Consider the following 114,297-nt stretch of genomic DNA (forward strand, 5'->3'; position numbering starts at 1 on the left):
CAACCGACCCCGCCGCATCCTCGGCTACAAGAAACCCAAGGAAATCTTCGCCGAGCTACTAACCAGCCCGATTGCTTCCACCGACTGAGCACGGGGTGGCTATTCCGTCGCGGATAGCCACTCTTTCTCTACAAGAGGCGCGTCCGGTGCCCCGGGAGGGGCGCGGGGTGGGGTGGGGGGAGGAGGGTGGGGGAGGGTGAGGTGGCAGAGTTGTACGGCGTGACCCGTACCCCGCACGGACAGCGCGCGAGCCTGGACAAGCAGCCGCATGAGGTGGCGGCGATGTTCGACGGCGTGGCGTCCCGGTATGACCTGACCAACACGATCGTCTCCTTCGGGCAGGACCGGGGCTGGCGCCGCGCCACCCGCGCCGCCCTCGGGTTGCGTCCCGGCGAGCGGGTGCTCGACGTGGGCGCCGGCACCGGGGTCTCGACCGAGGAACTGGCGCACTCGGGCGCGTACGCGGTGGGGCTCGACCTCTCGATCGGGATGTTGCAGGCCGGGCGGCGGACCCGTCCGGACGTGCCGCTGCTGGCTGGTGACGCGCTGCGGCTGCCGTTCCCGGACCGTTCCTTCGACGCGGTGACGATCTCGCTGGCGCTGCGCAACGTGGTCGACACCGAGGCGGCGCTGCGCGAGATGGCCCGGGTGACCCGTCCGGGTGGGCGGCTCGTGGTCTGTGAGTTCAGTACGCCGACCAACCCGGTCTTCCGTACCGTCTATCTGTCGTACCTGATGCGGTCCCTGCCGGCGGTGGCGCGGACGGTGTCGAGCAACCCGGACGCCTACGTCTACCTGGCGGAGTCGATCCGGGCCTGGCCGGACCAGGCCGGGCTGGCCGCGCGGATCGCCGCCTCGGGCTGGGGTCGGGTGGGCTGGCGCAACCTGACCGGCGGCATCGTGGCGCTGCACCGCGCCGTCCGCGAGTAGCGCGGGTCGGATCGGTCCTGGAGTGGCGCCGCACCGCGCCGTCCGGTAGTAGCGCGGGTCGGATAGATACGGCCCGGCCACGCCCGGATGAGCAACATTTCGCGTTTCGTCCTTTTCGTGCTCTCTCGGGCAGTACGCTGCGCAAATGGCGGGGGCACAGCGGCAGCCGGACGGCGACGACTGGTCGGTAGCGGCGGAGCACGGCGCGCCGGCCGACACGGACGCGGCCGAACTGATCGCACAGATCCGGCAGTTGGCTGCCGACGCCGACCCGGCCGGAGTACGGCAGGTGGTCGCCGAGGTGCTCTCCGCGCTCGACCGGGCGGCCGGCGGCGCGTTGCGTGAGCAGTTGCCGAACGGTCTGCCCGGCGCGACCGGATACGACGGGCCGGCGGGTTCGGCCCCCGGTCGGGCCGGGGGTGACGGCGAACTCGCGGGGCGGGCGGAGCCGCCGGTCGATGTTCCCGACAGGTACGAGAACGCCCCGGTCGATCTACCGGCGGGCGCCGAGGACGCGGAGTCGACTTCGTCGGCGGACCCGGACGGGCCACCGGCCAACAGGTTGACCGGGCAGGACGAGCCGCCGGTGACACTGTCCGATCTGGAGGCTGCCGGGTCCGAGGAGCGTCCCACCGGATCGGGCTGATCCGACCGGTCCGCTCGCCCGGGAGGCTCACCGCGCCCACCTCGGGAAGTTAGGTTCACCTAACCCGCTGGCACCCTTAACGCGGTCTTAGACTCCTCCCGAACCAGCTTGTGAAGCATTTCACGAGCACCTCGGGAAGGAGGCGCTGATGGCCACGGTCGAGTACGACGCGGACGTCATCGTCGTCGGCGCCGGACCGGGTGGTTCCACCACCGCCTACCACCTGGCGCGGCACGGACTACGGGTCCTGCTACTGGAGAAGACCGAGTTCCCGCGCGAGAAGGTGTGCGGCGACGGCCTCACCCCGCGCGCGGTCAAGCAGCTCATCCGGCTCGGCGTCGACACCTCCGCGGAGGCCGGCTGGTTGCACAACCGCGGCCTGCGGGTGATCGGCGGCGGGATGCGGCTGGAGCTCGACTGGCCCGACCTGGCCAGCTTCCCCAACTACGGCCTGGTCCGTACCCGGCTGGACTTCGACGACCTCCTCGCCAAGCAGGCGGTCGGTGCCGGAGCCGAGCTGCGTACGGGCGTCAACGTCACCGGTCCGGTCCTGGACGGGACCGGCCGGGCGATCGGGGTCACCGGCGAGGCGGGACCGGGCAAGGAACCGGTGACCTTCCACGCGCCCCTGGTCGTGGCCGGTGACGGTGTCTCCGGTCGACTGCCGCTCGCCATGGGCCTGGCCAAGCGCGAGGACCGGCCGATCGGGGTGGCGGTACGCCGCTACTACAAGTCACCGGCCAAACACGACGACAACTACCTCGAGTCGTGGCTCGAACTGCGCAGCCGGGACTCCGGCGACAACCTGCTTCCCGGCTACGGCTGGATCTTCGGCATGGGCGACGGTCGGGTCAACGTCGGTCTCGGCGTACTGAACTCGTCGTCCGCGTTCGGCAAGACCAACTACCGCCGGATGCTCACGGACTGGTTGGCGAACACCCCGCCCGAGTGGGGCATGACCGACGAGACCAACGCGGAGGGCCCGATCCTCGGGGCCGCCCTCCCGATGGGCTTCAACCGGGTGCCGCACTACACCCGCGGGGTGCTGCTGGTCGGCGACTCCGGTGGCATGGTCAACCCGTTCAACGGCGAGGGCATCGCGTACGCGATGGAGTCCGGCGAACTCGCCGCCGAGGTCATCGTCCAGGCGCTGGCCCGCGCCGAGGGACCCGACCGGGAGCGGGCGCTGGCCGGTTACCCGGCTGAGTTGAAGGCCCGCTACGGCGGTTACTACCGGCTCGGCGGGATTTTCGTGAAGCTCATCGGCAATCCGCAGATCATGCGGATCGCCACCAAACACGGCATGCCGCACCCGACCCTGATGCGGTTCGTCCTGAAACTGCTGGCCAACCTGACCGACCCGCGCGGCGGGGACGCGATGGACCGGGTGATCAACGCGATGACCAAGGTGGCACCAGCGGTGTGAGCAGCGGCCCCCCGGGCGAAGGCGCCCGGAGGACTGTGAATAGTGTGAATTTTGTTAATGACCGAGGGCAGGGAAGGACGAGCAGGAGAAGAGATGTCGCTCTCGCCTTACGTACCCATCATCGGGCTCATGGCCCTCGCCGCGGCGTTCGCGCTGTTCTCCGTCGGCGCCGCGCGGTTCGCCGGTCCGCTGCGTTACAACAAGGCCAAGCTCGAAGCGTACGAGTGCGGCATCGAGCCGAGCCCACAGCCTCCGGGCGGTGGTCGGTTCCCGATCAAGTTCTACCTGACCGCGATGCTCTTCATCATCTTCGATATCGAGATCATCTTCCTCTTCCCGTGGGCGGTCGTGTTCGACTCGCTGCCCATCTTCGGCTTCGTGGAGATGGTGCTGTTCATCGTCGCGGTCTTCGTCGCGTACGCCTATGTCTGGCGGCGCGGCGGCCTGGACTGGGACTGAGGGAGGACGTCAGATGGGTATCGAAGAGAAGCTCCCCGCCGGTGTCCTGCTCACCTCGGTGGAGAAGCTGGTCAACTGGTCCCGCAAGTCGTCGGTCTGGGGTGCCACCTTCGGCCTCGCCTGCTGCGCCATCGAGATGATGGCGGCCGGTGGCCCGCACTACGACATGGGCCGCTGGGGCATGGAGGTCTTCCGCGCCTCGCCGCGCCAGGCCGACCTGATGATCGTCGCCGGCCGGGTCAGCCAGAAGATGGCCCCGGTGCTGCGCCAGATCTACGACCAGATGGCCGAGCCCCGGTGGGTGCTGTCGATGGGTGTCTGCGCCAGCAGCGGCGGCATGTTCAACAACTACGCGATCGTGCAGGGCGTCGACCACATCGTCCCGGTCGACATGTACCTGCCCGGCTGCCCGCCCCGGCCGGAGATGCTGATCGACGCGATCCTGAAGCTCCGCGAGAAGATCATGCACGAGCCGCTCGGTCCGAACGGCCGCAAGATGCTCGAGGCCCGGCAGGCGCGCGGTGACGTCCCGGTGGTGCCGTACGGCTCGATGCCGTCGTCGTACCGGTCCGACAAGGCCCGGCGGGCCGAGTGGACGCAGGCGGTTCGCGAGGGCCGCGAGGAACAGCTCCGGATCGAGAACTGGATGAACGCACAGAACCACATCACCGGGGGTGTCAAGCCGTGACCACGCCCAGTGACAAGCCCGGCAACGGCGTACCGGTGGCCGCGCCCCCGGTCGGCGCGACCAGCGGGGCCCCCGCCGAACACCCCCCGGCCAGCCCGGCCGGGCAGGGCATGTTCGGCATCCACGGCTCCGGTGACACCTCCGGCTTCGGCGGCCTGGTCCGCCGGCACGTCGGCCTGATCGACAGCCCCCGGCCGTACGGCGGCTACTTCGACGAGGTACGGGACGCGCTCGAAGAGGCGTACCCCGCGTTCGCCGACGCGATCGAGAAGATCGTGGTCGACCGGGGTGAGCTGACCCTGCACGTACGACCCGAGCGGATCTTCGAGGTCTGCCAGGTGCTGCGCGACGACCGGGCACTCCGGTTCGAGCTCTGCTCCTCGGTCTCCGGCGTCGACTACCTCGGCACCGACGACCGCCGGCTGCACGTCATCTACGAGCTGACCTCGATGACCTACCGGCGTCGGATCCGGCTGGAAGCCGCCGTGAGCGTCGAGGACCCGCACCTGCCGAGCGTCACGACGGTCTACCCGACCGCGGACTGGCAGGAGCGCGAGGCGTACGACATGTTCGGCATCGTCTTCGACGGCCACCCCGGCCTGACCCGGATCCTGATGCCGGACGACTGGGAGGGACACCCCCAGCGCAAGGACTACCCGCTCGGTGGCGTGCCGGTCGAGTACAAGGGCGCCGAGATCCCACCGCCCGACAAGCGGAGGAGTTACCAGTAATGACCACTCCTGGATACGCGGCTGAGCGCGAGACCACCGAGGGCCGGGTCTTCACCGTCACCGGTGGCGACTGGGACACCGTGGTGGCCGGACACGACCCGATCGCCGACGAGCGGATCGTGGTCAACATGGGTCCGCAGCACCCGTCCACGCACGGGGTGCTCCGGCTGGTGCTGGAACTCGAGGGCGAGACGGTCCGCGAGGCCCGCAGCGTCGTCGGCTACCTGCACACCGGCATCGAGAAGAGCATCGAGTACCGCAACTGGACGCAGGGCTCGACGTTCGTGACCCGGATGGACTACCTGGCCCCGATCTTCAACGAGACGGCGTACAGCCTGGCCGTGGAGAAGCTGCTCGGCATCACGGACGACATCACCGAGCGGGCGACCACCATCCGGGTGCTGATGATGGAGCTGAACCGGGTCGCGTCGCACCTGGTCTGGCTGGCCACCACCGGCATGGAACTCGGCGCCATCTCCATCATGCTGTACGGCTTCCGCGAGCGTGAGTACATTCTCGACATCTTCGAGATGATCACCGGCCTGCGGATGAACATGGCGTACGTCCGCCCCGGCGGTGTCGCCCAGGACGTACCGGACGCGGCGATCGTCAAGATCCGCGAGTTCCTCGACATGATGCCGAAGCGGCTCAAGGAGTACGAGGACCTGCTCTCCGGGCAGCCGATCTGGGTCGAGCGGACCAAGAACGTGGCCGTCCTCGACGTCACCGGTTGTGTCGCGCTCGGCGTCACCGGTCCGGTGCTGCGCTCGGCCGGACTTCCGTGGGACCTGCGCAAGACGATGCCGTACTGCGGCTACGAGACGTACGAGTTCGACGTGCCGACCTCGACCGACGCCGACGTGTGGGGTCGTTACCAGGTCCGGCTCGGCGAGATCCGCGAGTCGCTCAAGCTGGTCGAGCAGGCGCTGGACCGGCTCCGGCCCGGCCCGATCATGGTGGCCGACAAGAAGATCGCCTGGCCGGCGCAGCTCGCCATCGGCGTCGACGGCATGGGCAACTCCCTCGAGCACGTAGCGAAGATCATGGGTCAGTCGATGGAGTCGCTGATCCACCACTTCAAGCTCGTCACCGAGGGCTTCCGGGTGCCGCCGGGCCAGGTCTACGTCGCGATCGAGGCGCCTCGCGGCGAGCTGGGCGTACACGCGGTCTCGGACGGCGGGACCCGGCCCTACCGGGTGCACTACCGCGAGCCGAGCTTCGTCAACCTTCAGGCCCTCCCGGCAATGGCCGAGGGCGGTCTGATCGCGGACGTGATCGCGGGCGGTGCCTCTCTGGATCCGGTGATGGGTGGGTGTGATCGCTAGTGGCCTTCAGTGAAGAGACGTACGGGCGGGCGCGGGAGATCGTCGCCCGCTACCCGGCCGACCGGTCCCGCTCGGCCCTGCTGCCGCTGCTGCACCTGGTGCAGTCCGAGGAGGGGTACGTATCCCCGGCCGGTGTGTCGTTCTGTGCCGAGGTCCTCGGCCTGAACAAGGCGCAGGTCGGCGCGGTGGCGACCTTCTACACCATGTACAAGCGTCGGCCGACCGGTGACTACCTGGTCAGCGTCTGCACCAACACGATGTGCAACGTGCTCGGCGGGCAGCAGGTCTACGACTCCCTCTCCGAGCACCTCGGCGTCGGGCACGACGAGACCACCACCGACGGCACGATCACCCTCGAACACGCCGAGTGCCTGGCCGCGTGCGACTACGGCCCGGTGATGACGGTCAACTACGACTTCTTCGACAAGGTCGACCCGGACAGCGCGGTCGGCGTGGTCAACGAGCTGCGCGCCGGTAACCGGCCGATGCCGACCCGTGGGGCCCGGCTCTGCACGCTCAAGGAGATGTCGCTGCAACTCGCCGGCTTCGCCGACGAGCGCGAGGGCGCGGTGGCCGACGGACCGGCCGGCGACGCGACGCTGCGCGGGCTGCGCCTGGCCGAGCAGCACGGGATCTCGGTGCCGGGCTTCGATCCGAACACCCCGATCAAGAGCACGAAGGCCGCCGCCGCACCGGCCCCGGCCACCACCCGACCGGCCGCCGCCACCGGCACCACCGCGCCGGACCTGCCGGCACCGGACCAGAAGTCGCCGCAGTTGCGTACCGCGGAGACCCGCGCGCCGGACGCGAAGACGCCGGCACCGGACGCGCCGGGGGTTGCCACCCCGGTCGACGGCGAACCGCCGGCACCGGCGGACGCCAAGGCCGCCGCCGATGCCGGCACCGCCGCCAACAAGCCGGCCAGCGATGGCAAGCCGGCGGGCGACGACGCCGAGCAGCAGCAGCGTTCGTTGAAGGAGGCTCAATCATGAGTACGCCTCGACCGGAGACGGTGGCGAAGCTGACTCCGGTGCTGACCAAGCGCTGGCTCTCGCCGGACGCCTGGAAACTCGACGTCTACCAGAAGCTCGACGGATACGCCGCGCTGCGCAAGGCGATCGCCGCCCACCCGGACGACCTCATCCAGCTCATCAAGGACTCCGGTCTGCGGGGGCGTGGCGGTGCCGGCTTCCCCACCGGACTCAAGTGGGGCTTCATCCCGCAGGGTGACGGCAAGCCGCACTACCTGGTGGTGAACGCGGACGAGGGCGAGCCCGGCACCTGCAAGGACCTGCCCCTGATGACGCACGATCCGCACTCGCTGATCGAGGGCGTCATCATCGCGTCGTACGCGATCCGGGCCAACCGGGCCTACATCTACATCCGCGGTGAGGCGGTGCACGCCGCCCGGCGGCTGCGCAACGCGATCGCTGAGGCGAAGCGGGCCGGTTACCTCGGCACCAACATCCTCGGCTCCGGGTTCGACCTGGAAGTCGTGGTGCACAGCGGCGCCGGGGCGTACATCTGCGGCGAGGAAACGGCACTGCTCGACTCGCTCGAGGGCTTCCGGGGCCAGCCCCGGCTGCGCCCGCCGTTCCCGGCCACGCACGGCCTGTACGCCTCGCCTACCGTGGTCAACAACGTCGGCACCATCGCCAGCGTGCCGTACATCGTGCTCGGCGGGGCCGACTGGTGGAAGAGCATGGGTACGGAGAAGTCGTCCGGCCCGATGATCTACTCCCTCTCCGGCCGGGTGGTCAACCCCGGTCAGTACGAGGCCGGCCTCGGCATCACCCTGCGGGAACTGATCGAGCTGGCCGGCGGCATGCTCCCCGGTCACGAGCTCCGGTTCTGGACCCCGGGTGGCTCGTCGACGCCGCTGCTCGCGGCCGAGCACATCGACGTACCGCTGGACTTCGAGGGAGTGGCGGCGGCCGGTTCGATCCTCGGCACCACCGCCACCCAGATCTTCTCCGACCAGGACTGCCCGGTCTACGCGACCTACCGGTGGCTGGAGTTTTACCACCACGAGTCGTGCGGCAAGTGCACCCCGTGTCGGGAAGGCAACTACTGGATGGTCCGGGTCTACCGCCGGATCCTCTCCGGACAGGGCACCCAGGAGGACCTGGACACCCTGCTCGACACCTGTGACAACATCCTCGGCCGCTCGTTCTGCGGTCTGGGCGACGGCGCGACCAGCCCGGTGACCTCGTCCCTGCAGTACTTCAAGCAGGACTACCTCGACTACATCGAGGGGCGCACCGCGCCGAAGCTGTCGGACAAGCAGTTGGTGGGGGCGCACTAATGACCGACCTGAAGGCTGTCAACCCGGCCGGCGCCGTCGCGCCGGTCGAGACCGTGACCCTGACCATCGACGGCATCGAGGTGACCGCGCCGAAGGGCACGCTGCTCATCCGGGCCGCCGAGAAGCTCGGCATCGAGATCCCCCGGTTCTGCGACCACCCGCTGCTCGCGCCCGCCGGGGCGTGCCGGCAGTGTCTGGTCGACGTGGAGGGCCAGCGCAAGCCGGTTGCCTCGTGCACCCAGACGGTCGCCGAGGGCATGGTGGTCAAGACCCAGCTCACCTCTCCGGTCGCCAAGAAGGCGCAGGAGGGGATCATGGAGCTGCTCCTGGTCAACCACCCGCTCGACTGCCCGATGTGCGACAAGGGCGGCGAGTGCCCGCTGCAGAACCAGGCGATGTCGACCGGCCGCCCCGAAACCCGCTTCCACGAGACGAAGCGGGAATACGAGAAGCCGATCAACATCTCCTCCCAGGTGCTGCTCGACCGCGAGCGGTGCGTGCTCTGCCAGCGCTGCACCCGGTTCTCCGAGGAGATCGCCGGAGACAAGTTCATCGACCTGATGGACCGCTCCTCCGGCGAGCAGATCAACGTCTACCGGGACGAGGTCTACGGCGGCGAGGGCGACGGCAGCGGCCGGGACGCGGGCGGGGTCGGCGACGTCCCGTTCAACTCGTACTTCTCCGGGAACACCGTGCAGATCTGCCCGGTCGGCGCGCTGACCGGAGCCCAGTACCGGTTCCGGGCCCGCCCGTTCGACCTGGTCTCCACCCCGAGCGTGTGCGAGCACTGCTCCGCCGGTTGCGCCCAGCGCACCGACCACCGCCGGGGCAAGGTCCAGCGCCGCCTCGCCGGTGACGACCCCGCGGTGAACGAGGAGTGGAACTGCGACAAGGGCCGCTGGGGCTTCCGCTACAGCACCGCCACCGAGCGGCTCACCCACCCGCTGATCCGCGACGCCAAGACCGGTGAGCTGCGCGAGGCATCCTGGAGCGAGGCGTTCGCCTTCGCCGCCGAGGGACTGCGCCTGGCCCGCGACGGCGCGTACGGGGTCGGGGTGCTCACCGGGGGCCGGCTCACGGTCGAGGACGCGTACGCGTACTCGAAGTTCGCCCGGGTGGCCCTGAACACCAACGACATCGACTTCCGGGCCCGCCCGGTCGCCGCCGAGGAGACCCAGTTCCTGGCGAGCAACGTGGCCGGCGTGACCGACGTGACGTACGCCGACATCGAGCGGGCGTCCACGGTGGTCCTGGCCGGGCTGGAGCCCGAGGAGGAGTGCCCGATCCTCTTCCTCCGGCTGCGCAAGGCGTACCAGAAGAAGGGCCTCAAGGTCTACGCGCTGGCCCCGTTCGCCACCCGTGGGCTGGAGAAGCTCGGCGCCAAGCTTGCCCGGGTCGTACCGGGTGAGGAGGCGCAGGTGCTGGCCGAGCACGACACGGTCGCCGACGCGCTGAGCCAGCCGGGAGCGATCCTGTTCGTCGGCGAGCGGCTCGCCTCCGTACCGGGCGGGCTCTCCGCCGCCGCCGCGGTCGCGGAGCGTACCGGTGCCAAGCTGGCGTGGGTGCCGCGGCGAGCGGGCGACCGGGGTGCGGTCGACGCGGGCTGCCTGCCCAACCTGCTGCCCGGCGGACGCCCGGTGGCCGACCCCGGCGCGCGGGCCGAACTGGCCGGCGCCTGGGACGTGGCCGCCGGGGTCATCCCGAGCCAGACCGGTCGGGACACCGACCAGATCATCGCCGCGGTCGCCGCCGACAAGATCGGTGCCCTGGTGGTGGCCGGGGTCGACCCGGCCGACCTGGCCGACCCGCGGCTGGCCGAGGAAGCCCTGGAGAAGGTCCAGTTCCTGGTCAGCCTGGAGATCAAGGGCGGACCGGTCACCCGGCGCGCCGACGTGGTCTTCCCGGTCGCCCCGGTGGTCGAGAAGGCCGGCAGCTTCCTCGACTGGGAAGGCCGGCTGCGTACCTTCGAGGCCGTGCTCGACACCACCGCGATGACCGACGCCCGGGTGCTCGACGCGCTCGCCGCGCAGCTCGGCGTCAACCTCAACGCGGGCGACGTGAACAGCATCCGCCGTGAGCTGGGCGGACTGCCGGTGACCCGGGCCGAACGCCCGGCCAGCCCGGCGGTCGGGCCGGCCGAGGCGGCCACCCTCGGTACGGACGAAGCGGTGCTCGCCACCTGGCACCACCTGATCGACCTGGGCACCCTGACCGAGGGCGACGAGCAGTTGGGCGGCACCGCCCGCCCGCCGGTCGTCCGGCTCGGCAAGGCGGCGGCCGAGGCGCTCGGGGTGGCCGACGGCGACGCGGTCACGGTCGGCACCGACCGGGGCGCGCTGACCCTGCCGCTGGAGATCACCGACATGCCCGACGGTGTGGTCTGGCTGCCGACCAACTCGCCCGGCTCGACGGTCCGGCGCAGCCTCGGCGCCACCTCCGGCGCGGTCGTCCGGCTGTCCACAGGCAGTGGAAGAGGTGCTCAGTGAGGCTCGACTATCTGGCCCAGGACCCCACCCTGGCCGACTTCGGCCAGGACACCTGGTGGCTGGTGCTGCTCAAGGTTGTTCTCGCCTTCGTCTTCGCGGTGCTCGCCACCCTGCTCGGGGTCTGGTTCGAGCGCCGGGTCGTCGGTCGGATGCAGGTCCGCCCGGGTCCGAACCAGGTGGGCCCGTTCGGTCTGCTGCAGACCCTCGCCGACGGTCTCAAGATGGCCTTCAAGGAGGACATCCTCCCGAAGGCGTCGGACAAGGTGGTCTTCTTCTTCGCGCCGACCATCTCGGTGATCAGCGCGGTGACGGTGCTGTCGGTGGTCCCGTTCGGACCGATGGTCAGCATCTTCGGTGAGCGGACGCCGCTGCAGGTGACCGACGTGCCGGTGGCCGTCCTGGTGATCCTGGCCTGCTCCGCGATGGGCGTCTACGGCATCGTGCTCGGTGGCTGGGCCTCCGGTTCGACGTACCCGCTGCTCGGCGGTCTGCGGTCGAGTGCCCAGATGATCTCGTACGAGATCGCGCTGGGGCTCTCCATCGTCGCCGTCTTCATGAGCGCCGGCACCATGTCGACCAGCGGTATCGTCGCCGCCCAGTCGGGCAACTCGGCGGCGAGCTGGGACATCTTCGGCTGGCACCCCACCGCCCCGAGCTGGTACGCGCTGCTGCTCTTCCCGAGCTTCATCATCTTCTTCATCGCGGTGGTGGGCGAGACCAACCGGGCGCCGTTCGACCTGCCCGAGGCGGAGTCGGAGCTGGTCGCCGGCTTCATGACCGAGTACAGCTCGCTGAAGTTCGCGCTCTTCATGCTCTCCGAGTACGTCGCGATGGTGAGCATGTCGGCGGTGACCGTGACGCTCTTCCTGGGCGGGTGGCGGGCACCCTGGCCGATCACCTTCTGGGACGGTGCCAACTCCGGCTGGTGGCCGCTGCTCTGGTTCCTCACCAAGGTCATCCTGCTGGTCTTCGTCTTCGTCTGGCTGCGCGGCACGCTGCCCCGGCTCCGGTACGACCAGTTCATGCGGTTCGGGTGGAAGGTGCTGCTCCCGATCAACCTGGTCTGGATCCTGGCGCTCGCCGGCATCCGCTCGGTCGACGGTCGCGGCGCGACCGACCGCTGGATCATCTTCGGGGTGGTCCTGCTGGTCCTGCTGCTGATCGTGCTCTTCTGGCCGAGCCGCAAGCCGGAACCGACCGAGACCCTGCAACAGCAGGTGCGTAACCGGCCCACCGGCAGCTTCCCGCTGCCGCCCATGGACCTGCAGGTCCCGCCGAGTCCGCGGCTCAAGCGCGCGGTCGCCGAGCGGGAGCCGGCCAACGTTGTTGCCGGCGCGGACGAGAAGGAGGTGTGACGTGAGCGCGATCTCGGGCACGTTCAAGGGTTTCGGGGTCACCTTCTCGCACATGTTCAAGAAGGTGGTCACCACCGACTACCCGTTCAAGCCGCCGGTCTCCGCTCCCCGCTACCACGGGCGGCACATCCTCAACCGGCACCCGGACGGGCTGGAGAAGTGCATCGGCTGCGAGCTGTGCGCCTGGGCCTGCCCGGCGGACGCGATCTACGTCGAGGGCGGCGACAACACCGACGAGCAGCGCTTCTCGCCGGGTGAGCGGTTCGCCAGCACGTACCAGATCAACTACGCCCGGTGCATCTTCTGCGGGCTCTGCATCGAGGCCTGCCCGACCCGCTCGTTGACGATGAGCAACGAGTACGAGTTGGCGCGGGACAACCGGCAGGACCTGATCTTCACCAAGGAACAGCTGCTCGCTCCGCTGCTGCCCGGCATGGAGCAGCCGCCGCACCCGATGCGGCTCGGGGACACCGAGAAGGACTACTACGTCGGTGCGCTGACCAATCCGGGTACGTCGGCCGGCGCCGAACGGGCGCCCTGGTCGGAAACCCGCACGGTGGACGGCTCCGGCGCGACTGGAGACACGAAATGACGACGCAGACGGTGCTCGCCGCGGCCGGTGACGTCTCCACCGGCGAGGCGGTGACCTTCTGGATCCTCGCCCCACTCGCCCTGATCGGCGGGATCGGCATGGTCGCGGCCCGCAACGCCGTCCACTCGGCGCTCTGGCTGGTCCTGACCATGCTCTGCCTGGGCGTGTTCTACGTGCTCCAGGCCGGTCCGTTCATCGGCATGGTGCAGATCATCGTCTACACCGGCGCGATCATGATGCTGTTCCTGTTCGTCCTGATGCTGGTCGGTCGGGACGCCTCGGACTCGCTGATCGAGACGCTGCGCGGCCAGCGGGTCGCCGCGATCGCCCTCGGCCTCGGTTTCGCCGCGCTGCTGGGGACCGGGGTCTACCGGGCCGTACACGGCACGACGGCGGTCGGGCTGGAGGAGGCGAACGCCGACGGCAACGTCCAGGGCATCGCCTCGCTGCTGTTCACCAAGTACGTCTTCGCCTTCGAGATCACCTCGGCGCTGCTGATCACGGCGGCGGTCGGGGCGATGGTGCTGGCTCACGTCGAGCGGCGCAAGGGCGAGCGGATGGACCAGGTGGCGACCATGAAGGCGCGCTTCGCACCGGGTAACTACCCCGGCCCGAAGGCGGGCCCCGGTGTCTTCGCCACCTCGAGCTCGGTCGCCACCCCCGGCCGCCTGCCGGACGGAACGCTCAGCGAGCGCAGCGTGCCCGAGATCCTTCCGACGCGGGAGATGACCGAGTCGGAGACCGCGCTGAAGGGGACCGAGAAATGAGTCCTGACTACTACCTGGTCCTCGCCACGGTGCTGTTCACCATCGGCGCGGTCGGGGTCCTGATCCGACGCAACGCGATCGTGCTGTTCATGTGCGTCGAGCTGATGCTGAACGCCGCCAACCTGGCGCTGGTCACCTTCAGCCGGATCAACGGCGACCTCAACGGCCAGATCATGGCGTTCTTCGTGATGGTGGTCGCCGCGGCCGAGGTTGTCGTCGGGCTCGCGATCATCATGTCGATCTTCCGGACTCGACGCTCCGCGAGCGTCGACGACGCCAACCTGCTGAAGTACTAAAGGGGCCCTGGAGTGGAAGAGACTGTGGAGTACGCCCAGGCCACGGGGCTACTGAGCAGCGTGTGGCTGCTGGTGGCCATCCCGCTGGCCAGCGCGGCGATCCTCCTGCTGCTCGGCCGGCGGGCCGACCGGTGGGGTCACTGGCTTGGCGTGGCGAGTATCGGTGCCGCCTTCGTACTTGGCCTGACCTATTTCTTCCAGCTGCGCGGCCTGGACAACAAGTCCGTCGAGAGCAGCCTCTGGGAGTTCATCTCGGTCGGCAATTTCAAGGTCGACTTCGGCCTGCTCTTCGACCCGCTGTCCGGGGTCTTCGTGCTGCTGATCACCGGCGTGGGCTTCCTGATCCACGTGTACGCGGTCGGCTACATGGAGCACGACCCGGGCCGGCGTCGGTTCTTCGCGTACTTCAACCTGTTCGTCGCCGCGATGCTGATGCTCGTGCTCGGCAACAACTACGTGATGCTCTACTTCGGCTGGGAGGGCGTCGGTCTGGCGTCGTACCTGCTGATCTCGTTCTGGTACGGGCGGCCGTCCGCGGCCACCGCCGGTAAGAAGGCGTTCCTGATGAACCGGGTCGGCGACGCCGGCCTGGCGATCGCGATCTTCATCATGTTCGCGTCCTTCGGCACCACCCAGTACAACGAGGTCTTCAACGGGGTGATCGGCGGCATCGACGCCGGCTCGCTGGCCGGGAGCACCGTACTGGTGATGGGGCTGCTGCTCCTGCTCGGCGCGGCCGGCAAGTCCGGTCAGTTCCCGCTCCAGGCGTGGTTGCCCGACGCGATGGAGGGCCCGACCCCGGTCTCCGCCCTGATCCACGCCGCGACCATGGTGACCGCGGGCGTCTACCTGATCGCCCGGTCCAACCCGATCTTCTCCGCCGACCACACGCTGCAGACCGTGGTGGTCAGCGTCGGTGCGCTCACCCTGCTGATGGGCTGCATCATCGGCGCGGCCAAGGACGACATCAAGCGGGTCCTCGCCTGGTCGACGGTGAGCCAGATCGGCTACATGTTCCTCGGCGTCGGGCTCGGCGGGGGCGCGTACGCGCTGGCGATCATCCACCTGCTGGCGCACGGCTTCTTCAAGGCCAACATGTTCCTCGGCGCCGGCTCGGTCATGCACGGCATGAAGGACCAGGTCGACATCCGCCGCTTCGGTGGTCTGGCCAAGTACATGAAGATCACCTGGCTGACCTTCGGGGCCGGCTGGCTGGCGATCATCGGCATGTTCCCGTTCTCCGGGTACTTCTCCAAGGAGCCGATCATCGCCGCCGCGTTCGAGCGGCACGGCTGGACCGCCTGGCTCTACGGCGGCGCGGCCCTGCTCGGCGCCGGTCTGACCGCGTTCTACATGACCCGGCTGTTCGTGCTCACCTTCCACGGCCCGAAGCGCTGGACCGACGACATCGAGCACCCGCACGAGTCGCCCGCGGTGATGACCATCCCGCTGATCCTGCTCGGCATCGGGTCGCTCGGCGCCGGTGCGCTGCTCGCCACCTCGGTCCCGGACTGGCTGGCCCCGGCCGTACTGCCGGAGGCCGAGGAGGGCGTACACGGTGTGCTCTCGCACGGGGTGATCACCGCGCTGTCGCTGATCCTCACCGTGCTCGGTGCCGGACTGGCCTGGCTGCTGTTCCGCAACGGCACCGCGCTCACGGAGCAGCCGGTCGGCCCGGTCGTACGGGCCGCACGGCGCAACCTCTACACCGACGCGTTCAACCAGGCCGTCTTCGAGAAGCCCGGCATCTTCCTCACCCGGGCCCTGGTCTACCTCGACAACCGCGGCATCGACGGGCTCGTCAACGGGCTCGCCGCGGCGGTCGGCGGCGGCTCCGGCCGGCTGCGCCGGCTGCAGACCGGGTTCGTCCGGTCGTACGCGATGTCGATGCTCACCGGCGCCCTGCTGGTGGTGGCGGCGTTCCTGGCCCTGCAGATGGGATGGCTGGCCTGATGGGGGACTTTCCCTTCCTCTCCGTACTGACGTTGGCGCCGCTGGTCGGTGCCGTGATCGTGGCGTTCCTGCCACGTAGCCAGCCGGAGCTGGCCAAGCGGGTCGCGCTCGTCTGGTCGGTCGCGGTCCTGGTGCTCTCGATCTTCATGTGGGTGGCGTTCCAGGCCGGCGGTGACCGGCTCCAGTTCCGCGAGTCGTACTCCTGGATCCCGCGCTGGGGCGTCAACTTCACCTTCGCGGCCGACGGCATCGCGCTGGTCATGCTGATGCTGATCGCGCTCCTGGTGCCGCTGGTGATCCTGGCGAGCTGGCACGACGCGGACAAGTCGAAGCGGTCGGTCCCGGTCTACTTCGCCCTGCTGCTGCTCCTTGAGTGCACGATGATCGGCGTCTTCGCCGCCGCCGACGTGTTCCTGTTCTACGTCTTCTTCGAGGTCATGCTCGTCCCGATGTACTTCCTGATCGGAAGCTACGGCGGGCACCAGCGCCAGTACGCCGCGGTGAAGTTCTTCCTCTACTCGCTGGTCGGCGGTCTGTTCATGCTCGCCGCCGTGATCGGCCTCTGGGTCGTCGGCGGCAAGACCTTCGACTGGCAGACGCTGATCCAGACGCTGCCGAACATGGACATCTCCACCGGCACCGAACGCTGGCTCTTCCTGGGCTTCTTCATCGCCTTCGCGATCAAGGCGCCGTTCTTCCCGTTCCACACCTGGCTGCCGGACGCCGGTGGCGCCGCTCCGGCCGGTGCCGCCGCGCTGCTTGTCGGCGTGATGGACAAGGTCGGCACGTTCGGCATCCTCCGGTACTGCCTCCCGCTGTTCCCCGAGGCGTCCCGCTGGTTCGCCCCGTACGCGATAGCCATCGCGGTGATCGGCATCATCTACGCGGCGCTGCTGGCGGTCGGCCAGAACGACCTGAAGCGCCTGGTGTCGTACACCTCGATCGCGCACTTCGGCTTCATCGGGGTCGGCATCTTCGCCTTCACCAGCCAGGCCGGCACCGGTGCGGTGCTCTACATGCTCAACCACGGCCTCGCCACCGGCCTGCTCTTCCTGGTGGTCGGCATGTTCGTCGCCCGCCGCAACTCCGCGCTGATCAGCGACTTCGGCGGCGCCGGCAAGCTGGTTCCGGTGCTGGCCGGGGTGTTCTTCTTCGCCGGTCTGGCCTCGCTGGCCCTGCCCGGAACGGCCCCGTTCATCTCCGAGTTCCTGGTGCTGGTCGGCACCTACACGGTGAACAAGCCGGTCGCGATCATCGCCACCCTGGGCATCATCCTGGCCGCCGCGTACGTCCTCTGGATGGTGCAGCGCACCACCCAGGGAACCCTGAACCCGGAGCTGTCCGAGGTGCCGGGGATGCGGCGTGACATCACCCTGCGGGAGAAGGTCGTGGTCGCGCCACTGATCGCGCTGCTCCTGCTGCTCGGCTTCTACCCGAAGCCGGTCACCGACGTCATCAACCCCGCCGTACAGGCCACGATGGAGAACGTCGGCAAGACCGACCCCGCTCCGACGGTCGGGCACCTTCCGGAGGCCGCTAAATGAACACGCTGCAGTTGCCCTCCATCAACTACGCGGCCCTCGCACCGATCCTGATCCTGGTCGGCGCGGCCTGTGTCGGGATCCTGGTCGAGGCGTTCGTCCCCCGGCGCTTCCGGCACGTGGTGCAGCTCGTCCTGGGCCTCGCCGCCCTGGTCGCCGCGCTGATCGTGGTGGTGGTCGAACGGACCACCCAGACGGTCACCGCCGGTGAGGCGGTCGCGGTCGACGGTCCGACCCTGTTCCTCCAGGGCGCGATCATCGTGCTCGCCGGGATGGCGCTGCTGATGATCGGCGAGCGCACCCTGGAGCACGGCGGACCCTTCGTGGCCCACGCCGCGGTCACCGTCGGGTCCGAGGAGGACCGCCGGCAGGCGGCCGAGGAGGGCGGGTCGACCGAGGTCTTCCCGCTGACCATGTTCGCGGTCGGTGGCATGTTGCTCTTCGTCGCCGCCAACGACCTGCTCACCATGTTCATCGCGCTCGAGGTCTTCTCGCTCCCGCTTTACCTGCTCTGCGCGCTGGCCCGTCGGCGGCGGCTGCTGAGCCAGGAGGCGGCGCTGAAGTACTTCATGCTCGGCGCGTACGCCTCCGCGTTCTTCCTCTTCGGGATCGCGCTCACCTACGGCTTCACCGCCGGTGTGACCAACGGGCAGCCGGGTGACGAGCCGGGCGGTGTCGACTTCGCGACCATCAGCGCCGCCGTCGCCGACTCCACCGCCAGCCGTACGCTGCTGGTCGCCGGAATCGCGATGATCAGCATCGGCCTGCTGTTCAAGGCCGCCGCGGCGCCGTTCCACGTCTGGACCCCCGACGTCTACCAGGGCGCCCCGACGCCGGTCACCGCCTTCATGGCCGCCTGCACCAAGATCGCCGCGTTCGGTGGTCTGCTCCGGGTCCTCTACGTGGCGTTCGCCGGGGCCGCCTGGGACTTCACCCCGATCCTCGGCACCGTCGCGATCCTGACCATGCTGGTCGGAGCGGTGCTCGCGGTCACCCAGACCGACATCAAGCGGCTGCTCGCGTACTCGTCGGTGGCGAACGCCGGTTACCTGCTCGTCGGCGTACTCGCGCTCACCCGCGACGGCCTGTCCAGCACGATGTTCTACCTGGTCGCGTACGGATTCACCGTGCTCGCCGCGTTCGGCGTGGTGAGCCTGGTCCGGGACGCCGACGGGGAGGCCACCCACCTGTCCCGCTGGGCCGGGCTGGGCAAGCGGTCCCCGCTGTTCGCCGGGGTGTTCACGTTCCTCCTGCTCGCCTTCGCCGGCATCCCCCTGACCAGCGGCTTCACCAGCAAGTTCGCGGTCTTCGGGGCGGCCCTCGACGGCGGGCAGACCTGGCTCGTGATCGCCGGTGTGCTGACCAGCATGATCCTGGCGTTCCCGTACCTGCGGGTCGTGGTCATGATGTGGCTCTCCGAGCCCGGCGAGTCCACCCCGACGGTCTCGATCCCGGGCGGACTGACCTCCGCCGCGCTCATGATCGGCGTAGTGGCCACGCTCGCCCTCGGAGTGGTGCCGGCACCGCTGCTGGACCTTGCCAACGGCGCGGCAGAATTCGTGAAGTGATCGGCACCACCGCCCGGGCCCCGTACCAGCGCACGAAGGCCGCCGACCGCCCCCGGCCAGGGGTGGTCGGGCCGGTGTGGCATGGTTGAGAGCGTGGGGAGACCGGCTGACGGCCTGACGGGGATTGGGCTCGACTTTGTCGACGCTGAAGTGGAAGCGTCGGCCCTAGCGGTCCTGGCCTCGGTCGAGACCGAGCTATGGGCCAGTGTGGCGAGCGCGGACCCGCTCGTGACCGAGGCGGCCCGGCATCTGGTGGAGGCCGGTGGCAAGCGGTTCCGCCCGCTGCTGGTCGCACTCGGCGCCCAGTTCGGCGATCCGACCAATCCGCTGGTGGTCCCGGCCGCGGTGGTGATGGAGCTCACCCACCTGGCGACGCTCTACCACGACGACGTGATGGACGAGGCCGCGGTGCGCCGGGGCGCACCGAGCGCCAACTCCCGGTGGACGAACTCGGTGGCGATCCTGGTCGGCGACTACCTCTTCGCCCGAGCGGCCGACATCGCCGCCGACCTCGGCCCGGAAGCCGTACGCCTCCAGGCCCGTACCTTCGCCCGGCTGGTGCACGGCCAGATCGCGGAAACCGTCGGCGTACGCGCCGGTGAGGACCCGGTCGGCCACTACCTGCACGTGATCAGCGAGAAGACCGGTTCCCTGATCGCCACCTCGGCCCGGTTCGGCGGCATGTTCGGTGGCGCCACCCAGGCACACACCGAGGCCCTCGCCGGCTACGGCGAAACCATCGGTGTGGCGTTCCAGCTCTCCGACGACCTGCTCGACATCGCCTCGGAGTCGGTCCAGTCCGGCAAGACCCCCGGCACCGACCTGCGTGAGGGCGTACCGACCCTGCCGGTGCTGTACGCGCTCGCCTCCGACGACGCCGACGCGGCCTCCGTACGCCTCCGCGAGATCCTCTCCGCCGGCCCGGTAACCGACGACGCCCTGCACGCCGAGGCCCTCGGCCTGCTCCGGGAGTCACCCGCCCTCAAGCGCGCCCGCGAGACCGTACGCAGCTACGCCGAGGAAGCCCGCGAACAACTGGCCCCCCTGCCCAACTGCTCCTCCCGCCAGGCCCTCGAATCCCTCTGCGACTTCATCGCCGACCGCACGAGCTAACCCCCTCCCGCGCGGCGGGCAGCGCGTCGATCTTGCAGTTGTGGTCGCGCGCAAATCGGGGTCAACACCGTGATTCGGGGCGCCACAACTGCAAGATCGCGGGGAAGGGTCAGCGGGGTACGGGGTCGTTGTACTGGCCGGAGCGGCCGGCGTAGAACTTGCCGTTCAGCAGTGGGTACGCGTTTGGGGTGCAGGCGTGTAGGGCCAGGGTCTGTTGTTGCATGACCGGGGCGGGTTTGCCGGGGCCGGGACAGAGTTGGTGGCCCTGACCCAGGCGGTGACCGACCTCATGGTTGATGACGTACTGCTGGTACGTGGCCAGGGGAGCGCCGTAGTTCGGGACACCGTGCACCCAGCGGGCGACGTTGACAACCACCTGGTTGCCGTTGCGGCAGGAGGTGTAGCGGTCATAACCGTCGTCGCAGAGCCGGTCCCGGGTCGCCGGGGTGGCGAGGTAGACGGTGAACGAGGCAGCCTCGTTCGGGCCGACCCGCTGGAGCCGTCGCTGACCGTTCCCGGTCCAACTGCGCGGGTCGCCCAGGGTGGTCACCACCGCCTCGGCGAACGCGGCCGGCGTGATACCGGTGATCCCGCCCTCGACCGCCACCCGGAAGCGCAGTAGCTGGCCCGAGGTCCCGAGGACGGGACTGCGGCCGTCGGCGGTGTGCCAGGTCCGGGGTCCGCTCTCCGGGTACGTCACCGGCGGCGTGACGGGGGTTTCCGGTCGGGGTGTGGTGGGTTCCGGGGCGGGACCGGCCGGCGAGGGCTCGGCGGTGACGGCGTTCGTCGTACCGGTGGGCGCGGGGTCGGGCTTGCCGCCGGCCTCGCCGGCCACCCCGAGGAGGGCGACCACCAGGCCGATCACCACCGCACCCACCGCGGGCAGCAGCAGGCGACGACTGGCGGAACGCTGGTCGGATCCGGTACGGCGGGCGGACATCTGCTGCTCCTCGGGGGTACGGGGTCGACCGGCGACGGTGCCGCGGCCGGTTGTGGGCGTGCGGGACCGTCCGGCCCGGTTGTGTCGGTCGGGTCGGTTCTTCGGGTGGTGCCGGGGCGGGACCGGTCAGGCCGGTCGGTGCGGTGTGCTGCGGGTGGTGGCGGAGCCCTTCGGGTGGTGGGACGGGCGCGGAGCGGGTGGGATCAGGGGAGCAGGGTCGGGTTGGTGGTCAGGTCGGCCAACTGCCGGTCGTCCAGGACGGGACGGCCGAGTGCGTACACGTTGGGGCGTGGCCGACCGGCCTGCTGGACCGTGACCAGCACGCCGTTCACGACCCGGCTGGCCTCGTCCACCGGCCCGGTCACGGGATGCCAACTGGCGATGCGTACGGGGGTGTTGTCGGAGGCGAGCACCACCCGGCAGCTCTGCTCGTCCGCGCTGATCCGGACCGCGCAGGGATCGACCGCCGAGAGCAGGTCGACGGGGACCTGATCGGTGACCCGTACGGTCAGTACGGCCGCGCGGCCGTCGAGCTGGACTTCGAGCAACGCCCAGTACAGCTCCTTGAACGGCCGCTCCGGGCCGCGCCAGCTCGTTTCCCGTACCGCGTAGGTGCTCCCGCCCGGACCGGGCGCCGTCTCGCCCTTCTGGACCCGGTATCCGGGCGGTGCGGCGGCGACGAGCAGGCCCAGCGCGGCCTTCGCCCGGCTTTCGAGGTCGATCGGCGGTGTCGGCGTCACGACGAGCGGTCCGGTGGCGGCCGGTGCCGGTGGTGGCAGGGCCGACGGTGGTCGGCCGGGGAGCAGGGCGGAGAGCCCGGCCGCGCCCGCCAGCAGCACGACCGCGACGAGCGCCTGGCCGATCCGCCGACGGCGCAACATCCGCGCGTTGCGGGCCAGTACGTCGTCGACCGGCAGTTGGATGCCCGACGGCGGTCCATCCTCGACGGCCCGCGCCATCAGGTCCCGGATCGAGGTCTCGGTCATCGGCTCTCCTCCGTCGGCACCAGGGCCAGCGAGCCCAGCCGGGTACGCAGTGTCGCCAGCGCCCGGGACGTGTGTGTCTTGACCGCGCCGGGGGAGATCCCGAGCAGGTCGGCGGTCTGCTCGACCGACATGTCCTCGAAGAAGCGCAGGACGAGGGTGGCGCGTTGCCGGTCCGGCAGGCCGGCGAGCGCTCCGAGCAGTACCAGCCGGGCCTCGGTGTCCCCGCCGGTGGCGGTGGCCGGGGTGACGGGAAGTTCCCGTACCGGGTCCTCCCGTCGCCAGGAGCGGCGTCGTTCGCTGAAGAAGGTGTTCAGCAGGGTGCGGTGGGCGTACTGGTCGAGGTGCTCGTACCGGTAGATCCTGGGCCAGGCCAGGTACAGCTTGGTGAAGGAAGCCTGTACGAGGTCCTCGGCCAGGTGCCAGTCGCCGCACAGCAGGTAGGCGGTGCCGCGCAGACGTGCGCCGCGCGCGAGGTAGAAGTCCCGGAAGCCCTGGTCCCGCGCGGCGGCCGGATCCTTGGCCGTCCCCATCCCTGCTCCCTCCCGCCGTACGGGGATACAACGCGGGCGGGGCTGCGGCGGGTTGACGTGACCCCGGACACGGGCCCTCCGGGCGGTGCGGGAGCGCTCGGGAAAGCCGAGCGGAGGGACTTACCGTGTCTGTCGCTGCACGCACTGTCGCCGTAGATCTGGCATCCTCGATCCGAACGGGCATTTCGTAGTCGGCGGATTTTTCATATGGTGTAATCCCCAGCGGCGGAGGTGGTTGTGCGCGACCCTCTGGCGGAACCTTCGGACCTGATCCGTAGCGTGTCGCGTGCGCTACGTGTCCTCGAAGCGGTCGGACGTGCCCCCAAGGGCCTGACCGTGAAGCAGATCGCGCGGCGCTGCGAGCTGACCGTCGCCACCACCTACCACCTGGTGCGCACGCTCGCGTACGAGGGTTATGTGATCCGGCGCGAGGACGGCACGTACATCGTCGGACTGGAGGTGGCCGACCGCTACCGGGAGCTGGTGACGGCGTTCCGGGGGCCGCCGGTGGTCGGCGAGGCGCTGCGTCGGGCCGCCTCGGACAGCGGTTACAGCCACTTCCTCGGCCGGTTCGTCGGCGGGCAGGTGGCGATCACCGCGGTCGCGGAGGGTCCCCGGTCGCCGTACCTCGAAGATCTTGTGCCCGGCTTCGACGAGGGTGCCCACGCGACCGCCCTCGGCAAGGCCCTGCTCGCCACGCTCACGCCCGAGCAGCGCTTCCGGTACCTCCGGGAGTACGGGATGCGCCCGTTCACCACCGCGACGCTGACCGCGACCGACACCTTCGAGGCCGACCTGACCGCCGGTGACCGGCGGGGGATGCACCTGGAGCTGGGGCAGTACCGCCAGGGGGTCGCCTGCGCCGCCGTGCTGGTCACCCCGGACAAGGACATGGAACGCCGGGTCGTGCTGGCCTGCGCCCTGCCGGCGGCGGAGATGATGACCTCGGCGCGGGTGGTCCGGGCCAAGCTGCTGACGGTGGCCCGCGCGGTCGCCGACGGCCTCGCCACCGAGACCTGACCGGGACGGCCCCCCGCGCCGACGGTGGCGCCCGGTGCGTCGAAGCCGAACACCGACCGCGGACGACCGCGAACACGAACCCGCCCGGAGCCGGCGGTGTGCCGGTCCGGGCGGGGTCGGTCAGATCAGTTTTCGGTGGATCAGCTTCCCACCGGGCCGCCGTCCAGGCGCCAGGTGACGACCACGCCCGGCTTGGCGAAGTCGCCGTCCGGCCAGTTCGACGCCGGCTTCTCGATCGAGGCCCCGCTGATCTCGCCCGGGTGCTGTACGGCGACGAAGACCGAGCGGTTGTCGGTGCTGATGAACGGGCCGCAGGTCTCGGCACCGATCGGTACGGTCAGGAACTGCTTCAGGTGACCCTTCTCCGGACCCTCGATCGGGGTGGCGAAGAGGCCGTCGTTGCTGCCCAGCGCGTTGCCGTCGGTGGAGATCCAGAGGTTGCCCGCGCCGTCGAAGGCCACGTTGTCCGGGCAGGAGATCGGCGAGACCTTGGTCTTGTCGTACCCGGCGAAGAAGGTCGACGGGTCGGTGGGGTCGCCGCAGACGATCGGCAGCGACCAGGCGAAGTTCTCGCCGGTGTGGTCGCCCTTGTCCTCGACGATTTCCAGGATCTGCCCGTGCTTGTTGGCGTTGCGCGGGTTCGCCTCGTCGACCTTGGGGTTCGTGCCGACACCCCGGTTGGTGTTGTTGGTCAACGCGACGTAGATCTTGCCGGTGACCTGCGACGGCTCGACGTCCTCCGGCCGGTCCATCTTGGTCGCGCCGACCGCGTCACCGGCGAGCCGGGTGAAGGTCAGTACGTCCGCCGCGGTCATGCCGGGCACGTACGAGGTGTTGCCCCGGACGAGCTTGATCCACCGGCCCCGGCCGTTGAACGCGCCGTCGGTCGGGAGCTTGCCCGAACCGTCGATCTCGTCGGCGCTGGTGTAGTCGAGCTTGGCGACGTACAGGGTGCCGGACTCCAGCAGGGTCAGGTTGTGCTGCCGGGCGGTCCAGGAGTTGCCCTTGAGGTACTTCTTGTCGGAGACGAACTTGTACATGTAGTCGAACCGCTCGTCGTCACCCATGTACGCGACGACGTGGCCGGACTTGGCGATGATGACGTTCGCGCCCTCGTGCTTGAGCCGGCCGAGCGCGGTGTGCTTGCGCGGCTTCGCCTCCGGGTCGAGCGGGTCGACCTCGACCACCCAGCCGAACCGGTGCACCTCGTTCGGGTTCTTGGCCAGGTCGAAGCGCTCGTCGGCGCGGTCCCACTTGCGGCTGCCGCTCGGGTAGCGCTCGGTGACCGGGATGCCGTACCGGGCCAGCTTCGGCTTGAGCGCCTCGGGCGCACCGTCGCCGCCGACGAAGTACTGGTTGAAGTTCTCCTCGCCGGAGAGCACCGTGCCCCACGGGGTGACCCCGCCGGCGCAGTTGTTGAGCGTACCGATGGCGACCTTGCCGCGCGGGTCCGCCGCGGTCTTCAACCAGGCCGAGCCGGCGGCCGGGCCGGTGAAGTCGAACCGGGTGTTCAGGGCGGTGATCCGCTGGTTGTACGGCCGCTTGCCGCTGCGGACCAGCTTCCACTCGCCGGTGCCGTCGACCCGTTCCAGCTCCACCACGGACAGACCGTGCGCGGCGATGGTGGCCCGGACCTGCTCGACCGTGAGCGCGTCCAGCGAGGTGAAGCCCGGGAACATCAGCTCCTCGTTGGTGTACTCGTGGTTGACCACGAGCAGCGCCCGGTTGCCCTTGTTGTCCAGCGGCAGGACGGCGACGAAGTCGTTGTTGTAACCGAACTGCTTCGACTGCCGGGCCGCGGTCTGGTGGTGGACGTCCAGCTCGGGCGCGTCCGGCACGACCGGGTCGCCCCAGCGGGCCACCACGGCGTGGTCGTACCCGTTCGGGACCACCAGGGTGTCGAGCTTGTTCGGCGGGATCGCCTTGAAGGTCAGCGCGCCGTTGCCGGCCGGGGGCTTGCGGGCGGTGAACGACTCGACGTCCGGCAGGGCCGGGGTTCCGCCCGGGGCGGCGAGCGCGGGAGCCGCGCCGGCCAGCGCACCGGCGGCGGCACCGCCGAAGCCGAGCACCAGGGCACCGACCGCGCCGGCCCGGACCACACCGCGGCGGGTGACCTCGGCCTTGACCACGTCACCGAAGTATTCGTTGTCCGACTCGTTCGGTACCGGGTGGTCGCAGGCGTTGCCGCAGCGGTACAGGCAGGTCATTGCGTCGCGGCCACCGTGGGGGCCGGTCTGGCCGAGCAGGGGGAGCAGCCGGGGACGGTCGCTCATGTGGGATGGCCTCCTTGGCTGGATCAGACGATCGGGTGGGGCGCTTTGTCAGTGATCAAGGCATTTACACGTAAAAGTGCTGGCCGCACCCGGTGACAAGCGCGCAGGTGGGTGAGCCGCACGCTAGGAGTGCGCCGTGAGCGCCTGTCAGCGCTGTGGTGAACCCCACATGAACAAGTGCGCGAGCGGGAGACAGGGTGGACCACCGGCGGTCCGGGTGAACCGATCGCCCGTGGATTACGTGGAACAGTTCGCAAGGGTGTCGGGAGCGCCGGCGCCGGGTGCGGCACCGAGGAGGTTGCCATCAGCGACCGGGACGCCGAACTCCTGCGCGCGCTGCACGACGAGCACGCCGAGGCGCTCTTCGCGCACTCCCTGCGCCTGGTCAACGGCGACCGCCAGCGGGCGGAGGACCTGGTTCAGGAGACCCTGCTGCGGGCCTGGCGCCATCCGGAGGCGCTGGATCCGGAGCGCGGCTCGGTCCGGGCCTGGCTCTTCACCACCGCCCGCAACCTGGCGATCGACGCCTGGCGGCGGCGTACGTCCCGGATCGGTGAGGTGATCACCGACGAGTTGCCCGAGCCGCCGCAGTTGACCGACGAGGCGGACCGGGCGGTGGAGGCGTGGATGGTCGCCGAGGCCCTCGCCCGGCTCTCCTCCACCCACCGCGAGGTGCTGGTGGAGTGCTTCTACCAGGGGCGGTCGGTTGCCGAGGCGGCGGCGCGGCTGGGCGTACCGCCGGGCACGGTGAAGTCGCGGACGCACTACGCGTTGCGATCCCTACGGTTGGTGCTGGCGGAGATGGGGGTGACCCAATAGATGAGCGAGCGCGACGAGCGGTGTGACTTCGCCTTCGACGACGGCGCGTACGTGCTGGGTGCGCTCGCTCCGGCCGACCGCGCCGCGTACGAACGTCATCTCGCGAGCTGCCCGTCCTGCCGGCAGGCGGTCGCCGAGATCGCCGCCCTGCCGGGGCTGCTGAGCCGGCTGGACGCCGACGGCTTGGCGCTGATCACCGCGCCGTCGCCGACCGTCGAGTCCCGACTGCCCGAGCTGCTGACGGCCGCCCGGACGGCGCAACGCCGCCAACGCCGGGTCACCCGCGCCCGGTACGCCGGAACCGTGCTCGCCGCCGCCTGCCTGGCGGTCGTGCTCGGGCTGGGTACGGACCGGCTCCTCGGCGGCGATCCGGGGACCCCCGCCGCCGCCCCGCCCAGCGCCACCCCGACCACCACCGACGTCCAGGTACGGATGGTCGCGATGGAGCCGGTGGCCGGAGCCGTGCCGGTACGCGCCGAGATCGGACTCAACGGCACCAGATGGGGTACCGAGGTGATCATGCGCTGCGAGTACGTCAGCAGCGGCACCCACCCGAGGACCTACACCTACCGCCTGGTCGCGTACGGGCCGGACGGTGCCGCCGAGCAGGTGGGATCCTGGCTGGCCGCCCCCGGCGAGGAGGTCACCTTCACCGGGGCGACCCGGTTCTCCGGCATGGACCTGGTCCGGCTGGAGGTCCTCCGCTCCAACGGCACCCCGCTGCTCGGCTACGACGTCCGCTGAACCGCTCCACCCTCCGTCGAATCCGCCGTCCCACGGAATGCCGAGTTTCGGCGTCCCGGCGTTGCATCCCGTACCCTGGATCTCTCAGGTCGAGAGGCGCTGCAACGGGCGAAGACGCCCGCCACGCTCGACCCGGAGCTTCACCGCAGACTGCAAGGGCGCCTCCGTTGAACAGCGGAGGTGGCCTATGCACACGTCTTCGAGCCCCGACAACAACCGGGCGTCCCGTACCCGGGCGCTCCGGGAGCTGCTGGACCAGCGCATCGTGGTGCTGGACGGGGCCTGGGGCACGATGTTGCAGGGCGCCGGGCTCACCCCGGCGGACTACCGGGGCGACCTGCTGCCGAACCACTCGCACGACGTGACCGGCGACCCGGACCTGCTGAACCTGACCCGGCCGGACGTGATCCTCGACGTACACCGGCAGTACCTGGCGGCCGGCGCGGACATCACCACGACGAACACCTTCACCGCGACGAGCATCGCCCAGGCCGACTACGGCCTGGAGTCGCTGGTCCGGGAGATGAACCTGCGCGGTGCCCAACTGGCCCGGCAGGCCGCCGACGAGCTGGGCGGCCGGTTCGTCGCCGGCTCGGTCGGCCCGCTGAACGTGACCCTGTCGCTGTCGCCCCGGGTGGAGGATCCGGCGTACCGGGCGGTGACGTTCGACCGGGTCCGGGACGCGTACGCGGAGCAGATCCGGGCGCTCGCCGACGGTGGCGTCGACATCCTGATGATCGAGACGATCTTCGACACGCTCAACGCGAAGGCGGCGATCGCGGCGGCCCGCGAGGTCGCGCCGGACCTGCCGCTGTGGATCTCGGTGACCATCGTCGACCTGAGCGGCCGAACCCTGTCCGGGCAGACCGTCGAGGCGTTCTGGAGTTCGATCGAGCACGCCGAGCCGTTGGTGGTCGGGGTCAACTGCGCGCTCGGCGCCGCCGAGGTGCGCCCGCACGTCGCCGACCTGTCCCGGCTCGCCAACACCTACGTCGCCTGCCACCCGAACGCCGGCCTGCCGAACGCCTTCGGCGGGTACGACCAGCAGCCCGAGGAGACCGGTCGGCTGCTGCGCGAGTTCGCCGACGACCGGATGGTCAACATCGTCGGCGGCTGCTGCGGCACCAGCCCGGCACACATCGCGCAGGTCGCCGCCGCCGTCGCCGGGCGCCCGACCCGGCCGGTGCCGGCACCGCCGGCCCAGACCCGGTTCAGCGGCCTGGAGCCGTTCGCGATCGGCCCCGACACCGGGTTCGTGATGATCGGGGAGCGGACGAACGTCACCGGCTCGGCCCGGTTCCGCCGGCTGATCGAGGCCGGCGACCACCAGGGCGCCGTCGACGTCGCCCTCGAACAGGTACGCGGCGGCGCCAACATCCTCGACGTCAACATGGACGCCGACCTGCTCGACAGCGAGCGGGCGATGACCACCTTCCTGAACCTGATCGCGACCGAACCCGAGGTCGCCCGGATCCCGGTCATGATCGACAGCTCGCGGTGGAGCGTGCTGGAGGCCGGGCTGCGGTGCGTACAGGGCAAGGGCGTGGTCAACTCGATCAGCCTCAAGGAGGGTGAGGAGTCGTTCCTCGCCCAGGCCCGCCGAATCCGGGACTACGGTGCCGGGGTGGTCGTGATGGCCTTCGACGAACTCGGCCAGGCCGACACGGTCGACCGCAAGGTGTCCATCTGCGCCCGCGCCTACGACCTGCTCACCCAGCAGGCCGGGTTCGCCCCCGAGGACATCGTCTTCGACCCGAACGTCCTGGCCGTGGCGACCGGAATCGCCGAACACAACGGGTACGCGAAGGCGTTCATCGACGCGCTCCCACTGATCAAGGAACGTTGCCCCGGGGCCAGGACCAGCGGCGGCATCTCCAACCTGTCCTTCTCCTTCCGGGGCAACGACGTCGTACGCGAGGCGATGCACTCCGCGTTCCTGCTGCACGCCGTACGGGCCGGGCTGGACATGGGCATCGTCAACGCCGGCCAGCTCGCCGTCTACCAGGACATCCCCGCCGACCTCCTCGAACTCGTCGAGGACGTGCTCTTCGACCGCCGTCCGGACGCCACCGACCGGCTGGTCACGTTCGCCTCCACGGTGACCGGCTCCGGCACCCAGCGCACCGTGGACCTGTCCTGGCGCGAGACGCCGGTACGCGAACGCCTGTCGTACGCGCTGGTGCACGGCATCGTCGACTTCATCGAGGCCGACACCGAGGAGGCCCGGCAGCAGGCGACCCGCCCCCTCGACGTGATCGAGGGACCGCTGATGGACGGGATGAAGGTCGTCGGCGACCTCTTCGGCGCCGGCAAGATGTTCCTCCCGCAGGTGGTCAAGAGCGCCCGGGTGATGAAACGCTCCGTCGCCTACCTGGAGCCGTACATGGAGGCGGAGAAGGAGGAGGCGCGGCTGGCCGGGCGCGTCGACACCGGACGAGGCCAGGGCAAGGTGGTGCTGGCGACGGTCAAGGGCGACGTGCACGACATCGGCAAGAACATCGTCGGGGTGGTGCTCGGCTGCAACAACTACGAGGTCATCGACCTCGGGGTGATGGTGCCGGCCGCACGCATTCTGGACACCGCCGTGGCCGAGGGCGCCGACGTGATCGGCCTGTCCGGACTGATCACCCCGTCGCTGGACGAGATGGTCGCGGTCGCCACCGAGATGCAGCGCCGAGGGCTCAAGCTCCCGCTGCTGATCGGCGGGGCCACCACCTCCCGCCAGCACACGGCGGTACGGATCGCGCCCGCGTACGACCACAGCACCGTGCACGTGCTGGACGCGTCCCGGGTGGTCGGGGTGGTGTCGGACCTGATGCACCCGGAGCGGGCCGGGGAACTCGACCTGCGCAACCGGACCGAACAGGAGCGGCTGCGGGTGCAGCACGAGGGACGGGAACGGGTCGCCCTGCTGACCCTCGCCCAGGCCCGGGAGAACCGGGAACAGGTGCCGTACGACGAGTTGCCCGTACCCGCGTTCACCGGCGCCCGTACGGTCCGACCGGAGCTGACCGAACTCCGCGAGATGATCGACTGGCAGTTCCTCTTCCTCGCCTGGGAGTTGAAGGGCAAGTTCCCGGCGATCCTCGACCAGCCGGTGGCGCGGGAACTCTACGACGACGCGAACACCCTGCTCGACCAGATCATCCGGGACGGGTCCCTGCGCGCCGAGGGCTCGTACGGCTTCTGGCCGGCGTACGCCGACGGCGACGACATCGTGCTCACCGAACACGGTGACGGGCTCGCCGGGCCGCACTTCCCGATGCTGCGCCAGCAGACGGCGAAGCCGACCGGCCGACCCAACCGGTGCCTGTCGGACTACCTGGCTCCGGCCGGGGACCACCTCGGCGGCTTCGCGGTGGCCGTACACGGTGCCGAGGAGTTGGCCGCGACCTTCGAGGCCCAGCAGGACGACTACCGGGCGATCATGGTGAAGGCGCTGGCCGACCGGCTCGCCGAGGCGTTCGCCGAGTACCTGCACCTGCGCGCCCGGCGGGACTGGTTCGAGCCGGACGCCGAGCCCGCGATCGAGGACCTGCACGCCGAGCGGTTCCGGGGCATCCGCCCCGCGCTCGGCTATCCGGCCAGCCCCGACCACAGCCTCAAGCAGCGGCTGTTCGACCTGCTCGGTGCCGAGGCCATCGGCATGGGCCTGACCGAGTCGTACGCGATGACCCCGGCCGCCAGCGTCAGCGGCCTGATCTTCGCCAACCCGGCGTCGCGGTACTTCACCGTGGGTCGCCTCGGCCGGGACCAGGTCGAGGACTACGCGAAGCGGCGGGACATGGACCTGTCGGAGGTCGAACGCTGGCTGCGCCCCAACCTCGGTTACGAACCCGGCCAGTGAGCCCGGCCGGGTTGCCCGTGGATCCGGATGGGAATCCGGGTCCACGGGACGACGGCTAAACCGGTTCGGCGACCGGGGTGACCGGGGCGGCGGACCGGGCGGGGCGGCGGGCGTTGCGGACCGCGTCGACGGTGAAGACGATCAGTGCCAGCCAGACCAGGGCGAAGCCGGCCAGCCGGGCCGGCGGCATCGGTTCGTGGAAGACCAGTACGCCCAGGCCCAGTTGCAGGATCGGCGCGGTGTACTGGAGCACGCCCAGGCTGGTCAGCGGCAGCCGGTTCGCGGCACCGGCGAACAGCAGCAGCGGGATGGCGGTGGCCGCACCGGCGAACACCAGCAGCAGGGTGTGTCCGGTCGAACCGTTGCCGAAGCTCGACCCGGAGTGCCAGGTGAGCCAGCCGAGGTAACCGAGGGCGGGGAGCGCCAGCAGCGCGGACTCGACGAACAGTCCCTCGGCGGCGGGCAGCCCGAGCCGCTTCTTCAGCAGGCTGTAGCCGCCGAAGCTGAGGGCCAGGGTCAGCGCGATGTACGGCGGCTGACCGTAGTCGATCGCGAGGACCACCACGGCCAGGCCGCCGATGCCGAGGGCGGTCCACTGCACCGTACGGAGCCGCTCGCTCAGCACGGTGACGCCGAGCAGAACCACCACCAGCGGGTTGATGAAGTAGCCGAGCGCGGTCTCCACCACCCGGTCGGAGTTCACCCCGTAGATGTAGGTGCCCCAGTTGATCGCGATCAGCGCGGCGGCGGCGGTGATCCCGGCCAGCAGCCGGGGCTGCCGGACCAACCGGCGCAGGAACGCCCAGTGCCGGGTGACGGCCAGGACCAGCGCGACGAACACCACCGACCAGATCACCCGGTGGGCCAGGATCTCCACCGGCCCGGACGGCCGGAGCAGCTTGATGTAGAAGGGAAAGAAACCCCAGAGGACGTACGCGCTGAGTCCGAAGACATAGCCGAGGCGGAGCTGGCTCACTCCCTCACCGTAAGGGGTGAACCCGCAGTCCTCTCCTTATCGGTGACCGGCGTCACCCGATCCGCTGTGGACCCCGGCAGCCCGTCCACCGGGCGCGGCCGGATCAGCTCCATCAGCATGTGCGGCGTGGCCGGCGGGGTGAAGCCGATCCTCGCGTACACGTCGTGCGCATCGACGGTGACGAGCATGATCCGGTGCACGTCGAGCTTCGTCGCCTCGTCCCGCGCGGTCTCGGCCAACCAGCCGCCGAGCCCGCGCCCCCGCTGCTCCGGGTCCACGAACACGTCGGCGAGCCAGGCGAAGGTCGCACCGTCGGTGATCATCCGGCCGAACGCCACCTGGACCCCGTCACCCGGCCGGTAGACCCCGAACACCATCGAGCCGGCGACGGCCCGAGCCGTCACCTCGTACGGCCGGCCCAACGCCCAGTAGGACTCGGTCGACAGCCACCGGTGCACCCGGTCCAGGTCGAGCCGGTCGGGATCGGTGGAGATTTCGTAACCGTCGCTGCGGGTGATGGTCAACACCGGCAGACCGTATCGCCACCACCGGTGGTCCGCGCCAGGCCAATTCCCGAACTCTGGACCGGTGGGGGCGTCTCAGTCCCGGTTGGTCACCATCCCGAGCACCCAGGTCACCACGCTCACGAACAGCGCACCGAGTACGGCGGACGGCCAGAACCCGTCGACCGAGAACGGCAGGTCCAACTGACCCGCGATCCAACTCGTCAACAGGAACAGCAGCCCGTTCACCACGATCGCGATCAGACCCAGGGTGAGCAGGTAGAACCCGCAGCCCAGGGTCTTGATGACGGGCTGGAGCACCCCGTTCACGACCCCGAAGATCACGGCCACCAGGAGCAGGGTGAGGACCGCTTCGCCGATCGAGTCCGTACCCAGGGTGATGCCCGGAATGAACAGCGTCGCCAGCCAGAACGCGAACGCGGTGGTGGCGAGGCGGATCAGCAGCCCGGTCAGGAAATCCATGCCGCGGATCGTGCCACGGCAAGCTGTGATCCGCTGCCCTGGACCCGGCCTCGGCCGGGGTCAGTGACGCGTGGGCGGGCCGATCAACTGGACCTCGATCGGGGTCGCCGACAGCAGTGCCCAACGCAGCACCCGCCGGTTGACCACGCCCACCATGTCGCCACGGATCCGGGTCAGCCACTCCGCCGAGTCACCGAGCCCGAGCGCCACCCCGGCCAGGGCCGCCTCGTCCGGCCGCAGCGGCTGCAACACCACCAGGTCGGCGCGGGAGACGGCATCGGTGTCCGCCGGGGTCAGTCCGTCCCGGACCACCAGAGTGGCCTGCCAACCCGGTCCGGGCTGGGCGTCCGCGTTGACCGGCCCCACGTCGACCACGACCAGCAGCGGATGCAGCGGGGTGCCGGCCGCTCCGCCGACCTGCCGGCCGGGCGGGATCAGCGGGATCGTCTCACCCGGTGCGCTCACCGCCCGGACGAACGGCTCCCAGGCGCGCGGCCTCGCCGTCTGCACCACCACCCGCGCACCCAGGGCCATCGCCCGCAGCGCGATGAGCTGCGCCGCCGCCACCCCACCGATCAACATCACCCGGGTCGCCTCGGCCCGGAACAACCGGACCGTCACCGCCGCACCGTGCCGGTTCGCGCCGATCATTAGCCCGGCCGTGCCGAACGGCAGGTCGAGGACGTCCAGCAGGGCGTTCGACGACTGCCGGGGTGGACCGGTCTCGGCCGTACCGACCGGGAGGGTGGCGGCGAAGCCGTCCAGGTGCTCGCCGTCGAGTCGCCGACCGGTCGCGTTCTCCGCGGCGAGCAGCCGCCGCATCGCCTGCATGGCGGTGGAGAGACCGGCCGCGTTCTCGGCGGCCAGCCGTACGGTGAGGTCCAGCGGGACCGGGTCGGTGGCGGCGCCGACCCGCGGACCGGCGCTCACCGAGACCGTGGTCGCGGTCGCCGGCAGGGCGAGCAGCCGAGGCACCAGCCGGCGAGCGGTCTCCGACCGGGCCTCCGGCCAGCGACGCAGCCGGAACGTCGTCTGCAACAGCCCGCCCAGCCGCACCGCCTGCCAGCTCTCCTGGGCCGGTGACGCGCCGTCGTGGTGGGCCAGTTCGGCGAGTACGCCCAACGCGGCCCGATCCCCCAGCGGGCGCGCCGGCACCGGGGCGAGCCGGCGGCACACCTTCCGAACGGTGCTGGACAGGGCCCGGCGGAGGTCCGTTTCGGACCACCCCTCGGCCCGCAGCACCCGGACCGCGAGCAGGGCCCGTTCGTGCCCGAGCAGCCGCCCGTCGGTGAGCTGCCGGTACGAGGTCGCCGGGGTGCCGGCACCGGCACGCAGGGTCGGCGCCGGTGCTCCGGTGAGGACCAGTTGGATCCGGATCGGTGGAGTCTGCGCGCCGGCCGCCGGGAGCAGGCTCGCCGGACTGGGCAGAGCCAGGGGCGTGTCGGCGAGCAGCCCGGTCGGATCCCCGAGTTCGAGTACGGCGGTCAGCCCGTACCCGTCGCTGATCACCGCCGCCGCGTCGCCCCCGAGTTCGGCCGGGAACACCCGCGCACCCGGGATCAGCAGGTCGAGCAGGGCCTCGGGCTCGGCGGACGGGGCGAGGGCGTGCCGGCGCAGCGAGTAACGCACGCCGATCCGGATCCACTCGAACAGCCACCGGCGGCGCAGCCGCAGCCACGCGGTGAGCACCAGCACGGCGGCGCCGAACACGGCCGCAGCCATGACGAGTGGTCCGCGTCCGGCGGCGGCGAGCAGCAGGGCCACCGCGGTCTGGGCGGCCACGACCTGTCCCGCCCGGACACCGAACGACCGGCGGCGTACCGGGCCCGACGCGGTGGGGGTGCGGACCGGGTCGGGCGTCCGAGGGTCACCGCTCCAGCCGGTCGCGCCGGACCCGCCGGAACGGGCCACGTCATCCGCCACACTCACCGTCACCGCGATAGCCTCCCGTGCATGGGCCCGCCCCACGGGCGTCCCCCCGCGACACTCCCGCAGGGGCCTATCGTATGGGCCGGACACACCGGGGAGGGGCCCGCATGCCGTCTCGGCAGGACCAGTTGCACTCTTACCAGTTCATGGTCCAACGCGTGGTGGCCGCACTGGTCATGCGGGAGACCGACCCGGCGCAGTCACCGTTCCGGCGGGCGGCCGGTGCCACCCTGGCCAGCGTGCTGATCGCCGCGATCGCGCTCGGCGGGGTCACCGTGTACGGCGCGATCGTCGGCGGTGGCGGCAAGAGCTGGCGCGACCCCTCCGCGGTAATCGTCGAGAAGGAGTCCGGCGCCCGGTACGTCTTCCGCGAGGAGAAACTCCACCTGGTGCTCAACTACGCGTCCGCCCTGTTGATCGTCGGTGGGGCGCAGCCGAAGACCGTACTGGTGTCGCGTAAGTCGATCGAGGGGGTGCCGCGCGGGAACACGCTCGGCATCAGTGGGGCCCCCGACTCGCTGCCGGCCGCCGACCGGCTCTCCACCGCACCGTGGACGGTCTGCTCCACCCTGGTCACCGGCGACGGCCCGGTGGCACCCCGCTCGGCGCTGCTCGTCGGCGGCGACGTCGCCGACGGTACGCCACTGGGCGACAACGGCGTCCTGGTCCGGCACCCCGACGGCAGCCTGTACCTGGTCTGGCACAACCGTCGGCACCTGATCCGGGACTCCGACCTGGTGCTGCCCGCGCTGACCTGGGCCAGTGAGCGTCCGGTGCCGGTGGCCCCGGCGCTGCTCAACGCGCTGCCGGCCGGTTCGGACCTGGGTCGGGTCCCGATCGCCGACCAGGGCCGGGAGTCGCAGGGGGTGGACGACGCCCGGGTCGGTGAGGTCTTCGTGGTGGAGAGCCAGGGCGGTGGCCGCCAGTACGCGGTGGCCAAGCGCGAGGGACTGGCCGGGATCACCCAGGTACAGGCGGACCTGCTGCTCACCGCCGGGCGGCAGGACGATCCGACGCCGATGTCCCAGGGCACGTACGCCCGGGTCCCGAAGGTGGACTCGCTGGTCTCCGAGGATCCGGGGGCGCCCCCGGCGAACCGGCCGGAGTTGGTGCCGGCCGAGAGCGGGGGGCTCTGCGCGCAGGTCCGCGACGACAGCGGCGTACAGCAGATGCTGGTCGGGGCGAACCTGCCGAACCTCACCGACGCGGCGCGTACGGCGGCCCAGTCGGCGCAGGGCGCGGCGCTCGCCGACCACATCCTGGTCGAGCCGGGTCGGGGCGCGGTGGTGGAGGCGGTGGCGGCACCGGGGCTGTCCGGTGGAGCCATCTCGGTGGTCACCGACCTGGGCCGGCGGCACGCGGTGACGGGTGCGGACGTGCTCGGCATGCTCGGCTTCGGCAACGCGAAACCCCTGCGCCTGCCGGCGAGTCTGGTGGCGCTGGTCCCGGCGGGCAAGGCGTTGGATCCGGCCGCGGCACGGTCACCGGCCACCCAGGACTGAGCCGCCCATCAGGGCCGGAGTTTTCCACAGGCCGCAGGCAGGGGCTACCGGGCATGGTCCCGGCCCGCTACGGTCAGCGACGGAGTTCGCCGTACCGGCGCGGGTGCCGGTCGATGGGCGGACCGATCCGCCGCGGCGTCCACAGTGGTCGCCGGGGTTGCCACGATCAAGGGAACGGGGTGACGTCCGGGGTGTCCCAGACGCAGGCAGAAGCCGCGGTGATGCAACAGACCGCGAAGAAGTTCGAAGAGGTCGACCAGTCTCTCCAGTCGATGCTCAACAGCCTCATGAGCGAGCTGGAAGGGCTCCAGCAGGCCTGGCAGGGCGCCGGTGGCCGCTCGTTCGGGCAGGTCAAGCAGCAGTGGGCGAGCGACCAGGCGAAGCTGGGTCGGGCGCTGCGGGAGACGGCGGGCGCGGTCCGTACCTCCGGTCAGCAGTACGACGCGTCCGACAGTGAGGCGGCCAGCCGGGTCGCCAACACCAACCGCGGCATCTCGCTGCCGCTCTGATCCTCGGGGGAGGACAAAACCGATGAACGATGGTGTACTTGTTGTCAGTTTCACCGCGTTGCAGCAGGCGAGCGCGGACATCCAGCGGGCGCTGAACACGCTCGACTCGCAGCTCGGCCAGCTCGAGCGCGACGCCGCGCCGCTCGTTTCCACCTGGAGCGGCGAGGCCAAGGAGGCCTACGAGCAGCGGCAGGCGGCCTGGCGTTCGGCCTCGCAGGATCTGCAGAGCATGCTCCGGGACATCAAGATCGCGGTGGACGACTCGGCGGCCGACTACCAGAGCACCGAGAAGAAGAACACCAGCCTGTTCCAGTAGGCGGATTGGCGGACCGGCCGGCGTCGCTATCCGCGGCCGGCCGGCTGCCAGCCCCGCCGTGCACCCCGGGGCAGGACCACGGCCAGGAACAGGGCCAGCGCGGCCAGCCCACCGGCCACCCCGGCCACCCATAGAGACCGCTCCCCGGCCCGGTCGCGTCGCTGCTGCGCCGCGACGGCGACCGGATCGCCCTGTTCCACCGGCAGCGCCGCGGCGGTCGGCGCCGCCCCGGCGGGCCTGGTGTCGGTGAGCGCCCGGTACGGGTTGAGCACGCCACTGCCGTACGCGTCGCTGCGCCCACCGTCCGGTGCCGGATCGGTGCTGGCCACGATCCTCGCGACCACCTCGGCGGCCGACAGTTGTGGCTGGTACTGCCGCAGCAACGCGGCCGTGGCGGCGACGAACGGTGCCGCGTAACTGGTGCCGTCGTGTTTGCTGTGTCCGGGGCCGGCGGTCGCCGCCAGCACCCCGACACCGGGCGCGACCAGGTCAACCCATGGCCCGGTCTGCGAGAACGAGGCCCGTACGCCGTTCTCGTCGATCGCACCGACGCCCAGCACCCCGTCGTAGGAGGCGGGGTAGGGGCGCGGGTTGCCCTTCTCGTACCGGTTGCCCGCGGCGGCGACCACCACCACGTCCCGCCCGAGCGCGTAACCGATCGCGTCGCGGATGGCCGGGTTGTCCTCGTAGAGCACCACGGAGAGGTTGATGACGTCGGCGTCGTGGTTGACCGCCCACCGGATCGCCTGGGCGAACTCCTGCTGGGTGACGTTGCGCGCCTTCTGCTCACCGTCGAGGTCCTGCTGCTCGCTGACCCGTACCGGCAGGATCGTGGCCAGCGGGGCGAGCCCGTGGAAACGTACGCCGTCGCGCGGGGTCGCGGCGATGATGCTGGCGACGGCCGTGCCGTGGTAGACGCAGTCGTGGGTGCCGTCGCCGCCCGAGTCGAGCAGGTCGGTGCCGTCGGCCACCCGCCCGCGCAACTGGGGATGGTCGACGTCGACCCCGGAGTCGATGACGGCGACGGTGACCCCGGCGCCGGTGGCGAGCGAGGCCAGCCGATCCGGTGGGTAGCGCCGCTGGGCCCAGGGATCCTCGGCGACGAACTTGGCGGGGTCGGCCCTCGTGTCGCACTGGGGCGCGGCCCGGCGGTTCACCGGAACCGGTGCGGCTGCCGCGGGTGCGGGGGCGGCGGGGAGCACCACCGCCGCCAGGGCGACGTACGTGAGTGCGAGAAATGATCCGCGCCCCGGCATCGTCCGCCTCCGAATGTGTGTCGGTTTCGCGACCGGATGCTATCTGTGTGCCACTGTGCGCGGCACCCACCGCCGGGCTGACATCGTGATCTTGTTCCAACCTTGTAGGTTGTACGCGATGCCTGTGGCCTCTTCGTGGAAAGGAAGGTGGCCGTGACGGAATGGGAGCCGGCCACCGAGGCCGAGGCGGCAATGCGGGACGCGCTCCGCGCGAATGACCAGGAGCGCTACTTCCGGATTCTCGCCCGTACCGAGCTGCTGTTACCCGTCTCCGCGAACGCGTTGGCCGGACACGCGCCGATGGGCTGGGGCACCTGGACCACCAGTGGGCGGACGCACGTGCTCGCGTTCACGTCCGTCAACTCGTTGCGCGCCTGCCTCGGCGACAACGCGGGCTCCACCCGGCGTACGCCGTACCACGAGTTGGCCGGTAACTGGCCGAATCTGGAGTGGTGGCTGGCGGTGAACCCCGGCCTGCCGGTCGAGGGATATCTGCCCGCCTGGTTCGTCTCGCAACTCGCCCGGGGCGACGTCCGGCTGCCGGGGCGCACCATCGGTGCCCGCGCGCGGCTGGAGCGGGCCGAGAGCGCCGCACGGGCACGGGCGACCGCGGTCGTACCGGGCCGCCCGCCGCACGAGCAGGCCGAGCAGCTTCCGGCGGCATCGGACCAGCAACCGGCACTGCCGGCACGGCAACCAATCGCCGACGGCATCAACGGTACGAACGGTGGTTACGCCGGCCAGCGACCCGATTCCGGGTACGCGCCGGGTGGAGGGTTCGCCACGTCCGGTAACGGGCGCGGTCCCGCCGCTCCGGAACGTACGACGGACTTCTTCACCTCCGCGCCGCGCCAGCCGAGGGTCCCGCCGCCCCCGCCGGTGACCCCGGCCGCCGCCGTCACCCAGGAGTTGTCCGGCTGGTACGCGGCAGCCGCGAAGTCGACCGGTCAGGTTCAGGCGTCGGACCCGGGCACGACCATGTTGCCGGCGATCACCCCGGTCACGGGTCCCCCCGCCGAGGCCGAGGCGACGATGGCCATTCCGCCGCCGGCCGCCCCGGTTCACTTCGAGCCCGCACCGGCCGATCCGCCGCCCACCTTCGCCCGCCCCCTGCCGACCCGTCCCGTGCCGGCCGGGTCCCCGGTCGGGCCGATGCCGGCGCAGTACGCCCCCACCGGGTCGGCCTTCACCGAGTCACCCCCGGTCGAACCGGTCCTCCGCGACTACGCCCCGGCCGATCCGGCCTTCGCGGACTACGCCCCGACCGACCACACCGTCACGCCCCACGCCCCGGCCGACCCGGCCTACGCGGACTATGCCCCGGCGGTCCCCGATCCGGCCTACGCGGACTACGCCCCGGCGGTCCCCGATCACTACGTCCCGGCGGTCCCCGACCCGGCCCCGGCGGACTACGCACCAGCCGAGCAGGGCGTCACCGACCTCGTGCCGGCTGAGCCGGTGGTGCAGGCCCCGGCGGCCGGCTATCCGCCCGCGGTGGCCGGTTACACCCCGGCCGACCCCGGAACCGCGGAGTATGCCCGGATCGATCCGGTGGGAGCGGACCACACCCAGGTCACGCCCGCACCAGCGGCCGAACCGGTCTACCCGGACTTCTCGTCGGTGGCCGCGCCGTACTCCGATGTCGCCCCGGCACAGCCGGAGCCGGTCGCACCGGCCCAGCCGCTCCCGCCGGACTTCATTCCCGCGAACGATGTCGAGGAGAGTCTGCTCACCGCCGCCGGTGACGGCAGCACGGACACCTTCCTCTCCACGTTACTGCTGGCCAAGGTGCTGTTGCCGGTCTCGGCCGCCGCCGTGCCGGGCAGCCGACCCGGTGACGACGGCTTCGTGTGGAACACCGAGCGGATGGACGGCGAGACGTACGTGGTGGTGTTCACCTCGCCGGAGCGGATCGCCGACCACCACCCGGAGATCCCGGTCGAGACGATCAGCGTCAAGTTCGTACAGATGATCCGTAAATGGCCGGACATGGAGTGGTCGTTCGCGGTGAACCCCGGCACGCCGGTCGGTGCGAAACTCCCCGGTACGCAGATCGTTGCGCTGGCCAACTGGGCCGCCGAGGTGGGCCTCGGTGACGACACCGGGGTGATCGAGCCGACCGCGTCCCCGGTCGAGGAGACGCCCCGGTCGACGTACGCGCCGGCGCAGGAGGATCCGGGCCGACCGACGATGATGCAGAAGACCATCGCCCCGAGCCAGGTCATCTACTACCTCGAACGCGGCTACGACCGGGTCTCCGGCTTCGTGCACCGCGCCCCCGAGGTGGCACACCTCAACACCCCGGCCAAGCTGCACGCCGCGCTGGGGCTGGGTTACGCCGGCTCGCCGTTCGCCCGCGACGCCGACGAGATCTACGTACTGCGGTGGCCGGCGTACCGGCCGAGTCTCTACCGGATCCCGTACGGCGGCCAGAACGAGGCCGCGATGCGGGCGATGGAGGGCTGGGTGATCGAGCGGCCCCCGTTCCGGGGCAACGGGTTCGCCCCCGGCGAGAGCAGCGACGTGGTGGCGGAGTTCAAGGTGGACAGTGCCCGGCTGCCGCACGGCGCCGAACTGTGGCGGATCGGCTCGGACGGCACCGAACAGCTCATCGCCACCTTCGACGGCGACGCACCGAGTTGGCAGCGGGTGGAGGCACCGTGATGCGGGACGGTTACGTCGCCCGCTGGCGCGGCCAGGAGTACGAGGTCAGCCCGGACCAGGACGAGATCCGCCTCTACCAGAGCGTGCCGGCCGACGGCTTCACCGAGGTACGTCCCGGCCGGTTCGTCCGGGTGGTGCCGGCTGCCGAGGTCGACGAGTTGGCGTACGTGCGTACCACCTGCTGGTGGAAGGGCGAGCCGTTCATCGTGCTCGCCGAACACGACACCTGGCTGCGGGTGGAGTACACCGGCGGCCGTTGGCCGATCGCCGAGGCGATGGGCCTGGAGGCGTTCGACTTCGGCGTCTACCAGGGCTGGGCCCCCGCCGCCGAGGTCATCGACCTGCGCGAACAACGGGCCTGACCGCGATCGTGTCCGATCCGGTGCACCTGCTCGCCGGTGTCCTGGTGGGCACATCGAACCGGGGGAGACACCCGAGCGGGCGGCCCACCGGGAACTGCTGGAGGAGACCGGTCTGCGCGTCGACGGCCGGTTGGAACTGTTCTGGAGCGGCCCGGCGCTCAACGACAACGGCCACTGGCACGTCTACTACGCGCCCACCCGCGCCCGCCAGGATCAGGTGATCCTCGGCGAGGGCGCGGCGATGCTCTTCCTGTCCCCGCCCGAAATCCTCACCCGCCAGATGACCCCCGGCGTAAACGACGTCGTCCGCCGTTTCCTAACCTCCCCCCAGTACAACGCGCTGATCCGCTAGCGCAACGGCCCACCGGCGCTGTACGGGACTGTCCCGTACAGCTTTTCGATTGCCCGACGGTGCGGTACGCGGCCAAACTCCGTCTCATCAACCCGGTCGAGAATCCTCGATCAGGTATCTTGTGCGCCCTTGACGTGTGAACCATGGATCTGCCAGTGAGAGCCATCTTGTCTTGGGCGCCACTCATGATCGCTACCCGCGATCGAAAGGTGGCAACATGGAAAAGAGACCGCCCGCAGTCCGTGCACTGATCGCGTCCGACGCTTCTGTTTCGTCCCGGCGGCGTCACCTGGGATCGACGATGCTCCGGATCGTCGTCGGAGTCGTGTTCGCGGCGACGGCCGTGTTCGTCGCTCCGTCGGCCGCCAGCGCCGCCACCTGCTGGACGGGATCGACCAGTGTGCCGAGCCCGACCGGTGGACTCGGCGCGACGGCCGGGGCCAAGATCTGCTACGACAACTGGAGCTACCGGCTGGACCCGACGTACTACAACTACGTCAAGGACCAGAAGGCCGATGGCTACGCGGCCCGCGCCTGGGCCACCTATTACATCGGCCCGGAAAGGTACGAGTCGGGGCAGTACGCCACCGACGACACTTCCACCTCCACGGGGGCTTCCATCTCCCAGCCGCTATGGGCGGGTGGCAGTTCCCCTTCCGTATATGTGTGTCTGGGTTGGGCGACTCCATTGACCAACCCGAGCAGGTGCTCGCACATCATCTCCGGCTGATCCGCCGCATCGGTAATGCTCCGCATGATCCCGGAGAGTTCGGCTCGCTATAGCCGGCCAAACTCTCCGGGATCATGGGATCCGACAACTTCGAGCGCTTCTATCGATGACAGTCTCCTATGGATACGCCTACCCTCAGATGGCATCGGAGCAACGGGGTGCTGCCGCACGATCAGGAGTACGCGCGCGGTGGCATGAATAGTTGATCTCATAGTCTGGGGGAAGCTGAGTGACTGACGTACCGGGTCCACTTGCCGAATTCATCGTTGGGGAGCTACGCAGAGGGCGAGCTGCCGCCGGTACGACCCAGGAGGCGTTCGGCAAGGCCGCCGGCTTCAGCGCGTCGCACGTGAGTGCCGTGGAGAACGGCACGCGGGCACTGACCATGGACTTCGTTCGCGGCGGCGATCGGGCGTTACACACCGGGGGTGTCTACGAGCGGCTGGTCCGCAGGTTCGGTGCTCCGGAATGGTTCCAACCCTGGCTGGAGGCCGAGCAGTCGACCACCCAGCTTCGGACTTTCCAGCCGAACCTGATTCCGGGGCTGCTCCAGACGGCAGACTACGCCCGTGCGGTGCTGCGACTCGATCCCCGACTCACCGACGACGAGCTCGAACAGAAGGTGGCCTCGCGGATCGAACGGCAGTCCATTCTGCTGCGCGAGCCCGTCCCGCAGTACATCGCGGTGATCGACGAGTCGGCAATCCGGCGGATCGGTGGGGCGTACGAGAAGGTCATGATTGAGCAGATGGTGCACCTGCTGGCCTGCGCGGAGCGTCCCAACGTCAGCGTCCACATCCTGCCGCTCGACGTAGTCCTTCACGCCGGACTGTCCGGACCGGTTTCTCTGGCCCGGCTGCCCGACGGCACCTGGGTCGGCCAACTCGAAAACCAGCTCGGCGGCAACGTGGTGCATCGTCCGGAGCAGTTGGATATTCTCTTGGAGCGGTGGGAGAGCGTGCGCAACGAGGCGCTGTCACGACGGCAGTCGCTGGACCTGATCAAGGAAGTGTTGAAGCCATGGATCTGACCGGCGCCACCTGGCGTAAGTCCACTCGTAGCGGCACCAGCGGCGGCGACTGCGTCGAGGTCGCGGACAACCTGCCCGGCGTCGTGGCCGTGCGGGACAGCAAGGACCCGTCCGGCCCGGCCCTGAGCTTCGGCCCCGAGTCGTGGCGCGCGTTCGTCAGCCTGGCAAAGCGGCACTGAGCGCGACAACACCGAACTACGTCAACGAGTGAACGTCATCCTCCGACCTGAAGAACCGGAGGATGACGTTCACTCGTTGAAGCGTCGCTCAGGATTTGGCCCAGCGGAGGATTTCGCCTAGGACCAGGTCGGGTGCCTCCAGATGCGGGAAGTGGCCGACGTCGTCCAGCAGGCGCCACTCGTACGCGGCGGTGACGTAGCGGCTGGAGCCCTGGGCGGTACGCGGCAGTATGCCTCGATCCAGCGCGCCGTGCAGTTGCAGGGTCGGCGTGACCAGCGGCTTCTGCATCAGCCGGACGAACCGGTAGCCCTGTAACCGCAGCACCGAACGGAACGCCCAGCGGTAGCCCTCCAGCGCGCAGAACGCCGCCTGCGGGATCTGCATCGCCTCCCGGCAGCGGTCCGCGTACGCCTCGAACGAGTCGCCGGCCACCCACCGCTCGCCGCCCAACCGGCGCAGGAACTCGCCGGCCAGGGCGGCGTTGTCCCTGGTCAACACGTGTTCGTAGCGGGGGAGCTGGAACTTCAGCGTGGGCGTCGAGGCGAGGAACTGACCACGGGGGTCGGCGAAGACGGCCGTACGCAGCCGCAGCGGATGCGGTGCGCCGAGCACCACCAGCCGGCGGACCAGACCCGGATGGAACGCCGCGGTGGTCCAACCGACCATGCCCCCGAAACCGGCACCCACCACCACGGCGGAACGTTCACCGAGCGACCGGATCAGTCCGGCCACGTCGGCGGCGAGCGTGTAGCCGTCGTACCCCCGGGGTGGCTTGTCGCTCGCACCGTAACCGCGCAGATCCACGGCGACCGCCCGGTAGCCGGCGTCCGCGACGGCGGGCAGCATCTCGTGCCAGGCCCACCAGAACTCCGGAAAGCCGTGCAGGAAAAGAACCAGCGGACCGCTGCCCGCCTCGACCACATGGAACCTACTGCCGTTCGCGCCGACGAAGCGATGCGTCCACGGCCCGTCCACCAGCACCCGGGATTCGTCGACGACCGGCTTGCGGCCACCGCCTCGCTGATCGCTCATGTCGCACAGCCTAGGCCCCGGACCTGCGACTGCGTCCCGTACGGCGGGACAGTTCAGGGGATCGTCGGAGATGTCACGGAAACGGGGCCGGATTTTCCGGGTGAACGTCTTCGGCCGATGCGGATATGGTGCGGACATGATTTCCGCTGACGACGGAACCTTCTCCTACCTGCCCGTGCCGGTGATCCGGGTGCAGGGCACACCCGAGTACTGCGGCTTCGAGTACGGCGTCGCCGCCCAGGCGCTGATCGGGGCCAACCTGGACCTCTACCTGCGCAGGTTCCGGGTCGAGGCGGGACTCGACCTGGCGGCGGTTCGCACCGCCGGTGAGGCGTTCCGGCGTACGACCGTCGAGCTGCACCCTCGGGTGGCGCAGATGCTCGACGGGGTGGCCGAGGGCGCCGGGGTCGGGGTGGGCGAGATCTACGCGCTGAACGCCCGTACCGAGCTGATCTACGGGACCACGACCGCACCGGCCGTGGTGGACGGTCGCGACGGCGGTTGCACCGCGGCCGGGGTACTCGGCACCCACACCGCCAGCGGGAATCTGCTGCTCGGGCAGAACTGGGACTGGCATCCGGACCAGCGGGAGGCGATGGTGCTGCTCGCCACCCGTGACGAGCGGGGGTTGACCGTACTCGCCCTGGCCGAGGCGGGCATGCTGGCGAAGACCGGGCTCAACTCGGCCGGTGTCGGGGTCTGCGTCAACATGCTCGGCTGCGACCGGGACGGCCTGCCGACCGACGGTACGCCGCCCGGGGTGCCGTACCACGTGCTCCTGCGGGCCGCACTGGAGGCGGACAGCCTGGCCGGGGCGTTCAAGGCGGCGATGCGGGGCACCCGGAACAGTTCCATCAACCTGCTCCTCGGCCAGGCCGGCGAGTCCGGTGGTGAGCTGATCGACCTGGAGTTGGTGCCGGGTGACGCCGGCTGGCTGCATCCGGTCGACGGGGTGCTGACGCACGCCAACCACCTGGAGTCCGGCGTACGCGTGCACGACACCATGAAGGACTACGGCGGCTCGTCCATGTTCCGTTCGGCGCGGGCCCGGCGACTGCTCGGACCAGCAGCCCTGGCGGGCAAGGTTACCGAGGACGACCTGGCCGAACTCTTCGGCGACCACGCCAGTTTCCCGCACGCCATCTGCCGGCACGTGGACGAGCGCGACGCGGTGGCGGACCGGTCCGAGACCGTCTACTCGGTCCTGCTCGACCTGGACGACCTACGGCTCGGGATCGCCGCCGGACCGCCGTGCGGCCACGAGTACGGCTGGCTCAGCCTGACCCGCTGACCGGCCTCGATGACGAGCAGGGCCGGTGCCGCAGTACGCGGCACCGGCCCTGTGGTTCTCAACCGGTGGTTCTACCTGACGGGGGTCAGCGCCGAGGGGTGCTCACCTTGATCAGGCTGGTACCGATCGGCATGCCCAGCTCCAGCACAACCTCGATCTTGGTGCCGGTGCCGGCAACCTTGACCGAGCCGGTCGGGTTCGCCGCGGACCAGTAGCGGTTCGGGTCCGAGTCGTCGAAGGTCGGGATGCCCGGCTTCGACGGGATCGCCAGCGGGACCCCGAGGCGGTGCAGGGTGAGCGCGTCCGTCTTCTGCCGCCCGAAGGTGGCGTCGAACGGCTGCCGGCGGTTGGCCAGCAGGCACAGCCCCTGCGGGTTGTACGGAGTCACGGCGCAGGTGCCCGGCCACGCGATCGGGGCCGGCCGAGCGTCGATCGGCAACACCAGACCCTGACCCGGGTGGGTCGAGGTGTTGTTGTCCTCCTGGCTGTAGTCGACCTGCCAGACCAGCAGACCGTCCTGGTACGGGAAGCGCTCCACCCAGTCCGGCTTCGTGGTCGACCAACCGAAGTTGTACGGGCCGACCTTGAGCCCCTTGTCGTAACCGATGTACTGCCGGTTCTCCGCGATGTAGAAACGCGGTACCTGCTCGTCCACGGTCCCGCCGAAGCGGCTCCAGCCGGCCGGGGTCCAGCCGTTGTCACCGGACTCGACGTCGTCGCTCCACGCCACCGCGCCGTTCTTCAACAGCTTGATGTCGTCGAGGAAGGCGCCGGCCAGGTGGTAACCGCCGTCGCTGTAGTAACGGAACCGGAACTTGACCGACTGACCGGCCCACGGGGACAGGTCCCAGCTCAGGTCCTGCCAGCCACCGGAGTTCGCGTCGATCCGGTCACCGACCTGGATCCAGCTCTCCCCACCGTCGGCCGACACCTGGGCGAAGAGGAAGTCGTAACCCTCTTCGATGTCGTACCAGGCCTTGGTGGTCAGCGAGGCCGTGGTGGCGCCGGTCAGGTCGAGGTCCCTGGTCAGTTTGATGTCCAGGTCGTCGGCGCTGCCGGTCCACCACTCGTACTGTCCGGAGGTGGGGGTGTTGTACTCGATGTACTTCCGGGCGGTGGGCAGGTTGACCACCACGGCCTGCGGCAGCAGCCCGTCGTTGTCACCCGCCGGGCCGAGGATCTCGTACTTCGCCCCGTCGCCCTGGTTGACCACCTTGTAGTCCAGCCAGCCGAGGGTCAGCTTCTCCCACGGGCCCATGTAGCCCGGAGTGGAGCCGATGTTGTCGCCGCCCTTGTTCAGCCACGACCCACCGGACATCAGCGACCAGAAGCCGGTGCCGTTCTCGGCACGGTTGGTGGTGTCGTACAGGTCCGGCAGACCGAGGTCGTGGCCGAACTCGTGCGCGAACACGCCCAGGCCACCGTTCTCCGGCTCGGTGGTGTAGTCACCGATCCAGATCCCGGAGTCGCCCAGCGGCACGCCGCCCCGCTCGTTGTACGACGGGCCGGTGTCGCCCATCCGGGTCGGGTACGCGTACCAGCGGTGCGACCAGATCGCGTCCTCACCCTGGGCACCGCCGCCGGCCTCCTCGCCCTCACCGGCGTGGATCGCCTGGAAGTGGTCGATGTAGCCGTCCGACTCGTTGAAGTTGCCGTCGCCGTCGAAGTCGTACCGGTCCCAGATGTCGAACTGCTTCAGGTACTCGGTGATCTGGGCCTTGGTCTTGCCGGCCGCGAGCTGCGAGTCGTACCACGCCTGGGCGGTGTCCTCGACGAACGGCCAGTAGACCTCGCCCTCGGACTCCACGACATTGTTGCTGCCGTACCGCGCCTCGTTGTACGGCACGGTGACCCAGTCGCTGACGTCACCACCGACGGTGTACTTGCCCCCGGACTGGTCCAGGTAGAAGGAGGCCATGGACTCCTTCTTCTTGGAGTACATGAGGTCCAGGTAGCTCTGGCGGTTGAAGTTCTCCTGCCAGATGGTGGAGTTGTTGTCGGTGGCGTCGCCGTTCCAGACCCGGTCCGGTTCGGCGATCTCGTTGCGCTTCGGGCCCGCGTCGCCGCCGTAGAGCGGGTTCACCTGGTCGCCGAACTCCACCAGGATGGAGAAGATGGGGTCGACCTTGGCCGGCTTCTTCTTCACCTCGACCCAGCGGTTGCCCTTGACCTTGACGACCTCGGAGCCGTTGCGCTGCTGCGGTGCCGACTTGCCGGAAAGCAGGTCGGCGATCGCCTCGCGACGCAGGGCGTCCTGCTGGTCACCGAGCGGGTGGGGCAGGTTGTCCTCGCGGTGTACCGCAGTGGGGTCCCCATCGGCGCCGGTTACCCGTGCGGACGACGTGGGCGACGGCTTGGGTGCGCCGTACGCCGGAACGGAAACGAAACCAGCCGCCAGGACGGCTGCGGCAACGCTCGCCATGCCTGCTTTGACGTCTCTCCTCAAAGGGTCCTCCTCCCTTCGTGGAATGTGACAGGAACTCGGCGCAGGGCGCGACACCTGTCACTCATGATCGTGACTACCTTTGCAGATCGATGCACCGATGTCACGAGTTCGAGATCGATGGTGCTGCGATGTTTACCCGGACTCACGCCGGGTGGGGCAAGTCGTCGGAATGTGCAGTCCGTTAAATCGATCAACTTGACAGCAACCGGACCACCGTACGGAAATGGGCGCGGCCCCTCGCGGAGCCGCGCCCATCCGGGTCTTTCCCTTGCCGGTCAGTCCTCGTCGGACTTGCCGGACTGCAACCCCGAGGAAATCATTTCCATTACCGAGGAGTCCTGAAGCGTGGTGACGTCACCGAGGGAGCGGTTCTCGGCCACGTCCCGTAGCAACCGGCGCATGATTTTGCCGGACCGGGTCTTCGGCAGCTCCGGTACGAGCATGATCTGCCGCGGCTTCGCGATCGGCCCGAGCGTACGGGCGACGTGGTTGCGCAGTTCGACGATGAGCGCCTCGCCGGCCTCGCCCGCGGTGTCGACGTTGCCGCGCGGGATGGTGAACGCCACGATCGCCTGACCGGTGGTCGGATCGGTGGCCCCGACCACCGCCGCCTCGGCCACCGACGGGTGCGACACGAGCGCCGACTCGACCTCGGTGGTGGAGATGTTGTGCCCGGACACGAGCATGACGTCGTCCACCCGACCGAGCAGCCACAGGTGCCCGTCGTTGTCCTTCTTCGCCCCGTCACCGGCGAAGTACATCCCCTGGAACCGGGACCAGTACGTCTCGATGAACCGGTCGTCGTCGCCCCAGATGGTCCGCAGCATCGACGGCCACGGCTCACGCAGCACCAGGTAACCGCCACCGCCGTTCGGCACCGACTCGCCCTGGTCGTCGACCACGTCGGCGGTGATCCCCGGCAGCGGGGACATGGCGCTGCCCGGCTTGGTGGCGGTCACCCCCGGCAGCGGCGAGATCATGATGGCGCCGGTCTCGGTCTGCCACCAGGTGTCGACGATCGGGGACTTGTCCCGGCCGACGTGCTCCCGGTACCACATCCACGCCTCGGGGTTGATCGGCTCACCGACGCTGCCGAGCACCCGCAGCGACGACAGGTCGTAACCCTGCGGGATGTCGTCGCCCCACTTCATCATGGTGCGGATCAGCGTCGGGGCGGTGTAGAGGATGCTGACGCCGTACTTGTCGACGATCTCCCAGAACCGGCCCTTGTGCGGGGTGTCCGGGGTGCCCTCGTACATGACCTGGGTGGCGCCGTTGGCGAGCGGGCCGTACACGATGTAGGAGTGCCCGGTGACCCAGCCGATGTCGGCGGTGCACCAGTAGACGTCCGTCTCCGGCTTCAGGTCGAACACCGCGTGATGGGTGTACGCCGCCTGGGTCAGGTAACCCCCGGTGGTGTGCAGGATGCCCTTCGGGCGGGCGGTCGTACCGCTGGTGTAGAGGATGAACAGCGGGTGCTCGGCGTCGAACGCCTCGGCGGTGTGCTCGGTCGACGAGGTCTCCACCGTCTCGTGCCACCAGTGGTCCTTGTCGGTCCAGGCCACCTCCTGCCCGGTACGCCGGACCACCAGCACGTGCTCGATGGTCGGGGAGGCGGCGACCGCCTCGTCCACCGTCGGCTTGAGCGCGGACGGTTTGCCCCGTCGGTAACCACCGTCGGCGGTGATCACCACCTTGGCGCTCGCGTCCTGGATCCGGTTGCCGAGGGCGTCGGCGGAGAAGCCACCGAAGACGACGCTGTGGGTGGCGCCGATCCGGGCGCAGGCCAGCATCGCGACCGCGGCCTCGGGGATCATCGGCAGGTAGATCGCGACCCGGTCACCGGCGGTGACGCCCAGGTCGGTCAGCGCGTTCGCCGCCTGGCAGGTGAGTTGGTGCAGGTCGGCGTAGGTGAGGGTGCGGGTGTCGCCGGGCTCGCCCTCCCAGTGGATGGCGACCTTGTCACCGCGACCGGCGGCCACGTGCCGGTCGAGGCAGTTGTAGGCGACGTTGAGCTCCCCGCCGACGAACCACTTGGCGAACGGCGGGTTCGACCAGTCCAGGATCTGGTCCCACGGCTTGGCCCAGTCCAGCCGGCGGGCCTGTTCCGCCCAGAAGGCGAGCCGGTCGTCGGCGGCCTCGGTGTAGGCGGCGGCGGTGACGTTGGCGGCGGCGGCCAGCTCCGCCGGTGGCGGGAACTCCCGCGTCTCCTGCAACAGGTTCGCCAGGGTCTCGCTCATGCGCGGTGCTCGCTCATCTGCTCGCTCATCGGTGGGGCTCCTCGTGGTCAGCGTGAGATGGGTCTCGGTAGGAGGTTAACGGCGCCCTCACCGGTGGTGCGAGCGCTGGTCGGGTCGCTGGGCCGTCCGGCGCGCCGAGTGAACGCCGTCGAGCGCCGGCCGGTCCGCCCCCGGTCGGGGGCTGTGGCCCGGCTGCCGCGCCCGGCCGCCCGGCGGGTCGCTAGCGTGGGGTCGTGACCACCGACCCGCTCGCCCCGCTGCTCACCCTCGCCGACGTCGGGCCCGCCGTCGACCGGGCCCGCGAGCGGGTCGACCAGGCCCTGCGACACCGCGCGTTGCGCCGGCACGGTGGCCAGGTCGCGGCCGAGATCAGCCTCCGGTCCGCGGTGGCCAGCGCCGCCCTGGAGGGGTACGAGCACGAGCGCGAAGCCGTACGCGCCGGCACGGTCACCGACCCGGTGCTCCAGGGTGCGCTGCGGGTGGCCGGGGCGCTGCCCGGACTTGCCGACCTGTGGACCCGGGCGCCCCGGCAGGTGCTGGCCAAGCTGCACGTGCTCGCCGCCCGGGACGTGGTCCCGGAGCACGAACTCGGCCGCCCGGTCGCCGGCCCGGCGGCCGGTGCCCGGCTGGACGGACTGGCCGGGTTGCTGACCGGCGGGACGAAGGTGGATCCGCTGGTCCTGGCCGCCGTCGTGCACGGCGAACTGCTCGCCCTGCGCCCGTTCGCCGGGCCGTCCGGGGTGGTGGCCCGAGCCGCCGCCCGACTGACCCTGCTCGCCAGCGGGTTCGACCCGCGCGGCCTGGTCGCGGTCGACGTGGGTCACCAGGAGCGTTCCCCCGAGTACGTCGGCGCGGCCGGCGCCTTCGCCACCGGTACGCCGGACGGGGTCCGTTCCTGGCTGCGGCACTACGCGACGGCGGTGGAGATCGGTGCCGAGCAGGTCGCCCTGGTCGGCGACGAGGTCCTTGCCGCCGCCTGAGATCAGCTCTTCTGAGCGGAGGTGGCGCGGGTCCGGCGGTGGCGGCCGTACCAGGCGATGCCGATCGCGACCCCGACTCCGACCCCGAGCGCGGCGGCGGCCACCGGCACGGCGGGTTTGTCCCGCAGCCGGCGACCCAGCGGCACCGGGTGCCGGAACTCCAGCACCGGCCAGGCGTTCTCGGCGGCGAGCTTGCGCAGGGCCCGGTCCGGGTTGACCGCCGTGGGGTGCCCGACACACTCCAGCAGCGGCCGGTCACTGATCGAGTCGGAGTACGCATACGACTCGGCGAGGTCGTAACCACGCGCCTCGGCAAGCTCGGCCACGCCGCTGACCTTGGCCGCACCGGCGGCGTAGAACTCCACCTCGCCGCTGTAGCGTCCGTCCCGGACCGCCATCCGGGTGGCTATCACGTCGGTCACACCGAGCAGTTCACCGATCGGGCGGACCAGTTCGTCACCCGATGCGGAGACCAGCACCACGTCCCGACCGGCAGCCTGGTGCTCCTCGATCAGGGCGGCGGCTTCGGCGTACACGTAGGGGTTGATCAACTCGTGCAGTGTCTCCGCGACGATCTGGCGGACCTGTTCGACCGGCCAGCCCTTGGTGAGCGCGGCCAGGTAGTCCCGGGTACGCGCCATCGTCTGGTCGTTCATCCCGCCGAGCCGGAACATCAGCTGGGCGTACGCGGACTTGACGACGTCCCGACGCGAGATCAGACCGTCCCGGTAGAACGGCCTGCCGAACGCCAGCGCGCTCGACTTCGCGATGACGGTCTTGTCCAGATCGAAAAAAGCGGCACTTCGGCCCACGGCGCGCAAGTCTAGCCGGATGGTCTATGGTCGGCGGGTGCGCGGGGTCACCCGGCCGGCTGTGGCCCCGGACACCCTGGTCCCGGGGCTGCCGGCGGTGAGCGTGATCACGTCGGACCGCCGTGGTTTTGCGGTGAGTGGAGAGTGCGCCACTCGACGTATACAGGTCCGCTCAGGCATGCTTGTATTCACGACACACTTTCATATCCCGTGTGCCCGGCAGCTCTCGGCGGTTGCACCCCCCGTGACCGCTGAGTGGGTTCGGCTCGACCCCCCCCGGAGCCGAACCCCCAGACGACCCCCGTCTCCCCCCGACGGGGGTCGTCGCCTATCCGGGATAGCGCCTTCAGTCAGATCGGGTCAGCCCTTCGTCCCCGTCCGGATCATCCTCCCGTCGGTTCCGTCCGACCGAGGCGGCGGTGCGGCGGCCCGGCCTGCGAGCGCCGTGGGTCGCGGAACCGCAGGCCGGCCCCGGTGGTCCGGTCGACGGTGGCTCGACGGAAGGGTGCGACGGCAGGGGACCCGGCGGCGAACGCAAGATCAAAGGGGCAGCGCGGTTGGCCCACAATGCCTACGCTGATTGGCGCGGTGTCGCCGGCACGGGTGGCGGGATGCTTCCCACCGGACTCCTGCACCGCACATCTATCGGGGAGGCACATCTTCTTGTCCACATCCCATCTGCGTCGAATCGTCAGCGTCGCCGCTGCTGCCGCAGTGGTCACGCCCCTACTCACCAGCACGGCCGCCCAGGCTGCTCCGGGTGACGAGCACATCACGTACCAGGTCGCCAACGGGTCGACCTACATCGCCAATGTGGACGGGTCGAACGCACGTCTGCTCAGCACCGGGATCATCGGGCGACCGGCCTGGTCCCGGGACGGCAGCCGGATCGCGTACATCAACAACACCGGTAGCGGCCTGCACATCGCCAACGCCGACATGTCCCGCGTCGTCGACATCCCGAACCTGAGCGGTCGCCCGCTCGACGTGGCCTGGTGGCCGAGCGGTAGCGACGTGCTCTACACGACGCCGGACTACCGGATCAGGTTCCAGGGTGTGGACGGCCTGACCAACGAGGACGAGTTGCCCGGTCTGGTACGGGCAGACGGCGAGCAGGACTCCCAGCCGTCGGTGTCGCTGGGCGGAAACGTCGCCTTCACCCGCCGTACCGCAGCCGGCGTCTCCACCGTGCGGGTCTGGTCGCGGAGCACCGCCACCACGGCGCAGGTGGCGTCGAACGCGGCCAGCGCGGCGTTCTCGCCGGACGGGAGCCGACTCGCCTACGTGCTCGGCGGTAGCCAGGTCTGGGTGTCCAACCCGGACGGAACCGGTGCACAGCAGGTGACCACCGAGCCGCAGAGTGCTCTCCGTCCGGCCTGGTCGGCGGATGGCAGCAGCCTGCTGTTCGAGAGCGGTCGGGCGCTGAAAAAGATCAACGTTGCCTCCCGGGCGGTGACCACGGTGGTGCCGGACGACGGTGTCAACACCGTGTCCAACGCGACCTGGCAGCCGGTCGGCATCAACTTCGTCGACCGGGTCTACGGCCCGAACGCGATCGGGACCGGGGTGGCGGCCTCCCGTTACGCCTACGCCGACCGTGGCAACGTCAACGACCCGCGGGGGCGGCAGCAGGCCAACGCGGTCGTGCTGACCCGGTCCGACGCCTACTACGACGCGCTCGCCGGCTCGGCACTCGCCATCAGCAAGCGCGCTCCGTTGCTGATCACGCCGACCGCAGCCCTTCCGGCGGAGGTCCTGAACGAGATCAGGCGGGTGCTCGGCAACTCGGGCACCATCTACGTCCTCGGTGGGGCTGACGCGGTCTCGACCAACATCAGCAACCAGTTGGCCGGGCTGGGCTACACCATCAAGCGGATCGCCGGCACCAACATGTTCGACACCAACATCCGGATCAACCGGGAGATCACCACCACCCCCCGTACGGTCATCGTCGCCACCGGCCTCGACTTCTACGACGCCCTGGCTGCGGGTGCGGTCGCCGGCCTGGACCCCAACACGGTCATCGTCCTCAGCACCGGCAACACCCTGCCGGCGGTGGCGCTGAACTACCTGAACGAGATCGACCCCGAGGATCCCCTGGTCAACATCGTGGGTGTCGGTGGCTGGGGAGCCACCGCGCTGCAGACCCACTGGGAGAACCTGACCCTGTGGGCCGACGACGCGTTCTACAACGGGTTCGACCTGATCGGACCGAGCGCCATCCACACCGCTGTGATGGTCGCGCAGGCGTTCTTCTACGGTCCGGTGACGGCCTCGATCGCCACCTCGGACAGCTGGTTCGACGCCCTCACCGGTGGTGCCATGGCCGGGGCGATCGGTGGTCCGATGCTGATCAACTGGAAGGACTCCCTCAACTCCGAGGTGAGCAACTACCTCAGCACCAACGCCTCGAGCCTGGCCGTGGTCCAGCTCCTGGGCAGCAACAACTCGCTCGCCGACTCGCTCATCGCGCCGATCGGCGACTCGATCGGGCTGCCGGGCACCTCCCTGTACGGCGAGTTCACGTCGACCTCCTCCAGCAGCTCGGCCCGCGCCCTCGCGGCGCGACCGACCTCGCTGCTGGAGCCGACGCTTCCGACGCTGGGCAGCAAGGCGGCCTCGGCCGACTCGGTGCCGGGTGTCACCCCGCGGGTAGCCAGCCAGCGGTAACGCAACAGCACCAACCTTGACGGGGCTCCGGGCACTCTGCCCGGGGCCCCGTCGCTCTTGTAACCCACAGATGGCGGGGCGCCGCCCCGGTCGTCCGGTGGACCGGGGCGGCGCCTGCGTATCCGGGCGGTCAGTGGGTGGCGTGCAGCGCCGTACGCAGTGTCTGGGCGCCCTGTGCGGTGGCGGCGCGGGCGGCACTCGTCGTGGCCAGCGTGTCGAGCATGACGAAATCGTGGATCATGCCCTGGTAGCGGACCTGGGCGACCGGTACGCCGGCCTGGCGCAGCTTGGCCGCGTACGCCTCGCCCTCGTCGCGCAGCGGGTCGGCTTCCTCGGTGATGATCAGCGCGGGTGGCAGGCCCCGAAGTTGGTCGATGCTGGCCTGCAACGGTGAGGCGGTCGGGTCGCCGCGCCTGGCGGTGTCCGGCAGGTACTGGTCCCAGAACCACATCATCTGGTCCCGCCGCAGGTAGTAGCCGCTGTCGAATTCCCGGTAGCTGTCGGTGTCGAAGTCCGCGTTCGTGACCGGATACCAGAGCACCTGGTGACGGAACTGCGGACCGCCCCGCTGCTTCGCCAGCAGGGTGATCACCGCGGCGAGGTTCGCTCCGGCCGAGTCCGCGGCGATCGCGATCCGGGACGGATCAAGGCCGAACTCCGCGCCCTGCTCGCTGATCCACTCCGCTACCGCGTAACACTCCTCCAACGCCGTGGGGAAGGGCGCCTCCGGTGAGCGGCTGTACTCCGGGAAGACCACGGCCGCGTCCGCCTGGACGGCGATCTCCCGGATCAACCGGTCATGGGTGAACGAGTCACCGAAGACCCACCCGCCGCCGTGGAGGTAGAGGATGACCGGCATACCGCCCTGCTGACCGCCGCGCGAACGCATCATGTCCTGCGCGAGTCCCCGTACCCGGTCGGTCAGTCTGTTCCCGTTGTCCGATCCGCCGCCGCTGCTGCCCGGGGGCCGGACGATGCGTACGGGGACCTGGCCGGAGGGCCCGCCGGGAACCATCAGGTTCTCTGAATCGACAGCCGGTTTGGCGATGCCACTGGACTGCAGGTCGGTGAGTTTCTCGCGGCCATCGCTGGGCGGGATCTGGTGCAGGAAGGGCGGCTGCGAGGTCATCCGGGCGAACTCCCGCGCGGCGGGCTCGAGTACGACGGTGCCGACTGCCTGAGCCATGGTCGCTCCTCTCACGCAGCGGTGGACCTGCTGCGGTGGCGGCTGCTCTTCGAGGTGCGTACCCGAATTCGGGTGGTCTACCGGGCGGATGGTCGATGTCCCGACGGGCCGTTGATGGAGGCGACTTTGCCGACCCGGCTTGTGGATCAACTCGACTCCCTGTCCGGTTTGCCGCCGGAAGTCCGAGCTTTCATAGCAGATCAAGGCCGTCCTCGGGCGTTTTCCACAGGCGTCCCGGTTATCCACAGGCAGGGCCGGAGGTGGGGACGGGGACACGCCGGCCGGTTCAGGGTGTGTCGGTCACCCCGTACCGACGCCGCCGCTGGAGACCGCGATGCCACCCCGTACCCCTGTCCAACCCGGACCCCGCCTGCCGCTGGTCCTGACCTCGGACGGTGACCTGCTCGACGAACTGCTCCAACTCGCCGCGGCCGGCGGCACGGAGGTCGAGGTGGTCGCCGACCCGGCCGCCGCCCGCTCCCGCTGGGCCGCCGCGCCGCTCGTCATGGTCGGCACCGACCAGGCGCAGTCCTGCCTGCGGGCGCGACTGCCGCGCCGCCCGAGGGTGGTGCTGGTCGGCCGGTCCGGTCCGGGCGATCCCGGCTGGGAACTGGCCGAGCTGATCGGCGCCGAACACGTGGCCATGCTGCCGGCGGCGCAACCGTGGTTGGTGGACCGCTTCGCCGAGGGCCTACCCGGATCGGCCGCCGTCGCACCCGGACGGGTGGTCGCGGTGATCGGTGGCCGGGGCGGCGCCGGCGCGAGCGTGCTGGCCGGCGGGCTCGCGGTGACCGCCGCGCGGGGCGGGCTGCGCACCCTGCTGGTCGACGCCGACCCGCTCGGCGGCGGACTCGACCTGGTGCTCGGCTGGGAGCAGCTCGAAGGGCTCCGCTGGCCCGCCCTGACCGAGGTCGACGGACGGGTCGACGCACCGGCGCTGGTCCGGGCCCTGCCCAGCCGGGGCGACCTGGTGATGCTCTCCTGGGACCGGGGTGACCTGTTCAACCTGCCGGCCGAGGCGATGGCCGCCACCATGGACGCCGGTCGCCGGGGCCGCGACCTGGTCATCGTCGACCTGCCACGCCAACTCGACGACTCTGCCGTGATCGCGTTGCAGGCCGCCGACCGGGCCTTTGTCGTGGTGCCGGCCGAACTGCGGGCAACCGCCGCGGCGGCCCGTGTGGTCACCGCGGCCAGCCTGCACTGCGCCGAGCTGTCGGTGATCGTGCGCGGGCCGGCGCCCGGCCGGCTCAAGGCCCGTGAGGTCGCCCGGGCGCTGAGCCTGCCGCTCGCCGGCACCCTGCGACCGGAGCCGGGACTCAGCCGTGGCCTGGAACGCGGCGAGGCGCCCGCGTCCTCCGGCCGGGGACCGCTCGCCATCCTCTGCCAGCGACTGCTCACCGAACTCAACGACCTGCCGACGGCGGGTGCGGCATGACCGACCGCATCCGCGTCGCCGGCCCCACCGGTTCGGGGCCGGCGGACAACCGACCCCCGTCCGCCGGCCGGGGCGCCGTCGCCGGTGGCCCGTTGGCCAGCCGGGTCCGCCGACGGTTCGCCACCGAGGGTACGGCGATCACCCCGGCCGCCGTGGTCGCCGCCGTACGCGACGAACCCGGTGCGGCGGTCCTGGGGGACACCGCCGTGCTCCGGATGGCCGGTCAGGTCCATGACGACCTCGTCGGCGCCGGCCCGCTCGCCCCACTGCTCGCCGATACCGAGGTCACCGACGTCCTGGTGAACGGCGTACGGGTCTGGGTCGACCGGGGCCGGGGACTGCAACCGGTGCCGATCGCACTCGGCGATCGCGATGACGTTCGCCGGCTGGCCCAGCGGCTCGCGGCCGGTTGTGGGCGGCGCCTCGACGAGGGATCCCCGTACGTCGACGGGCGGCTGCCGGACGGCACTCGCCTGCACGCCGTACTGCCGCCGGTGGCGACCGACGGGCCGTACCTGTCACTGCGTACCTTCCGGCAGCGCCCGTTCACCCTCGACGAACTCGTACGCCACGGCACCGTGCCCCGGCCGGCGGCAGGACTGCTCGCCGCCGTGGTGGCCGCCCGGTTGGCGTACCTGGTTGTCGGCGGCACCGGATCCGGCAAGACCACCCTGCTCAACACCCTGCTCGGCCTGGTCCCGCCGACCGAACGGATCGTCCTGGTCGAGGACGCCGCCGAACTGCGCCCGGTGCATCCGCACGTGGTCGGCCTACAGGCCAGGACCGCCAACGTGGAGGGCACCGGCACCGTCGGCCTGAGCGACCTGGTACGTCAGGCGCTGCGGATGCGTCCGGACCGGATCGTGGTGGGCGAGTGCCGGGGTGCCGAGGTGGTCGACCTGCTCGCCGCGCTCAACACCGGACACGACGGCGGGGCGGGGACCCTGCACGCCAACGCACCGGCTGACGTACCGGCCAGGCTGGAGGCGCTCGGCCTGCTCGGTGGCCTGCCCCGAGCCGCCCTGCACGCACAGGTCACCGCCGCACTCCAGGTCCTGTTGCAGGTACGCCGTACCGAGGCGGGCCGGGTGCTGGAAGCGGTCTGCCTGCTCTTGCCGAGTGGGCCGGAACGGCTGGTCACCGTCGTACCGGCCTGGCGACGAGGTGAGGGTGCGGGACCGGCCGCCACCGCGCTGGCCCGACTCCTCACCGAACGAGGGGTGCCCGTACCAGCGGTCCTGCTCGAACCGGCGGCGCCGACTCGGCCGGAGCCGTCAGCACGACGGGCGGCGCCGACTCGGCCAGAGTTCCCGGCGCGACCGGGCCTGCCGGCTCGGCCGGAGTTGCCGACCCGGCCGGCGGGAGGTCGACCGTGATCTCCGGGTGGTGGCTCGTCGCGGCCTGCCTGGTGGCGGCGGCAGGGCTCGTTGCCTGGTCGCCGGTGGGAAACCGGGCGCGGTGGCGGGCAATCGTCGGAGCATCGGCCGAGGACGCCGGACAGGCTGCGGTCGGATGGCGGGTTGGTGTGCCCGGCTGGGTGGACGCCGCGCCGAAGCGAGTTGCCGTGGTTGTCGCCGGGTTGGCGGCGGTTGCCGGAACCGTGCTGGGTGGACCGGTTGCCGGATTCGCCGGCCTGGCGTACGGCGGGCTCGCGGGACGGGCGGCGCTGCGTCGGCGTACCGGACGGGTCGTCGAGCGGGCCCGCCGCCGCCAACTGGACGGCCTCTGTGCACTCGCCGCCGACCTCCGCGCCGGCCTACCGATCACCAACGCGCTGCCGTCGACCGTCGGCCCGGAGGCAGATCGCGCAGTTGCCGCTGCCGCGGCGACTGGCGGCGGGAGCGGGAGCGCAGGGCGGATCGACGGGCTGGCCCGAGCGGCCGTCCGGCTCGCCGAGCAGACCGGTGCACCCCTGGCCGATCTGTTGGAGCGGATCGAGGCCGACGCCCGAGCGATGGATCGCGGACTCGCCGCTGCCGCCGCGCAGGCCGCCGGTGCCCGAGCGACCGCGATGCTGCTGGCCGGGCTGCCCCTGGGCGGCATCGCACTCGGGTATGGCATCGGCGTCGACCCGCTCGCCGTGCTGCTGCGTACGCCGATCGGGGCCGGCTGCGCGGTCGGTGCGATCGTGTTGCAGCTAGCGGGCCTGGCCTGGGCCGACCGACTCGCCGGCAGCGCCTTGCGGGCGGCCTGATGTCCACCCCGACGGCGATGGTCCTCGGCCTGGCCGGCGCGGCCGGACTCGTTCTCGTCGCCGGCCGACCCACCAAACGGTCGACCCGGCGCCGGCTGGTCCGACTCGACCTGGACAGCGTCCGGGGCGCCGCCGGTGCAGACGGTCGGGCTGGTGCCGGCAAGGGCCCGGATGCCGCTGCCGGGGACGGCTGGTGCCGGCCGGATCTGATCCGGCTCGGGGCGCTGCTTGGTGGCGTGGCCGTGGCGGTTGTGCTGGGCGGCTGGACCGGGGCGGTGGCAGGGGTGCTGGCCGGCATCGTGAGCGACCGGCTGTTGCGCCGGCTCGAACCGGCCAGTGCCCGCCGGCTCCGGCTGCGCGAGGTAGCCGACCTGCCGCTCGGCGCGGACCTGCTGGCTGCGGCGCTGCGTGCCGGCGCCCCGGTCGACCGGGCGGTGCTGTCCGTCGCCGAGGCCCTCGGCGGTCCACTCGGTGACCGGCTGCACCGGGTCGGCCGGACCCTGCGCCTCGGCGGAGAACCGGCGGAGGCGTGGGCCCATCTCGGTTCGGTGCCCGGCGGGGACCGGCTCACCGCCGCCGCCGTCCGTACCTCCACCAGCGGTGCGGCGCTCGCCGGGGCGCTGACACGGCTCGCCGACGATCTCCGCGCCGATCGGGCCGTCACGGTCGAGGCGGCGGCGCGGCGGGCCGGTGTCCTGATCGTGCTGCCGCTCGGGCTGTGTTTCCTGCCCGCCTTCATTCTCGCCGGCCTGGTGCCGGTGATCGTCGCCGTGCTCGGCGACGTGCTCTGAACACTCCACAGAGGAAGGAACAACCGTGATCCGCAAACTGAGGGCCCGGCTGCGCGGCGACGCCGGGATGAACACCGCCGAGTACGCCGTCGGCACGCTCGCCGCCGTCGCGTTCGCCGGCATCCTGCTAAAGGTCCTGACCTCCGGAAACGTCCAGTCGGCGTTGACCGCCGTGATCGACCGGGCGCTGAAGTGATCCGGCGCCGGTGGGCCGAGGGCGACCGGGGCTCGTTCACCGCCGAGTTGGCGGCCGGCCTGCCGGCGCTGGTGATGCTGCTGCTCGTCGGGCTGGCCGCCGTCGGTGCGGTCACCATGAAGGCCCAGTGTGTGGACGCGGCTCGGGAGGCGGCACTCGCCGCCTCCCGGGGCGAACCCGGAGTGCCGGCCGGAGCCGGGTCCGCCCCACCCGGCGCCACCGTGTCGGTCACGGTCGCGGGCGAGCGGGTGATCGCGACCGTACGCGCACCGATCCGGGTCTTCGGCACCCGACTGCCGAGGCTGACCGTCACCGCGACCGCGGTGGCCGCCGTGGAACCCGGCAACCCGGAACCTCTGACATGACCGGGTCCGTGTTCGGTCGCGGGGATCGGGGGAGCGCTTCGCTGTGGCTGCTGGCGGTCGGGCTGACGCTGGTGATGGCCGGTATGGCCGGGGCTGCGGTGGGTGCGGCCAGGGTCGCCAAGCACCGGGCGAGGGTGGCCGCCGACTTCGGTGCCCTGGCCGGCGCCGCCCGTACGCTCGACGGCCCGGCCGTGGCCTGTGCACGCGCCGCCGAACTGGTCGACGCCAACGGTGGTCGGCTGCTCGACTGCACGGTGGACGGGCTCGACCTGCAACTCGTGGTCGAGGTCGCGGTGACCCCACTACCGGGACTGAGCCGGGTGGCCCGCGCCTCCGCCCGCGCCGGCCCGGCACGAGGCTGACGCACCCGCACGAAGCCCCTGGACAAACTCGCCGAGTCCCCCGAGACAAAGTGGCAGACCTGCCAACCGGCAGGTCTGCCACTGAACCGCTTCGGGTTGGGCCGCCGAACCGATCAACCTCGGGTCGGACTCACCTGACGCGACGGGTCCGCGACGACCCAGTCCCGGGAGTCCACCTGAGCCGGCAGGGCAGGCCGGAGACGACGCTGCCGGGCGAGCAGCGCGACCGCGACGATGACCTGAACCGCCAGGACGAAGACCTGCGTGATTGGTGACTTGACGGTCAACAGCGCCATTGTCATGTTGACGCCCAGGTGGACCGCGACCGACGCGGTAACCCCGGCAAGCTCGTAGGCGTAACCGGTGAGCAGTGCCATCGGGAAGACGCTGAGGGTGAACAGCAATCCGCTCCAACTGACCAAACCGAACTCGGCCTGGAGGGTGCCGTCGATGAAGAACAGCGGCAGGTGCCATACCGCCCAGGCGGCACCCAGCAGCAGACCGGCCTGAAGGCGACTCAGCGACGCGAGCAGTCGTGGGTACGCCGTACCACGCCAACCGGGTTCCTCGGCCAATGGACCGGCGATCAGCATGCTGACGAAGAACGGCACGGGCCCGCCGACGGTTGCGACGAGGTCCCGTCCCTCGGTCAGACTCAGCACGGGACCGCCCAGGAATTCCGCGAGCAGTGCGCCTGCCAGGACGGTAACCGAGGCCAGCGCCAGCATGGGCAGTGCCCAGAGCAGTCGTACGCCCAGCCGGGTCCTCACCGCATGGGCGGGTACGGGTTCGCGGCGGCGGGAGCGCCGTACTCGCAGGACGATCGCTCCGATCACCGGGCCGAAGCCACCGAGCAGGTAAGGAACGGCGGTGGGGGAACTCGTCGCCGATCCGCCGAGTGCGATTGCCAGAAGCCAGAACGCGAACGTCCAGCCGAAGGTGACCGCCCAGAAAGCAGTAAGGCCGCCGCGCGGACGAGTGGGGGCTGCGATAGTCACGCCGTTTCCCTTTCGAGGGGTGTGCATGAGGGGGTTCCGCATCCCGCCCTGTCGGGGACGGGCGGGAGTTAATCCGTCCGTTGTGCGAACCGGATCTAGCGAGGGGTTTCGTTCAGTCGCTGGGCGAGCCAGCCGGTGACCTGTGCGAGCAGGTCGGGGTCGACCGGCCGGCGGAGGAGTCGCGGATAGGAGCGCACCGACGCACGACCGGGGTCGCGGCGCAACGGGTGGGTGAGGTCGGGGATCCGGTGAACCCTGACCTCACCGGGCACCAGCCGGCGGATCTCGTCCAGGTCCGCGGGGTCGACCTGGACGTCCTTGGCACCGGTGATCGCCAGGACGGGGACCTTGATGTTCGCCAGATCCGGGCGCGGATCGTGGGCGAGCATCTCCCGCATCCACCGGGCATTCATCCGCATCCCGGCGACCCGCACCACGTCCGTATCGGTCGCCTTGATCCGAGTCAACTGCCGACCGGCCAGGGCTCCCAGCAGCGGCAGCAGCGGGCGTACGGCGACCGGCAGGGTGCGGGCGACCATCCCGGCCTGCCAGCGCAGCGCGTCCTCGCCCGGTCGGGCGAACCCGGCCAGCAGCACCACCGCGGCCACCCCCGGGCCCGCGCCGAGGGACATGGCGTGCACGGCGCCTTCGCTGTGCCCGACCACACCGATGGCGTCCGGCCGAATGTCGGATCTTCCGGCCAGGGCGCGTAGTGCGGCGGCGGCATCGCGTCGGTTGTCGACGAACCCGGTCGTACGCCAATCGCCGGAGGTGGCTCCGACGCCGCGCCGGTCGTAACGCAGGGTCGCGATGCCGTTGTTCGCGAGCGCGGCGGCCAGCGGCGGTCCGAGTTCCATCCGGTGCCGGCTGGTGGTGTTGGCGTCGCGGTCCAGCCGCCCCGAGGCGTGCAGCAGCAGGACGGCCGGGTGCGGGCCGGCGCCCGCGGGCAGGGTCAACGTGCCGGCCAGGGGCAGCCCGTCGTCGGCGGTGGCGGTCATGTCGACGTCCCGCATGTACCACTCCCATCATTCTCGGCTTTGGGAACATTATCAGATGTGGGAACATTATCGTATGTGGGAACATGGGGTCATGGCAACTGCGGACCTTCTCCTGCACCCCGTCCGGATGCGCATCCTGCAAGCGCTGTTCGACGCCGATCCGTTGACCACCGCACAGCTGCGCGACCGCCTACCCGACATCCCGGCCGCGACGATGTACCGGCACATCGCCGTGCTGGCCGACGCGGGCGTGCTCGAGGTGGTGGACGAGAAACGGGTACGCGGCACCGTGGAACGCAGCTACCGGGTACGCAAGGAGCAGGCGGTGATCGATCCCGCGGCCCGAGCGGCGATGACGAAGGAGGACCACCTGCGGGCGTACACGACGTTCTCGGCATCGTTGATGGGGGATTTCGACCGCTACCTCGCCCACGAGAACGCCGACCCCACCGTGGATGGGGTGGTCTACCGGCAGGCGGCGGTGTGGCTGACCGAGGAGGAGTTCGCCACGCTGGTCGAGGAGATCGAGAGCGCCGTCGTCGCCCGGGTCGGCCAGACCAGGGATGACGGCCGCATCCGTCGCGTCGTCAGCCTGGTCGTCGTCCCGGACCAGCCCAGGACGGAAGCCGGTTCGGAGCGCCCGGCTGATTGAGCTGCTTCCGGAACCAGTGGCCGGAGCGCGGACTGTGCTCGATTACTGCCCCCGGAGGGGCAGGAAACCACCGCAGCCGAAGACGTCACGGGGCCCGGCCGCCGGTGGTCCGACGGAGGCGTCGTACCCGGATGGCAGAGTGCGGCGGGTGACACCGTTGCGGATCATCAAGGGTGACGCGACCAGCCCGCAGGCCGCAGGTCCGAAGGTCATCGCCCATGTGTGCAACGACATCGGGGGCTGGGGCGCCGGATTTGTCGTCGCGGTCTCGCGTCGGTGGCCCGAGCCCGAACGTGACTACCGTCAGTGGCATCGAGGGCGGGCACACAACGACTTCGCGCTCGGTGCCGTACGGCTGGTGCAGGTTCGACCCGACATCTGGGTTGCGAACATGATCGGGCAACGCGGCATCAAGCGCGGCAGTGCGGGGCCACCGATCCGGTACGACGCCGTCGAGCGCTGCCTGACCGCACTCGGCGAGCAGGCCATGGCCCTCGGGGCGTCCGTACACATGCCACGGATCGGTTGTGGGCTCGCCGGTGGTCGCTGGGAGAAGATCGAGCCCCTCGTTGTCGCCGCGCTCTGCGAACGTCAGCTCGCCGTGACCGTCTACGACTGGCCGTGAGATCCCGCGCCGGACCGGGCCGGGCCAAACCGTGATCAGCGGGCGGTGCCGTCGGTGGCGGCGCGTAGCGCCGAGGCGCTGAGGATCTGGTGGATGCCGTGCAGGTGCTCGTTCATCCTGTGCAGTTGCTCGGCCTGGGCCAGGGTGGCGTACGCCTGACTGAGCGAGATCTGCTGGTCCACCGTGAGGTTGTCCTGGTCGACGCCGTAGAGCAGGTCGACGGTCTCGGCAATGGTGTCGGCCACCTCGTCCTCCTTGGACAGTGCTATGGAAGCGCTCCCATGCAGGGTACCCACACGGGTGGTCATCCATACAGATGAATCAGGCGGATTCCTCGGCCAGGTTCGTCAGCACCACGTCCAGGACCTTGACCGCCTCCGCCTTGGCCAGCGGGTTGTTGCCGTTGCCGCACTTCGGCGACTGCACGCAGGACGGGCACCCGGACTCGCAACCGCACTCGCTGATCGCGTCCCGCGTCGCCGTCAACCACTCCGTCGCCGCGTGGTACGCCCGCTCGGCGAAACCGGCCCCGCCGGGATGTCCGTCGTAGACGAAAACCGTCGGCGCGCCGGTGTCCGGGTGGATCCCGGTGGAGAGCCCGCCGATGTCCCACCGGTCACAGGTCGCGATCAGCGGCAACAGGCCGATCGCGGCGTGCTCGGCCGCGTGCAACGCACCCGGTACGTCGGCCACCTCCACCCCGGCCTGGGTGAGTGCGTTCAGTGACACGGTGAACCAGACCGCGACCGTACGCAGCTCGCGGGCGGGCAGGTCCAGCGGGCGGGTGTCCAGCACCTCGCCGGAGGCGAGCCGCCGCCGCTGGTACGACACCACCTGGCTGGTCACGTCCACCTCGCCGAGGAACAGCCCGACCGGCCCGGCGTCCCGGTACGACCGCACCGACACCACCCCGAGCGAGGTGACGTCCCGGGCGTGGGTGGACCAGTCCGGCTCCTCGGCGTGCACCAGCGCGCACGCGTCGTCCAGGTCCAGGTTGTCGACCACGTACGAGACGCCCTGGTGCAGGTAGACCGCACCGGAGTGGAGCATGAAGTGGGACGAGGCCGGGTCGACGGTGCCGAGCAGGCGCCCGGTGGACGTTTCGACCACCGAGATGGGGGCGCCCCCGGTGCCGCGCAGGTCCACCTCGGGGCGCCCGGTGTGCCGCCAGTACCACCCGGTCGGGCGCTGCCGCAGCGCGCCGGACTCGACCAGGGCGGCCACCGCCTCCGCCGCCCCGGACCCGAACAGCGCCAGGTCGGCCTTTGTCAGCGGGGCCTCGGAGGCCGCGCAGCACAGTTGCGGCCCGAGCACGTACGGGTTGGCCGGGTCGAGCACGGTCGCCTCGACCGGTCGCCCGAACAGCGCCTCCGGATGGTGGACCAGGTACGTGTCCAGCGGATCGTCCCGCGCCACCAGCACGGCGAGCGCCTCGCCGCCGGAGCGCCCCGCTCGCCCGGCCTGCTGCCAGAGCGACGCCCGGGTCCCCGGCCAGCCGCAGATCAGCACCGCGTCCAGCCCGACCAGGTCGACGCCGAGTTCGAGGGCGTTGGTCGAGGCGAGCCCGAGCAGGTCGCCGTGGAGCAGCGCCCGCTCCAGTTTCCGCCGGTCCTCGCGCAGGTAACCGGCCCGGTACGCGGCAACGCGACTGCCGAGGCCGGGCACCGCCTCGTCCAGTGACCGGCGGGCGGTGCTCGCGACCACCTCGGCGCCGCGCCGGGACCGGACGAACGCGAGCGTACGCACGCCCGCGGCGACGGTGTCGCTGAGCAGGTCGGCGGTCTCCCGCAGGGCCGAGCGCCGTACCGGTTCCGCCTCGGTGGGTTCGACCGCGTCGGGGGAGGGCGGCAGCAGGGGTGGCTCCCAGAGGGCGAACGTGACTCCGCCCCGGGGGGACGAGTCCTCGGTGACGGCGGTGACCGGGAGCCCGGTCAGCCGCTCGGCGGCGTTCGCCGGGTCGCCGGAGGTGGCCGAGGCCAGCACGAAGACCGGGGACCGGGGCACACCGTCGACGGTGGGTCCGTACCGGGCGGCCTGGCGGCGCAGCCGGCGCAGCACGTGCGCCACGTGCGAGCCGAACACGCCACGGTACGTGTGGCACTCGTCGACCACCACGAACGCGAGCCGGCGCAGGAACGTCGCCCAGTGGCCGTGTCCGGGCAGGATGCCGTGGTGCAGCATGTCCGGGTTGGTCAGGACGAACCGGGAGTGCTTGCGGATCCACTCCCGCTCGGCGCGCGGGGTGTCCCCGTCGTAGCTCGCCGGCCGTACCCCGTCGAGGTCGAGGGCGGCGACGGTGCGCAACTGGTCGGCGGCGAGTGCCTTCGTCGGTGCCAGGTAGAGCACGGTCGCGCGGGGGTCGGTGAGCAGGGTGGCCAGCGCCGGCAACTGGTACGCCAGTGACTTGCCGGACCCGGTGCCGGTGGCGACGATCACGTGCTGGCCGCCGTACGCCAGGGTGGCCGCCTCGGCCTGGTGCTGCCAGGGGGCGACCACGCCGCGCCCGACGAACGCCGCCCGCAGCGGCTCCGGCACCCAGCCCGGCCACGGTACGGCGTGCCCGGCGCTGGCCGGTACCCGCTCGACGTGGGTGACCGGATCGGTCCGGGTCCGGGCCCGTAGCTGACGTAGCAGCTCGGCCGGAGCGGGGGTGGGGCCACCGGCCGGGCGGGGCCGGTCGGCCTCGGCGGATACTGTGGCTGCGGTGGTCACGCCCTGCACTCTCGCACCGACCCGCCGGAATCGGAAAGCGGGGGCGCGGGACGGGCAGTGGCACCGTGGGTCAGGTAGGCGACGCTCCGGCTCGGTGCGGCGCCGGCCGGACGATGGTTAGATGCCCATGAGCATTCCTGGCGGGAGCCGCCCGGTCGGGCCGGCATCAGCCGGAGAGGTAGTCGAGGAGGACGGATGGAGCTGTCGCTGACGACCCGCACCATCGCCGAGCACGCGGTGCTGGAGGTCGGTGGCGAGGTGGACGTCTACACCGCCCCCCGGCTCCGGGAACGGCTGATCGAGATGGTCGACGGCGGTGCCCGTCAGGTCGTGGTGGACCTGAGCCGGGTCGACTTCCTCGACTCCACCGGTCTCGGAGTGCTGGTCGGCGCACTGAAGCGGCTGCGCGCGGTGGGCGGCACCTTCGGGCTGGTCTGCGACAAGGAACCGCTGCTCAAGATCTTCCGGATCACCGCGCTGGACCAGGTCTTCCCGCTCTACCCCTCGATCGACGCGGCGACTGCGCCGGGCGCGGCGAACCCCACCGCGTGATGTCGACCGTCCGGTTGTCCTTCTCTCCCGCGCCGGTGCACGTCCGCACCGCGCGCCTGGTCGGGGTCGCGGTCGCCCGCCGGGCCGGCGTCGCCGAGGAACTGCTCGACGAGGTACGTCTGGCCATCGGCGAAGCCTGCACCCGCGCGGTGGCCCTGCACCGCCAGTACGGCCTGCGTGACCTGGTGCAGGTGGAGATGTCCGACGGCGGTTCCTACACGGTTCGGGTCACCGACCGGGCGCCGATCGAAGCCGGGTTGGGCCTGGCCGCGTTGCCCCCGGACGAGCTGGCAGACGAGTCGCTGACCGACGAGGCGCTCACTGTCGGAGTGGGCTTCGCCCTGCTCGCGGGCTTCGTCGAGGACCTTCAGGTGCGTCCCGTGGACGAGGGCATCGGCACCGAGGTGCGCATGGTCTGGCCGGTCGGCCGCTGACCGGTCATCCCCAGGTCGCAGTTCCCATAACAGATCAACTCCACTAGTACAGCGACGAAGATCATTGCGACACGGTGGGTGGGAATTGTGACCTCCAACACTGCGGACGGCTAGAGTACCCGGGGTTATCAGCAAGAGCCCTGGTCCCGCGCTCGCGTGACCGGGTGGTCACCGCTGAGCTGCAGCCTGGCCCGGCGGAGACGCTTGCGAACCGTGACTCCACGTGTGGAGACGCCGGGCCGGTCTCGTCCGCCGGCCGGCGCGAGTGTTGGGTACAGGAGGACATAGATGTCCACGACCTTCGCCGCCGAAAGCGGCGGGTTGTCCCTCACCGATCAGAACCTGTCGTACGTCATCATCGCCGCGGTCATCGCGCTGGTGGCGCTCGGCTTTGCCGCCGCCCTGACCCGGGCGGTACTGGCAACCGGTAGGGGCACACCAAAGATGCAGGAGATCGCGGCAGCGGTCCAGGAGGGCGCCTCGGCGTACCTCTTCCGGCAGTTCAGAACCCTCGCGATCTTCGTCGTACTGGCGGTGGTGCTGCTCTTCCTGCTGCCGGTGCACGACACCGACAACGAGACCCTGGTGAAGATCGGCCGGTCGGCCTTCTTCGTGGTCGGCGCGGTGTTCAGCGCGTTCATCGGCGGTGCAGGCATGGCCCTGGCCACCCGCGCCAACCTGCGGGTGGCCGCCGCCGCCCGGGAACACCAGGGCGGCAGGGAGAAGGCGATGCAGATCGCCTTCCGGACCGGTGGCGTCGTCGGCTTCCTCACCGTCGGGCTCGGCCTGTTCGGTGCGGCGCTGGTTGTCGTCCTGTTCCGGGCCGACGCGCCGACCGTGCTGGAAGGGTTCGGCTTCGGTGCCGCGCTGCTGGCCATGTTCATGCGGGTCGGCGGTGGCATCTTCACCAAGGCCGCCGACGTCGGCGCGGACCTGGTCGGCAAGGTCGAGAAGGGCATCCCCGAGGACGACCCGCGCAATGCCGCGACCATCGCCGACAACGTCGGTGACAACGTCGGCGACTGTGCCGGCATGGCCGCCGACCTGTTCGAGTCGTACGCGGTGACCCTGGTCGCCGCACTGATCCTCGGCCGGGCCGCGTTCGGCCAGGACGGCCTGGTCTTCCCGCTGATCATCTCCACCATCGGGGTGATCGTGGCGATCGTCGGGGTCTTCATCACCCGGCTCCGCGCCTCCGACCGGTCCGGGCTGACCGCGATCAACCGGGCCTTCTACGCCTCCGCAGTGCTGTCCGCGGTCCTGGTCGCGGCGATGTCCTTCGTCTACCTGCCGGCGACCTGGGCCGAACTGCTCGGCGACGAGTGGCGTACGCAGCTCGGCGTCACGGGTGACCTGCCGCTCGGCCCCCGCTGGGTGGCCATCGGCGCGGTGGTCATCGGCATCGTGCTCGCCGCCGCCATCCAGGCCCTGACCGGCTACTTCACCGAGACCAACAAGCGCCCGGTGCAGGACATCGGCAAGAGCTCGCTGACCGGACCGGCCACCGTCGTGCTCGCCGGCATCAGCATCGGGCTGGAGTCGGCGGTCTACTCCGCACTGCTGATCGCGGCCGGGGTCTTCGGGGCGTTCCTGCTCGGCGGCACCTCGATCGTGCTCTCCCTGTTCGCGGTGGCGCTGGCCGGCACCGGCCTGCTCACCACCGTCGGCGTGATCGTGGCCATGGACACCTTCGGCCCGATCTCGGACAACGCCCAGGGCATCGCCGAGATGTCCGGCGACATCGACGAGGCCGGCGCCCGTACGCTCACCGAGCTGGACGCCGTCGGCAACACCACCAAGGCGATCACCAAGGGCATCGCGATCGCCACCGCGGTGCTCGCCGCGACCGCCCTGTTCGGGTCGTACACCGACACGCTGCGCTCGGCGTACGCCGACGCGGGTGTGGGTGACGTCGGCGCCGAGATCCTGAACGCGCTGAACGTGGCCAACCCGCGCAACCTGGTCGGCCTGATCATCGGTGCGGCGGTGGTCTTCCTCTTCTCCGGGCTGGCCATCAACGCGGTCTCCCGCTCGGCCGGTGCCGTGGTGATGGAGGTACGCCGACAGTTCCGTGAGCTGCCCGGCATCATGGACTACAGCCAGCGCCCCGAGTACGGCAAGGTGGTCGACATCTGCACCCGGGACGCCCAGCGTGAGCTGGTCACCCCCGGACTGCTGGCCATCCTCGCCCCGATCGCGGTCGGCTTCGGCCTCGGTCCGGGCGCGCTCGCGTCGTACCTGGCCGGTGCGATCGGCGCCGGCACCCTGATGGCGGTCTTCCTGGCCAACTCCGGTGGGGCCTGGGACAACGCCAAGAAGCTGGTCGAGGACGGTGCCTACGGCGGCAAGGGTTCCGCCTCGCACGAGGCGACCATCATCGGTGACACCGTCGGTGACCCGTTCAAGGACACCGCCGGCCCGGCGATCAACCCGCTGATCAAGGTGATGAACCTGGTCTCGCTGCTGATCGCGCCGGCCGTGGTGGCGTGGAGCGTCGGGGGTGACCGGAACACCCCGTTGCGGATCGCCGTCGCGCTGGTCGCCGTACTGATCGTGGTGGGCGCGATGGTGTGGAGCAAGCGCAAGCCGATCGCGATGTCGGACGACGACTCCGGTTCGGGTGCCACGGGTAGCGCCGAGCAGCGCCCCGAGACGATCACCGCCTGATCGGGTTCGTGACGCAGGACGGGCCCCTCGGTGTCGCTCGGGTGACAACGAGGGGCCCGTCCCCGGCCGGGACGCGGAGGGCGTACGGCTGTGCCACCGCACCGCCCGGCGCAACCCGTACGCTGCAACGCATGCGTACGCCCCGCGCGCCGGCCGCCGGGATTCTCCCGGCGGTTCTGTGCACCCTCGTGTTGCTGACCGGATGTGGTGGGGGCCCGACGGCACCGGCCTGGGCGGCTTCGGTCTGCGAGGCGTTAGCCCCCTGGCGGCTCGAGATCAATGCCCTGACCAGCAGTGCCCAGCAGCAGATGACGGCGCAGACGACACCCGCGCAGGCCAAGGAGAACCTGGTCCGGATGATGGCCGGTGCGGAACAGGCGAGCGAGACCGCCCGTCGCGGCGTGGCCGACGCGGGCGTACCCGACGTGTCCCAGGGTGCAGAGGTGTCCCGTGGTTTCCTCGACTCGCTCACCGAGGTCCGCGACGCGTACGGCCGGGCCAGGCGGACGATCGAGGGGCTGAGCATCGGCCAGTCGGGTCCGTTCTACGACGGGGTGAAGGCGGCGGTGGACACCCTCAACGAGGAGTACGACGCGAGCGCCCTGGACACCAGCACACTTGATTCACCGGAGTTGAAGCAGGCCTTCGACGAGGTCCCGGAGTGTCGCTGACCACGCCATCCCCCGATTCACCGCCGGTGGAGTCCTCCGGACCACCGGCGGGGGAGGCGCTGGCACTGGTACCGCCCGATCCACCCGATCCGCCGGTTTTGCTCGACCCAGCCGACCCAGCCGACCCACCCGACCCGGCCGACCCACCCGACCCGGTCGAGCCGCCGGAACCGGTCGAACCGGCGGACCCACCCGAGCCTGCGGTTCCGCCGGTGCGGCAGTTGTCGCTGTTCGGGGTGGAGGCGACCGATCCGTCGCCGGCCGACCTCACCGGCCTGCTCGTCGGCCCCGGACAGGTGGTCCGGATGGGCGGGACGGCCAGGGTCTCGGTGGTGGTCGACACCGCCTGGCGGGTGCACGTGCTCGTGGCCGAGCTGGCCCTGCGCGGGCTGCACGCGAGCTGGGAGCCGACCGAGGACCAACGGCACGAGGTACGGACGTCGTACGCGACCACGCTCGCCCCGCTCGCCGGGAGCTGGTTGCGCGGTACGGCGAAACGACCGCCGGCCGGGCTGCACCTCAACGGGCGACGGCTGCGGCTCTGGGTGGCCGCGGCGGGCAGCCCCGAACCGCCCGGTTTCCTGCTCCGGCTCGGTGAGACCGAGGAGAGCTGCTGGGAGGCGGTCGGGGCGGCGCTCGCCGCGATCGGGCTGCCGGCCGTACTGTTGCTGCCCCGGGCCGGGGGTCCGGCGTACCGGATCACGGGTCGACGCCGGTTGGCCCGGCTGGTGGAGCTGGTGGGTGAGCGGCCGGCGGCGGCACCGGCGGCGACCTGGCCGGCTCTTGCAGTTTAGATCCCCTTTGGCGGTTTGTCGCCTTTCAGTGCTGTTCTTCCGCTTTAATACTTCCAGTGTTCATTTGGAACCAATCCGGCTCACTGTCCGATGGCAGACAGCCGCCCGGAGATTTGGGAGATAATCCAGCAAATAGCGGCATTCGGAGGAGATCGTCGCCGCTAATGGATCCAGGCCGATTCATCGTCGGTGTACGGTGTCGCCGTCCGGGATGAACCACGAAGCCGGCTCCGGGGTCCAGCGTTCGCCCTGCTCCGTGGGGGTCTTCGCGGCCCGCGCAACCCGGACGCCGCGCAGCGCGTTACGTTGGACGTTCAACGCGGCGCCGCAGTGGTGGCAGCCCGGTCGGAAGGCGGACCACGGTGGTCCGCGGGGCGAGAAGTCGTGAGTGAGGTCGGGGAGAGACGTGCCGAGTAACGCCAAGAGCACCCGTCTGGTCATCGTCGAGTCACCGGCGAAGGCCAAGACGATCTCGGGCTATCTCGGCCCGGGTTACATCGTCGAGGCCAGCCTGGGGCACGTCCGTGACCTGCCGCGCAACGCCGCCGACGTGCCCGCCAAATACAAGAAGGAGCCGTGGGCCCGGCTCGGGGTCGACGTCGACCACGGCTTCACCGCCCTCTACGTCGTCTCCGCCGACCGGCGCCAGCAGATCGCCAAGCTGACCAAACTGGCCAAGGAGGTGGACGAGGTCTACCTCGCCACCGATGAGGACCGCGAGGGCGAGGCGATCGCCTGGCACCTGGTCGAGACGCTCAAGCCGCGCGTCCCGGTCAAGCGGATGGTCTTCCACGAGATCACCAAGCCGGCGATCCAGGCCGCCGTGGCCAACCCCCGGGAGATCGACCAGGACCTGGTCGACGCCCAGGAGGCCCGCCGCATCCTCGACCGGCTGTACGGCTACGAGGTCTCCCCGGTGCTCTGGAAGAAGGTCATGCCGAGGCTGTCGGCCGGCCGGGTCCAGTCGGTGGCGACCAGGATCGTGGTCGAGCGGGAACGGCAGCGGATGGCCTTCCGCACCGCCGAGTACTGGGACATCCTGGCCACCCTGGCCGTGGGCCAGGCCGGCGAGGGGCCGCGTACGTTCCACGCCACTTTGATCGGACTCAACGGCGACCGGATCGCCACCGGCCGGGACTTCGAACCGACCACCGGCCGGGTGAAGCCGGGCGCCGGGGTGACCCACCTCGACGGCGACGGTGCCCGTGGGCTCGCCGCCCGGCTCGACGGGCGGCCGTTCACCGTCACCCGGGTCGAGGAGAAGCCCTACCGGCGCCGGCCGTACGCGCCGTTCATCACCTCCACCCTCCAGCAGGAGGCGGCCCGGAAGCTGCGCCTGTCGTCCCAGCAGACGATGCGCACCGCCCAGCGGCTGTACGAGAACGGCTACATCACCTATATGCGTACCGACTCGGTGAACCTGTCGGAGACCGCCATCGCGGCGGCCCGCCGGCAGATCGCCGAGCTGTACGGCGAGCGCAACGTGCCGCCGGAGCCGCGCCGCTACACCGGCAAGGTGAAGAACGCGCAGGAGGCGCACGAGGCGATCCGCCCGGCCGGCGACCATTTCCGTACGCCGGGTGAGGTGGCCAACGAGCTGTCCGGTGAGGAGTTCCGGCTCTACGAGCTGATCTGGCGCCGGACCATCGCCTCCCAGATGACCGACGCGGTCGGCTCCAGCGTCTCGGTCCGGATCCGCGCGGTCACCACGGCCGGCGAGGAGGCCGACTTCGGCGCCACCGGCAAGACCATCACCGATCCGGGCTTCCTGCGGGCGTACGTGGAGTCCTCCGACGACGAGAACGCCGAGGCCGAGGACGCCGAACGGCGGCTGCCGAACCTGGTCAAGGACCAGCCGCTGACCGCCGAGCAGCTCGCCGCGACCGGGCACACCACCCAGCCGCCGTCCCGCTACACCGAAGCCTCGCTGGTCAAGTCGCTGGAGGAGCTGGGCATCGGCCGCCCGTCGACGTACGCGTCGATCATGCAGACCATCCAGGACCGGGGGTACGTCTTCAAGCGCGGTCAGGCGCTGATCCCGTCCTTCCTGGCGTTCGCCGTGGTCGGCCTGCTGGAGCAGCACTACCCGCGCCTGGTCGACTACAACTTCACCGCCGCGATGGAGAACGAGCTGGACGAGATCGCCGGCGGCGACCACGCCGCGGTCGACTTCCTCACCTCGTTCTACTTCGGCAGCGACGTCGCCGGTGACGACTCGGTGGCCCGCTCCGGCGGGCTGAAGAAGATGGTCACCGAGAACCTGAGCGACATCGACGCGCGCAGCGTCAACTCGATCCCGCTGTTCCGCGACGACGAGGGTCGCGACGTGGTGGTCCGGGTCGGCCGGTACGGGCCGTACCTGCAACGGACCCTGGCCGGTCCGGAGGTGGAGGCGCCCGCGCCGGCCGCCGCCGAGACCGGTGGCGAGGACGGCGGTCAGCCGGAGGACGGTGGACCGTCGGGCGACAGGGTGTCGATCCCGGAGGGTGTCGCGCCGGACGAGCTGACCCCGGAGAAGGTCAACGAGTTCTTCCTCGGCGGCGGTGGTGAGCGCAAGCTCGGCGAGCACCCGGAGACCGGTGAGCCGATCCTGCTCAAGTCCGGCCGCTTCGGCCCGTACGTCTCCAGTGGTGACCGCAAGTCGTCGCTGCTCAAGTCGCAGTCGCCGGACGACATTTCGCTCACCGAGGCGTTGCGGTTGCTCACCCTGCCCCGGGTGGTGGGGCTGGCGCCGGACGGTGCGGAGGTGCTCGCCGCCGCCGGCCGCTACGGCCCGTACGTCAAGCAGGGCGACGAGTTCCGCTCGCTGGACTCCGAGGACAAGATCTTCACGGTCACCCTGGAGGAGGCGTTGGCGCTGCTCGCCGCGCCGAAGACCCGACAGCGGCGGGCTGCCGCGCCGCCGTTGCGGGAGATGGGTGCCGACCCGCTGACCGAGAAGCCGTTGGTGATCAAGGACGGCCGGTTCGGCCCGTACGTGACCGACGGGGAGGTCAACGCGTCGCTGCGGCGGGGCCAGACCCCGGAGTCGCTGACCCTCGAAGAGGCCTCGGAGATGCTCGCCGACAAGCGGGCCAAGGGGCCGGCGCCGAAGAAGGCCCCGGCGAAGAAGGCGGCGGCCAAGAAGGCCCCGGCGAAGAAGGCGACCGCGGCGGCCGGGACGGACACCCCGGCGAAGAAGACCACCGCCAAAAAGGCCGCCCCCCGGAAGGCCCCGCGAAAGGCGACCGCCGCAAAATCGACCACCGCGACGAAGAAGGCCGCTCCGGCGAAGGCGACCGACCGGGCCGAGTAACTGAACGGGTGAATGGCCGCCGGATCGGATTTTCCGGTTCGGCGGCATGCCTTACGCTCCACCGGTGGTACGACGGGGGATATTCGGTGGACATCGGCAGACAATGCTGTTGTTTTCGGCCGCATTGGCAGTGGTGCTGATCGGTCTCGGTGGTGTCGGTCTGAACGCCGACTGGTGGGGTGGTTCGGCACCGCGTACCGCCGTGTGGGTGGGTGCCCCGAGTGGTTCGCCGGGGGCGTCCTCCGGGGGCGCGGCGACGTCGAACGCCCGGCTGGACGCGCAGGGCCGGCGGCTGTTCACCGTGCTGGGCGCGGGCGACGTACTGGTCCATCCGGCCGTGTCGGAGCAGGCGAAGCGGGACGCGACCCGGAGCGGCAAGCCCGGTGGTTTCGACTTCCTGCCGATGTTCGAGCCGGTCGCACCGGCCATCGCCGCCGCCGACCTGGCCATCTGCCACCTGGAGATCCCGCTCGCACCGGCCGCCGGCCCGTTCCTCGGTTATCCCCAGTTCAGCGCCCCGCCCCAGGTGGTCGACGGGCTGAAGCGGGCCGGCTTCGACGCCTGCTCGACCGCCTCGAACCACACCATGGACCAGGGCCCGCAGGGGGTGACCCGGACCCTGGACGCGCTCGACGCGGCCGGGCTCGGCCACTCCGGGAGCGCCCGCAACGCCCAGGAGGCCGGCACGCCGAGGATCTACCAGGCGGCCGGGGTCAGCGTCGGGCACCTGTCGTACACCCTGAACTTCAACGGGCTGCAACGGCCGGTGGGCAAGCTCTGGATGGCCAACCTGATCGAGCCGGACAAGATCCTGGCCGCGGCGGCCCGGCTCCGCGCGGCCGGCGCCGAGATCGTCGTGCTCAGCCTGCACTGGGGTACGGAATACCAGCATCTGCCCGACGCCAATCAGTTGGACTGGGTGCAGCCGTTGATCAACTCACCCGATATCGACCTGATCCTCGGACACCACGCGCACGTGGTGCAGCCGTTCGAGCAGTTTGGCGACAAGTGGGTCGTTTACGGCATGGGTAACCAATTAGCGCGACATTCCGACCCGGTGAACGACAACCGCGAGGGTGTCATGGCGAAAATTACCTTTACGGAAATTGCCCCGAAAAAGTGGAAGATAACCGAGGCTGCGGCAATTCCGATCTGGACCGAACTCACGCCCGACATCCGGCTGGTGGACCTCGCCGCCGCGCTCGCCGACCCGACCCTGCCGCAGGCCCGCCGCCAGGTCTACCAGGGTGCGTACACCCGGATCACCGGGTACCTGAACGCCCGTGGCGCCGCCGAGGACGGGCTGAAGGTGCTGTCCCGTACCGGCTGACGGGTGCGGTCAGGCGCCGAGGACCCGCTCGGTGTAGGCGTTGGCGAAGACCCGTGACGGATCGAGCCGGTCCCGTACGGCCACGAAGTCGTCGAACCTCGGGTAGGCCGGCCGCAGCGACTCGGCGTCCCGGTAGTGCAGCTTGCCCCAGTGCGGCCGACCGCCCCACTCCGTCACGAGCCGTTCGAACGCCCGGAAGTACGGCTCGTACGGCGCCCCGACGTACTGGTGGATCGCCAGGTACGCGGACTCCCGCTGGTAGCCGTGCGACAGCCAGATGTCGTCCGGCGCGGTGAACCGCACCTCGACCGGGAACTGCACCTTGAACGGCAGCCCGTCGACCACCCGGTGCAGCGCCGCCAGCGCCTCGGGCAGGACGGCGCGGGGCAGGCCGTACTCCATCTCGGTGAACCGGACCCGGCGCGGGGTGCAGAAGACCCGGTCGGACCGGCCGGTGTAGGTCCGGGCGGTGAGCGCGCGGGCCGAGATCGCGCTGATCGGCGGGACCAGGGCAGGCACCGCCCGACCCAGCCGGCAGGCTCCGGCGAAGACGGTGTTGGCCAGGAACTCGTCGTCGAGCCAGCCCCGGAACCGGGGCAGCGGCCGGTCGTCGGCCGGCACCCGGTTGTTCGTCTTGACCTGCACCCGGTCGGTGTACGGGAACCAGTAGAACTCGAAGTGGTCGTTGCCGGCGATCAGGTCGGGCAGGTCGGCCAGGACCGCCGCCAGCGGTGCCGGCCGCTCGTCGGCCCGGAGCACGAACGCGTCCACGCAGCGCAGGGTGACCTCGGTGATGATGCCCAGCGCACCCAACCCGACCCGCGCGGCGGCGAACGGCTCAGGGTCGTTCTCGGCCGAGCAGTGCCGTACCTCCCCGGTGCCGGTGACCAGGGTGAGCGCGGTGACGAAGGTGGAGAGGCAGCCGTAACCGGCCCCGGTGCCGTGGGTGCCGGTGGAGATGGCACCGGCGATGGTCTGGGCGTCGATGTCACCGAGGTTCGGCATGGCCAGCCCGTGTCGGGCCAGCAGTACGTTGAGTTCGCACAGCTCCAGCCCGGCCGGCACGGTGACCAGCCGCCGTTCGGGGTCGACCCGGACCGGCCCGGCGAGGTTCGTCAGCTCCACCCGCCGGTCGTCCGTACGGGCGATGTCGGTGAAGGAGTGGCCGCTGCCGACCGCCTTGATCCGGTGCCCGCCCGACGCGGCGGCCCGTACGGCGTCCGCCAGTTCCTCCACGCTCGACGGTCGGAGTACGGCGGTCGCGGTGGCCCGCTGGTTGCCGGCCCAGTTGCGCCAGTCCGGCCCGGACACGGGCTTCGGTGGCGTCGCGCCGAGCGGCGACACCGCGCCGGATGGCGACGGGGTGCTGGCCATGCAGCCTCCAGAGCCGAATATGAGTAGCATTCATATCAGGCTTCGATGCGATGAGTAAACATCGCACACCAGGTCCGATCGTTAATCCAGGTAACGTTTCGAACTCGCGACGTGCAGACACATCTCATCCGTCGAAGGGGGAGTGGCGACGCGTGTCCACATCAACCGCCACGAGTGGTCCACTACGCCGCGTCCCGGTGCAGGGTCGCAGCGTTGCCAGGGTGCAGCGCATGCTCGACGCCTGCGCCGAACTGGTCGACGAGGTGGGCTACGAGGGGCTGACCACGACCCTGCTCGCCGAGCGGGCAGAGGTGGCGATCGGCTCCGTCTACCAGTTCTTCCCGGACAAGCGGGCCATCGTGCAGGCGCTCACGCTGCGCAACATGGAGGCGTACCTCGAACGGCTGGCCGAACGGTTCTCCCAGGGCGACCTCGCCCACTGGTGGGACGGGGTCGACGCCGGGATCGACGAGTACATCGCCATGCACCGGGTGGTGCCCGGTTTCCGTACGCTGCACTTCGGCGACGTGGTCGACGTGCACCTGCTCGACGAGCAGCGGGACAACAACGGCGTGATTGCCGAACAGCTCGCCCGGGTGCTGGTCGAACAGTTCGGGATCACCGACGGCCCACCGCTGCGCTTCGCGCTGGAGATCGCGGTCGAGGCCGCCGACGCCCTGATCAAGCTCGCCTTCCGGCGGGACCAGGACGGCGACGAGCGGGTTCTCGCCGAGGCCAAGGCGCTGATCCGCGAATACCTGCACCGGCAGGTCGGTGCCGCGTCGGCCGTACCGGTCGCGTCAGCCGTGCCGGTCGCGTCAGCCGTGCCGGAGCAGCCGGGAGCAGGTGCCGGTGCGGACGGACCGGTCGTGGTCGGGGTCGCCCAACCGGCGGACGGCCCGATCGGCTGACCGGTCGACCCGGTCCGCACCGACGCCCACCGGTCAACCGGCGGGTGCCGCCGGCCCGGTTCAGCGCAGCCACCGGGCCGGATCAGCGGAGCCACCGGCCGGGTTCAGAGGAACGCGTGGCCCTCGCCCCGGTAGCTCGGCACCGTCGCCACCACCTGCTCACCCTCGATCAGGTGCAGCTCGTTGACGTGCTCGCTCAGCTCACCGGCCTTGGCGTGCCGGAACCAGACCCGGTCACCGACGGCCAACGTGTCCGCCACCTGCCCGGCCAGCGGTGTCTGCACCTCCCCGGCGCCCTCCGAGCCGGTCAGCCGCAGTCCCGCCGGTAGCCAGGGCTCGGGCAGCCGGCTGGGGTCGGCCGGGCCGGAGGCGATCCAACCGCCGCCGAGCACCGTCGCCAGGCCCGGCGCCGGGCGGCGTACGACGGCGAGGGCGAAGAACGCGGCCGGGACCGGTCGCCAGGCGCGGTAACCGTCGAACAGGGTCGGCCCGTACAGCCCCGAACCGGCGGTGATCTCGGTCACGGACGGGTCCGCGCCGGTGGCGGCCACGCTCCCGGTGCCGCCGCCGTTGACGAAGGCCAGGTCGGCGTACTCGCGTACGGCGGCCACCGCCGCGCCGCGCCGGGCCAGCAGTTCCGGGTACGACCAGTGCTGCAACGCCCGGATCGCCACCCCGCGCATGGCCTGTCCGGGCGGGGCGTCGGCGAGCCCGGCGATCTGTGCCTCGTACGACATCAGTCCGACCAGCCGGAACCCGCGACGGGCCGTCACCCGGGCGGCCAGCGCGCCCGCGGCGGCGGCCGAGTGCACCGGGGAACGGCGTACCCCGATGTGCAGCCGACCCCCGGCGGGGCGCCACGAGGCGTCGAGGTCGAGGCAGACCCGGATCGGCTCCCGGTGCTGGGCCGGGACGACCGTGTCGATCAGGTCGAGCTGCTCCGGGCTGTCCACCATCAGGGTCACCGCCGAGGCCAGCTCGGGGTCGGCGGCCAGCTCGGCCAGCGCCGCCCGGTCCACACTCGGGTACGCCACCAGCGCGTCGTCCGTCACACCGGCTCGGACCAGCCAGATCGCCTCGCGGACCGTGTACGCCATCACCCCGTGCCAGCCCGGCCGGGCCAGCGTCCGGCCGAGCAGATCCCGGCAGCGGACCGACTTGCTCGCCACCCGCAACGGCTTGCCGGCCGCGCGGGCGGTGAGCGCGTCGGCGTTGCCGTCGAAGGCGGTCAGGTCGACCGCCGCGAAGGGCGGGTCGAGGTGGGCGGTCGCCCGGTCCAGGCGGGTGCGCAGGTCGTCACGGGCGATTGCTTCCTCGGTGGGCACATGTGCACGCTAACGGGCGGGCAGCCAATGCGAAACACCCTCGCGTATGGGCGGGTCGCTGCGCCCTTCCCCGCACCCCCGGCCCCGGGATCAGGGGAATGTCGGGGACCTGGCGCGTTCGGGCCGCGATTAGAGTGTGTCCGGGGGAGCCCAGCGATGGGCCGGGCACTCGGAGGTACGGCCATCGACACGAACAGCAGCGGCGAGCCAGGAGCGACATCCTCGGCAGCGTCGTCCACCACCCAGGTCGACCGGACGGGCTACCAGGCACTCCGGTCGGTTCTGCGGATCCGACCCTTCCGCAGGCTCTGGCTGGTGCTCGGTGCGGCTTCGTTCGCTGACTGGCTCGGCCTGCTGGCCACCTCGATCTTCGCGGCCACCCAGGTCAGCGGCGACACCGCGAAGGGTTTGGCGTTCGGTGGCGTGATCGCGGTCCGGCTGCTGCCGGCGCTGCTGCTCGGCCCGGTGGCCGGTGTGCTCGCCGACCGGTTCGACCGGCGCCTCACCATGGTCGTCTGCGACCTGCTGCGCTTCGTGCTCTTCGCCTCGATCCCGCTGGCCGCACTGCTGAACGTCGGCGGTGGACTGGTCGTCGGCTGGGCGGCGGTGGCCACCTTCCTGATCGAGGCGATCACCCTGATCTGGATCCCGGCCAAGGAGGCCGCGGTCCCGAACCTGATCCCGCGTACCCGGCTGGAGGTGGCCAACCAGCTCACGCTGATCACCACCTACGGGGTGACCCCGGTGCTGGCCGCGGTCAGCATCGCGGTGCTCGACCGCAGCGTCCGCGCCGTCTCCGGTGGGCCGCCGCAGGGCTGGAACGACCCCACCCAACTGGCGCTCTACTTCAACTCGCTGAGCCGGCTCGCCACCGCGCTGGTCGTCTTCTTCGGCATCCGGGAGATCAGCGGTCGCGCCGGCGCCCGGGAGGGTGGCGGCCAGGAGAGCGTGCTGCGGCAGTTCGTCGACGGGTGGAAGTTCATCGGGAAGACCCCGCTGATCCGTGGCCTGGTGCTGGGCATCTTCGGCGCCTTCGCCGGTGGCGGTGTGGTGATCGGTACGGCGAACTTCTTCACCAAGTCGCTCAGCGCCGGCGAGGCCGCGTTCTACCTGCTCTTCGGCTCGATCTTCGTCGGCCTCTCGGTCGGCATCGGCCTCGGCCCGATGATCGTCCGGGAGATGTCCCGGCGCCGCTGGTTCGGCATGAGCATCGTCCTGGCCAGCGCGTCCGTGCTGGTGCTCGCCGCCGCCATCCACCTGTCGATGGCGATCCTCGGCGCGGTCCTGGTCGGTGCCGGCGCCGGCATGGCGTTCCTGGCCGGTACCACCCTGCTCGGCGGCGAGGTCGCCGACGAGGTACGCGGCCGGGTCTTCGCGGTGGTGCAGACCGGCACCCGACTGGTGCTGATCCTGGCCATCTCGGTCAGCAGCCTGCTCGTCGGCGTCGGTGGCTCCCGCCAACTGCGCATCGCCGACCTGGGCATCTCCGTCTCGTCCACCCGCCTGCTGCTGCTCGTCGCCGGAGTCGCCGGGATCTTCGCCGGCATCAACGCGTTCCGCCAGATGGACGACAAGCCGGGCGTACCGATCCTGGCGGACCTGTGGGGGTCGATCCGGGGGCGTCCGCTCTCCCCGGCCGAGCCGTTCGCCTCGACCGGCGCCTTCGTGGTCTTCGAGGGCGGTGAGGGGGCCGGCAAGTCCACCCAGGTCACCGCGCTGGCCGAGGCACTGCGGGGAGAGGGACGAGAGGTGCTGGTGACCCGGGAACCGGGCGCGACCGACGTGGGCGTTCGGATCCGTTCCCTGGTGCTCGACAGTGTGGCGGCCGGTGCCGTACCGCTGTCCCCGCGTGCCGAGGCACTGCTCTACGCCGCCGACCGGGCCCATCACGTCGCCACCGTGGTCCGCCCGGCGCTGGCCCGGGGGGCGGTGGTGATCAGCGACCGGTACGTCGACTCGTCCCTGGCCTACCAGGGTGCCGGTCGTACGCTTCCGGTCGACGAGGTCTCCTGGCTCTCTGCCTGGGCGACCGGTGGGCTCAAGCCCGACCTGGTGGTGCTGCTCGACGTCGACCCCCGGGCCGGGCTGGACCGGGTCGCGGCCCGGGGCGAGGGCACCGACCGGCTGGAGGGCGAGTCGCTCGACTTCCACGACCGGGTCCGGGACGCCTTCCTCGACCTGGCCGCCGCCGACCCCAAGCGTTACCTGGTGCTCGACGGGAGCGGCCCGATCGAGCGGATCTCCGACACGGTCGCCCAGCGGGTCCGGGGCATGCTCACCGACCCGGAGACCATCGTCCATCCCGACCCGGCGAAGCCGCTGGACCCGTCGGTGGAACCGAGGACGCCGGAGATCGACGTCCCGCGCCCTGGCGCCGCCGCAGTCGGCGGTTCCGGCGCCGGCGGTTCTACCGGGTCCGGTTCGGGCTCCGGTGACGGGGCGGGTGGCCTGGAGTTGGAGCGGCGGTCCTGATGCCCGATGTCTTCGCCGACCTCGTCGGCCAGGACGAGGCGACCGTGACCCTGCGTCGGGCGGGCGCCTCGGCGGCGGAGGTGGTCCGGGTCGGTGCCGCGATCACCGACCCGGCGGCCGTCACGAACAGCGCGATGACCCACGCGTGGATCTTCACCGGGCCACCGGGATCCGGCCGGTCCGTCGCCGCCCGCGCGTTCGCCGCCGCGTTGCAGTGCGAACGGGGAACCGGCTGCGGTGACTGCGCCGGCTGCCACACCACGCTCGCCGGCACCAACGCCGACGTACGGTTCGTGGTCCCCGAGGGCCTCTCCATCGGGGTCGGTGAGATGCGGGCCCTGGTGCTCCGGTCGGCGAGCACCCCGTCCGGCGGGCGCTGGCAGGTGGTGGTCATCGAAGACGCCGACCGGCTCACCGAGGCAGCCGGAAACGCCCTGCTCAAGGCGATCGAGGAACCGCCCCCGCGTACGGTCTTCCTGCTCTGCACCCCGTCCACCCACCCGGACGACGTCTCGGTGACGATCCGGTCCCGGTGCCGGGTGGTGCCGTTGCGCCAACCGGCGGCCGAGGCGGTGGCGGCCGTACTCGCCGAGCGGGACGGGGTGGCCCCGGACCTGGCCACCTGGGCGGCAGCCGCGTCACAGGGGCATGTCGGCCGGGCCCGCCGGTTGGCCCGCGACCCGGAGGCCCGCAAGCGGCGGGACGCGGTACTGGCCGTACCCCGGCGCCTGACCGGGGTCGGGGCCTGTTTCGACGCCGCCGCCACACTGATCGACTCGGCCGAGGCGGAGGCGGAGGCGGCGGTGGCCGAGTCGGACGCGAGCGAACGGGCCGCGTTGCAGACCGCGCTGGGCGCGGGCGGCACCGGCAAGGGTGCCGCCGGTGCGGCGCGCGGCTCCGCCGGACAGCTCAAGGACCTGGAACGCCGGCAGAAGTCGCGGGCCACCCGGGCGCAACGGGACGCGCTGGACCGAGCCCTGGTCGACCTGGCCGGCTTCTACCGGGACGTGCTGGCGGTGACCCTCGGTGCCCCGGTCGCACCGGTGCACACCGACACCGCACCGCTGGCGAGCGCGGCGGCGGCGAAGTGGGCACCGGAGGCCGCGTTGCGCCGGCTGGAGGCGGTGCTCGCCTGCCGTACGGCGATCGACACGAACGTCAAGCCCCGGATCGCCGTCGAGGCGATGATGCTCGCCCTCTGGCGCGGCTGAGCACAGCCGCCCGTACGGGGTTCCGCTCGGCGGAAGCAACCGGTACGGTGCGGTGCTTAGTGCAACAGCGACGGCACAGTCAGTGAATGGCTGCCGGGAGGAGCCCATCGATGTCGCGGGAGATCGACGAGGCCTGGGTCGAGGAGGCGGTCGAGCGGTACCGCCGGATCGAGTCGTTGCAGGCCGAGTTCGACCAGGCGGTACGCGCGGTCGAGGTCAGCGTACGGTCGCCGGACGGGCTGGTCGAGGTGGTGGTGACCGCCGCCGGGACGATCACCGACGTCCGTTTCCTGGCCCCGGTCCAGCATCGCGGCAACGCCGAACTGGCCCGCTCGGTGCAGGCGGCGGTGACGGCCGCAGCGGATGCCGCCCGGTGGGCGCGGGAGAAGCTGCACACCGAGACGTTCGGTGCGTACCGGCGGCTGGCGGAGGCCTGAGTGGAGAGTCTGCGTGAACTCGCCAACCGGTTGGACGAGGCGGCCGGCACCCTCACCGCCGCCGGCCGCGAACTGGGCCGGCTCGACCGTACGTCCCCGGCGCCCGGCTCGGACGGGCCGGGGCGGCTGGCCGAGACCGTCCATGCGCTGACCGGGCAGTGGCTGGCCGCGACCGGGGCGCGGGCCACCGAGGCGACGGTGACCGCAGACCGGGTGGCCGACCTCGCCGCCAGACTGCGGGTGGTGGCCGACGGCTACACCGACACCGATGACGCCGCCCGGCGCCGGCACGCCGAGGAGGCGTGATGGACCCGCTGGACCACCTCGCCGGACCAGGATCCGACCTGCTGCGCCGGGTCGACGACCTGCTCGCCGCCGCCGGGGCGCCGGACGACCACCGGATCTGGCCGCTGCTGCGCCGGCTCGGGACACTGCCCGGCGACGCGCTGGGCGAGGTCGTCGCGCTGCGCCCGGCGCCGCTGGCCGCCGCCGGGCATGCCGTACGCACCCTGGTCCGGGAGTACGACCACGCGCGGGCGGACCTGACCGGCGGTGACCCGTGGCAGGGGGCCGGGGCGCAGGCGTACGCGGCGCACCGGGACGCGCTCGCGGCGTACCTCGACGGTGATCCGGAGAGCCTCAGCGGTCGGCTCGAGGCGACCGCCGCGTACGCGGACGCGGTCGACGACTGGGTGGCGCAGAGCCGGCACGCCCTCGCCCGTACGCTCGCCGACGTCCTCGGTTCGGCCGAGGCGGTAGCGGTCGTCACCGGCACCGACTCCGGCACCGCCGCGCTGGCTGCCGCCGAGATCGGTGCGCGGGTGCTGGCGACGGTTAACGAGGCGGATTCGCGGGGCAGGGCACTGCTGCACCAGTGGGCGCCGGAGCTGACCGAGTTGCCGTACCGGGGCCCGGTCGACCCGGGTCCGACCCGGCTCGACGCGACCACCTGGATCTCCGGCTGACGCCGGTGCTCACGGCCCGATGGTGGAAAACAGGTAGGTAAGGACCCGGTGGTTTGGACGTAGGGTGGGCACATGGGGATGCTGTGTGCGGTTAGCTTCACCCGGTACGGGCGTCTCTACTACCTGGACCCGGGTGAGTTCCGGCCGGCGGTCGGGGACAGGGTGCTGGTCCCCACCGACGACGGCACCGAGGTCGCCGAGTGTGTCTGGGCGGCCCAGTGGGTCAGTGACGACACCAGCGGTTTTCCGCGCCTGGCCGGCCTGGCCGGCGAGCCCGACCTGCGTCGCGACGAGCTTCAGCGCAAGCGCAAGGCGGAGGCGAAGGTCGCGGCCAAGCGGCTCATCCGGGAGCACGGGCTGCCGATGAAGGTGATCGCCGTCGACCACGTGCTGGAGTCGCCGGGCGGCACCTCGTCCGGTTCCCGGACCACCGTCTACTTCACCGCGCCGCACCGGGTCGACTTCCGGGCGCTGGTCCGCGACCTCGGCGCGACCCTGCACTGCCGGGTCGAGCTGCGCCAGCTCTCGGCGAGGGACTCGGCGCGGGTGCAGGGTGGCATCGGTTCCTGCGGGCGTGACCTGTGCTGCGCCACCTTCCTGACCGACTTCGAGCCGGTCACCATCCGGATGGCCAAGGACCAGGACCTGCCGCTCAACCCGCTGCGCATCTCCGGTGCCTGCGGCCGGCTGATGTGCTGCCTCAAGTACGAACACCCGCTGTACGCCAACAGCAGCAACTACCCCACCTCCGGTCAGCGGATCGAGACCCCGGACGGCCTGGCGAAGGTGGTGTCCCGTCATCCCCCGAGCGAGACGGTGACGGTCCGGCAGATCGAGGACGGCACCGTCAGGCGGTGCGCCGTGGCCGACGTCTGCGGATCGCGTCGTGCGTACGAGGGCGCCGACCCGAGCTAGGAGTGACCCGCCCCGGCGAGACTGCTGCGTACGGGAAACGCGGCGGCCCGCCATGGCGTTGTCGCGGAAGCAGGTCATGATCCCGTACAACCGCAGGCGGTCCGTCCGGTCACACGTCCACATGCGACGTTGGTAGACGCGGCGTTCTCGGAAGGTGCTCCCGTGATCGCGAAGAGTTCGGCTCGCTATGACCGGCCGAACTCTTCGCGATCATAAACGAGGCCGGAGTCGCTGCTCCAAGCTGTGCCTTGAGGATGCCGGCGGTGCGACTGCGGGCTGCGGTCGATTACTACCCCTGGAGGGGCAGAAAACAACCACAGCCGGCGACGTCACATGGCTTGTCGGGGACGGTGTCACCTTCCAGCCGGCGTGACCAGCGTCGCCGGCCGTGGGTCGTCGTCTCGGCCGAGTTCAGTGCAGGACGACCGGTGGTTCGGCGAGTCGGGCGAGCAGCGGCTGCTCCGGCACCAGCCAGGAGGGGTCCGGCCGACTGTCGTCCGGGTTCACCCGCCACTCGCGACTCACCCGGTCTACGCCGATCGGGTAGATGGTCAGCGAACCGTCCGGGGCGAACCGCATCCGCAGGAAGCTCTTCGCGTCCTCGATCCCCTGCCCCGCGAAGAGTTCGTTGAGGTTCACCCCGAAACACCCGGCCACCAGCAGGTACGCGGCGGTGAGCTGGCTGGCGACGAGCCCGGCGACCGGGGCGTACAGCAGAGCGGCGGCGGCCACCGGAAGCGGCCACGGCCAGTCCCGGAACGGCAGTTGCAGCCAGAGCCAGGCGCCGGCCGCGCCCAGTGCGATGTGGGCGACCCCATGCAGTACGCCGAGCAGGTAGTGCCGGATCTGGCGTTTGCCGCTTGCGGTCGGCGGTTTGGCGAAGAACGCCGCGCCGAGCAGGACGACGGCCAGCATCAGCACCAGCGGGATGCTGAACAGGCCCTGGTCGGTCGAGCTGGCCCGCTGGGTCGCGACCCCGGCGATCGGCAGCATCAGCAGCACGTGCAGGGCGCCGAGCAGGGTGATGAAGCCGGGATTGCGCAGCGGCAACCGGCCGAAGATGCCCCAGGCGTAACGCCGGGACCGGCTCGCCTCCGGGTAGCGGCCGGCGAGGTCGTACTCGCGGGACTGGCTGGCTCGGCGGGCCAGGGTGTCCCGGGGCGGGACCTCGATCCGCTCGGGCAGGTGATGGGTCGGGTAGAGGTACGCGCCGCCGCCACCGCAGTGGATCAACTGGCGATCCGCTCCCTCGTATCGGGCGTAGTGATGGAGATCACCCGAGACGATCAGCCGGACCTGGGCCCCGCTCGGATCGAGCACGGTACGGACGAAGTAGTCGACCGACTCGTACGCCTGCGGGTTGTCCACGGCCTTGACCCAGGTCGGTGCCGGCACCGCCACGATCACCCGCGACTGCGGCCCCAACTCGGCCGCGGCCTGCTCGAAGTACCGCAACTGCGGGTCGTCCAGGTACGTGCCGGACTGCTCGTCCAGGGCGAACAGCCACCAGTCGGACGGCAGCCGTACGGCGAAGTAGGAGCGGGACTGCGGGGTACGCCACCCGCCGATGTTGTCGTCGCGGGAGCGCGCGAACAGGCGCAGGAACGCGGTCAGGCCGTCGTACCAGTCGTGGTTGCCGGGGATCGCGTACAGCGTCGGTTGGGGTCCGGTGGCAGGCGGACACGGCATGGCCGCCTGGTACGGCCCCTTGAACCGCTGCTCGTACGCGGCGCTGCTGGCGGTCGGATAGACCTGGTCGCCACCCATCATCAGCATCTGCCCACGGGGCAGCCGGTGGGAGTCGACCACGAGTTCGGGCTGCGCCAGCAGGTACGCCACCGAGTAGGTCGCGTTGAATCCGTCGCCCAGGTCGGCCACGTAGTCGAGCCACAGCTCCCCTTCTGTGCCCGGCTCCCGGTAGACCTCGCTGGGCAGGGCGTTCTGCAGCTCACGCTTGTCGAGATAGGCGCCGAACAGCAGCGCCAGCAACGTACGCACACCGGTGCTGATCAGCAGTAGGGGCGCCAACCAGGGCACCGGGCGGGCCGGTGTGAAGCCGAGCTCCCGGGGATCGAGGCTGCGCGGCCGGTCTGGCGTGACCGGGTCGGCCCCGGCTGCCTCATCCCTATTCACGGCCGGCAGCCTACTCAACGGCGCCCCACCTCTGCTGTCCGGTACATGACCCTCCGCCCCTTTCTCCCGCCCCTCCCGCCCGCGCTCGCCGCACAATGTAAGTGCGGGTGTCGGCTAGTTGATCACTATCTGTCGTGGATCACGGGGTGAGGGTCGTCCTCGGGGCGAGGGAGGGGAAACCCGTGGAGTGGGCGCGGGGGGCGTGCCGTACACTCGACGGGCGTTGCCGCCTTAGCTCAGTCGGCTAGAGCGACGCACTCGTAATGCGTAGGTCGACGGTTCGATTCCGTCAGGCGGCTCCAGGCATGAGGCCCTGACCAGCAGAAATGCTGGACAGGGCCTCATTTTTATCTATGCGGGCTCGGGTCGTCTCCGCATTCACCCCGATAGCTCCGTATATGTGGTCGGGTCGGACATGCACGGACGTGTCGGGCGGGGACAAGCAACAGATCGGCTAGCCGGTTCTGGCGGGCAGTTCGTTGATGAGCTGTTCGACGCGGGTGCGGATGTCGTCGCGGATGAGGCGTACCGCCGCGATGTCCTGGCCGGCGGGGTCGTCGAGTTGCCAGTCGAGGTAGCGCTTGCCGGGGAAGACGGGGCAGACGTCGCCGCAGCCCATGGTGATGAGGACGTCGGAGGATTCGGCGGTGGCGTGGTCGAGCAGGCGCGGGGTGTTGGCGGTGATGTCGATGCCGACCTCCCGCATTGCCTCGACGGCGACGGGGTTGATCCGGTCGGCGGGTTCGCTCCCGGCGGAGCGGACCTCGACGCTGTCACCGGCGAGGTGGCGTAGCCAACCTGCGGCCATCTGGGAGCGGCCGGCGTTGTGTACGCAGACGAACAGGACGCTGGGCTTGCTCATTGCTGTTGTCTTCCTTCGGCTTCAGGGCCTCCGGCCGCACTGCCGGTGGCTGGACTGCTGGCGGGTGTGTGCGGGACAAGCACCTGGTCGGCGGCCTGACCGCCGCGCGGGTACAGGGTGGGGAGGAGGGCGACGCCGAGGAGGAGGCCGCCGAGTTGGGCGAGGACGAATCCGGGCACCGACGTGGGGCTGATGCCCGCGAAGGTGTCGGTGAACGCCCGACCGAGGGTGACGGCGGGGTTGGCGAAGGACGTGGACGAGGTGAACCAGTAGGCGGCGCCGATGTAGGCGCCGACCGCTGCCGGTGCGACCGCGGAGCGGCCGGAGCGGGCGAGGGCGAAGACCAGCAGGATGAGCCCGGCGGTCGCGATCACCTCGCCGAGCCACAGGTGCCCGGCGGACCGTTCCCTGGTGGACCACTCGACGGCGGGCAGCGCGAACATCAGGTTGGCCACGATCGAGCCACCGATGGCCCCCGCGCTCTGGGCTGCGACGTAACCGCCCAGTTCCCGGGCGGTGAGGCCGGTACGGGTGAGCCGGCCGAGGAACCAGTCGGCGGCGGAGACGACGGGGTTGAAGTGCGCCCCGGACACCGGCCCGAAGATCAGGATGAGCGCGCCCAGGGCGAGGGCGGTCGCGACGGAGTTTTCCAGCAGTTGGAGGCCGACGTCGTCGGGCGACAGGGTGGTGGCCATGATTCCGGAGCCGACGACGGCGGTGACGAGCAGTGCGGTGCCGAGGAATTCGGCGACGAGTCGCCGCCAGGGTGCTTCGGTGGTCATCAGGGTGGTGCTCCGGTTCCGAGGGGTCGGCGGGCTTGACCGGTCCGGATCCGGGCCCACCGTCGATGAGAAGCGCCGCTGCCGTGAGCCGTCCCGCCCACTCCCTACACGGACGCGGGGGCGTCGATCGCGAGGAGGGTCGCGAGTTGTCGCATGATGCCGGGCCGGGCCCGGTAGTAGACCCAGGTGCCACGACGTTCGGCGTCGACCAGGCCGGTGTCCCGGAGGGTCTTCAGGTGATGCGAGATGGTGGGGCCGGTCAGGTCGAAGGCCGGGGTGAGGTCGCAGACGCAGATCTCACCGGACGGCGCTGAGGCGATCATCGACATCAGCTGGAGCCGTACCGGGTCACCGAGGGCTTTGAAGGCGGGAGCGAGTACGGCGGCGGTTTCGGCCGGGATCCGCCGCTCGCTGATCGGCGCACAGCAGGGCACACCGTCGTTGAGGTCGGTGAGGTTGAGAGACGCCGACTGCTTCGACATGCCTCTAGGTTGACAGATATCGAAACAGCGTGCAACTCTCTGATTCGAGCAACGTCGAGACAGCAAACCGCCACCCGTACAGAGGACGTGCCGTGCACCAGACGCGTGCGACATCAACGGACATGCCGGATCGCGCTACGGAGCCGACCGGCAGCCGGCCGCTGTGCGTACGTCCGTTGGCTCCGGCCGACGCGGACATGGTGCTGGCGATCTACCAGGCGGGCCTCGACGGCGGCCAGGCCAGCTTCGAGGTCACCGCCCCCGACTGGGCGACCTTCCATGCCGCCCGGCTACCTGAACACCGGTACGTCGCGACCGACGCGGCCACCGGGAAGGTGCTCGGCTGGGTCGCGGTGTCGGCCGTCTCCGCCCGCCCGGTGTACGCCGGGGTGGTCGAGCACTCCGTCTACGTCGACCCCACCGCCCGCAGGCGGGGAGTGGGTCGGGTCCTGCTCGACACCCTGATCGCCTCGACCGAGGTCGCCGGGATCTGGACCATCCAGTCCGGGGTCTTCCCGGAGAACACCGCCAGCCTCGCGCTGCACCAACGGCTCGGGTTCCGAATTATCGGCACCAGAGAACGCGTCGGCCGGCATCACGGTGCCTGGCGTGACGTCGTGTTGATCGAACGACGTAGCCCCACCATCGGCTGACCACGAGGGCCATCGGTCTCGGGGATCAGTCCAACCTCTTATTTTGAGAAACGTCGAGACAAGGAGTTCGGAATGAGTACCAGCAATCCTGGAACCCTGCCGGTCGCGGTGATCGGCGCCGGCCCGGTCGGTCTGGCCGCCGCCGCGCACCTCGCCGAACGCGGCCTGGACTTCGTGGTCCTGGAAGCCGGTCCGCAGGCTGCCGCCTCGGTCGCCCGATGGGGGCACGTCCGGGTGTTCAGCCCGTGGCGGTACGACATCGACACCGCCGCACGACGGCTTCTCGACGCCGCCGGTTGGACCGTACCCGACCCGGAACTGCTCCCGACCGGTGCGGAACTCGTCGACTCCTACCTGCAACCGCTGGCGAAGCTCCCGGCGATCGCCCCCCACCTGCGCTACGACGCCCGGGTCGTCGCGATCAGCCGGGTCGGCCTCGACCGGGTCCGCTCCCGAGGCCGGGAGGAGACCCCGTTTGTCATCCGGCTCGCCACCGGTGCGGAGTTCCTCGCCCGCGCGGTGATCGACGCTTCGGGCACCTGGGCCACGCCCAACGTCCTCGGCGCCAACGGACTACCGGCACACGGCGAAACCGACACCCCAGGGGTGATCGAGCAGGCGCTGCCGGACGTGCTCGGCGCGGACCGGGACCGTTTCGCCGGTGCCCGGGTACTCGTCGTCGGTGCCGGGCACTCCGCCGCGAACACCCTGCTGAACCTTGCCGACCTCGCCGCCCGGGAACCGGGCACCACCGTGTACTGGGCGATCCGTGCCGCGAACGCCTCCCGGGTCTACGGCGGCGGCGACAACGACGCGCTACCCGCACGGGGCGCTCTCGGAACCCGACTCCACGCTCACGTCGAAGCGGGCCGGATCACCCTGCTCACCGGGTTCTCCGTACACGATGTGCGGGTCACGGAGGGCGGGGTGGAGGTGGTGGCCCTCGACGCCGCCGGCGGTCGACGGGCGGTGACGGTGGACCGGATCGTGGCCGCCACCGGGTTCCGCCCCGATCACACGATCAGCACCGAACTGCGCCTCGATCTCGACCCGATCATGGAGTCGCCCCGTGCGCTCGCTCCGCTGATCGACCCGAACCAGCACTCCTGCGGCACCGTCCCACCACACGGCGCCGACGACCTCGCCCACCCCGAGCCCGGCTTCTACACCGTCGGTATGAAGAGTTACGGCCGCGCACCCACCTTCCTCATGGCCACCGGCTACGAACAGGTCCGGTCGGTCGTCGTCGCCCTCGCCGGAGACTGGGAGGCCGCCCGGGACGTCCGACTCCAACTGCCGGAGACCGGAGTCTGCTCCAGCGACCTGGCCTTCGCCGACGACCCGACCACGGCCCGGTCGGGTGCCGGCTGCGGCCCCACCCCGGCGCCCGAACGCGCAGGGCGGGGACTGGCCACCGGCCTCACCGGCGGGCTGTCGGTCACCCCCCTGCCGCTGGTCGCCATCGGTACCCCCACCGAGTCCACCGGTGGCTGCTGCGGCTGATCCACGCCCGGCGCCGCCCGTACCGGACGGTCCGGTTCCAGTCGTCGGATGAGGGTGGACGGCGCGCTTTACGGTGTCGGGTAAGGCATCGCGGCATGGCCAGCCGTCCAATGTCGACTGTCGGGGCTCGTCGTTAACATGATCATCCGCGCCGCTGCCGCGTCGTGGGTACGACGACACCCGTGGGCGAGGGCCCGCCGGTCCACCGCGAGATACCGGGACCGTTTCACACCCGTCACGACCGGTAGCGACGCTCGCCCTCCACTCACCCCTCACCACCCCTAGGAGATCCATGTCCGATCCGATCCTGCACGTGGTCGCCCACGAGGACGACGATCTGCTGTTCCTCAGTACGGACCTGGCCGACACGATCCGCTCCGGCACTGCCACGATCACCGCCTTCCTGACCGCCGGTCAGCTCTCCGGCCTCGGCACCGCGGAGGGGGAGCGGGCCCGCAACCGGCAACGCGGCATCCAGGACGCGTACGCGGTGATGGCCGGGGTCACACCGGCCGGGAACCAGGCGGAGTGGAACCACGACGTGATCAGCATCAACGGGAGGCAGATCGAGCGGTACATGCTGAAGGGTGCGCGCGTACACCTGATCTTCGTCGGGCTGCGTGACGGCGAACTCGACGACCTGTACGCGGGCACCCCGCACCGGACCGTCATCCCCGACGGGGGAGCGGGGGTGCCCCAGTACACGTACAACAGGGCGGACGTGGTGGCGCTGATCGCCGGCCTGGTCGCCTTCTACCCGATAGGCGAGGTGCGGACGCTCGACCCGCTGCCGGAATCCCGGTACTCGCCACCGGACCACGGCGATCACGTGACCACGGCCCGACTCGTGACGGAGGCGGTGACGCAGGTTTCGGTGACGTCGTACCGCGCGTACAGCATCGGGTCACTGCCGATGAACCTGCCGCCCGACCAGGCGACCCGGAAGCTGGCCGCCTTCGACGCCTACCGGGTCTACGACCCGGCCGCCGCGACGCTCGGTTGGACCGAGCGGATGGTCTACCGGTGGCCCCGGGGTACGACCTGGATCGGGCGCAACGCCGACGGCCGGTTGCAGGTGTTCACCGTCCGGCAGGGCCAGGTGTTCACCTGGTGGCAGCTCGCCGGCGGGGGCTGGTCGCAGCCGGTTTTCCTGGCCAACGCGGGCGGCCCCCTGGCGCCGACCCTCACCGTCGGCCACAACGTGGACGGCCGGATGGAGCTGTTCGCCCGGCGACTGTCGGACCACCGGATCGTGGTCCTCTGGCAGACCGCCGTGAACAGCGCGTGGTCGAGCGCCTGGGCCGACCTGGGCAACCACAACGCGGCCCTGCCGAACGCAAACCAGATGGGCGCGCCGACCGCCGCCCGGCACGCCGACGGGCGGCTGTGCCTGTTCGTCAAGAACGGCGGTGGCGGGGTCAGCGTGAAGTCCCAGCCCGCACCCGGCGACGGCTGGGGTGCCTGGGTCGACCTGGGTGGCACCGACGTACAGGACGGGATCAGCGCCGTACTGAATCCGACCGGTTGTCTCGAGGTGTTCGCCGCCACCCGGGCCAAGGTCCTGCACTGGTACCAGTCGGTACCGAACGGCCCGCTGATCCGCAACGAGGTCCTGCCGTCGATGGTCCCGGCGAGCGCGCCGAGCGCGGTGGTCGGTGCCGACGGACGGGTCCGGGTCGTCTACCGCCGCGGGGGCGGTACCGACGTCGCGGTCAGCGTCCAGGCCTCGCCCGGCGGCGGTTGGCTGCCGCCGGTGGCCGCGCCCGGTCCCGGTGGCGTCGGGCAACTCGCCACCGTCGTGCACGGCAACCAGCTGTACGCCTTCGCGCGCGACGCCGCCTCCGGGGTGTCCGTCGCCCAACTCGGGGCCGACAGCGTGCCCGGGGCCTGGACCAGCCTCGGCGGGACCGTCGAAACCCCGGCGGTCGTGGTTACCGGTACCGGGCCACAGGTGTTCGCCGCTCGGGCGGGGGCGCTCGCGTACCGGTCCTGGCCCGCCGAGAGCGGCTGGTCGTCACTGTCCTGATCCGCCGGGAACGATCGTGACCGGTGCCGAGGGCGCAGCCTGACGGCCTGCCCGGCCGGTGGCATCCCGCCACCGGTCGGGCGGCGCGTCGCGAGGACGCGCTGGGCGTGCCCCGGACCGGCCGGATATCCGGCAACGATCGGGTTTGTCCAGGTCACAGCCGGGTACGGGCCCAGCGCGGGACAGCCCGCGGAGCTGGGAGGCGTCCATGGAGAGCCGGATCAAATCGCTGGGTCATCCGGTGCACCCGATGTTGGTCATGTTCCCGGTAGCGCTCTTCGTGACCGCGGTGATCTTCGACTTCGCCGACATCGTCGGTGGCCCGAGGTACCTCGGCGAGGTGGCGTACTGGAACATCCTGGTCGGGTTGATCGGCGGCGTCCTGGCCGCGGGGGCCGGCGCGGTCGACCTGCTGGCGATCCCGACCGGCACCCGGGCCAAGCGGATCGGGGTGAGCCACGCGGCGGTCAACATCGCGGTGCTCCTGCTCTTCGCCGCGATCTGGACCGTACGGCTCACCGCCGACCAGCGCGGTGCCGGTGGCGCCATTTTCGCGATCGAGGTGGTCGCGCTTGGCGCGGTCGGACTCGGCGCCTGGTTCGGCGGTGAACTGGTCGACCGGCTCGGCGTCGGGATCGACAGGGATGCGGGGCTGAACGCCTCCAGCTCGTTGAGCCCGGCCCCGGCGGACGGCATGGGCCGGATGGGGGACGCCCGATGAGCCAACCCGTGCAGGCCGGGCTCGATCGTGGCCGGGAGGCGGTGACCGGGCTGCGGGCGTTCCGCGCCGAGCTGGGCCGGATGGTGAACTCGGCACTGGCCGGTGTCGGCGGCGGCCCGCCGGACGTGGAGCTGGTGGACAGCGACGACGGCTGGTACGTGGTCGCCCGGCTGCCGGGGGTGGCGCCGGAAGAGGTGGCGCTCGAGGTCGACGGGCGGGACCTGTGCGTACGGGCCCGGTCCGAGGAAGAGGTGAACGCCGACAGCGGGATGCCCGGCTCCGGTTCGCGGGTACGGGCGTTCGAGCACCGGGTCCGGCTGCCGGGTGAGGTCGACCTGGACCGGATCGACGCGGTGATGGACCACGGGCTGCTCACGGTGGCGTTACCGAAGGCGGACCGGTCCGGTCGCCGTACGATCACCGTCGGCCGGCGCTACCCGTCGAGCCGGTCCACCCCGGCCGGAACCAGCGGTGCCGCGACAACGGGTGCGACAACGGGTGCGACAGCCGGTGGGGGCAGTACGGCCCTGCCCGCCGGTGCGGCTGCCCGCCGGGTCGGTGAGGCGGCGTTGACCGCGGGCAGTTCGGCCCGTACCGGCGGCGGGATGACCGGGAGCACCGACGATCCGGCGGCCGACCGGGAACTGCACCAGCCCGAGGCGGGTACGAGCCAGCCGGCCCGACGTCACTTCGGCTGAGCGGCGTCCGCGCTGATGATCGGCCGGGTACGGGACCTGGTGCCGGATGTCGAGCGGATCGCCGTACTCCGGGCGAACGCGCTGGGTGACTTCATTTTCGCGCTGCCCGCCCTGGAGGCCCTGCGGGCCGGTTACCCGGACGCCGAACTGGTCCTGATCGGGGCACCCTGGCACGTCGGCCTGCTCGCCGACCGGCCGGGACCGGTGGACCGGGTGCTGGTGGTGCCACCGGCCGAGGGGATCCGGACCGCCGGGCCGGACGAGCCGGCACCCTCCGCGACCGCGATGGCGGAGTTCCTGGCCGCCGCCCGCGAGGAACGGTTCGACCTGGCCCTCCAGATGCACGGTGGTGGGGGAAACTCGAACCCGATCGTCACCGGGCTCGGTGCCCGGGTCACCGCCGGGCTGCGCGCCGAGGGTGCGCCGGAGCTGGACCGGTGGCTGCGGTACGTGTTCTACCAGCCCGAGGTCTTCCGCTACCTGGAGGTCGCCGGCCTGGTCGGGGTGAGCCCGGCGACGGTGAGCCCGCGACTGCACGTGACTCCGGCGGACCTGGCCGAGGTCCGGTCGCTCCTCGGTGAGCCGGGCCGCCCACGGATCGCCCTGCATCCGGGTGCCAGTGATCCGCGTCGACGCTGGCCGGCGGAGCGGTTCGCCGAGGTGGCCGATCGGTTGGTCGCCGACGGGTACGAGGTGTTCGTGACCGGTACGCCGCAGGAGCGGGAGCTGGCCGGACAGGTGGTCGACGCGGCGCGCGTACCGGTGCGATCGCTGGCCGGGGAGTTGTCGCTCGGCGGGCTGCTCGGGTTCTACAGCGGCTGCGCCGTGGTGATCGCGAACGACACCGGTCCGGTGCACGTCGCGGCGGCGGTCGGTACGCCGACCGTCGGCATCTTCTGGGTCGGCAACCTGATCAACTGCGCCACCCCGTTACGGGCCCGGCACCGGCCGATCGGCTCCTGGACGATCAACTGCCCGGAGTGCGGGGTCGACTGCAGCCGGGGGATCTATCCGGCCCGCCCCGGTGCCGGTGACTGCCCGCACCGGGTTTCCTTCGTCACCGACGTGCCCGTGGTGGAGGTGCTGGAGGCGGTCGCCGACCTGACCGACGCCGAGTGACCCTGCCGCACACCGGTTCGAGGGCGGCTTGCTCACACCGGTTCGAGGGCGGCTTGCTTACATCGGTTCGAGGGCGGCCTGGGTTTCGAGCGACGCGGCCTGTGGTTCCAACGAGGCCGGTCGGGTCTCCGTCGCCTCCACCGGCAGCTCGGCGGACCGATCGGCTGACCGGTCCAGCGGCTGGTCCGTGGACCGGTTCGCCCGCGCCTCCACCTGGTCCGCAGACTGCTCGGCGAGGACGATCTCCCATGCCTCGACCGGGCGGTCGGTGACCGTGGTCGGTGCCTCCAGGTGGTAGGCCCCGCTGGGCAGGATGCCGGCTCCGCCGTACCGGCTCATCACGGCGAGCTGGGCGGCCACGTCCTCGCCCTGGTGCTTCTCCGGTAGCCGGCGCCAGAAGTCGAAGCCGCCCGAGGCGTGCAGCCGGAGCCGGTCGTAGAGCACGCACCCGCCGATCCAGGAGACCTTGTACGCCCGCCACTGGCCGGGTGCCAGGCCCACCGCCTCGGTGACGTGCAGGAGGTTCGCGGCGGGGTGGATCCTGGCCCGGTCCCATTCCGGGGTGCCGGGACGGATCTCCTCCGGGACCGGCTGCCCGTCCCACTCCTGGTAGTGCCGGTGCGTCTCCGGCCGTACGTCGTCCACATAGGACAACCCGTGTACGGCGTTGCCGACGAACCCGCAGTCCAGCTCCCCGATGGCGTCGACCAGCCGCTGCACCGCGTCCGGTTCGAGCCACACGTCGTCGTCGAGGAAGAGGACGTACCGGGCGAGTGACTGGTCGAGCAGGTACGCGCGGTGTTCGGCCAGCCCACGCCGGGGCAGCCGCCGGGTGAGCAGCACCGGGTGCCCCCGGTGGCGGAGTACGCGTACGGTCGCCGCGACGGCGGGCTGGGCCCACGGGGGGCTGCCCCCGGACTGGTCGCTGACCACCACCCCGAACCCGTCGGGCCCGCCCTGGGCGGCCAGCCCGGCCAGGGTGACGGCCAGTTCGGCCGGGCGGTTCCGGGTCGGTACGAGCACGTCCAGCAGCCGGTCGGTACGGAACTCCGCCGCGTCGTCCGAGGCCAGCGGCCGGTTCACGACGGGCGGGCGGCTCACGGCGTACTGCCGGTCGGGCTGTCGGCGAGGAACGGCTCCTGGTCGTCGCTCGCGGCAGGAGCCCGCCCGTTCACGGTCTGGGAGCGGATGCGGTCGATGATCGCGGATGTGGATCGATCTGGGACGTAACCGAGGGTCCGGACCTGACCGCCGAGGCGGCGTACCAGCGGGGCCTCGGGGACCATCTCGGGCGGGTAGTCGCCGCCCTTGACGTACACGTCGGGCCGGACCGTCTCGATCAGGGCGGCCGGGGAGTCCTCCTCGAAGACCACCACGTGGTCCACGCAGGCGAGCGCGGCGAGCACCGCGACCCGGTCCTCGACCGGGTTCACCGGCCGGTCGGCGCCCTTGAGCCGGCGCACGCTGTCGTCCGAGTTGACCGCCACCACCAGCACGTCGCCGAGCTGGCGGGCCTGGTCGAGGTAGCGGACGTGACCCCGGTGCAGGACGTCGAAGCAGCCGTTGGTGAAGACCACCGACCGGCCGTCGCGGCGGTGTCGGGCGATCAGCGCGTCGAGTCCGCCGTGGTCGACCACCGCCGGCGCCCGTTCGCCGTCGCCGCCGGTCGACCCCAGAGCGGCAAGCAGATCCTCGCGTACGCAGACACAGGTGCCCATCCCGGCGACGGTGCTGGTGGCGGCGAGTTGGGCGAGTCGGGCGGCTGTCGGCAGTGGTGCGCCCGCGGCCAGGGCCAGGGTCATCGCGGCCAGGTACGCGTCTCCCGCGCCGACCGCGTAGCTGGCCGGGACCGGGGTGGCGTGGCTGCGCCGGGGCTCGCCGTCGGCGCCACCGACCACCGCCCCGTCGGTGTCCAGGGTCACCGCCACCACGTCCGCCCCGGTACGTTCCCGGATCTCGGCGAGGTGGGACCGGGCCACTCCGGCCCGATCGGTGCCGGAGTGGACGGTGCTCTCGGTGAACCCGCGCGGCCGGTCCGGCAGCGGCGGTACAACCTCCGTCACCACCGTCGGCATCTCCACCGTCGGCGTCTGCCCCGCCGCCAGTCGCACCGCCGGTGCTTCGACGGGGTCAGCGGAAGGGGCGGCAGGGGCCTTGTTCGCGGAGTTGAGCAGGCGGGTGGCCTCGGCGAAGCTCGGCGTCACCACGGTCGGGGCGAGCCCGCGCCAGTAGGCCAGGTCGTGCGCGTCGAGGGCCACGGTGCCGAACAGGTCCCGGTGCTCGACCAGCCAGGCGCGGATCGGTTCGGGCAGGGCGCCGAGACCGTAGTCGCAGATCACCAGCGTCGGCGGTTGGCCGGTCACCTCGCGCAGTTCCTCGGTGGCGCTGGCCAGGGTGCCGAGCAGTCGCTGCACCCCGTCGTCGCAGAGCCGGTCGTCCCGGTCACCCTCGTCCTCGCGTACCAGGATCTGGTCGGCGGCGAGGATCCGTCGTTTCACCGGTGTCCTGCGGCCGGTCTGGGAGACCGTACGGTCCCAGACCCCGGCCCGGTCCAGGCAGTCGTGGAGTTCGTCGCCGGCCACGTCGGCGCCGACCGGTGCGACCAGGGACGCCCGGCCACCGAGCGCGCTCAGGTTCACCGCGGTGTTCGCGGCGCCACCGGCGGCGGTGATCCGCCGTCGCAGGGTGAGTACGGGGGCGGGCGCCTCCCGGCAGAGCCGGTCGGAATCGGCGAACCGCCACTCGTCGAGCATCGCGTCGCCGACCACCAGCACGCCACGCCCGAGCCAGCTCTCGACCACATCGGCAAGTCGCCGATCTTCCTCTGCTCCGGTCACCATGCCGGCGGGTCCCCGCTGTCGGCAGCACCAAACCGGCAGCCCGGCGACGCCGGGGGGTTCTGGCGGTGTTCGTACCCGATCGGGGTTATCCGACGGTGCTCGCCGGCGTGGTCGCGGCGGCGGCCCAGGCGGCGTCCTCGGCCTCCTTGCGGGCCAGGCCGTCGCGCCCGTCGTAGCGGAGGAACTTCGGCAGCGCGGCGGCCAGGGCGATCGTGCCGACCACGCAGAGCAGGCCGCCGGAGACGATCGAGCCGTTCACGCCGAGCCACCGGGCGGCCAGCCCGGAGCGCAACTGGCCGAGCAGCGGACCGGTGGAGTAGGACAGCATCTCGATCCCGGCCAGCCGGCCGCGCAGGTGGTCGGGGATGGTCTGGTTCCAGATGATCATCCGGAACAGCCCGGAGACCATGTCGGCGGCGCCGGCCAGGGCGAGCAGGACCAGGGCCAGCCAGAGCGAGTCGACCAGCCCGAAGGCGAGGATGGCCAGCCCCCACGCCCCGGCGGCGAGCACCACCATCAGCCCGTGCCGGTGCACCTGCCGGGTCCAGCCCGAGCCGAGCGTGGCGAGCAGCGAGCCGACCGCCGGTGCGGCGTAGAGCAGCCCGAGTACGGCCGGTCCGCCGAGCTTGTCGGCCATGAACGGGTAGAGCGCCTGCGGCATGCCGAAGAACATCGCGTTGATGTCGACCAGGTAGGTGCCGAGCAGTTCGGGGCGGCTGCGGGCGTACCGCAGGCCGGTGAGGACCGAACGTACCGACGGGCGGTCGGCGGCCGGTGGCGGCGGGACCGCCCGTACCAGGGCCAGGCAGGCGAGCGAGGCGGCGAAGGTGGCCAGGTCGATGGCGTACACCCAGGCCAGGTCGACCGAGGCGATCAGGACCCCGGCCAGTGCCGGCCCGGCGAGCTGGGCGACCTGCATCCGCAGCGAGTTGAGGGCGCTCGCCGCCGGGATCTCGGCCGGGGTGACCAGTCGCGGGGTCAACCCCTCCATCGCCGGGCGTTGCAGTCCGTCGACGGCTGCGGTCAGCCCGGCGACCAGGTAGAGCAGCCACAGGTGCGGCTGGTCGGACAGCGAGTTGACCAGCAGCACCCCGCAGAGCAGGGTCAGCCCGATCTCGCCGCCGAGCACCAAGCGGCGCCGGTCCAGGTAGTCGGCGAGCGCGCCGCCGACAAAACCCATCAGGAGCAGGGGTACGAGTTCCACCACCCCGAGCAGGCCGACCAGCAGCGGATCCTTCGTCATCTCGTACACCTGGTACGGGACGGTGACGTACGTGATGAACGACCCGAAGCCGGAGATGCCGGCGGCCGAGAAGACCAGCCGGAAGTCGCGGGACGTACGCAGTGGGGTGAGGTCCAGCGCCAGGCGCCGGAGCAGGCCGGTCTTCACCTCGCGGATCGTCCCGGATCGACGCGTCGCCGTCGAGTGGGTTTCCGCTGGTACAGCGTTCTCCCAGGATTCGCTGATCTTTGGGATGTCAGGGATCACATACTTGCCGGCCGGTAAGTAGGTCGGCGGGTACGGATGGAAGAGTCGCCACCCGCCAGGCATGTTCCGTGCCGGCGGGGGGAGAAAGCACGATGACGACCGCCGAAAACACCCGGCCGACGCTGAGTCACCGGCAGATCCTGCTCCTGATGAGCGGCCTGATGACCGGCATGCTGCTGGCCGCCCTGGACCAGACGATCGTCGGTACGGCACTGCCGACGATCGTGGGTGAGCTGGGCGGGATCAACCACTACTCGTGGGTGGTGACCGCGTACCTGTTGGCGTCGACCGCCTCCACCCCGCTGTACGGCAAGATGGCCGACCTGTACGGGCGCCGTCCGGTCTTCCTCTTCTCGATCGGCACGTTCCTGGTCGGCTCGGCCCTCGCCGGGCTCTCCCAGGACATGACCCAGCTCATCATCACGAGGGCGATCCAGGGCATCGGCGCCGGTGGTCTGCTGACCCTGGCCTTCACCATCATCTCGGACGTGGTGGCACCCCGCGAGCGCGGTCGCTACCAGGGGTTGTTCGGTGCGGTCTTCGGGATCGCCTCGGTCGCCGGCCCGCTGGTCGGCGGTTACTTCGCCGAGCACAACTGGCGCTGGATCTTCTACATCAACGTGCCGCTCGCGATCGTGGCGATCATCGTCAGCTTCTACGTGATGCGGCTGATCCCGTTCACCAAGCGGCAGCACACGGTCGACTGGCTCGGCGCCGGCCTGCTGGTGGCCTCGGTCAGCTCGCTCCTGCTCGCACTGAGCTGGGGCGGCAACGAGTACGCCTGGGCCTCGCCGCTGATCCTCGCCCTGTTCGCGGTCGGTGCGCTGCTCGCGGTGGTCTTCCTGTGGCAGGAGTCCCGGGTCTCCGAGCCGATCCTGCCGCTCGGGCTGTTCCGTCGCCGTACCTTCGCGCTCGGCAACGCCGCCTCGTTCATCCTCGGCCTGGTGATGTTCGGGTCGATCATCTTCATCCCGCTGTACCTGCAGATCGTCAAGGGCGCGTCGCCGACCAACAGCGGTCTGCTGATGCTGCCGATGATGGCCGGGATCATCGTCACCTCGGTGCTCACCGGTCGGGCGATCAGCCGGATCGGCCGGTACAAGTGGTTCCCGGTGGCCGGCGCGGTGCTGCTGGTGCTCGGCATGCTGCTCTTCACCCAGCTCCAGGTGCGCTCCACGCTCTGGCTGGCGTTCCTCTACATGGTGATCATCGGCATCGGGCTCGGGCTCTGCATGCAGTCGCTGATCCTCGGGGTGCAGAACTCGGTCGAGGTACGCGACCTCGGCGCGGGCACGTCCACCGTGACCTTCTTCCGCTCGCTCGGCGGTTCGTTCGGGGTGGCCATCCTCGGCACCCTGCTCTCCACCCGGCTGACCGGTGGACTCACCGACCGGCTGCCGACGGCACTGTCCAAGCTGCCACCTGAGCAGCAGGCCCCGATCGACCCGAGCACGTTCTCCATCAACGAACCGGCGAAGATCATGGCGCTGCCGGACCCGCTCCGCGACGCCGTACAGCAGAGCTTCGTCAGCGGGCTGCACCTGGTCTTCCTGGTCGCCGGCCTGATCGCGGTCGTGGCGGTGGTGCTCACCGTCCTGATGCCGAACGCGGAACTGCGCGGTGCCGGTAGCGCCGGCACGCCCCTGGACAAGGAGTCGCACGACGACGCCGCCACCGACATGGAAGCCAACGCCCAGACGATGATCTAGCCGCGCGGTTACCGTTACGGGCGCACCGGCCTACTTGAGCACGAGTTGGTTGGTGCGCTCGAACACCGCCAGGTCGTCCAGGGTCTCCAGGACCGTCGGGGAGATCGGCGTCGGCAGTCCCCGGGGCGGGAAGAAGCCCGCGTTGGTGGTCTCGTCGGTGACCGTCAACAGCTCACCGGACCAGGTCTCGATCCGGAACGCGACCACGAAGAGCTGGTACGTGTCGCCGTACATGTTGGTGAAGGTGCGGTCCGGGCCGGTGTAGAACGCGAACGGGGTCACCGCCTGCGCCCTCAGCCCGGTCTCCTCCCACACCTCCCGGACCACGCAGTCGCTGATCGACTCGCCCAGTTCCATCGCCCCGGCCGGCATCGCCCAGTCACCGTTGTCGGAGCGTTCGATCAGCAGGACCTGACCGGCCGCGTCCCGGACCACGCCCCGGGCGCCGACGAACATCAGGGTCCGGTCACCGGCGAGCGTACGAAGCTGCCCGAGGTAGGACTCCGCCCACGAAATGCTGCTCATCCGATCACTCTAGGGCAGCGGACCGGCCCACCGAGGCCGCTGCTCCGGGCTTCCCGGATCGCCCCCGGCGAGGGTCACAAGGGTTTCCAAAGTGTGAACTGGGCCACTAGTTTGTTTCGCATGCGCAGCACCATGATGGATGTTCCCCTCCAGATCTCCCGGATCCTCGAACATGGCAGCACGGTGCACGGCAGCTCCGAGGTGGTCACCTGGACCGGAGCCGATCCGTCCGCCGGTCGGCCCAGCCGGCGGATGACGTACGCCGAGGTCGGTGCCGCCGCCGCGCAACTCGCGTACGCGCTCCGCGACGACCTCGGGGTCACCGGGGACCAGCGGGTCGCCACCTTCATGTGGAACAACAACGAACACCTGGTCGCCTACCTCGCCGTACCGAGCATGGGCGCCGTGCTGCACACCCTCAACCTGCGCCTCTACCCCGACCAGGTCGCCTACATCGCCAACCACGCGCAGGACCGGGTGATCCTGGTCGACAGCACGCTGATCCCGTTGCTGGCGCGGGTGCTGCCGGAGCTGACCACGGTCGAGCACCTGGTGGTGGTCGGTGGCGGCGACCCGACACCGCTGGTCGAGGGCGCTGCCGCCGGTGGCCGGGCGGTTGCCGTACACCGTTGGGACGACCTGCTGCGGGACAAGCCGCAGCGGTACGACTGGCCGGACGTGGACGAGCGCGACGCCGCCGCCCTCTGCTACACCTCCGGCACCACCGGCCACCCGAAGGGCGTGGCCTACTCGCACCGGTCGATCTGGCTGCACTCGATGCAGATCTGCATGGCGGAGGGCTTCGGGCTCGGCCCGACCACCAGGGAACTCGCCATCGTGCCGATGTTCCACGCCATGTCCTGGGGCATCCCGTACGCGGCGCTGATGTCCGGCGCCTCGCTGATCATGCCGGACCGGTTCCTCCAGGGCGCCCCGATCGCCGAGATGATCGCCGCCGAGCGCCCGACCCTGGCCGGGGCGGTGCCGACCATCTGGAACGACCTGCTCGCCCACCTGGACGCCAACCCGGTCGACACCTCGTCGCTGACCGAGGTGATCGTCGGCGGCTCGGCCTGCCCACCGGCGCTGATGCACGCCTTCGACGACCGGCACAAGATCGACGTGATCCACGCGTGGGGCATGACCGAGATGTCGCCGCTCGGTTCGGTGGCCCGCCCACCGGCCGGTGCCGAAGGCGACGACGCCTGGTCCTACCGCTACACCCAGGGGCGGCTCCCGGCGGCGGTCCGCGCCCGGATCGTCGGCCCCGCAGGTGAGCCGATGCCCGCCGACGGCCGGGCCGTCGGCGAACTGGAGGTCCGCGGCCCCTGGGTCACCTCGCGGTACGTCGGAGACGACGACCCCGACCCGGAGAAGTTCCGCGACGGCTGGCTGCGTACGGGCGACGTCGGCACCCTCTCCCCGGACGGCTACCTGGTCCTCACCGACCGGGCCAAGGACGTGATCAAGTCCGGCGGGGAGTGGATCTCGTCAGTCGAGTTGGAGAACCACCTGATGGCCCACCCGGCGGTGCACGAGGCGTGTGTCGTCGGTGTACCGGACGAACGCTGGGACGAACGCCCGCTCGCCGCCGTCGTACTTCGCGAGGGCGCCTCCGCGAGCGCGACCGAGCTGCGCGACTTCCTCGGCGAGCGGGTCGCGAAGTGGCAGCTCCCCGAGCGCTGGACCTTCCTCGACGCGATCCCGAAGACCAGCGTCGGCAAGTTCGACAAGAAACAGATCCGGGCCACCCACGCCAGCAACGCCCTCACCGTCGAAACCCTCGACGCCTGACCCGGTCTGCCCGAGGGCTGCGGCGGTCTGCTGCCCCCATAGGGGCACTGGAACGCCACAGCGCTGCGGGGCGAGCCTCGGTTATCCACAGGTTGGTGGGTGGGGGTGGCGGCGGTGGGGGTCGGGTCGAGAGGGTTGGCGGATGTTGCGCCGCGACCCCGTACCGGGCCTGCGTCCACCACCACCGCCCGACGCCGACGCGTTGACCCACCTGCTCGACCTTCAGTCGGACGTGGTCAACCGGCGTCAGGCGCTCCGGCACCTCTCGCCCAAGGCGGTGCGCCACCGGCTCGCCTCCGGACGCTGGCAGGCGGCCGGACGTGGGATCTACCTCGCCCACACCGGCCCGATCAGCCGGGAGCAGCGCCGGTGGGTGGCGGTGCTCGGGGTACGCCGGGCGGTCCTCGCCGGACCCTCCGCCCTGGAGTTGCTCGGCCTGCGCGGATACCACAGCGAAGCCCTGCACGTACTGATCTCCGCCACCCGCCGGGACCTCGACCCGCCGTACGACGTCGTGGTGCACCGGACCCGGCAACTGCCCGAGGCCGACGTGCACCGGCTCGGGCAACCACCCTGCACCATGCCCGCCCGATCGCTCGTCGACGCCGCCCAGTGGGCGCCGACGGACGACCGGGCCAGAGCCGTGATCGCCGCCGGGTTCCAGCAACGGCTGATCAGTGGGGGCGAGTTGGACGAGGTGCTGGCCCGGATGCCGAACGCGTACCGGCGTGGCCTGATCGCCGCCGCCGCTGCCGACGCCCGCGACGGTGCCGCTTCCATCGCCGAATCCGACTTCCTCCGGCTCTGCCGCCGGGGGCGGCTGCCCGAGCCGAGCCGGCAGGTACGGCGTACGGACGCTCGGGGGCGGCGCCGGTACCTCGACGTCCACTTCGACGAGTGGCGCGTGCACGTGGAGATCGACGGCAGTCAGCACCTGGAGGTACGCCACTGGTGGGCGGACATGCACCGGCAGAACGACCTGTGGATCAGTGGCGTACGCGTACTCCGGTTTCCCGCCTGGGTGGTCCGCGACCGTCCCGCCGAGGTGGTCGCCCAACTCCGAGCGGCCCTGACAGCCGCCGGCTGGGAAGCATGACGGTCGGCTGCGGCGGTCTGCTGCCCCCATAGGGGCAGTGGAACGCCACAGCGAGTTGAATGGGTCGCATGGATTCAGGGGTGGCGGTGGGGCGGGTGATCGGGCGGGCGGCGCAGCGGAGTGTCGCGGCGGTCGCGGCGCGGGACGCGGAGGCGTACGAGGGGGCTGCGGTGGAGTTGGCGGCCCGTAACCCCGAGCAGGTCGGGCTGGTGCTCGGCGGGGTCGTACGGATGCTGCTGGAGGAGGTGCACCCGGACGGGCTGGACAGCGACGACCTCCAGGTGGTGCTGAAGCGGTGTGCCGTCGACAACATCGGCTGGTTCCCCGAGTTGGACCCGACCGTGCTGGTGCTGCTGTTGACGGCCGCTCTCGGCGTACACCCCTCGGAGGAGGAGGCGCCGCGGGTCGAGCCGGCGGCGATGGCCCGGCACGCGCCGCTGCTCGTCGCCGACCTGCTCGCGGTCACCGGCCGGCCGCTCACCGACTACCTCGACGCGTCGCTGGCCGAGATTTTCGTCGTCCAGACCAACGAGTTGCCCTGACCCTGCCCGGTCAGGCCCTCGCCGGTCAGGCTCTGGCCGGTCAGGCTCTGGCCGGTGCGGGGCAGGCTGGTCAGGCCCTGGCTGGTCAGGCCAGCGCGGCGGCGAGCCGCTCGTGCAGGGCCGACAATTCACCCGGTCCGGTGGTCAGCACCACCCGCAACGCCGGCACCGACTCACCACCGACCGAGCCGAGTACGGCCAGCAGGGTCGCGAGCTGCGCGGGTGGCTCGTCGGCGAGCAACTCGGCGGCGTTGGTCACGACCAGCGGGTACGGGCGCGCCTCGGCCAGGTCCCGCAGCGCGTCCAGGAGGGCGTCCCAGTTCCGGCCGAAGTAGGGCGGGAAATCCAGCGCCGCCGCCCATTCGGTGAACAGGCCGTCCCGGGTACGACTGGCGGCACCGCTCACCACCGACGCGCTCGACGGTACGGCCGGATCGGTGGACAGACTCAGCCACGGCGGTAGGTGCGGATCGGTCGGTTCTGACATCTGGTTCCCTCGCTTGGGCGGAGCTGTCGGGCCGGGCGACTGCCGCCCGGCCCGACGGTACGTCCTGACTCTCCGGGCGCCGGCCTCTACTGGTCAGAGGCGGCCGGTTGGACCGTTCAGAGCCGGTAGAAGTCGGCGTAGTGGTTCGGGGTGAACCAGGTCGCCCCGGTAGCCTTGTTGACCACGATCCGGTACGCGTCGCGGGCGGCACCCTGGCGGCGGGGGTAGACGTCGTACTCGTAGTAGGTGGCGTTCGTCGGGAGCTGGCCCTCGTAGTTCATGTGCCGACCACCGGCGTAGTTGGAGAGCCCGCCGCTCCAGGAGACCCAGCCACGCGCGGTGGGGAAGCCACGGCTGGCCCAGCCGCTGCGCGCGGTACGGGCGTCGGCGCACCGGGAGATGGTGCAGGAGCTGTAGACGGCGGCCGAAGCAGAGCTGGTGTGCGAGGGCGCCACCACCGCCGGACCGACCAGCATCGCCGCGATCATGGCGGCGAGCAGGGCGAAGCTGGCGAGCAGACGCTGCGGTCGCGATCGGGCGACGGCGGCGAGCGGGGCGAGGACGGTCATGGTGGCCTCCAGTGCCGGTGGGAGCCCGCGGGGGTGTGCGGGTCGTGATCCATCCTCGGTAGTGGATGCCTGCCCCGGAAGGGGGCGGAGGTTAAATTAATCGATGATCTGCCATATGTTTCCGTCCCGGTCGGGGGCGTACCGGTTGGTCGGCTGCGGGGGTGTTCCCGTGTGGCCGTAAGCTTCAGGGGATTTCCAGTGCGGAGCCCGGCGCTGTCGTGTGACCCGTACCCACGAGCTGCAGGGAGAGAACGATGCCGGATTCGAGTGGCCCCGAGAACACCGACGATGTCACCGAGGCCCCCGAACTGACCGAGGGTTCCGACCCGGCCGAGGGTGAGGAGCCGGCCGAGGACGCCGAACCGACCTTCCTGAACCGGGCCGCCCGCCGGGGCAAGGGCGCCTCGCAGCAGACGCCGCAGGGCAAGGGCAAGAGCTTCGGTGGCCGGGGCTCGGTCCAGGGGCCGCGCCAGTGGGGCAACCGCCGCAGCGGCTGAGCTACGGTGCCGGTTCTTCCTGACTGGTGCTGATCAGGACCTTGCCGACCGCCGAGGCCTCCACCGCCGCGTGCGCGTCGGCGGCCTCGGCGAGCGGGTAGAAGTGCAGCGGCAGGCCGGCGTCCGCGCCGACCCGGACGCCGCCCTGGGTCGCGGCCGTGGCCACATCCTGTACGGCCTGCGCCTTCGCCGTCGCGGGCACCTGGAAGACCGACACGAACTGCCAGCGGGCGTTCGGCGCCATGAACCGCGTTCCGGGCAGGCTCAGCTCGCCGTCGCCCCGGTACGAATAGACGGAGACGACCCCGCCGTGTCCGATCACCTGCGCGTCGATCGGCGCGTTCTGGTCCCCGGCCACCTCGACGATCGTGTCGACCCCGTGCGGGGCGATCTTCTTCACCTCGGCGACCACGTCCTGCTGCCGGTAGTTGATTACATGTGAGGCGCCGGCGGCAGCGGCCAGTTGCGCCTTCTCCGAGCTGCTGACCGTGGCTATCACGGTGGCCTCGGCCCACCTGGCGAGCTGGATCGCCGCGTTCCCGACCGCGCCCGCGCCGCCCTGTACCAGCACGACGTGGTCGGCCAGGCTGCCGAGGTCGAGGTGTCGGGGCACCATCTCGCCGACCGTCAGGCAGCGGTGCGCGGTCAGGAACGGGATGCCGAGCACCGCGCCGACCTCGAACGGCGCCGGGCCGAGCAGGACGATCTGGCGGGAGGGTACGAGGGTGTACTCGGCTGCCGTACCCCAGGGGCGGGTTCCGGCCGCTTCCCACACCCACACCCGCTCGCCGACCAGGGTCGAGTCCACCCCGTGACCGGTCGCCTCGATCACGCCCGCACCATCCTGGCCGGGGATCTGCCAGCCGTACGGGGGTGGGCTGCCGTCGCCGGAGCGGGACTTCACGTCCGTCGGGTTGACGCCGGCGAAGGCCATCCGTACCAGCACCTCGCCCGCCTCCGGCTCGGGGATGGGCTGGTCGACCAGCTCCAGCACGCCCGGATCACCGGTACGGGTGTAGACGGCTGCCTTCATGGTGGTCTCCCTGGCTGGCGCGGTTAGCCCCATTTTCCCCACTTATAGGAAGCTTCGTGGCGGTTCCGGCTTTGCCCGACGGGTCGTCGGTGCCGAGGCCGGTGCCGGATCGGTTATCGCTGTCCGTGCACGGGTACCCGAGGTGCTTCCGGTCCGGGGGAGGTGTCGTGGCGCTGGGCTGCGGGATGACGGCTGGTGGCGTACCGGACATCGGGGACGGGCAGTCCCGGACGGTGCGCCGGTGAACGGCAACCGGATCAGCGACTACGGCTTCCTGGCCGACGGCCTCACCGGTGCACTCGTCGGTCGGGACGGCTCGGTCGACTGGTGGTGCCCGCTGCGGTTCGACAGCCCGTCGGTCTTCGCCCGGCTGCTGGACGACGGGGGTGGGCACTGGTCGATCCGCCCCGAAGCCGACTTCGAGGTCGAACGGGCGTACCTGGACGAGACGTTGGTGCTGCGTACGGTCTTCACCACCGGGGACGGGACGGTCGCGGTGACCGACGCGCTCGCGCTGGAGCCGGGCGCCCGAGGTCACCAGATCGGTCGGCGCTCACCCGGCATGCTGCTCCGTACGGTGGAGGCGCTGTCCGGGCGCGTACCGATGATGATGTCCTTCGCCCCGCGCTTCGAGTACGGCCGGGTGACCGCGTACCTGACGGTGGACGGTCAGGAAGTCACGGCGACGGCCGGTGCCGCCACGCTCACCCTCACCTCCAGTGCGCCGGTCCACCGCGACCACATCGACGTCTCGGCGCGGTTCACCGTCGAGGCCGGTCAGCGGGAGAGCTTCGCCCTGGCCTACTCGTCCACCTACGGCGACCGGGACCGGCGCCCGGCCGACACGGACGTGCCGGCGGCGTTGGTGGACGCCGTGGCGGGGTGGTGTTCCTGGTTGGCGAACCACGACTACCGGGGACGGTACCGGGACCTGGTACGCCGAAACTCCCTCGTCCTACAGGGACTGACGTACGCACCCGGTGGCGCGGTCGTGGCCGCCGCCACCACCTCGCTGCCGGAGCGGATCGGTGGTGACCGCAACTACGACTACCGCTACGCCTGGCTGCGCGACTTCTCCCTGACCATGCGCGCGCTCTGGGTGGCGGCCTGCCCCGACGAAACGAACCGACTCTTCGACTGGGTCGCCAAGTCCGTGGGGCGGGTCACCATGGCACCGGTGCCGATCATGTACGGACTGGAGGGCGAGCGGGACCTCACCGAACGCTCAGTCGACACCCTCGGCGGGTACGCCGGCAGCAAGCCGGTGCTGCTGGGCAACGACGCGTGGCGGCAGCGGCAGTCGGACGTACTCGGTGAGGTGATGGACGCGGCCTGGCTGCTGCGCGACTACCTGAACCCGATGGACGAGTCGGTCCGCCGGCTGCTGCACTCTTTGGCGGACCAGGCGGCGGCCACCTGGCGGTTGCCGGACTCCGGCATGTGGGAGTTGCGGGACGTGGAGCGGCACTACGTCTCTTCCAAGGCGTGCTGCTGGGTGGCGCTCGACCGGGCGGTCCGGTTCGGCGAGCGGATCGGCAGCCGGGAGGATGTCGCCCGCTGGGCGGGAGCCCGCGCCGACGTCCGCGAGGCGATCCTGGAGCAGGGCTGGAATGCCGACGTCGGTGCGTACACGGGGGCTTTCGGGTCCGACAAGCTCGACGCGTCGGTGCTGACCCTGCCGCTCTGGGGTTTCCTGCCCGCCACCGATCCGCGGATGCGGGCCACCATCGATCGGATCGAGCAGGACCTGACCGAGGACGGACTCGTCCGGCGCTGGGACGGCGATCCGGCCGCCTTCCTGCCCTGCTCGTTCTGGTTGGTGGACTGTCTGGCGTTGGCCGGGGAACACGAGCGGGCGACCCGGATGTTCGAGAGCCTCGTCGGCAGGGGCAACGACCTCGGCCTGTTCGCCGAGCAGTTCGACCCGCGTACGGGGGAACAGTTGGGCAATTTCCCACAGGCGCTCTCCCACATGGCACTGATCAACACGGCCTGGCGCCTCACCGAGACCGCACCCGGCGGTGTTCCCGCCGGTGTCTACACATCGACCGAGGGGGAGAAAAAGTGAGTGGACGACTGGACGGCCGGCAGGCGCTCATCACCGGCTCTGATTCGGGAATCGGTCAGGCCACCGCGATCGAGTTCGCCAAGGAGGGCGCCGACGTGGTGGTGCACTACCTGCACGACCACGATGGGGCGATGCACACCCGGGACATGGTCGAGCAGGCCGGCCAGCGGGCGATCATCGTCCAGGGGGACATCACCGACGAGAACCAGGTCGAGGCGATGTTCGACCAGGCGCTGATCGAGTTCGGCAGCCTGGACGTGCTGATGAACGACGCCGGCATCGACGCCTCCGGCATCCCGGTGTCCGAAATGGACACGGCGACCTGGGATACCGCGATCCGGACCAACGTGTACGGGGCCTTTTTCTGTTGCCGCAGGTTCGTCCAGCACCGCAAGGGGCAGGGCGGAAACGGCAAAATCATCAACATCAGCTCGGTGCACCAGGAGACTCCCCGGGTCGGCGGCACCGACTACGACGTCTGCAAGGGCGCGCTGCGCAACCTGACCAACAGTCTCGCCCTCGAAGTCGCCCCGATGAAGATCAACGTGAACAACATCGGGCCGGGGATGGTGCTCACCCCGTTCAACCAGGAAGCGATCGACAATCCCCGCTACCTGGAGGAACAGGTGCAGAGCATCCCATTCCGGCGGGCCGCCGAACCGTCCGAGATCGCCAGGCTGGCCGTCTTCCTCGCCAGCCCGGATTCCGACTACGTCACCGGGTCGACCTACTTCATCGACGGGGGCCTGATGCAGAACCAGGGCCAGGGCGCCTGACGCCCCCGTCACTCACGACATTCACGTTCGTTCTCTCACGAGGACGACCATTCTGAACGCCCACGTACGTAAGGCCCCTACCTGATCAGCAGCCCCCTGCTTGCTGGCTGGTAGGGGTCTTGCCTGACCAGATCGAAAGGGGCACCTCCCGGCGATGAGCCACACCCCCAACTCCCTGCCGCCGCGCGGAGAACGGTGGCTGCTCCTGGCAGCAACAATCATCGGCACCCTCGCGGCACTGATCGGAGCCTGCGCCGCCTGCACCACCCTCCTCCTAACCTGACCCACCCGACCTCGTCGTTGATCATGAAGTTAGCGACGCCCGAGCGCCGAATTGGCGTCGCTAACTTCATGATCAACGCCCAGATTTGGGGCGGTGGTTGGATCTGATCATGTTGCAGTTAGTGGGGCGGGTGGTTT

General features: G+C 70.8%; 101 protein-coding genes, 1 tRNA gene, 2 pseudogenes and 1 riboswitch (1 of these 105 only partly in view). Of the genes and pseudogenes, 73 read left to right on the forward strand and 31 right to left on the reverse strand.

All coding sequences use genetic code 11. The features are described from left to right. The first annotated feature begins 219 nt into the window (after window positions 1-219). From ACWEFB_RS11470 to ACWEFB_RS11555, 18 genes are all read left to right on the forward strand, one after another. Window positions 220-930 carry a demethylmenaquinone methyltransferase gene (locus ACWEFB_RS11470; protein WP_452285132.1) on the forward strand — a complete coding sequence of 237 codons (711 nt, stop codon included), beginning with the start codon at window positions 220-222 and terminating at the stop codon, window positions 928-930. Between the two features lie 145 nt (window positions 931-1,075). Continuing rightward, window positions 1,076-1,576, forward strand: coding sequence for a hypothetical protein (locus ACWEFB_RS11475; protein ID WP_452284614.1), 501 nt, complete (start codon window positions 1,076-1,078; stop codon window positions 1,574-1,576). A 148-nt stretch (window positions 1,577-1,724) separates the two neighbouring features. Continuing rightward, window positions 1,725-3,002 (forward strand): geranylgeranyl reductase family protein, encoded by a 1,278-nt coding sequence (locus ACWEFB_RS11480; RefSeq protein WP_452284616.1) that lies wholly within the window; start codon window positions 1,725-1,727, stop codon window positions 3,000-3,002. A gap of 93 nt (window positions 3,003-3,095) precedes the next feature. Further along, complete coding sequence (locus tag ACWEFB_RS11485; RefSeq protein ID WP_326561449.1) at window positions 3,096-3,461, forward strand: NADH-quinone oxidoreductase subunit A; 366 nt, start codon at window positions 3,096-3,098, stop codon at window positions 3,459-3,461. 13 nt (window positions 3,462-3,474) lie between these two features. Next, window positions 3,475-4,149 (forward strand): NuoB/complex I 20 kDa subunit family protein, encoded by a 675-nt coding sequence (locus tag ACWEFB_RS11490; protein ID WP_326561448.1) that lies wholly within the window; start codon window positions 3,475-3,477, stop codon window positions 4,147-4,149. Continuing rightward, a complete protein-coding gene (locus ACWEFB_RS11495; RefSeq protein WP_326561447.1) occupies window positions 4,146-4,880 on the forward strand; it encodes an NADH-quinone oxidoreductase subunit C in 735 nt (244 codons plus the stop codon). The genes ACWEFB_RS11490 and ACWEFB_RS11495 overlap by 4 nt, the downstream gene beginning before the upstream one ends. After that, window positions 4,880-6,205, forward strand: a complete 1,326-nt coding sequence (locus ACWEFB_RS11500) for an NADH-quinone oxidoreductase subunit D (protein ID WP_452284620.1) — start codon at window positions 4,880-4,882, stop codon at window positions 6,203-6,205. The genes ACWEFB_RS11495 and ACWEFB_RS11500 overlap by 1 nt, the downstream gene beginning before the upstream one ends. Then, window positions 6,205-7,197: an NADH-quinone oxidoreductase subunit NuoE gene (nuoE, locus tag ACWEFB_RS11505; RefSeq protein ID WP_452284622.1), complete on the forward strand. Its 993-nt coding sequence runs from the start codon at window positions 6,205-6,207 to the stop codon at window positions 7,195-7,197. Before ACWEFB_RS11500 ends, nuoE begins: the two co-directional genes overlap by 1 nt. Beyond that, window positions 7,194-8,510 carry an NADH-quinone oxidoreductase subunit NuoF gene (nuoF, locus tag ACWEFB_RS11510; protein ID WP_326561444.1) on the forward strand — a complete coding sequence of 439 codons (1,317 nt, stop codon included), beginning with the start codon at window positions 7,194-7,196 and terminating at the stop codon, window positions 8,508-8,510. Before nuoE ends, nuoF begins: the two co-directional genes overlap by 4 nt. Then, on the forward strand, window positions 8,510-10,996 hold the full coding sequence (locus ACWEFB_RS11515) for an NADH-quinone oxidoreductase subunit G (RefSeq protein ID WP_452284624.1): 2,487 nt from the start codon (window positions 8,510-8,512) through the stop codon (window positions 10,994-10,996). Before nuoF ends, ACWEFB_RS11515 begins: the two co-directional genes overlap by 1 nt. Continuing rightward, a complete protein-coding gene (gene nuoH / locus ACWEFB_RS11520; RefSeq protein WP_452284626.1) occupies window positions 10,993-12,351 on the forward strand; it encodes an NADH-quinone oxidoreductase subunit NuoH in 1,359 nt (452 codons plus the stop codon). The genes ACWEFB_RS11515 and nuoH overlap by 4 nt, the downstream gene beginning before the upstream one ends. Before the next feature lies 1 nt (window position 12,352). Then, entirely contained in the window at window positions 12,353-12,943 is a 591-nt protein-coding gene (gene nuoI / locus ACWEFB_RS11525) for an NADH-quinone oxidoreductase subunit NuoI (RefSeq protein WP_326561441.1), read from the forward strand. Further along, window positions 12,940-13,710, forward strand: coding sequence for an NADH-quinone oxidoreductase subunit J (locus tag ACWEFB_RS11530; protein ID WP_452284628.1), 771 nt, complete (start codon window positions 12,940-12,942; stop codon window positions 13,708-13,710). Before nuoI ends, ACWEFB_RS11530 begins: the two co-directional genes overlap by 4 nt. Next, a complete protein-coding gene (nuoK, locus tag ACWEFB_RS11535) occupies window positions 13,707-14,006 on the forward strand; it encodes an NADH-quinone oxidoreductase subunit NuoK (protein WP_326561439.1) in 300 nt (99 codons plus the stop codon). Before ACWEFB_RS11530 ends, nuoK begins: the two co-directional genes overlap by 4 nt. Window positions 14,007-14,018: 12 nt before the next feature. After that, window positions 14,019-15,959: an NADH-quinone oxidoreductase subunit L gene (nuoL, locus tag ACWEFB_RS11540; RefSeq protein WP_326561438.1), complete on the forward strand. Its 1,941-nt coding sequence runs from the start codon at window positions 14,019-14,021 to the stop codon at window positions 15,957-15,959. Then, window positions 15,959-17,503, forward strand: coding sequence for an NADH-quinone oxidoreductase subunit M (locus ACWEFB_RS11545; protein ID WP_452284630.1), 1,545 nt, complete (start codon window positions 15,959-15,961; stop codon window positions 17,501-17,503). The genes nuoL and ACWEFB_RS11545 overlap by 1 nt, the downstream gene beginning before the upstream one ends. Continuing rightward, complete coding sequence (nuoN, locus tag ACWEFB_RS11550; RefSeq protein WP_452284632.1) at window positions 17,500-19,068, forward strand: NADH-quinone oxidoreductase subunit NuoN; 1,569 nt, start codon at window positions 17,500-17,502, stop codon at window positions 19,066-19,068. The genes ACWEFB_RS11545 and nuoN overlap by 4 nt, the downstream gene beginning before the upstream one ends. Window positions 19,069-19,149: 81 nt before the next feature. Next, entirely contained in the window at window positions 19,150-20,181 is a 1,032-nt protein-coding gene (locus ACWEFB_RS11555; RefSeq protein WP_452284634.1) for a polyprenyl synthetase family protein, read from the forward strand. 109 nt (window positions 20,182-20,290) lie between these two features. Here the strand turns inward: ACWEFB_RS11555 and ACWEFB_RS11560 are convergent, their stop codons facing one another. From ACWEFB_RS11560 to ACWEFB_RS11570, 3 genes are all read right to left on the reverse strand, one after another. Continuing rightward, window positions 20,291-21,121 (reverse strand): DUF3152 domain-containing protein, encoded by an 831-nt coding sequence (locus ACWEFB_RS11560; RefSeq protein ID WP_452284636.1) that lies wholly within the window; start codon window positions 21,119-21,121, stop codon window positions 20,291-20,293. Between the two features lie 203 nt (window positions 21,122-21,324). Then, complete coding sequence (locus tag ACWEFB_RS11565; protein WP_452284638.1) at window positions 21,325-22,107, reverse strand: hypothetical protein; 783 nt, start codon at window positions 22,105-22,107, stop codon at window positions 21,325-21,327. Then, window positions 22,104-22,637: a SigE family RNA polymerase sigma factor gene (locus tag ACWEFB_RS11570; RefSeq protein ID WP_452284640.1), complete on the reverse strand. Its 534-nt coding sequence runs from the start codon at window positions 22,635-22,637 to the stop codon at window positions 22,104-22,106. The genes ACWEFB_RS11565 and ACWEFB_RS11570 overlap by 4 nt, the downstream gene beginning before the upstream one ends. Window positions 22,638-22,874: 237 nt before the next feature. On the opposite strand from ACWEFB_RS11570, the gene ACWEFB_RS11575 reads away from it, so the two are divergent. Then, window positions 22,875-23,657: an IclR family transcriptional regulator gene (locus ACWEFB_RS11575; protein ID WP_326561431.1), complete on the forward strand. Its 783-nt coding sequence runs from the start codon at window positions 22,875-22,877 to the stop codon at window positions 23,655-23,657. 140 nt (window positions 23,658-23,797) lie between these two features. On the opposite strand, the gene ACWEFB_RS11580 is transcribed toward ACWEFB_RS11575, so the two are convergent. Then, complete coding sequence (locus tag ACWEFB_RS11580; RefSeq protein WP_452284642.1) at window positions 23,798-25,930, reverse strand: PhoX family protein; 2,133 nt, start codon at window positions 25,928-25,930, stop codon at window positions 23,798-23,800. A 303-nt stretch (window positions 25,931-26,233) separates the two neighbouring features. Between ACWEFB_RS11580 and ACWEFB_RS11585 the strand changes: the two genes are divergently transcribed. From ACWEFB_RS11585 to metH, 3 genes are all read left to right on the forward strand, one after another. Further along, window positions 26,234-26,749, forward strand: coding sequence for a sigma-70 family RNA polymerase sigma factor (locus tag ACWEFB_RS11585; RefSeq protein ID WP_452285134.1), 516 nt, complete (start codon window positions 26,234-26,236; stop codon window positions 26,747-26,749). Next, window positions 26,750-27,493 carry a zf-HC2 domain-containing protein gene (locus ACWEFB_RS11590; RefSeq protein ID WP_452284644.1) on the forward strand — a complete coding sequence of 248 codons (744 nt, stop codon included), beginning with the start codon at window positions 26,750-26,752 and terminating at the stop codon, window positions 27,491-27,493. 85 nt (window positions 27,494-27,578) lie between these two features. Beyond that, a riboswitch (S-adenosyl-L-homocysteine riboswitch) is annotated at window positions 27,579-27,664 on the forward strand. Between the two features lie 16 nt (window positions 27,665-27,680). Next, window positions 27,681-31,340, forward strand: coding sequence for a methionine synthase (gene metH / locus ACWEFB_RS11595; protein ID WP_452284646.1), 3,660 nt, complete (start codon window positions 27,681-27,683; stop codon window positions 31,338-31,340). 55 nt (window positions 31,341-31,395) lie between these two features. Here the strand turns inward: metH and rarD are convergent, their stop codons facing one another. The 4 genes from rarD to eccE all read right to left on the reverse strand — a co-directional run bounded on the left by rarD (window position 31,396) and on the right by eccE (window position 35,231). Continuing rightward, window positions 31,396-32,316, reverse strand: a complete 921-nt coding sequence (rarD, locus tag ACWEFB_RS11600) for an EamA family transporter RarD (protein WP_452284648.1) — start codon at window positions 32,314-32,316, stop codon at window positions 31,396-31,398. After that, window positions 32,313-32,843: a GNAT family N-acetyltransferase gene (locus tag ACWEFB_RS11605; RefSeq protein WP_452284650.1), complete on the reverse strand. Its 531-nt coding sequence runs from the start codon at window positions 32,841-32,843 to the stop codon at window positions 32,313-32,315. The genes rarD and ACWEFB_RS11605 overlap by 4 nt, the downstream gene beginning before the upstream one ends. A 72-nt stretch (window positions 32,844-32,915) precedes the next feature. Further along, window positions 32,916-33,302: a phage holin family protein gene (locus tag ACWEFB_RS11610; RefSeq protein ID WP_452284652.1), complete on the reverse strand. Its 387-nt coding sequence runs from the start codon at window positions 33,300-33,302 to the stop codon at window positions 32,916-32,918. A 60-nt stretch (window positions 33,303-33,362) separates the two neighbouring features. Next, window positions 33,363-35,231 (reverse strand): type VII secretion protein EccE, encoded by a 1,869-nt coding sequence (gene eccE, locus ACWEFB_RS11615; RefSeq protein WP_452285136.1) that lies wholly within the window; start codon window positions 35,229-35,231, stop codon window positions 33,363-33,365. A gap of 107 nt (window positions 35,232-35,338) precedes the next feature. Here eccE and eccB point away from each other — a divergent pair, with 107 nt between their 5' ends. The 3 genes from eccB (at window position 35,339) to ACWEFB_RS11630 (ending at window position 37,558) form a co-directional block, all read left to right on the forward strand. Continuing rightward, the gene (eccB, locus tag ACWEFB_RS11620; protein WP_452284654.1) at window positions 35,339-36,733 is read left to right on the forward strand and encodes a type VII secretion protein EccB; all 1,395 of its coding nucleotides are present in this window, start codon (window positions 35,339-35,341) and stop codon (window positions 36,731-36,733) included. Window positions 36,734-36,924: 191 nt separating this feature from the next. Further along, the gene (locus tag ACWEFB_RS11625; RefSeq protein ID WP_326561422.1) at window positions 36,925-37,242 is read left to right on the forward strand and encodes a WXG100 family type VII secretion target; all 318 of its coding nucleotides are present in this window, start codon (window positions 36,925-36,927) and stop codon (window positions 37,240-37,242) included. Window positions 37,243-37,264: 22 nt separating this feature from the next. After that, window positions 37,265-37,558: a WXG100 family type VII secretion target gene (locus ACWEFB_RS11630; protein ID WP_452284656.1), complete on the forward strand. Its 294-nt coding sequence runs from the start codon at window positions 37,265-37,267 to the stop codon at window positions 37,556-37,558. A gap of 26 nt (window positions 37,559-37,584) precedes the next feature. On the opposite strand, the gene mycP is transcribed toward ACWEFB_RS11630, so the two are convergent. Next, the gene (gene mycP / locus ACWEFB_RS11635) at window positions 37,585-38,814 is read right to left on the reverse strand and encodes a type VII secretion-associated serine protease mycosin (protein WP_452284658.1); all 1,230 of its coding nucleotides are present in this window, start codon (window positions 38,812-38,814) and stop codon (window positions 37,585-37,587) included. Window positions 38,815-38,967: 153 nt separating this feature from the next. Between mycP and ACWEFB_RS11640 the strand changes: the two genes are divergently transcribed. The 6 genes and pseudogenes from ACWEFB_RS11640 (at window position 38,968) to ACWEFB_RS11665 (ending at window position 44,131) form a co-directional block, all read left to right on the forward strand. Further along, on the forward strand, window positions 38,968-41,478 hold the full coding sequence (locus ACWEFB_RS11640) for an SseB family protein (protein ID WP_452284660.1): 2,511 nt from the start codon (window positions 38,968-38,970) through the stop codon (window positions 41,476-41,478). Then, complete coding sequence (locus tag ACWEFB_RS11645) at window positions 41,475-41,840, forward strand: hypothetical protein (RefSeq protein ID WP_452284662.1); 366 nt, start codon at window positions 41,475-41,477, stop codon at window positions 41,838-41,840. Before ACWEFB_RS11640 ends, ACWEFB_RS11645 begins: the two co-directional genes overlap by 4 nt. Window positions 41,841-41,889: 49 nt before the next feature. Continuing rightward, window positions 41,890-42,192 (forward strand): annotated as a pseudogene (locus tag ACWEFB_RS11650) (NUDIX domain-containing protein); the annotation flags it as partial. Between the two features lie 301 nt (window positions 42,193-42,493). Next, a complete protein-coding gene (locus ACWEFB_RS11655) occupies window positions 42,494-42,922 on the forward strand; it encodes a hypothetical protein (RefSeq protein ID WP_452284664.1) in 429 nt (142 codons plus the stop codon). A gap of 229 nt (window positions 42,923-43,151) precedes the next feature. Continuing rightward, window positions 43,152-43,952 carry a helix-turn-helix domain-containing protein gene (locus tag ACWEFB_RS11660; protein ID WP_452284666.1) on the forward strand — a complete coding sequence of 267 codons (801 nt, stop codon included), beginning with the start codon at window positions 43,152-43,154 and terminating at the stop codon, window positions 43,950-43,952. Then, window positions 43,943-44,131 (forward strand): DUF397 domain-containing protein, encoded by a 189-nt coding sequence (locus ACWEFB_RS11665; RefSeq protein ID WP_452284667.1) that lies wholly within the window; start codon window positions 43,943-43,945, stop codon window positions 44,129-44,131. The genes ACWEFB_RS11660 and ACWEFB_RS11665 overlap by 10 nt, the downstream gene beginning before the upstream one ends. Window positions 44,132-44,219: 88 nt before the next feature. On the opposite strand, the gene ACWEFB_RS11670 is transcribed toward ACWEFB_RS11665, so the two are convergent. After that, complete coding sequence (locus tag ACWEFB_RS11670; RefSeq protein ID WP_452284669.1) at window positions 44,220-45,164, reverse strand: alpha/beta fold hydrolase; 945 nt, start codon at window positions 45,162-45,164, stop codon at window positions 44,220-44,222. Between the two features lie 136 nt (window positions 45,165-45,300). Here ACWEFB_RS11670 and ACWEFB_RS11675 point away from each other — a divergent pair, with 136 nt between their 5' ends. Next, window positions 45,301-46,455, forward strand: a complete 1,155-nt coding sequence (locus ACWEFB_RS11675; protein ID WP_452284671.1) for a C45 family autoproteolytic acyltransferase/hydolase — start codon at window positions 45,301-45,303, stop codon at window positions 46,453-46,455. Between the two features lie 85 nt (window positions 46,456-46,540). Here the strand turns inward: ACWEFB_RS11675 and ACWEFB_RS11680 are convergent, their stop codons facing one another. Beyond that, entirely contained in the window at window positions 46,541-48,901 is a 2,361-nt protein-coding gene (locus ACWEFB_RS11680) for an immune inhibitor A domain-containing protein (protein ID WP_452284673.1), read from the reverse strand. A 275-nt stretch (window positions 48,902-49,176) separates the two neighbouring features. Then, complete coding sequence (gene acs / locus ACWEFB_RS11685) at window positions 49,177-51,141, reverse strand: acetate--CoA ligase (protein WP_452284675.1); 1,965 nt, start codon at window positions 51,139-51,141, stop codon at window positions 49,177-49,179. 233 nt (window positions 51,142-51,374) lie between these two features. Here acs and ACWEFB_RS11690 point away from each other — a divergent pair, with 233 nt between their 5' ends. Then, window positions 51,375-52,121 carry an oxidoreductase gene (locus ACWEFB_RS11690; RefSeq protein ID WP_452284677.1) on the forward strand — a complete coding sequence of 249 codons (747 nt, stop codon included), beginning with the start codon at window positions 51,375-51,377 and terminating at the stop codon, window positions 52,119-52,121. A gap of 2 nt (window positions 52,122-52,123) precedes the next feature. Here the strand turns inward: ACWEFB_RS11690 and ACWEFB_RS11695 are convergent, their stop codons facing one another. Beyond that, window positions 52,124-52,933, reverse strand: a complete 810-nt coding sequence (locus ACWEFB_RS11695) for an HAD family hydrolase (RefSeq protein WP_452284679.1) — start codon at window positions 52,931-52,933, stop codon at window positions 52,124-52,126. Between the two features lie 663 nt (window positions 52,934-53,596). Between ACWEFB_RS11695 and ACWEFB_RS11700 the strand changes: the two genes are divergently transcribed. Continuing rightward, entirely contained in the window at window positions 53,597-55,603 is a 2,007-nt protein-coding gene (locus tag ACWEFB_RS11700; protein WP_452284681.1) for a cell wall-binding repeat-containing protein, read from the forward strand. Window positions 55,604-55,733: 130 nt separating this feature from the next. Here ACWEFB_RS11700 and ACWEFB_RS11705 read toward each other — a convergent pair whose 3' ends face one another. After that, window positions 55,734-56,789, reverse strand: coding sequence for an alpha/beta hydrolase (locus ACWEFB_RS11705; protein WP_452284683.1), 1,056 nt, complete (start codon window positions 56,787-56,789; stop codon window positions 55,734-55,736). A gap of 382 nt (window positions 56,790-57,171) precedes the next feature. On the opposite strand from ACWEFB_RS11705, the gene ssd reads away from it, so the two are divergent. From ssd to ACWEFB_RS11740, 7 genes are all read left to right on the forward strand, one after another. Then, window positions 57,172-58,227, forward strand: coding sequence for a septum site-determining protein Ssd (gene ssd, locus ACWEFB_RS11710; RefSeq protein ID WP_452285138.1), 1,056 nt, complete (start codon window positions 57,172-57,174; stop codon window positions 58,225-58,227). Beyond that, window positions 58,224-59,603: a TadA family conjugal transfer-associated ATPase gene (locus ACWEFB_RS11715; protein ID WP_452284685.1), complete on the forward strand. Its 1,380-nt coding sequence runs from the start codon at window positions 58,224-58,226 to the stop codon at window positions 59,601-59,603. The genes ssd and ACWEFB_RS11715 overlap by 4 nt, the downstream gene beginning before the upstream one ends. A gap of 65 nt (window positions 59,604-59,668) precedes the next feature. Further along, a complete protein-coding gene (locus tag ACWEFB_RS11720; RefSeq protein WP_452285140.1) occupies window positions 59,669-60,421 on the forward strand; it encodes a type II secretion system F family protein in 753 nt (250 codons plus the stop codon). Continuing rightward, window positions 60,421-61,212, forward strand: a complete 792-nt coding sequence (locus ACWEFB_RS11725) for a type II secretion system F family protein (RefSeq protein ID WP_452284687.1) — start codon at window positions 60,421-60,423, stop codon at window positions 61,210-61,212. Before ACWEFB_RS11720 ends, ACWEFB_RS11725 begins: the two co-directional genes overlap by 1 nt. A gap of 67 nt (window positions 61,213-61,279) precedes the next feature. Continuing rightward, the gene (locus tag ACWEFB_RS11730; RefSeq protein ID WP_208418639.1) at window positions 61,280-61,408 is read left to right on the forward strand and encodes a DUF4244 domain-containing protein; all 129 of its coding nucleotides are present in this window, start codon (window positions 61,280-61,282) and stop codon (window positions 61,406-61,408) included. Beyond that, complete coding sequence (locus ACWEFB_RS11735) at window positions 61,405-61,773, forward strand: TadE family type IV pilus minor pilin (protein WP_452284689.1); 369 nt, start codon at window positions 61,405-61,407, stop codon at window positions 61,771-61,773. Before ACWEFB_RS11730 ends, ACWEFB_RS11735 begins: the two co-directional genes overlap by 4 nt. Beyond that, window positions 61,770-62,135, forward strand: coding sequence for an Rv3654c family TadE-like protein (locus ACWEFB_RS11740; protein WP_452284691.1), 366 nt, complete (start codon window positions 61,770-61,772; stop codon window positions 62,133-62,135). Before ACWEFB_RS11735 ends, ACWEFB_RS11740 begins: the two co-directional genes overlap by 4 nt. A 113-nt stretch (window positions 62,136-62,248) precedes the next feature. Here the strand turns inward: ACWEFB_RS11740 and ACWEFB_RS11745 are convergent, their stop codons facing one another. Next, window positions 62,249-63,133: a CPBP family intramembrane glutamic endopeptidase gene (locus ACWEFB_RS11745; RefSeq protein ID WP_452284694.1), complete on the reverse strand. Its 885-nt coding sequence runs from the start codon at window positions 63,131-63,133 to the stop codon at window positions 62,249-62,251. A gap of 95 nt (window positions 63,134-63,228) precedes the next feature. Beyond that, a complete protein-coding gene (locus ACWEFB_RS11750; protein ID WP_452284696.1) occupies window positions 63,229-64,146 on the reverse strand; it encodes an alpha/beta hydrolase family protein in 918 nt (305 codons plus the stop codon). 76 nt (window positions 64,147-64,222) lie between these two features. On the opposite strand from ACWEFB_RS11750, the gene ACWEFB_RS11755 reads away from it, so the two are divergent. Both ACWEFB_RS11755 and ACWEFB_RS11760 read left to right on the forward strand, forming a co-directional pair. Further along, entirely contained in the window at window positions 64,223-64,783 is a 561-nt protein-coding gene (locus tag ACWEFB_RS11755; protein ID WP_452284698.1) for a helix-turn-helix domain-containing protein, read from the forward strand. A gap of 148 nt (window positions 64,784-64,931) precedes the next feature. Next, window positions 64,932-65,408 carry a macro domain-containing protein gene (locus ACWEFB_RS11760; protein ID WP_452284700.1) on the forward strand — a complete coding sequence of 159 codons (477 nt, stop codon included), beginning with the start codon at window positions 64,932-64,934 and terminating at the stop codon, window positions 65,406-65,408. Window positions 65,409-65,443: 35 nt separating this feature from the next. Here the strand turns inward: ACWEFB_RS11760 and ACWEFB_RS11765 are convergent, their stop codons facing one another. Next, window positions 65,444-65,653: a hypothetical protein gene (locus ACWEFB_RS11765; protein WP_326561374.1), complete on the reverse strand. Its 210-nt coding sequence runs from the start codon at window positions 65,651-65,653 to the stop codon at window positions 65,444-65,446. Between the two features lie 76 nt (window positions 65,654-65,729). Beyond that, window positions 65,730-68,120: a DEAD/DEAH box helicase gene (locus ACWEFB_RS11770; RefSeq protein WP_452284702.1), complete on the reverse strand. Its 2,391-nt coding sequence runs from the start codon at window positions 68,118-68,120 to the stop codon at window positions 65,730-65,732. A 195-nt stretch (window positions 68,121-68,315) separates the two neighbouring features. Here ACWEFB_RS11770 and ACWEFB_RS11775 point away from each other — a divergent pair, with 195 nt between their 5' ends. The 7 genes from ACWEFB_RS11775 (at window position 68,316) to ACWEFB_RS11805 (ending at window position 77,863) form a co-directional block, all read left to right on the forward strand. Further along, the gene (locus ACWEFB_RS11775; protein WP_452284704.1) at window positions 68,316-68,672 is read left to right on the forward strand and encodes an STAS domain-containing protein; all 357 of its coding nucleotides are present in this window, start codon (window positions 68,316-68,318) and stop codon (window positions 68,670-68,672) included. Next, window positions 68,669-69,106: an ATP-binding protein gene (locus ACWEFB_RS11780; RefSeq protein WP_452284706.1), complete on the forward strand. Its 438-nt coding sequence runs from the start codon at window positions 68,669-68,671 to the stop codon at window positions 69,104-69,106. The genes ACWEFB_RS11775 and ACWEFB_RS11780 overlap by 4 nt, the downstream gene beginning before the upstream one ends. A 288-nt stretch (window positions 69,107-69,394) precedes the next feature. Beyond that, the gene (locus tag ACWEFB_RS11785; protein WP_452284707.1) at window positions 69,395-71,773 is read left to right on the forward strand and encodes a sodium-translocating pyrophosphatase; all 2,379 of its coding nucleotides are present in this window, start codon (window positions 69,395-69,397) and stop codon (window positions 71,771-71,773) included. Between the two features lie 131 nt (window positions 71,774-71,904). Then, window positions 71,905-72,444: a hypothetical protein gene (locus ACWEFB_RS11790; RefSeq protein WP_452284709.1), complete on the forward strand. Its 540-nt coding sequence runs from the start codon at window positions 71,905-71,907 to the stop codon at window positions 72,442-72,444. A gap of 98 nt (window positions 72,445-72,542) precedes the next feature. Continuing rightward, window positions 72,543-73,238, forward strand: a complete 696-nt coding sequence (locus tag ACWEFB_RS11795; protein ID WP_452285142.1) for a hypothetical protein — start codon at window positions 72,543-72,545, stop codon at window positions 73,236-73,238. A gap of 406 nt (window positions 73,239-73,644) precedes the next feature. Beyond that, a complete protein-coding gene (gene topA / locus ACWEFB_RS11800; protein ID WP_452284711.1) occupies window positions 73,645-76,533 on the forward strand; it encodes a type I DNA topoisomerase in 2,889 nt (962 codons plus the stop codon). A gap of 103 nt (window positions 76,534-76,636) precedes the next feature. Further along, entirely contained in the window at window positions 76,637-77,863 is a 1,227-nt protein-coding gene (locus ACWEFB_RS11805) for a CapA family protein (RefSeq protein WP_452284713.1), read from the forward strand. A 9-nt stretch (window positions 77,864-77,872) separates the two neighbouring features. Here ACWEFB_RS11805 and ACWEFB_RS11810 read toward each other — a convergent pair whose 3' ends face one another. Further along, window positions 77,873-79,237 (reverse strand): D-arabinono-1,4-lactone oxidase, encoded by a 1,365-nt coding sequence (locus ACWEFB_RS11810; RefSeq protein WP_452284715.1) that lies wholly within the window; start codon window positions 79,235-79,237, stop codon window positions 77,873-77,875. Window positions 79,238-79,467: 230 nt separating this feature from the next. On the opposite strand from ACWEFB_RS11810, the gene ACWEFB_RS11815 reads away from it, so the two are divergent. After that, complete coding sequence (locus ACWEFB_RS11815; RefSeq protein ID WP_452285144.1) at window positions 79,468-80,148, forward strand: TetR/AcrR family transcriptional regulator; 681 nt, start codon at window positions 79,468-79,470, stop codon at window positions 80,146-80,148. 104 nt (window positions 80,149-80,252) lie between these two features. Here the strand turns inward: ACWEFB_RS11815 and ACWEFB_RS11820 are convergent, their stop codons facing one another. After that, complete coding sequence (locus ACWEFB_RS11820) at window positions 80,253-81,473, reverse strand: amino acid deaminase/aldolase (protein WP_442792074.1); 1,221 nt, start codon at window positions 81,471-81,473, stop codon at window positions 80,253-80,255. A gap of 315 nt (window positions 81,474-81,788) precedes the next feature. On the opposite strand from ACWEFB_RS11820, the gene tmk reads away from it, so the two are divergent. From tmk to ACWEFB_RS11850, 6 genes are all read left to right on the forward strand, one after another. Then, window positions 81,789-83,945 (forward strand): dTMP kinase, encoded by a 2,157-nt coding sequence (tmk, locus tag ACWEFB_RS11825; protein WP_452285146.1) that lies wholly within the window; start codon window positions 81,789-81,791, stop codon window positions 83,943-83,945. After that, a complete protein-coding gene (locus ACWEFB_RS11830; RefSeq protein ID WP_452284717.1) occupies window positions 83,945-85,156 on the forward strand; it encodes a DNA polymerase III subunit delta' in 1,212 nt (403 codons plus the stop codon). The genes tmk and ACWEFB_RS11830 overlap by 1 nt, the downstream gene beginning before the upstream one ends. Window positions 85,157-85,266: 110 nt before the next feature. Continuing rightward, window positions 85,267-85,593: a YbaB/EbfC family nucleoid-associated protein gene (locus ACWEFB_RS11835; protein WP_452284719.1), complete on the forward strand. Its 327-nt coding sequence runs from the start codon at window positions 85,267-85,269 to the stop codon at window positions 85,591-85,593. Then, a complete protein-coding gene (locus ACWEFB_RS11840) occupies window positions 85,594-85,899 on the forward strand; it encodes a hypothetical protein (RefSeq protein ID WP_452284721.1) in 306 nt (101 codons plus the stop codon). After that, on the forward strand, window positions 85,899-86,558 hold the full coding sequence (locus ACWEFB_RS11845) for a hypothetical protein (RefSeq protein ID WP_452284723.1): 660 nt from the start codon (window positions 85,899-85,901) through the stop codon (window positions 86,556-86,558). Before ACWEFB_RS11840 ends, ACWEFB_RS11845 begins: the two co-directional genes overlap by 1 nt. Before the next feature lie 72 nt (window positions 86,559-86,630). Continuing rightward, complete coding sequence (locus ACWEFB_RS11850) at window positions 86,631-87,473, forward strand: PSP1 domain-containing protein (protein ID WP_326561361.1); 843 nt, start codon at window positions 86,631-86,633, stop codon at window positions 87,471-87,473. Window positions 87,474-87,884: 411 nt separating this feature from the next. Here the strand turns inward: ACWEFB_RS11850 and ACWEFB_RS11855 are convergent, their stop codons facing one another. After that, window positions 87,885-89,702: a metallophosphoesterase family protein gene (locus ACWEFB_RS11855; protein ID WP_452284725.1), complete on the reverse strand. Its 1,818-nt coding sequence runs from the start codon at window positions 89,700-89,702 to the stop codon at window positions 87,885-87,887. Between the two features lie 129 nt (window positions 89,703-89,831). On the opposite strand from ACWEFB_RS11855, the gene ACWEFB_RS11860 reads away from it, so the two are divergent. Continuing rightward, a tRNA-Thr gene (locus ACWEFB_RS11860) sits at window positions 89,832-89,908 on the forward strand. A 152-nt stretch (window positions 89,909-90,060) separates the two neighbouring features. On the opposite strand, the gene ACWEFB_RS11865 is transcribed toward ACWEFB_RS11860, so the two are convergent. The 3 genes from ACWEFB_RS11865 to ACWEFB_RS11875 all read right to left on the reverse strand — a co-directional run bounded on the left by ACWEFB_RS11865 (window position 90,061) and on the right by ACWEFB_RS11875 (window position 91,732). Further along, window positions 90,061-90,468, reverse strand: a complete 408-nt coding sequence (locus ACWEFB_RS11865; protein WP_452284727.1) for an arsenate reductase ArsC — start codon at window positions 90,466-90,468, stop codon at window positions 90,061-90,063. Beyond that, the gene (locus ACWEFB_RS11870; RefSeq protein ID WP_452284729.1) at window positions 90,465-91,250 is read right to left on the reverse strand and encodes an aquaporin; all 786 of its coding nucleotides are present in this window, start codon (window positions 91,248-91,250) and stop codon (window positions 90,465-90,467) included. The genes ACWEFB_RS11865 and ACWEFB_RS11870 overlap by 4 nt, the downstream gene beginning before the upstream one ends. 104 nt (window positions 91,251-91,354) lie before the next feature. Beyond that, complete coding sequence (locus ACWEFB_RS11875; RefSeq protein WP_452284731.1) at window positions 91,355-91,732, reverse strand: ArsR/SmtB family transcription factor; 378 nt, start codon at window positions 91,730-91,732, stop codon at window positions 91,355-91,357. 122 nt (window positions 91,733-91,854) lie between these two features. On the opposite strand from ACWEFB_RS11875, the gene ACWEFB_RS11880 reads away from it, so the two are divergent. From ACWEFB_RS11880 to ACWEFB_RS11905, 6 genes are all read left to right on the forward strand, one after another. Continuing rightward, window positions 91,855-92,385 (forward strand): N-acetyltransferase family protein, encoded by a 531-nt coding sequence (locus ACWEFB_RS11880; RefSeq protein ID WP_452284733.1) that lies wholly within the window; start codon window positions 91,855-91,857, stop codon window positions 92,383-92,385. A gap of 72 nt (window positions 92,386-92,457) precedes the next feature. Beyond that, window positions 92,458-93,888 (forward strand): FAD-dependent oxidoreductase, encoded by a 1,431-nt coding sequence (locus ACWEFB_RS11885; protein ID WP_452284735.1) that lies wholly within the window; start codon window positions 92,458-92,460, stop codon window positions 93,886-93,888. 292 nt (window positions 93,889-94,180) lie between these two features. Beyond that, the gene (locus ACWEFB_RS11890; protein ID WP_452284737.1) at window positions 94,181-95,914 is read left to right on the forward strand and encodes a PIG-L family deacetylase; all 1,734 of its coding nucleotides are present in this window, start codon (window positions 94,181-94,183) and stop codon (window positions 95,912-95,914) included. A 208-nt stretch (window positions 95,915-96,122) separates the two neighbouring features. Continuing rightward, window positions 96,123-96,635 (forward strand): DUF2231 domain-containing protein, encoded by a 513-nt coding sequence (locus tag ACWEFB_RS11895; RefSeq protein WP_452284738.1) that lies wholly within the window; start codon window positions 96,123-96,125, stop codon window positions 96,633-96,635. Next, the gene (locus ACWEFB_RS11900) at window positions 96,632-97,333 is read left to right on the forward strand and encodes an Hsp20/alpha crystallin family protein (protein WP_452284740.1); all 702 of its coding nucleotides are present in this window, start codon (window positions 96,632-96,634) and stop codon (window positions 97,331-97,333) included. Before ACWEFB_RS11895 ends, ACWEFB_RS11900 begins: the two co-directional genes overlap by 4 nt. Before the next feature lie 15 nt (window positions 97,334-97,348). Next, window positions 97,349-98,452, forward strand: coding sequence for a glycosyltransferase family 9 protein (locus ACWEFB_RS11905; RefSeq protein WP_452284742.1), 1,104 nt, complete (start codon window positions 97,349-97,351; stop codon window positions 98,450-98,452). A gap of 228 nt (window positions 98,453-98,680) precedes the next feature. Here ACWEFB_RS11905 and ACWEFB_RS11910 read toward each other — a convergent pair. The 3 genes and pseudogenes from ACWEFB_RS11910 to ACWEFB_RS11920 form a co-directional block, all read right to left on the reverse strand. Further along, window positions 98,681-99,535 (reverse strand): annotated as a pseudogene (locus tag ACWEFB_RS11910) (glycosyltransferase family A protein); the annotation flags it as partial. A 14-nt stretch (window positions 99,536-99,549) separates the two neighbouring features. Next, window positions 99,550-101,292, reverse strand: coding sequence for a D-glycero-beta-D-manno-heptose 1-phosphate adenylyltransferase (gene rfaE2 / locus ACWEFB_RS11915; RefSeq protein WP_452284744.1), 1,743 nt, complete (start codon window positions 101,290-101,292; stop codon window positions 99,550-99,552). An 85-nt stretch (window positions 101,293-101,377) separates the two neighbouring features. Next, the gene (locus tag ACWEFB_RS11920) at window positions 101,378-102,682 is read right to left on the reverse strand and encodes an MFS transporter (protein ID WP_452284746.1); all 1,305 of its coding nucleotides are present in this window, start codon (window positions 102,680-102,682) and stop codon (window positions 101,378-101,380) included. Between the two features lie 191 nt (window positions 102,683-102,873). Between ACWEFB_RS11920 and ACWEFB_RS11925 the strand changes: the two genes are divergently transcribed. Then, window positions 102,874-104,490 (forward strand): MDR family MFS transporter, encoded by a 1,617-nt coding sequence (locus ACWEFB_RS11925; RefSeq protein WP_452284748.1) that lies wholly within the window; start codon window positions 102,874-102,876, stop codon window positions 104,488-104,490. Window positions 104,491-104,520: 30 nt separating this feature from the next. Here the strand turns inward: ACWEFB_RS11925 and ACWEFB_RS11930 are convergent, their stop codons facing one another. Continuing rightward, window positions 104,521-105,015: an NUDIX domain-containing protein gene (locus ACWEFB_RS11930; RefSeq protein WP_363594241.1), complete on the reverse strand. Its 495-nt coding sequence runs from the start codon at window positions 105,013-105,015 to the stop codon at window positions 104,521-104,523. 120 nt (window positions 105,016-105,135) lie between these two features. Between ACWEFB_RS11930 and ACWEFB_RS11935 the strand changes: the two genes are divergently transcribed. From ACWEFB_RS11935 to ACWEFB_RS11945, 3 genes are all read left to right on the forward strand, one after another. After that, window positions 105,136-106,809 carry a fatty acid--CoA ligase gene (locus ACWEFB_RS11935; RefSeq protein ID WP_452284750.1) on the forward strand — a complete coding sequence of 558 codons (1,674 nt, stop codon included), beginning with the start codon at window positions 105,136-105,138 and terminating at the stop codon, window positions 106,807-106,809. A gap of 142 nt (window positions 106,810-106,951) precedes the next feature. Continuing rightward, entirely contained in the window at window positions 106,952-107,905 is a 954-nt protein-coding gene (locus ACWEFB_RS11940; protein WP_452284752.1) for a DUF559 domain-containing protein, read from the forward strand. A 68-nt stretch (window positions 107,906-107,973) separates the two neighbouring features. Beyond that, on the forward strand, window positions 107,974-108,447 hold the full coding sequence (locus ACWEFB_RS11945; RefSeq protein ID WP_452284754.1) for a hypothetical protein: 474 nt from the start codon (window positions 107,974-107,976) through the stop codon (window positions 108,445-108,447). 85 nt (window positions 108,448-108,532) lie between these two features. On the opposite strand, the gene ACWEFB_RS11950 is transcribed toward ACWEFB_RS11945, so the two are convergent. Together ACWEFB_RS11950 and ACWEFB_RS11955 are read right to left on the reverse strand one after the other, a co-directional pair. Next, on the reverse strand, window positions 108,533-108,934 hold the full coding sequence (locus ACWEFB_RS11950; protein ID WP_452284756.1) for a barstar family protein: 402 nt from the start codon (window positions 108,932-108,934) through the stop codon (window positions 108,533-108,535). Between the two features lie 116 nt (window positions 108,935-109,050). Continuing rightward, on the reverse strand, window positions 109,051-109,503 hold the full coding sequence (locus ACWEFB_RS11955; protein ID WP_363594251.1) for a ribonuclease domain-containing protein: 453 nt from the start codon (window positions 109,501-109,503) through the stop codon (window positions 109,051-109,053). 254 nt (window positions 109,504-109,757) lie between these two features. Here ACWEFB_RS11955 and ACWEFB_RS11960 point away from each other — a divergent pair, with 254 nt between their 5' ends. Continuing rightward, window positions 109,758-110,000, forward strand: a complete 243-nt coding sequence (locus ACWEFB_RS11960) for a hypothetical protein (protein ID WP_452284758.1) — start codon at window positions 109,758-109,760, stop codon at window positions 109,998-110,000. A gap of 1 nt (window position 110,001) precedes the next feature. Here the strand turns inward: ACWEFB_RS11960 and ACWEFB_RS11965 are convergent, their stop codons facing one another. Further along, complete coding sequence (locus ACWEFB_RS11965; RefSeq protein ID WP_452284760.1) at window positions 110,002-111,033, reverse strand: NADPH:quinone reductase; 1,032 nt, start codon at window positions 111,031-111,033, stop codon at window positions 110,002-110,004. Window positions 111,034-111,274: 241 nt separating this feature from the next. Here ACWEFB_RS11965 and ACWEFB_RS11970 point away from each other — a divergent pair, with 241 nt between their 5' ends. The 4 genes from ACWEFB_RS11970 to uppS form a co-directional block, all read left to right on the forward strand. Further along, a complete protein-coding gene (locus ACWEFB_RS11970) occupies window positions 111,275-113,101 on the forward strand; it encodes a glycoside hydrolase family 15 protein (protein WP_452284762.1) in 1,827 nt (608 codons plus the stop codon). Next, on the forward strand, window positions 113,098-113,877 hold the full coding sequence (locus ACWEFB_RS11975; RefSeq protein ID WP_452284764.1) for a glucose 1-dehydrogenase: 780 nt from the start codon (window positions 113,098-113,100) through the stop codon (window positions 113,875-113,877). Before ACWEFB_RS11970 ends, ACWEFB_RS11975 begins: the two co-directional genes overlap by 4 nt. 154 nt (window positions 113,878-114,031) lie before the next feature. Further along, window positions 114,032-114,160: a hypothetical protein gene (locus ACWEFB_RS11980; protein WP_452284766.1), complete on the forward strand. Its 129-nt coding sequence runs from the start codon at window positions 114,032-114,034 to the stop codon at window positions 114,158-114,160. 109 nt (window positions 114,161-114,269) lie between these two features. After that, on the forward strand, window positions 114,270-114,297 hold the beginning of the coding sequence (gene uppS, locus ACWEFB_RS11985; protein ID WP_452284768.1) for a polyprenyl diphosphate synthase. Its footprint extends 797 nt past the window's final position; the window shows 28 of its 825 coding nt (coding positions 1-28); it begins with the start codon at window positions 114,270-114,272; its stop codon lies beyond the right edge, outside the window.

Source organism: Micromonospora sp. NPDC004704, assembly GCF_053601675.1.

Coding starts and splice junctions, on each gene's coding strand:
- ACWEFB_RS11740 (WP_452284691.1), top strand. CDS start 61,770: ATGACCGGGTCCGTGTTCGGTCGCGGGGATCGGGGGAGCGCTTCGCTG.
- eccB (WP_452284654.1), top strand. CDS start 35,339: ATGCCGTCTCGGCAGGACCAGTTGCACTCTTACCAGTTCATGGTCCAA.
- ACWEFB_RS11835 (WP_452284719.1), top strand. CDS start 85,267: ATGTCGCGGGAGATCGACGAGGCCTGGGTCGAGGAGGCGGTCGAGCGG.
- ACWEFB_RS11785 (WP_452284707.1), top strand. CDS start 69,395: ATGTCCACGACCTTCGCCGCCGAAAGCGGCGGGTTGTCCCTCACCGAT.
- ACWEFB_RS11490 (WP_326561448.1), top strand. CDS start 3,475: ATGGGTATCGAAGAGAAGCTCCCCGCCGGTGTCCTGCTCACCTCGGTG.
- ACWEFB_RS11965 (WP_452284760.1), bottom strand. CDS start 111,033: ATGAAGGCAGCCGTCTACACCCGTACCGGTGATCCGGGCGTGCTGGAG.
- ACWEFB_RS11555 (WP_452284634.1), top strand. CDS start 19,150: ATGGTTGAGAGCGTGGGGAGACCGGCTGACGGCCTGACGGGGATTGGG.
- ACWEFB_RS11590 (WP_452284644.1), top strand. CDS start 26,750: ATGAGCGAGCGCGACGAGCGGTGTGACTTCGCCTTCGACGACGGCGCG.
- ACWEFB_RS11730 (WP_208418639.1), top strand. CDS start 61,280: ATGAACACCGCCGAGTACGCCGTCGGCACGCTCGCCGCCGTCGCGTTC.
- ACWEFB_RS11655 (WP_452284664.1), top strand. CDS start 42,494: ATGCTCCGGATCGTCGTCGGAGTCGTGTTCGCGGCGACGGCCGTGTTC.
- ACWEFB_RS11870 (WP_452284729.1), bottom strand. CDS start 91,250: ATGACCACCGAAGCACCCTGGCGGCGACTCGTCGCCGAATTCCTCGGC.
- ACWEFB_RS11665 (WP_452284667.1), top strand. CDS start 43,943: ATGGATCTGACCGGCGCCACCTGGCGTAAGTCCACTCGTAGCGGCACC.
- ACWEFB_RS11480 (WP_452284616.1), top strand. CDS start 1,725: ATGGCCACGGTCGAGTACGACGCGGACGTCATCGTCGTCGGCGCCGGA.
- mycP (WP_452284658.1), bottom strand. CDS start 38,814: ATGCCGGGGCGCGGATCATTTCTCGCACTCACGTACGTCGCCCTGGCG.
- ACWEFB_RS11960 (WP_452284758.1), top strand. CDS start 109,758: ATGCCGGATTCGAGTGGCCCCGAGAACACCGACGATGTCACCGAGGCC.
- ACWEFB_RS11715 (WP_452284685.1), top strand. CDS start 58,224: ATGACCGACCGCATCCGCGTCGCCGGCCCCACCGGTTCGGGGCCGGCG.
- ACWEFB_RS11905 (WP_452284742.1), top strand. CDS start 97,349: ATGATCGGCCGGGTACGGGACCTGGTGCCGGATGTCGAGCGGATCGCC.
- metH (WP_452284646.1), top strand. CDS start 27,681: ATGCACACGTCTTCGAGCCCCGACAACAACCGGGCGTCCCGTACCCGG.
- ACWEFB_RS11945 (WP_452284754.1), top strand. CDS start 107,974: ATGGATTCAGGGGTGGCGGTGGGGCGGGTGATCGGGCGGGCGGCGCAG.
- ACWEFB_RS11515 (WP_452284624.1), top strand. CDS start 8,510: ATGACCGACCTGAAGGCTGTCAACCCGGCCGGCGCCGTCGCGCCGGTC.
- ACWEFB_RS11815 (WP_452285144.1), top strand. CDS start 79,468: ATGCTCGACGCCTGCGCCGAACTGGTCGACGAGGTGGGCTACGAGGGG.
- ACWEFB_RS11475 (WP_452284614.1), top strand. CDS start 1,076: ATGGCGGGGGCACAGCGGCAGCCGGACGGCGACGACTGGTCGGTAGCG.
- ACWEFB_RS11560 (WP_452284636.1), bottom strand. CDS start 21,121: ATGTCCGCCCGCCGTACCGGATCCGACCAGCGTTCCGCCAGTCGTCGC.
- nuoF (WP_326561444.1), top strand. CDS start 7,194: ATGAGTACGCCTCGACCGGAGACGGTGGCGAAGCTGACTCCGGTGCTG.
- nuoN (WP_452284632.1), top strand. CDS start 17,500: ATGAACACGCTGCAGTTGCCCTCCATCAACTACGCGGCCCTCGCACCG.
- ACWEFB_RS11940 (WP_452284752.1), top strand. CDS start 106,952: ATGTTGCGCCGCGACCCCGTACCGGGCCTGCGTCCACCACCACCGCCC.
- ACWEFB_RS11845 (WP_452284723.1), top strand. CDS start 85,899: ATGGACCCGCTGGACCACCTCGCCGGACCAGGATCCGACCTGCTGCGC.
- ACWEFB_RS11885 (WP_452284735.1), top strand. CDS start 92,458: ATGAGTACCAGCAATCCTGGAACCCTGCCGGTCGCGGTGATCGGCGCC.
- ACWEFB_RS11755 (WP_452284698.1), top strand. CDS start 64,223: ATGGCAACTGCGGACCTTCTCCTGCACCCCGTCCGGATGCGCATCCTG.
- ACWEFB_RS11810 (WP_452284715.1), bottom strand. CDS start 79,237: ATGGCCAGCACCCCGTCGCCATCCGGCGCGGTGTCGCCGCTCGGCGCG.
- ACWEFB_RS11775 (WP_452284704.1), top strand. CDS start 68,316: ATGGAGCTGTCGCTGACGACCCGCACCATCGCCGAGCACGCGGTGCTG.
- ACWEFB_RS11955 (WP_363594251.1), bottom strand. CDS start 109,503: ATGACCGTCCTCGCCCCGCTCGCCGCCGTCGCCCGATCGCGACCGCAG.
- ACWEFB_RS11790 (WP_452284709.1), top strand. CDS start 71,905: ATGCGTACGCCCCGCGCGCCGGCCGCCGGGATTCTCCCGGCGGTTCTG.
- ACWEFB_RS11580 (WP_452284642.1), bottom strand. CDS start 25,930: ATGAGCGACCGTCCCCGGCTGCTCCCCCTGCTCGGCCAGACCGGCCCC.
- ACWEFB_RS11805 (WP_452284713.1), top strand. CDS start 76,637: ATGCTGTTGTTTTCGGCCGCATTGGCAGTGGTGCTGATCGGTCTCGGT.
- rfaE2 (WP_452284744.1), bottom strand. CDS start 101,292: ATGGTGACCGGAGCAGAGGAAGATCGGCGACTTGCCGATGTGGTCGAG.
- ACWEFB_RS11485 (WP_326561449.1), top strand. CDS start 3,096: ATGTCGCTCTCGCCTTACGTACCCATCATCGGGCTCATGGCCCTCGCC.
- nuoK (WP_326561439.1), top strand. CDS start 13,707: ATGAGTCCTGACTACTACCTGGTCCTCGCCACGGTGCTGTTCACCATC.
- ACWEFB_RS11610 (WP_452284652.1), bottom strand. CDS start 33,302: ATGGATTTCCTGACCGGGCTGCTGATCCGCCTCGCCACCACCGCGTTC.
- ACWEFB_RS11530 (WP_452284628.1), top strand. CDS start 12,940: ATGACGACGCAGACGGTGCTCGCCGCGGCCGGTGACGTCTCCACCGGC.
- ACWEFB_RS11980 (WP_452284766.1), top strand. CDS start 114,032: ATGAGCCACACCCCCAACTCCCTGCCGCCGCGCGGAGAACGGTGGCTG.
- ACWEFB_RS11500 (WP_452284620.1), top strand. CDS start 4,880: ATGACCACTCCTGGATACGCGGCTGAGCGCGAGACCACCGAGGGCCGG.
- ACWEFB_RS11545 (WP_452284630.1), top strand. CDS start 15,959: ATGGGGGACTTTCCCTTCCTCTCCGTACTGACGTTGGCGCCGCTGGTC.
- ACWEFB_RS11900 (WP_452284740.1), top strand. CDS start 96,632: ATGAGCCAACCCGTGCAGGCCGGGCTCGATCGTGGCCGGGAGGCGGTG.
- ACWEFB_RS11880 (WP_452284733.1), top strand. CDS start 91,855: ATGCCGGATCGCGCTACGGAGCCGACCGGCAGCCGGCCGCTGTGCGTA.
- ACWEFB_RS11570 (WP_452284640.1), bottom strand. CDS start 22,637: ATGGGGACGGCCAAGGATCCGGCCGCCGCGCGGGACCAGGGCTTCCGG.
- ACWEFB_RS11930 (WP_363594241.1), bottom strand. CDS start 105,015: ATGAGCAGCATTTCGTGGGCGGAGTCCTACCTCGGGCAGCTTCGTACG.
- ACWEFB_RS11630 (WP_452284656.1), top strand. CDS start 37,265: ATGAACGATGGTGTACTTGTTGTCAGTTTCACCGCGTTGCAGCAGGCG.
- ACWEFB_RS11750 (WP_452284696.1), bottom strand. CDS start 64,146: ATGCGGGACGTCGACATGACCGCCACCGCCGACGACGGGCTGCCCCTG.
- ACWEFB_RS11850 (WP_326561361.1), top strand. CDS start 86,631: ATGGGGATGCTGTGTGCGGTTAGCTTCACCCGGTACGGGCGTCTCTAC.
- ACWEFB_RS11565 (WP_452284638.1), bottom strand. CDS start 22,107: ATGACCGAGACCTCGATCCGGGACCTGATGGCGCGGGCCGTCGAGGAT.
- ACWEFB_RS11935 (WP_452284750.1), top strand. CDS start 105,136: ATGCGCAGCACCATGATGGATGTTCCCCTCCAGATCTCCCGGATCCTC.
- ACWEFB_RS11705 (WP_452284683.1), bottom strand. CDS start 56,789: ATGGCTCAGGCAGTCGGCACCGTCGTACTCGAGCCCGCCGCGCGGGAG.
- ACWEFB_RS11890 (WP_452284737.1), top strand. CDS start 94,181: ATGTCCGATCCGATCCTGCACGTGGTCGCCCACGAGGACGACGATCTG.
- ACWEFB_RS11725 (WP_452284687.1), top strand. CDS start 60,421: ATGTCCACCCCGACGGCGATGGTCCTCGGCCTGGCCGGCGCGGCCGGA.
- ACWEFB_RS11830 (WP_452284717.1), top strand. CDS start 83,945: ATGCCCGATGTCTTCGCCGACCTCGTCGGCCAGGACGAGGCGACCGTG.
- ACWEFB_RS11895 (WP_452284738.1), top strand. CDS start 96,123: ATGGAGAGCCGGATCAAATCGCTGGGTCATCCGGTGCACCCGATGTTG.
- ACWEFB_RS11675 (WP_452284671.1), top strand. CDS start 45,301: ATGATTTCCGCTGACGACGGAACCTTCTCCTACCTGCCCGTGCCGGTG.
- ACWEFB_RS11865 (WP_452284727.1), bottom strand. CDS start 90,468: ATGAGCAAGCCCAGCGTCCTGTTCGTCTGCGTACACAACGCCGGCCGC.
- acs (WP_452284675.1), bottom strand. CDS start 51,141: ATGAGCGAGACCCTGGCGAACCTGTTGCAGGAGACGCGGGAGTTCCCG.
- ACWEFB_RS11950 (WP_452284756.1), bottom strand. CDS start 108,934: ATGTCAGAACCGACCGATCCGCACCTACCGCCGTGGCTGAGTCTGTCC.
- ACWEFB_RS11925 (WP_452284748.1), top strand. CDS start 102,874: ATGACGACCGCCGAAAACACCCGGCCGACGCTGAGTCACCGGCAGATC.
- ACWEFB_RS11875 (WP_452284731.1), bottom strand. CDS start 91,732: ATGTCGAAGCAGTCGGCGTCTCTCAACCTCACCGACCTCAACGACGGT.
- ACWEFB_RS11670 (WP_452284669.1), bottom strand. CDS start 45,164: ATGAGCGATCAGCGAGGCGGTGGCCGCAAGCCGGTCGTCGACGAATCC.